This window comes from Nocardia sp. NPDC049149, from assembly GCF_043197455.1.
Classification (GTDB): Bacteria; Actinomycetota; Actinomycetes; order Mycobacteriales; family Mycobacteriaceae; genus Nocardia.
Genome location: NZ_JBICTD010000002.1, coordinates 978,757 through 1,091,882, shown reverse-complemented (window position 1 = coordinate 1,091,882; position 113,126 = coordinate 978,757). Strand labels below are relative to the sequence as shown.

The 113,126-nt window shown below is 67.3% G+C and carries 105 protein-coding genes and 1 tRNA gene (2 of these 106 only partly in view); 66 read left to right on the top strand and 40 right to left on the bottom strand.

The genetic code is table 11. The features are described from left to right. On the top strand, positions 1-591 hold the 3' portion of the coding sequence (locus ACGFNJ_RS10835) for a GNAT family N-acetyltransferase (RefSeq protein ID WP_393445841.1). Its footprint begins 255 nt before the window's first position; 591 of the gene's 846 nt are visible here — the last part of the coding sequence; its start codon lies off the left edge, out of view; it ends in the stop codon at positions 589-591. Here the strand turns inward: ACGFNJ_RS10835 and ACGFNJ_RS10830 are convergent. Then, entirely contained in the window at positions 581-2,083 is a 1,503-nt protein-coding gene (locus tag ACGFNJ_RS10830; RefSeq protein WP_393445839.1) for an FAD-binding oxidoreductase, read from the bottom strand. The genes ACGFNJ_RS10835 and ACGFNJ_RS10830 overlap by 11 nt on opposite strands. Positions 2,084-2,250: 167 nt before the next feature. Between ACGFNJ_RS10830 and ACGFNJ_RS10825 the strand changes: the two genes are divergently transcribed. Continuing rightward, the gene (locus ACGFNJ_RS10825; protein ID WP_393445837.1) at positions 2,251-3,429 is read left to right on the top strand and encodes an alpha/beta hydrolase fold domain-containing protein; all 1,179 of its coding nucleotides are present in this window, start codon (positions 2,251-2,253) and stop codon (positions 3,427-3,429) included. Positions 3,430-3,565: 136 nt separating this feature from the next. Continuing rightward, entirely contained in the window at positions 3,566-5,596 is a 2,031-nt protein-coding gene (locus tag ACGFNJ_RS10820; RefSeq protein ID WP_393445835.1) for a CocE/NonD family hydrolase, read from the top strand. Between the two features lie 4 nt (positions 5,597-5,600). On the opposite strand, the gene ACGFNJ_RS10815 is transcribed toward ACGFNJ_RS10820, so the two are convergent. The 3 genes from ACGFNJ_RS10815 to ACGFNJ_RS10805 all read right to left on the bottom strand — a co-directional run bounded on the left by ACGFNJ_RS10815 (position 5,601) and on the right by ACGFNJ_RS10805 (position 8,273). Continuing rightward, positions 5,601-6,254 (bottom strand): TetR/AcrR family transcriptional regulator, encoded by a 654-nt coding sequence (locus ACGFNJ_RS10815; protein ID WP_393445833.1) that lies wholly within the window; start codon positions 6,252-6,254, stop codon positions 5,601-5,603. A gap of 94 nt (positions 6,255-6,348) precedes the next feature. Next, positions 6,349-7,041: an HAD family hydrolase gene (locus tag ACGFNJ_RS10810; RefSeq protein ID WP_393445831.1), complete on the bottom strand. Its 693-nt coding sequence runs from the start codon at positions 7,039-7,041 to the stop codon at positions 6,349-6,351. Beyond that, positions 7,038-8,273: a cation:proton antiporter gene (locus ACGFNJ_RS10805; protein ID WP_393445829.1), complete on the bottom strand. Its 1,236-nt coding sequence runs from the start codon at positions 8,271-8,273 to the stop codon at positions 7,038-7,040. The genes ACGFNJ_RS10810 and ACGFNJ_RS10805 overlap by 4 nt, the downstream gene beginning before the upstream one ends. Positions 8,274-8,572: 299 nt before the next feature. On the opposite strand from ACGFNJ_RS10805, the gene ACGFNJ_RS10800 reads away from it, so the two are divergent. The 8 genes from ACGFNJ_RS10800 to ACGFNJ_RS10765 all read left to right on the top strand — a co-directional run bounded on the left by ACGFNJ_RS10800 (position 8,573) and on the right by ACGFNJ_RS10765 (position 17,730). After that, positions 8,573-9,358: an SDR family oxidoreductase gene (locus ACGFNJ_RS10800; protein ID WP_393445827.1), complete on the top strand. Its 786-nt coding sequence runs from the start codon at positions 8,573-8,575 to the stop codon at positions 9,356-9,358. Positions 9,359-9,368: 10 nt separating this feature from the next. Then, complete coding sequence (locus ACGFNJ_RS10795; RefSeq protein WP_393445825.1) at positions 9,369-10,547, top strand: acyl-CoA dehydrogenase family protein; 1,179 nt, start codon at positions 9,369-9,371, stop codon at positions 10,545-10,547. 37 nt (positions 10,548-10,584) lie between these two features. After that, positions 10,585-11,775, top strand: a complete 1,191-nt coding sequence (locus ACGFNJ_RS10790) for an acyltransferase family protein (protein ID WP_393445823.1) — start codon at positions 10,585-10,587, stop codon at positions 11,773-11,775. Between the two features lie 610 nt (positions 11,776-12,385). Beyond that, entirely contained in the window at positions 12,386-13,330 is a 945-nt protein-coding gene (locus tag ACGFNJ_RS10785) for an L-tyrosine/L-tryptophan isonitrile synthase family protein (protein WP_393445821.1), read from the top strand. Further along, complete coding sequence (locus ACGFNJ_RS10780) at positions 13,327-14,136, top strand: TauD/TfdA dioxygenase family protein (RefSeq protein ID WP_393445819.1); 810 nt, start codon at positions 13,327-13,329, stop codon at positions 14,134-14,136. The genes ACGFNJ_RS10785 and ACGFNJ_RS10780 overlap by 4 nt, the downstream gene beginning before the upstream one ends. A gap of 19 nt (positions 14,137-14,155) precedes the next feature. Next, positions 14,156-16,003, top strand: a complete 1,848-nt coding sequence (locus ACGFNJ_RS10775; protein ID WP_393445817.1) for an NAD(P)/FAD-dependent oxidoreductase — start codon at positions 14,156-14,158, stop codon at positions 16,001-16,003. Positions 16,004-16,008: 5 nt separating this feature from the next. After that, positions 16,009-16,947: a GlxA family transcriptional regulator gene (locus ACGFNJ_RS10770; RefSeq protein WP_393445815.1), complete on the top strand. Its 939-nt coding sequence runs from the start codon at positions 16,009-16,011 to the stop codon at positions 16,945-16,947. 228 nt (positions 16,948-17,175) lie between these two features. Continuing rightward, positions 17,176-17,730: a hypothetical protein gene (locus tag ACGFNJ_RS10765; RefSeq protein WP_393445813.1), complete on the top strand. Its 555-nt coding sequence runs from the start codon at positions 17,176-17,178 to the stop codon at positions 17,728-17,730. Positions 17,731-17,808: 78 nt separating this feature from the next. Here the strand turns inward: ACGFNJ_RS10765 and ACGFNJ_RS10760 are convergent, their stop codons facing one another. Beyond that, entirely contained in the window at positions 17,809-18,558 is a 750-nt protein-coding gene (locus ACGFNJ_RS10760; protein ID WP_393445811.1) for a uracil-DNA glycosylase, read from the bottom strand. Positions 18,559-18,733: 175 nt separating this feature from the next. Here ACGFNJ_RS10760 and ACGFNJ_RS10755 point away from each other — a divergent pair, with 175 nt between their 5' ends. The 6 genes from ACGFNJ_RS10755 to ACGFNJ_RS10730 all read left to right on the top strand — a co-directional run bounded on the left by ACGFNJ_RS10755 (position 18,734) and on the right by ACGFNJ_RS10730 (position 25,536). Continuing rightward, positions 18,734-19,177 (top strand): GyrI-like domain-containing protein, encoded by a 444-nt coding sequence (locus tag ACGFNJ_RS10755; RefSeq protein ID WP_393445809.1) that lies wholly within the window; start codon positions 18,734-18,736, stop codon positions 19,175-19,177. Next, positions 19,174-19,608, top strand: a complete 435-nt coding sequence (locus ACGFNJ_RS10750) for an effector binding domain-containing protein (RefSeq protein WP_069162293.1) — start codon at positions 19,174-19,176, stop codon at positions 19,606-19,608. The genes ACGFNJ_RS10755 and ACGFNJ_RS10750 overlap by 4 nt, the downstream gene beginning before the upstream one ends. 864 nt (positions 19,609-20,472) lie before the next feature. Next, positions 20,473-22,290 (top strand): bifunctional diguanylate cyclase/phosphodiesterase, encoded by a 1,818-nt coding sequence (locus tag ACGFNJ_RS10745; RefSeq protein WP_069162368.1) that lies wholly within the window; start codon positions 20,473-20,475, stop codon positions 22,288-22,290. Further along, positions 22,287-23,375: a GAF domain-containing protein gene (locus ACGFNJ_RS10740; RefSeq protein WP_393445807.1), complete on the top strand. Its 1,089-nt coding sequence runs from the start codon at positions 22,287-22,289 to the stop codon at positions 23,373-23,375. Before ACGFNJ_RS10745 ends, ACGFNJ_RS10740 begins: the two co-directional genes overlap by 4 nt. 102 nt (positions 23,376-23,477) lie before the next feature. After that, positions 23,478-24,605 (top strand): glycosyltransferase, encoded by a 1,128-nt coding sequence (locus ACGFNJ_RS10735; protein ID WP_393445805.1) that lies wholly within the window; start codon positions 23,478-23,480, stop codon positions 24,603-24,605. 46 nt (positions 24,606-24,651) lie between these two features. Next, positions 24,652-25,536, top strand: a complete 885-nt coding sequence (locus ACGFNJ_RS10730) for an SDR family oxidoreductase (protein WP_393445803.1) — start codon at positions 24,652-24,654, stop codon at positions 25,534-25,536. Here ACGFNJ_RS10730 and soxR read toward each other — a convergent pair. Beyond that, positions 25,505-25,990, bottom strand: a complete 486-nt coding sequence (gene soxR, locus ACGFNJ_RS10725) for a redox-sensitive transcriptional activator SoxR (protein WP_069162296.1) — start codon at positions 25,988-25,990, stop codon at positions 25,505-25,507. The two genes, ACGFNJ_RS10730 and soxR, sit on opposite strands and share 32 nt — an antisense overlap. A gap of 185 nt (positions 25,991-26,175) precedes the next feature. Here soxR and arcA point away from each other — a divergent pair, with 185 nt between their 5' ends. Together arcA and ACGFNJ_RS10715 are read left to right on the top strand one after the other, a co-directional pair. After that, entirely contained in the window at positions 26,176-27,474 is a 1,299-nt protein-coding gene (gene arcA / locus ACGFNJ_RS10720) for an arginine deiminase (protein ID WP_393445801.1), read from the top strand. Between the two features lie 46 nt (positions 27,475-27,520). Then, complete coding sequence (locus ACGFNJ_RS10715) at positions 27,521-27,880, top strand: GntR family transcriptional regulator (RefSeq protein ID WP_393445799.1); 360 nt, start codon at positions 27,521-27,523, stop codon at positions 27,878-27,880. A 28-nt stretch (positions 27,881-27,908) separates the two neighbouring features. Here ACGFNJ_RS10715 and ACGFNJ_RS10710 read toward each other — a convergent pair whose 3' ends face one another. After that, positions 27,909-29,534: a dolichyl-phosphate-mannose--protein mannosyltransferase gene (locus ACGFNJ_RS10710; protein WP_393445797.1), complete on the bottom strand. Its 1,626-nt coding sequence runs from the start codon at positions 29,532-29,534 to the stop codon at positions 27,909-27,911. Between the two features lie 192 nt (positions 29,535-29,726). On the opposite strand from ACGFNJ_RS10710, the gene rsmI reads away from it, so the two are divergent. From rsmI to ACGFNJ_RS10695, 3 genes are all read left to right on the top strand, one after another. Next, a complete protein-coding gene (gene rsmI / locus ACGFNJ_RS10705; protein ID WP_393445795.1) occupies positions 29,727-30,596 on the top strand; it encodes a 16S rRNA (cytidine(1402)-2'-O)-methyltransferase in 870 nt (289 codons plus the stop codon). A 205-nt stretch (positions 30,597-30,801) separates the two neighbouring features. Continuing rightward, positions 30,802-31,734 carry an SMP-30/gluconolactonase/LRE family protein gene (locus ACGFNJ_RS10700; RefSeq protein ID WP_393445793.1) on the top strand — a complete coding sequence of 311 codons (933 nt, stop codon included), beginning with the start codon at positions 30,802-30,804 and terminating at the stop codon, positions 31,732-31,734. 96 nt (positions 31,735-31,830) lie between these two features. Further along, positions 31,831-32,583 (top strand): isocitrate lyase/phosphoenolpyruvate mutase family protein, encoded by a 753-nt coding sequence (locus ACGFNJ_RS10695; protein WP_393445791.1) that lies wholly within the window; start codon positions 31,831-31,833, stop codon positions 32,581-32,583. 135 nt (positions 32,584-32,718) lie between these two features. Here the strand turns inward: ACGFNJ_RS10695 and ACGFNJ_RS10690 are convergent, their stop codons facing one another. Both ACGFNJ_RS10690 and ACGFNJ_RS10685 read right to left on the bottom strand, forming a co-directional pair. Beyond that, a complete protein-coding gene (locus tag ACGFNJ_RS10690) occupies positions 32,719-33,399 on the bottom strand; it encodes a TetR/AcrR family transcriptional regulator (protein ID WP_393445789.1) in 681 nt (226 codons plus the stop codon). A gap of 197 nt (positions 33,400-33,596) precedes the next feature. Then, on the bottom strand, positions 33,597-34,454 hold the full coding sequence (locus tag ACGFNJ_RS10685) for a helix-turn-helix transcriptional regulator (RefSeq protein ID WP_393445787.1): 858 nt from the start codon (positions 34,452-34,454) through the stop codon (positions 33,597-33,599). A gap of 132 nt (positions 34,455-34,586) precedes the next feature. On the opposite strand from ACGFNJ_RS10685, the gene ACGFNJ_RS10680 reads away from it, so the two are divergent. The 3 genes from ACGFNJ_RS10680 (at position 34,587) to ACGFNJ_RS10670 (ending at position 37,059) form a co-directional block, all read left to right on the top strand. Next, positions 34,587-35,030, top strand: a complete 444-nt coding sequence (locus tag ACGFNJ_RS10680; RefSeq protein ID WP_393445785.1) for an acyl-CoA thioesterase — start codon at positions 34,587-34,589, stop codon at positions 35,028-35,030. Positions 35,031-35,095: 65 nt separating this feature from the next. Beyond that, complete coding sequence (locus tag ACGFNJ_RS10675; protein ID WP_393445783.1) at positions 35,096-36,307, top strand: hypothetical protein; 1,212 nt, start codon at positions 35,096-35,098, stop codon at positions 36,305-36,307. Beyond that, positions 36,304-37,059 (top strand): alpha/beta fold hydrolase, encoded by a 756-nt coding sequence (locus tag ACGFNJ_RS10670; protein WP_393445781.1) that lies wholly within the window; start codon positions 36,304-36,306, stop codon positions 37,057-37,059. Before ACGFNJ_RS10675 ends, ACGFNJ_RS10670 begins: the two co-directional genes overlap by 4 nt. Before the next feature lie 204 nt (positions 37,060-37,263). On the opposite strand, the gene metG is transcribed toward ACGFNJ_RS10670, so the two are convergent. Beyond that, complete coding sequence (gene metG / locus ACGFNJ_RS10665; protein ID WP_393445779.1) at positions 37,264-38,823, bottom strand: methionine--tRNA ligase; 1,560 nt, start codon at positions 38,821-38,823, stop codon at positions 37,264-37,266. A gap of 166 nt (positions 38,824-38,989) precedes the next feature. On the opposite strand from metG, the gene ACGFNJ_RS10660 reads away from it, so the two are divergent. Next, positions 38,990-39,817, top strand: coding sequence for a TatD family hydrolase (locus ACGFNJ_RS10660; RefSeq protein WP_393445777.1), 828 nt, complete (start codon positions 38,990-38,992; stop codon positions 39,815-39,817). 261 nt (positions 39,818-40,078) lie between these two features. Continuing rightward, positions 40,079-41,206, top strand: a complete 1,128-nt coding sequence (locus tag ACGFNJ_RS10655) for a transglycosylase family protein (protein ID WP_393445941.1) — start codon at positions 40,079-40,081, stop codon at positions 41,204-41,206. Here ACGFNJ_RS10655 and ACGFNJ_RS10650 read toward each other — a convergent pair. Continuing rightward, positions 41,199-41,780 (bottom strand): isochorismatase family protein, encoded by a 582-nt coding sequence (locus tag ACGFNJ_RS10650; RefSeq protein ID WP_393445775.1) that lies wholly within the window; start codon positions 41,778-41,780, stop codon positions 41,199-41,201. The genes ACGFNJ_RS10655 and ACGFNJ_RS10650 overlap by 8 nt on opposite strands. Positions 41,781-41,986: 206 nt before the next feature. Here ACGFNJ_RS10650 and ACGFNJ_RS10645 point away from each other — a divergent pair, with 206 nt between their 5' ends. The 3 genes from ACGFNJ_RS10645 (at position 41,987) to ACGFNJ_RS10635 (ending at position 44,736) form a co-directional block, all read left to right on the top strand. Beyond that, positions 41,987-43,144 carry an alpha/beta fold hydrolase gene (locus ACGFNJ_RS10645; protein ID WP_393445773.1) on the top strand — a complete coding sequence of 386 codons (1,158 nt, stop codon included), beginning with the start codon at positions 41,987-41,989 and terminating at the stop codon, positions 43,142-43,144. A gap of 192 nt (positions 43,145-43,336) precedes the next feature. Then, positions 43,337-44,218: a 16S rRNA (adenine(1518)-N(6)/adenine(1519)-N(6))-dimethyltransferase RsmA gene (rsmA, locus tag ACGFNJ_RS10640; protein ID WP_393445771.1), complete on the top strand. Its 882-nt coding sequence runs from the start codon at positions 43,337-43,339 to the stop codon at positions 44,216-44,218. A 71-nt stretch (positions 44,219-44,289) separates the two neighbouring features. Then, positions 44,290-44,736, top strand: coding sequence for a hypothetical protein (locus ACGFNJ_RS10635; protein ID WP_393445769.1), 447 nt, complete (start codon positions 44,290-44,292; stop codon positions 44,734-44,736). Positions 44,737-45,021: 285 nt separating this feature from the next. On the opposite strand, the gene ACGFNJ_RS10630 is transcribed toward ACGFNJ_RS10635, so the two are convergent. The 4 genes from ACGFNJ_RS10630 to ACGFNJ_RS10615 form a co-directional block, all read right to left on the bottom strand. Further along, positions 45,022-45,909 (bottom strand): hypothetical protein, encoded by an 888-nt coding sequence (locus tag ACGFNJ_RS10630; RefSeq protein ID WP_393445767.1) that lies wholly within the window; start codon positions 45,907-45,909, stop codon positions 45,022-45,024. Then, positions 45,909-46,115 carry a heavy-metal-associated domain-containing protein gene (locus ACGFNJ_RS10625; RefSeq protein WP_393445765.1) on the bottom strand — a complete coding sequence of 69 codons (207 nt, stop codon included), beginning with the start codon at positions 46,113-46,115 and terminating at the stop codon, positions 45,909-45,911. The genes ACGFNJ_RS10630 and ACGFNJ_RS10625 overlap by 1 nt, the downstream gene beginning before the upstream one ends. A gap of 90 nt (positions 46,116-46,205) precedes the next feature. Beyond that, entirely contained in the window at positions 46,206-47,057 is an 852-nt protein-coding gene (locus ACGFNJ_RS10620) for a CPBP family intramembrane glutamic endopeptidase (protein WP_393445763.1), read from the bottom strand. A 45-nt stretch (positions 47,058-47,102) separates the two neighbouring features. Continuing rightward, entirely contained in the window at positions 47,103-47,702 is a 600-nt protein-coding gene (locus tag ACGFNJ_RS10615; RefSeq protein ID WP_393445761.1) for a TetR/AcrR family transcriptional regulator, read from the bottom strand. A 76-nt stretch (positions 47,703-47,778) separates the two neighbouring features. Between ACGFNJ_RS10615 and ACGFNJ_RS10610 the strand changes: the two genes are divergently transcribed. Further along, a complete protein-coding gene (locus tag ACGFNJ_RS10610) occupies positions 47,779-48,531 on the top strand; it encodes an SDR family oxidoreductase (protein ID WP_393445759.1) in 753 nt (250 codons plus the stop codon). 77 nt (positions 48,532-48,608) lie between these two features. After that, positions 48,609-49,544, top strand: coding sequence for a 4-(cytidine 5'-diphospho)-2-C-methyl-D-erythritol kinase (locus ACGFNJ_RS10605; RefSeq protein WP_393445757.1), 936 nt, complete (start codon positions 48,609-48,611; stop codon positions 49,542-49,544). 53 nt (positions 49,545-49,597) lie between these two features. On the opposite strand, the gene ACGFNJ_RS10600 is transcribed toward ACGFNJ_RS10605, so the two are convergent. After that, the gene (locus ACGFNJ_RS10600) at positions 49,598-50,446 is read right to left on the bottom strand and encodes an LLM class flavin-dependent oxidoreductase (RefSeq protein WP_393445755.1); all 849 of its coding nucleotides are present in this window, start codon (positions 50,444-50,446) and stop codon (positions 49,598-49,600) included. Positions 50,447-50,707: 261 nt separating this feature from the next. On the opposite strand from ACGFNJ_RS10600, the gene ACGFNJ_RS10595 reads away from it, so the two are divergent. Continuing rightward, the gene (locus tag ACGFNJ_RS10595) at positions 50,708-52,519 is read left to right on the top strand and encodes an ABC-F family ATP-binding cassette domain-containing protein (protein WP_393445753.1); all 1,812 of its coding nucleotides are present in this window, start codon (positions 50,708-50,710) and stop codon (positions 52,517-52,519) included. Between the two features lie 89 nt (positions 52,520-52,608). Here the strand turns inward: ACGFNJ_RS10595 and ACGFNJ_RS10590 are convergent, their stop codons facing one another. Both ACGFNJ_RS10590 and ACGFNJ_RS10585 read right to left on the bottom strand, forming a co-directional pair. Next, complete coding sequence (locus ACGFNJ_RS10590) at positions 52,609-53,496, bottom strand: Abi-alpha family protein (protein WP_393445751.1); 888 nt, start codon at positions 53,494-53,496, stop codon at positions 52,609-52,611. Beyond that, positions 53,487-55,004, bottom strand: coding sequence for a hypothetical protein (locus ACGFNJ_RS10585; protein WP_393445749.1), 1,518 nt, complete (start codon positions 55,002-55,004; stop codon positions 53,487-53,489). The genes ACGFNJ_RS10590 and ACGFNJ_RS10585 overlap by 10 nt, the downstream gene beginning before the upstream one ends. A 68-nt stretch (positions 55,005-55,072) precedes the next feature. Between ACGFNJ_RS10585 and ACGFNJ_RS10580 the strand changes: the two genes are divergently transcribed. Both ACGFNJ_RS10580 and ACGFNJ_RS10575 read left to right on the top strand, forming a co-directional pair. Further along, complete coding sequence (locus ACGFNJ_RS10580; RefSeq protein ID WP_393445747.1) at positions 55,073-55,966, top strand: Abi-alpha family protein; 894 nt, start codon at positions 55,073-55,075, stop codon at positions 55,964-55,966. Between the two features lie 320 nt (positions 55,967-56,286). Beyond that, positions 56,287-56,865, top strand: coding sequence for a nuclear transport factor 2 family protein (locus ACGFNJ_RS10575; protein WP_393445939.1), 579 nt, complete (start codon positions 56,287-56,289; stop codon positions 56,863-56,865). 77 nt (positions 56,866-56,942) lie between these two features. On the opposite strand, the gene ACGFNJ_RS10570 is transcribed toward ACGFNJ_RS10575, so the two are convergent. Then, positions 56,943-58,562 carry a peptide chain release factor 3 gene (locus tag ACGFNJ_RS10570; RefSeq protein ID WP_393445745.1) on the bottom strand — a complete coding sequence of 540 codons (1,620 nt, stop codon included), beginning with the start codon at positions 58,560-58,562 and terminating at the stop codon, positions 56,943-56,945. A gap of 304 nt (positions 58,563-58,866) precedes the next feature. Here ACGFNJ_RS10570 and ACGFNJ_RS10565 point away from each other — a divergent pair, with 304 nt between their 5' ends. Next, positions 58,867-59,457 carry a 50S ribosomal protein L25/general stress protein Ctc gene (locus ACGFNJ_RS10565; RefSeq protein ID WP_069162316.1) on the top strand — a complete coding sequence of 197 codons (591 nt, stop codon included), beginning with the start codon at positions 58,867-58,869 and terminating at the stop codon, positions 59,455-59,457. Between the two features lie 24 nt (positions 59,458-59,481). After that, positions 59,482-60,060, top strand: a complete 579-nt coding sequence (gene pth, locus ACGFNJ_RS10560) for an aminoacyl-tRNA hydrolase (RefSeq protein WP_069162317.1) — start codon at positions 59,482-59,484, stop codon at positions 60,058-60,060. Between the two features lie 57 nt (positions 60,061-60,117). On the opposite strand, the gene ACGFNJ_RS10555 is transcribed toward pth, so the two are convergent. The 3 genes from ACGFNJ_RS10555 to ACGFNJ_RS10545 form a co-directional block, all read right to left on the bottom strand. Then, a complete protein-coding gene (locus ACGFNJ_RS10555; protein WP_393445742.1) occupies positions 60,118-60,627 on the bottom strand; it encodes a pyridoxamine 5'-phosphate oxidase family protein in 510 nt (169 codons plus the stop codon). 68 nt (positions 60,628-60,695) lie between these two features. Then, a complete protein-coding gene (locus ACGFNJ_RS10550) occupies positions 60,696-62,342 on the bottom strand; it encodes a fatty acyl-AMP ligase (RefSeq protein WP_393445740.1) in 1,647 nt (548 codons plus the stop codon). A gap of 151 nt (positions 62,343-62,493) precedes the next feature. Then, positions 62,494-63,156, bottom strand: a complete 663-nt coding sequence (locus ACGFNJ_RS10545) for a lysophospholipid acyltransferase family protein (RefSeq protein WP_393445738.1) — start codon at positions 63,154-63,156, stop codon at positions 62,494-62,496. A gap of 81 nt (positions 63,157-63,237) precedes the next feature. On the opposite strand from ACGFNJ_RS10545, the gene ACGFNJ_RS10540 reads away from it, so the two are divergent. Next, complete coding sequence (locus tag ACGFNJ_RS10540) at positions 63,238-63,819, top strand: TetR/AcrR family transcriptional regulator (protein ID WP_393445736.1); 582 nt, start codon at positions 63,238-63,240, stop codon at positions 63,817-63,819. 48 nt (positions 63,820-63,867) lie between these two features. On the opposite strand, the gene ACGFNJ_RS10535 is transcribed toward ACGFNJ_RS10540, so the two are convergent. After that, positions 63,868-65,055: an aminotransferase class V-fold PLP-dependent enzyme gene (locus ACGFNJ_RS10535; protein ID WP_393445734.1), complete on the bottom strand. Its 1,188-nt coding sequence runs from the start codon at positions 65,053-65,055 to the stop codon at positions 63,868-63,870. A gap of 202 nt (positions 65,056-65,257) precedes the next feature. Between ACGFNJ_RS10535 and egtA the strand changes: the two genes are divergently transcribed. The 4 genes from egtA to egtD all read left to right on the top strand — a co-directional run bounded on the left by egtA (position 65,258) and on the right by egtD (position 69,888). Then, on the top strand, positions 65,258-66,613 hold the full coding sequence (gene egtA / locus ACGFNJ_RS10530) for an ergothioneine biosynthesis glutamate--cysteine ligase EgtA (RefSeq protein ID WP_393445732.1): 1,356 nt from the start codon (positions 65,258-65,260) through the stop codon (positions 66,611-66,613). Between the two features lie 148 nt (positions 66,614-66,761). Continuing rightward, positions 66,762-68,102 carry an ergothioneine biosynthesis protein EgtB gene (gene egtB / locus ACGFNJ_RS10525; RefSeq protein WP_393445730.1) on the top strand — a complete coding sequence of 447 codons (1,341 nt, stop codon included), beginning with the start codon at positions 66,762-66,764 and terminating at the stop codon, positions 68,100-68,102. Continuing rightward, positions 68,102-68,920, top strand: coding sequence for an ergothioneine biosynthesis protein EgtC (gene egtC / locus ACGFNJ_RS10520; RefSeq protein ID WP_393445728.1), 819 nt, complete (start codon positions 68,102-68,104; stop codon positions 68,918-68,920). Before egtB ends, egtC begins: the two co-directional genes overlap by 1 nt. Beyond that, entirely contained in the window at positions 68,917-69,888 is a 972-nt protein-coding gene (gene egtD, locus ACGFNJ_RS10515; RefSeq protein ID WP_393445726.1) for an L-histidine N(alpha)-methyltransferase, read from the top strand. The genes egtC and egtD overlap by 4 nt, the downstream gene beginning before the upstream one ends. 6 nt (positions 69,889-69,894) lie before the next feature. Here egtD and ACGFNJ_RS10510 read toward each other — a convergent pair whose 3' ends face one another. From ACGFNJ_RS10510 to ACGFNJ_RS10465, 10 genes are all read right to left on the bottom strand, one after another. Further along, a complete protein-coding gene (locus tag ACGFNJ_RS10510; protein ID WP_393445724.1) occupies positions 69,895-71,322 on the bottom strand; it encodes a protein kinase in 1,428 nt (475 codons plus the stop codon). Between the two features lie 96 nt (positions 71,323-71,418). Next, a complete protein-coding gene (locus ACGFNJ_RS10505) occupies positions 71,419-73,095 on the bottom strand; it encodes a protein kinase (protein WP_393445722.1) in 1,677 nt (558 codons plus the stop codon). A 114-nt stretch (positions 73,096-73,209) separates the two neighbouring features. After that, on the bottom strand, positions 73,210-73,869 hold the full coding sequence (locus ACGFNJ_RS10500; protein WP_393445720.1) for a DUF2461 domain-containing protein: 660 nt from the start codon (positions 73,867-73,869) through the stop codon (positions 73,210-73,212). A 27-nt stretch (positions 73,870-73,896) separates the two neighbouring features. Next, positions 73,897-74,097, bottom strand: coding sequence for a hypothetical protein (locus ACGFNJ_RS10495; RefSeq protein ID WP_393445718.1), 201 nt, complete (start codon positions 74,095-74,097; stop codon positions 73,897-73,899). Between the two features lie 9 nt (positions 74,098-74,106). After that, complete coding sequence (locus tag ACGFNJ_RS10490; protein WP_393445716.1) at positions 74,107-74,448, bottom strand: hypothetical protein; 342 nt, start codon at positions 74,446-74,448, stop codon at positions 74,107-74,109. A gap of 194 nt (positions 74,449-74,642) precedes the next feature. Continuing rightward, a complete protein-coding gene (locus ACGFNJ_RS10485) occupies positions 74,643-75,419 on the bottom strand; it encodes a hypothetical protein (protein WP_393445714.1) in 777 nt (258 codons plus the stop codon). A 155-nt stretch (positions 75,420-75,574) separates the two neighbouring features. After that, on the bottom strand, positions 75,575-75,835 hold the full coding sequence (locus ACGFNJ_RS10480) for a hypothetical protein (RefSeq protein ID WP_393445712.1): 261 nt from the start codon (positions 75,833-75,835) through the stop codon (positions 75,575-75,577). A gap of 99 nt (positions 75,836-75,934) precedes the next feature. Then, the gene (locus tag ACGFNJ_RS10475) at positions 75,935-76,915 is read right to left on the bottom strand and encodes a ribose-phosphate diphosphokinase (protein WP_393445710.1); all 981 of its coding nucleotides are present in this window, start codon (positions 76,913-76,915) and stop codon (positions 75,935-75,937) included. Then, positions 76,915-78,402: a bifunctional UDP-N-acetylglucosamine diphosphorylase/glucosamine-1-phosphate N-acetyltransferase GlmU gene (gene glmU / locus ACGFNJ_RS10470; protein ID WP_393445709.1), complete on the bottom strand. Its 1,488-nt coding sequence runs from the start codon at positions 78,400-78,402 to the stop codon at positions 76,915-76,917. The genes ACGFNJ_RS10475 and glmU overlap by 1 nt, the downstream gene beginning before the upstream one ends. A gap of 88 nt (positions 78,403-78,490) precedes the next feature. Then, positions 78,491-78,561, bottom strand: a tRNA-Gln gene (locus ACGFNJ_RS10465). 430 nt (positions 78,562-78,991) lie between these two features. On the opposite strand from ACGFNJ_RS10465, the gene ACGFNJ_RS10460 reads away from it, so the two are divergent. From ACGFNJ_RS10460 to ACGFNJ_RS10435, 6 genes are all read left to right on the top strand, one after another. Further along, complete coding sequence (locus ACGFNJ_RS10460) at positions 78,992-79,606, top strand: TetR/AcrR family transcriptional regulator (protein ID WP_069162333.1); 615 nt, start codon at positions 78,992-78,994, stop codon at positions 79,604-79,606. 182 nt (positions 79,607-79,788) lie between these two features. Continuing rightward, on the top strand, positions 79,789-80,436 hold the full coding sequence (locus tag ACGFNJ_RS10455; protein ID WP_069162334.1) for a TetR/AcrR family transcriptional regulator: 648 nt from the start codon (positions 79,789-79,791) through the stop codon (positions 80,434-80,436). A 90-nt stretch (positions 80,437-80,526) separates the two neighbouring features. Further along, on the top strand, positions 80,527-84,141 hold the full coding sequence (mfd, locus tag ACGFNJ_RS10450) for a transcription-repair coupling factor (RefSeq protein ID WP_393445706.1): 3,615 nt from the start codon (positions 80,527-80,529) through the stop codon (positions 84,139-84,141). 115 nt (positions 84,142-84,256) lie between these two features. After that, positions 84,257-85,024: a MazG family protein gene (locus tag ACGFNJ_RS10445; protein ID WP_393445704.1), complete on the top strand. Its 768-nt coding sequence runs from the start codon at positions 84,257-84,259 to the stop codon at positions 85,022-85,024. A gap of 176 nt (positions 85,025-85,200) precedes the next feature. Next, entirely contained in the window at positions 85,201-86,301 is a 1,101-nt protein-coding gene (locus ACGFNJ_RS10440; protein ID WP_393445702.1) for a glycerol dehydrogenase, read from the top strand. A 154-nt stretch (positions 86,302-86,455) separates the two neighbouring features. Continuing rightward, positions 86,456-87,409 (top strand): phosphodiesterase, encoded by a 954-nt coding sequence (locus ACGFNJ_RS10435; RefSeq protein ID WP_393445700.1) that lies wholly within the window; start codon positions 86,456-86,458, stop codon positions 87,407-87,409. Here ACGFNJ_RS10435 and ACGFNJ_RS10430 read toward each other — a convergent pair. Next, positions 87,357-88,811 (bottom strand): stealth family protein, encoded by a 1,455-nt coding sequence (locus ACGFNJ_RS10430; RefSeq protein WP_393445937.1) that lies wholly within the window; start codon positions 88,809-88,811, stop codon positions 87,357-87,359. The genes ACGFNJ_RS10435 and ACGFNJ_RS10430 overlap by 53 nt on opposite strands. A 661-nt stretch (positions 88,812-89,472) precedes the next feature. Here ACGFNJ_RS10430 and ACGFNJ_RS10425 point away from each other — a divergent pair. From ACGFNJ_RS10425 to ACGFNJ_RS10415, 3 genes are all read left to right on the top strand, one after another. Beyond that, positions 89,473-89,925 carry a flavodoxin domain-containing protein gene (locus tag ACGFNJ_RS10425; protein ID WP_393445698.1) on the top strand — a complete coding sequence of 151 codons (453 nt, stop codon included), beginning with the start codon at positions 89,473-89,475 and terminating at the stop codon, positions 89,923-89,925. 121 nt (positions 89,926-90,046) lie between these two features. Then, on the top strand, positions 90,047-90,538 hold the full coding sequence (locus ACGFNJ_RS10420) for a hypothetical protein (protein ID WP_393445696.1): 492 nt from the start codon (positions 90,047-90,049) through the stop codon (positions 90,536-90,538). An 83-nt stretch (positions 90,539-90,621) separates the two neighbouring features. Continuing rightward, a complete protein-coding gene (locus ACGFNJ_RS10415) occupies positions 90,622-91,197 on the top strand; it encodes a TerD family protein (RefSeq protein WP_393445694.1) in 576 nt (191 codons plus the stop codon). 57 nt (positions 91,198-91,254) lie between these two features. On the opposite strand, the gene ACGFNJ_RS10410 is transcribed toward ACGFNJ_RS10415, so the two are convergent. From ACGFNJ_RS10410 to ACGFNJ_RS10390, 5 genes are read right to left on the bottom strand one after another with little or no spacing between them, the layout of a single operon-like run. Next, entirely contained in the window at positions 91,255-92,667 is a 1,413-nt protein-coding gene (locus tag ACGFNJ_RS10410) for an MATE family efflux transporter (protein WP_393445692.1), read from the bottom strand. Next, positions 92,664-93,698 carry a PLP-dependent cysteine synthase family protein gene (locus ACGFNJ_RS10405; protein WP_393445690.1) on the bottom strand — a complete coding sequence of 345 codons (1,035 nt, stop codon included), beginning with the start codon at positions 93,696-93,698 and terminating at the stop codon, positions 92,664-92,666. The genes ACGFNJ_RS10410 and ACGFNJ_RS10405 overlap by 4 nt, the downstream gene beginning before the upstream one ends. Before the next feature lie 36 nt (positions 93,699-93,734). Further along, the gene (locus tag ACGFNJ_RS10400) at positions 93,735-95,123 is read right to left on the bottom strand and encodes an alanine racemase (protein ID WP_393445688.1); all 1,389 of its coding nucleotides are present in this window, start codon (positions 95,121-95,123) and stop codon (positions 93,735-93,737) included. Then, complete coding sequence (locus tag ACGFNJ_RS10395; RefSeq protein WP_393445686.1) at positions 95,114-96,124, bottom strand: ornithine cyclodeaminase family protein; 1,011 nt, start codon at positions 96,122-96,124, stop codon at positions 95,114-95,116. Before ACGFNJ_RS10395 ends, ACGFNJ_RS10400 begins: the two co-directional genes overlap by 10 nt. Continuing rightward, on the bottom strand, positions 96,096-97,298 hold the full coding sequence (locus ACGFNJ_RS10390; RefSeq protein WP_393445684.1) for a TauD/TfdA family dioxygenase: 1,203 nt from the start codon (positions 97,296-97,298) through the stop codon (positions 96,096-96,098). The genes ACGFNJ_RS10395 and ACGFNJ_RS10390 overlap by 29 nt, the downstream gene beginning before the upstream one ends. Positions 97,299-97,545: 247 nt before the next feature. Between ACGFNJ_RS10390 and ACGFNJ_RS10385 the strand changes: the two genes are divergently transcribed. The 14 genes from ACGFNJ_RS10385 to ACGFNJ_RS10320 all read left to right on the top strand — a co-directional run bounded on the left by ACGFNJ_RS10385 (position 97,546) and on the right by ACGFNJ_RS10320 (position 111,327). Then, positions 97,546-99,063, top strand: coding sequence for an ABC transporter substrate-binding protein (locus ACGFNJ_RS10385; protein WP_393445682.1), 1,518 nt, complete (start codon positions 97,546-97,548; stop codon positions 99,061-99,063). After that, positions 99,060-100,046, top strand: coding sequence for an ABC transporter permease (locus tag ACGFNJ_RS10380; protein ID WP_393445680.1), 987 nt, complete (start codon positions 99,060-99,062; stop codon positions 100,044-100,046). The genes ACGFNJ_RS10385 and ACGFNJ_RS10380 overlap by 4 nt, the downstream gene beginning before the upstream one ends. After that, positions 100,043-100,912: an ABC transporter permease gene (locus tag ACGFNJ_RS10375; protein WP_393445678.1), complete on the top strand. Its 870-nt coding sequence runs from the start codon at positions 100,043-100,045 to the stop codon at positions 100,910-100,912. The genes ACGFNJ_RS10380 and ACGFNJ_RS10375 overlap by 4 nt, the downstream gene beginning before the upstream one ends. Beyond that, positions 100,909-102,522, top strand: a complete 1,614-nt coding sequence (locus tag ACGFNJ_RS10370) for an ABC transporter ATP-binding protein (protein WP_393445676.1) — start codon at positions 100,909-100,911, stop codon at positions 102,520-102,522. Before ACGFNJ_RS10375 ends, ACGFNJ_RS10370 begins: the two co-directional genes overlap by 4 nt. 55 nt (positions 102,523-102,577) lie before the next feature. Next, the gene (locus tag ACGFNJ_RS10365) at positions 102,578-103,312 is read left to right on the top strand and encodes a lytic transglycosylase domain-containing protein (RefSeq protein ID WP_393445935.1); all 735 of its coding nucleotides are present in this window, start codon (positions 102,578-102,580) and stop codon (positions 103,310-103,312) included. Between the two features lie 112 nt (positions 103,313-103,424). Next, positions 103,425-104,708 (top strand): phosphopyruvate hydratase, encoded by a 1,284-nt coding sequence (gene eno, locus ACGFNJ_RS10360; RefSeq protein WP_393445674.1) that lies wholly within the window; start codon positions 103,425-103,427, stop codon positions 104,706-104,708. 20 nt (positions 104,709-104,728) lie between these two features. Beyond that, entirely contained in the window at positions 104,729-105,403 is a 675-nt protein-coding gene (locus ACGFNJ_RS10355) for a septum formation initiator family protein (RefSeq protein ID WP_393445672.1), read from the top strand. A 20-nt stretch (positions 105,404-105,423) separates the two neighbouring features. Further along, positions 105,424-105,954: a DUF501 domain-containing protein gene (locus ACGFNJ_RS10350; protein WP_393445670.1), complete on the top strand. Its 531-nt coding sequence runs from the start codon at positions 105,424-105,426 to the stop codon at positions 105,952-105,954. A gap of 3 nt (positions 105,955-105,957) precedes the next feature. Then, positions 105,958-106,905 (top strand): exopolyphosphatase, encoded by a 948-nt coding sequence (locus ACGFNJ_RS10345; protein WP_393445668.1) that lies wholly within the window; start codon positions 105,958-105,960, stop codon positions 106,903-106,905. A 349-nt stretch (positions 106,906-107,254) separates the two neighbouring features. Beyond that, positions 107,255-107,605, top strand: coding sequence for a PadR family transcriptional regulator (locus ACGFNJ_RS10340; protein ID WP_393445666.1), 351 nt, complete (start codon positions 107,255-107,257; stop codon positions 107,603-107,605). A 136-nt stretch (positions 107,606-107,741) separates the two neighbouring features. Then, the gene (locus ACGFNJ_RS10335; protein WP_393445664.1) at positions 107,742-108,491 is read left to right on the top strand and encodes a YqcI/YcgG family protein; all 750 of its coding nucleotides are present in this window, start codon (positions 107,742-107,744) and stop codon (positions 108,489-108,491) included. Further along, a complete protein-coding gene (locus ACGFNJ_RS10330) occupies positions 108,491-108,871 on the top strand; it encodes a hypothetical protein (RefSeq protein WP_393445662.1) in 381 nt (126 codons plus the stop codon). The genes ACGFNJ_RS10335 and ACGFNJ_RS10330 overlap by 1 nt, the downstream gene beginning before the upstream one ends. A 10-nt stretch (positions 108,872-108,881) precedes the next feature. Beyond that, positions 108,882-110,075, top strand: a complete 1,194-nt coding sequence (locus ACGFNJ_RS10325) for an MFS transporter (protein WP_393445933.1) — start codon at positions 108,882-108,884, stop codon at positions 110,073-110,075. Continuing rightward, entirely contained in the window at positions 110,050-111,327 is a 1,278-nt protein-coding gene (locus ACGFNJ_RS10320) for an ATP-grasp domain-containing protein (RefSeq protein WP_393445660.1), read from the top strand. Before ACGFNJ_RS10325 ends, ACGFNJ_RS10320 begins: the two co-directional genes overlap by 26 nt. Before the next feature lie 20 nt (positions 111,328-111,347). On the opposite strand, the gene ACGFNJ_RS10315 is transcribed toward ACGFNJ_RS10320, so the two are convergent. Next, positions 111,348-111,797: an SRPBCC family protein gene (locus tag ACGFNJ_RS10315; RefSeq protein WP_393445658.1), complete on the bottom strand. Its 450-nt coding sequence runs from the start codon at positions 111,795-111,797 to the stop codon at positions 111,348-111,350. A gap of 250 nt (positions 111,798-112,047) precedes the next feature. Here ACGFNJ_RS10315 and ACGFNJ_RS10310 point away from each other — a divergent pair, with 250 nt between their 5' ends. Further along, positions 112,048-113,126 carry the 5' portion of a peptide MFS transporter gene (locus ACGFNJ_RS10310; protein ID WP_393445656.1) on the top strand. 388 nt of this gene lie beyond the right edge of the window, so the window shows 1,079 of its 1,467 coding nt (coding positions 1-1,079); its start codon is at positions 112,048-112,050; its stop codon lies off the right edge, out of view.

Below are 113,126 nucleotides of genomic sequence, written 5' to 3'. Positions count from 1 at the left end.
GACCGCGACGCTGCGGTGCAGTTCGAGGTGTCCACCCTCGCCGACCCGGCCGTGGTCGAACGCCTCACCCGCCGCGGCTATGTGCTCGTCGGCTTCGAGAACGTGCTCGGCCTGCGGCTGGCGCCGGGCAGACAGGCAGCCTCGGCGCATGGCGTCGAGATCGGCCCCGCGACGCCCGAGCAATTCGACACCTGGTTGCAGGTCTGCATCGACGGCTTCGCCACTCCCGATACCCAGGGCGTGCCATCCAGCGAGGAATTCCCGCGCGAATCGCTCGAGCACGCGATGGGCGATCTCGCCGCGACCACCGGCTTCAGCCGGTTGATCGCACAGGTAGCCGGTGTCGCGGCGGGCGCGGCCAGCCTGCGCCTGCACGAGGGCATCGCCCAACTCTGCGGCGCGGCGACGCTACCGGCGTTCCGCCGCCGCGGCATTCAAGCCTCCTTGCTGGCGCATCGGCTCGCCACGGCCGCGGCGGCGGGCTGCGACCTCGCGACCGTCACCGTCCTGCCCGGCTCGAAGTCGCAGCAGAACGTGCAACGCCTCGGCTTCCAGCTGCTCTACGTGCGCACCATCCTCGTCAAGGAGTGAGCGCCGTGTGGATGCGGTTCGCCGGATCCACCGCACGGCGGATCGCGGCGAATTGCGCGTAGTTGTGGGCGTAATAGCGCTCGAGTGGGTCACCTGATTCGAGGTAGTTGATGTAGGCCCCCGCCGAGGCGGACGCGACCAGACTGTGTGCTTCGGCGATCCACTCGGCGGCGCGTTCGTGCGGAATCGGTTGGTAGTTGCCCCATTCCACGAGGGCGGCATGCGCGCGCCACGGGAAGGCGGTCTCGGTCGGGCCGGTGTCGCGGACGGCGCCGTCGAGCGCGTTGATCTGGACCCACCCGGTGCCGCCCGCGCGCGAATGACTGGTGACCGCCTCCACGATCGCGGCGATGGTGTCCGCCGTGAGTTCGGTGATGACGTCGGAGCCGCAGGTGAACGCGGCGCGCGGTGGGGTGCCGCCTGCGAGATGGGCGACCGCGTCCAGGTGGCTGAGGGACCGATATTCGACATTCAGTGGTTTCGCCGTGTGAGTCATCAGCTCGACGGCCGCGCGCACGCCGTCCCTGGCCGGGCTGACCAGCTGGAGCCAGCAGCTCAGCCCGCCGTGGCCGTCGGCGTCCACGCTGACATCGGCCCACTGGTCGCGGCCCGCGGTGCGCAGCCAGTTCGCCCATCCGGCGATCACCTGAGCCGCCAGATCGCCCGGAAAGGTCAGTTCCACAACGTCTTTCGGCGTCGCCGGGCAGGTGCGAAAGGTGAGCGAGGTGACGACGCCGACGTGGGACCCGCCGCCGCGAACGGCCCAGAACAGCTCGGGGCGGCAGGTCGGCGACACCTCGGTCGTCGTGCCGTCCGGCAACACCATCGTCGCCGCGACCAGCCGATCGCAGGTCAGCCCGTACCTGCGGGCCTCGAACCCGAGACCGCCGCCGAGGGTGAGCCCGGCGACGCCGACCATCGGGCACATGCCCGTGGGAATGGTCTGCCCGTGCTTGTCGAGCTCGCGGTACACCTGGTGCAGCGTCAGCCCCGGCGCCACCACCGCCGTGCCGTCGCGGTAGGTCAGCCCGGTCAATCCGCGCAGATCGATGATCATTGCGCCGGTGGCCGCCGAGGCGCCCACGTAGGAGTGACCGCCCGCGCGTGCTGCCAGCACGACGTCGTGCTCGGCGGCGAACGCGACCGCGGTCGCGACCTCCGTCGCCGAGGTGACCCGCACGACGGCCGTCGGCGCCGTGCTGTCGAATCGGGTGTTGAAGAGCTGCTTCGCCGTCGCGTAGTCCGGGTCGCTCGCGAGGGTGACCGGCCTGCCCAGTCGCCGCTCCAAACCGCCCCAATCCACGCCTGCCGCAGCGCGGCTGGATGTTAGCGGCGACGGCTCGGCATGCGCGATGCCGCGGTGCGCGGCACCGCCGAACGCCAGGCTTGCCGCGCCGATGCCGAGAGCGCCGCGCAGGAATGCGCTGCGGGATAGTTTGGTGTCGATCCATTCAGCGTAGGTCTGTGACCATGCAAAATCGTGGCGCGACACCTGCTTTCGGCGCGGGCCGAGCTGCTTGCCGCACGATCATGGCCGAAGGTCGGACGGTACCGATCCCTCGCGGCGTCGGCTCCGAATACGCGAAGTTAGCCACCAGCCCTGACCTGCTGGGTTTCGGTCGGCGAGCCGTCGGTGCGAGCGGGGGTGATCGTGGGTTAATGGGGTACATGGTCATTCGCTGGCTGTGTGCGGCTGCGGCGGCGGTGCTCGCCGCGGTGATGGCGCTGTTCATTTACGTGATCATGGTGGTGCGGGTGCCCGCACCGTTCGTGGTGTTGACGCACGTGGTGAGCGACTTCGGCCTGTACCTGGTCCCCGTTGGGCTCAGCGGATTCGTGTTGGCGCTGATCGCGTTCGCGCCGAAGGGGCGCGTCGGGGTGCGCCGGACGGCGGCCGTCGCGGGGCTGGTGTGCCTGCTCGGCGTGCTCACCGCCGGTCTGCCGTTGGCCGCGTCGTGGGGGACGGCGATCCGCAACGAGGCGAAGCTGTCGTTCGGTGACTATGTCGCCGGAGAGCGGAACGTCGGTGCGCCCGTCGAGGCGCTGAGCACCGTGTACAACACCGTCGACGGTCAGGATCTGCTGCTCGATGTGAAGCTGCCCGCGGCGGCAGCGGATCGCCCACGGCCCGCGGTGGTCTGGGTGCACGGCGGCGGCTGGGCCAACGGCGACCGCGGTGAGGCGCCGCTGTGGCATAAGTGGTTGACCGACAAGGGTTATGCCGTCTTCGCGATCGACTACCGGACGACGCCGCCACCGCGCTGGGATCAGGCGCCCGCCGATGTGAAGTGTGCCGTCGGCTGGGTCAAGCAGCAGGCGGCGAAGTACGGCGTCGACCCGGCGCGGGTGATGATCGCGGGCGGCTCGGCGGGCGGCAACCTCGCGCTGATGGGCGCCTATGCCGACGATCGCGTGCTGCCGAGCTGCGCGGTCGACGACACCGCCGTCAAGGCGGTCGCGGCGTTCTATCCGATGCCCGATCTGGCGGAGGCGTGGCGTGACTCCGGGCTGCCGGGCCGAATGCGTACCTTCCTTGCGGATTACACCGGCGGCAGCCCGGATCAGGTGCCCGATCGATACAAGGCGGCGTCCCCGATCACCTACATTCGCCCCAATGTGCCGCCGACGCTGGTCATGCACGGCACCCGCGATCATGTTGCGCCGTACCGGGGTTCGGTCGAGCTGATGGAGCGGCTGCGCCGGGTCGGCGTCGAAGGTCAGCTGCTCGCCGTGCCGTACGGCGAACACATCTACGATTTCACCTGGGGTGATTGGGGCACCCAGATGTCCAAACAGGTATTCGGCACATTTCTCGCAAACCACTTCCCGGCCAACTGAATCGAGCGCACTCGCGGGCGTACTCCCGAGTAACTGTGGCAGTGGTCACTGTTGTGCATTAAGCGTGACGCGCGTTACTGTAACGCCTCGTTAAGGGGAACGAGGCAGTTCCCCACTGTGGGAGGGTGCGCGAAGAATGCTCAGACGCCGACGTCCGATTCGAGCTCTTGCTGCCGCCGTGACCGCGTTCGCGCTGTTCTCGGGCGTGCTCGTGGCGTCGGGGCAGACCGCAGCCGCCGATCCCCTCGACGCGCAGCTCATCGCGACTCATCAAGGCCAACAGCAGTTTCCGAGAGTCTTCATCGACTGGGACGTGCCGATCACGATGAGCGACGGCACCGTGCTGAAGGGCAACGTGTATCGACCCGCCGACGCCACCGGGCAACCGGTTGCCGCGCCGATGCCGACGATCGTCAACCTCACGCCCTACACGAAACTCATTGGCAACATCGCAGATTCGACCATGGCGGTGCCCGGCCTCGCCGAGCCGCTGATGCGAATACTGAGCAGCATCGACCTGTCCGCCTTCGGCATGGGCGGCATCAGTGACCTGATGCACGCGCTGCCCGGCGGCGCGGCAAGGACTTTCGCCGTCGATCGCAACCTGGTGCAGAGCGGCTACACCCAGGTGGTCGTCGATGTGCGCGGGACAGGCTTCTCACAGGGCACCTGGCAGGTGTTCGGTGATCGCGAGCAGCAGGACGGCGCGGAAGTGGTGGATTGGGCCGCCGCGCAGCCGTGGTCCAACGGCAAGATCGGGATGAGCGGCATCTCCTACTCGGCGATCAACCAGCTGCAGACTGCCGAACGCAAGCCGGCCGCGCTGCGCGCGATCTTCCCGATTGTGCCTGGCAGCGACCTGATTCGCGATGTCGCGGCGCCCGGCGGCGCACTCGGCATCGGGTTCATCCCGGAGTGGCTGCTCGCGGTGAACGCCACCAAGCTGCTGCCCGACCTGATGTCCATCCTGAACGGCAAGTTCGACTGGGTCTGGCTCGCCGACCGGGTGCGCGATCCGTTCACCTTCTTCAATCTCGTCATTGAGGCCTTGGCGACCCCGAGCATCGAACAGATCAAGCCGGAGATGCGGACCCTCCTCGACGAACAAAGCCCGGTGCGCACCGCGTTCATCGGCAATCCGGAGCGGATCGAGGTGCCGACCTTCATCTACGGCGGCTGGCACGACATCTTCACCTACTCCTCGCCGCGGGTCTACAACGCGGTGAATGTGCCTGCGGGTCAGAAGAAGCTGGTGATGGGCGATACCTACCACGTCAGCACCGGCTCGGGCCTCGGCGTTCCCGGTGCGCCGCCGTCGTTGGACGTGCTGCAACGGGCCTGGTTCGACAAGTGGCTCAAGGACATCGACAACGGCATCGACGGCTACGAGCAGGTGCACCTGTGGCAGCAGGGCGGCGGCTGGACCACCGCCCCGTCCTTCCCGCGCCCCGGAATGGATTACCGCCGTATGTATTTCGACGCAGCCTCGTCGGGCACCGCGCCGGGCAGCGGGTACGACGGCAGCCTCGTCACCACGCCTGGTGGGCCTGCGCGCGTCACGGTGGCGCCCGGCCTGTCCACCCTGTGCTCCCGCGACGCGGCACAGGGCACCGCAGGCATCCTGTCCGCGTTCGACGCCTGCGCGAAAGACGCGCGCATCAGTGAGACGAACGCGCTGACCTTCACCAGCGCGCCGGTCGACCGGCCGACCCAGGTGTCGGGGCCGATCGCCGTTCACCTCAACACGGTGTTAGACGCCACCGACGGCTACTGGACGGTGACCGTCAATGACGTTGCGCCGGATGGTCGTTCGACGGTGTGGAGCACCGGGCAGCGCACCGCGTCGCTGCGCGCGGTGAACGAGGCCAAATCCACCCGCTCGCCGAATGGTGATTACACCGACCCCTACCCGCCGCTGACGCTGGAGACCAGGCAGCCGATCGTGCCAGGGCAGCCGACCGTCATCGACATCGGCCTGTTCGCCACCGACGGCGTGCTGCAACCCGGTCATCGGCTGCGCATCGACGTGTTCGCGGGCAACTTCCCGAGCAGTATTCCGTTGCGCCCGTTGCTGAACGAGAGCGAACTCAAGCCGCAGCATCTGCAGCTCGACCCGAATCAGCCAAGCTGGGTGAATATTCCGGTCGCCGCGGGCGCCGGGTGGTGAGCGCTCAGGCGCCGGATCCCAGCAGTGCCAGGGCCGCTCGATTGAGTGGGTCGGCCAGCTCGGGCAGCGCCTGCGGACCTGACTCGATCAGCACGGCCCGCACCCGGTCGTCGATGCCGCCGATCAGCACGTCGACCAGGCGCAGGTCGGGCACGGCCGCGAGCTCGCCGTTGCGCACGCCGATGCGGGCCGCGGCGAGCATGCGGTAGGCGAACAGCCGGTGCATCTTGGCCCGGTGCGCGATGAGGCCCGGTCCGGCAGCCAGGGTTTCGATGTGCAGCGCGCGGGCCGCGGCGGGCTCGGCCGCCAAGAAGTCCAGGTACGCGATCAGCGTCGTGCGCACCAGATCGCCGAACGCGCGTGCGCCGGACTCGGCGACGACGCGATCCAGTTCGCGCGCCACCACGTCGACCGCGAGATCGAAGGCGGCGGTGAAGCACTCTTCCTTGCTGTCGAACAGGGTGTAGAACGTGCGCCTGGCCACCTTGGCCCGGCCGACGATATCGGCCAGCGTCGTCGGGCCGTACCCGAGCTCGGCGATCGCCTCCAGCGCGGCGATGCACAGCCGCTCGCGCTGCGAGGTGGTCACCTCGTCGCGGCTCAAGCGGTGCGGACCCCGCGGCAGCCGTCCAGGAGCACCGGTGGTCAGGACGTTCATAGTGACGTCGAGTGTGCCACACGGAAATTCCGGCCCCGGCCCTCCGAGGCGCCGATTATTTTCCTGCGGTTCGGCCACGCCGAGGCCACCCGCCTCAGCCCGGCAGTCGGTCCGCGGGGTAGTCGTCCAGCGCGCGGTCTGCGTTGCCGACGATGACCGGGTGGCCGACGAGGTCGAACATGGCGATGTCGGAGTGGTGGTCACCGAAGGCTGCGCAGGCCGACAGATCGATACCGGTTTGTGCGGCGTAGCGGCGCAACGCGGCGGACTTGTCGGCGCCGACCATCGTCTCGACGACTTCGCCTGTGTAGAAGCCATTGTGGACTTCCAGCACGGTGCACAACACCGCGTCGGTGCGCAGCAGGGTGGCGAGTGGGCGCAGTGCGGCGTCGAACGAGCCGGAGACGAGCACGATCCGGGTCCCGGAACTGGCGAGCTGCTGGATGCGTTGGCGCACAGCAGGATTGAAGAATCCCGCGGTGGCGATGCGTGCGGTGCACCAGGCGCGGCCGACCCGATGCACCTCGGCAACCTCGCGACCGGCCCACAACCGATAGAACCACCGGTGGGATTCGCTGCGGCTCATGCCTTGTTCCCGCAGCGCGAAGAACTCGCGGATTGTTCCAGGACCGTCGACCTCGGGAAAGCGCTCGGCGTCGAAGGCGAACAGGGACAGGAAGGTGATGTCGCGGACCAGGGTTTCGTCGACGTCGACGAAGGCGGCGGGAATCGGCACCCTGGTCGGAGTCTGTTGCGCGCGAAGGGTTTCCAGTGGCCCGCGACTCATGACGCGACCTTGGTCGGCTCGGCGGCCTGCACGGGGAACTGGCGCACCTGCCCGGTCACCCCGAACAACCGCAGCAACGGCGAGGTCATCGCGGTGGTCACCAATGCCATCACCACCAGCATCGAATACAGCTGCCCGCCGATGAGCCCGATCGTCAAACCGACGTTGAGGATGATGAGTTCGGTCAGCCCCCTGGTGTTCATGAGGCTGGCCAGCGCTCCGGCTTCCTTGCGCTCGATACCGGTGGCGCGCGCGGCCAGATAGGTGCCGCCGAGCTTGCCGAGCAGTGCGGCAAGCAGGATCGCGAGCATCTCGCCGATGCCTGCGCGGTCGATCGAGCTGAGGTCGACCTGCAGCCCCGCGATCACGAAGAAGGCGGGCAGGAAGACCGAACTCAGCAGTTGCGCACCGGATTCCACGGCGGGACGGTGGCCGCGCGGGAAGATGACGCCGAACAGGAAGGCGCCGAAGATCAGGTGCAGGCCGATCCACTCGGTGGCCGCGCCCCACAGCAGCGCGCCCGAAACCGCAAGGAAGATCATCGTATTGACGGTGGTCGGCGCCGTCGACCGCCCGATGCGGGCGAGCAGCGGCCGCGCGATCCACCACATGGCCGCGACCAGCGGCACGAACAGCAGCAGTCGCCACTGCTGGCCCGCGCCGGGTCGCGCGACGCCGATGACGATGGCGAGCACGGTCCACGCCAAAATATCGTCGATGGCCGCGCTGGCCAAGCTGAGCTGCCCGATCCTGCTGCCCATCAGGCCACGATCGTGCAGGATGCGGGCCAGCACCGGGAACGCGGTGACCGCGAGCGCGCAGCCGATGAAAAGGGCGAAGCTCAACTGGTTGTCGCGTTCGTGCCTGGACAGCACGGCCACCGCGACAATGCAGCCGAGCACGAACGGGACGACGTAGGCGGACAGCGACACCGCGCCGATCACGCGGCGGTTGCCGTTGAACGAGCCGCGGTCGATCTCCAGCCCGGCCAGGAACATGAAGATCATCACGCCGACATTCGCGAACGCGCTCAGGTAGGACCGGATGTCTTGTGGAAAGACCATTCCGGAGAGGTGTGCCCCCAGAATTGTGGGCCCGGCGATAATTCCGGCCGCGATTTCTCCGATCACCGCAGGTTGGCCGAGGCGCTCCGCGACCCGGCCCAACACGCGTGCTGCGGCTGCGATGAGCACCAGATCCAGTAGCAGGAAGACGATTTGGTTACTCGGCAACGTTCGCTCCGTTCGAAAAGGGCATGCTTGTGGCCGCCCGTGTCCTCCGTCGGAGCCGACCGAGTTGACCTGTCCGTCGCAGATTCCCGGTTAGACTCCCGACTCCCCGGGTACCACGATAACGTGCGACTCTGACCGCGGCGAGTTCCCTGTGACTCTCGGCACAACATCGCGAATCCGGTCAGCCGTGCTGGCGGAAAGTTGTACCTCCCTGTCGTGGATCGCGCTGGTCAGAGGCCGGTCTGACCGAACATACTTCGAACCTAGGCTCGAGTTGCCCCAGTGAGGGGAGGCACTAGTTGTTCGAAGGTAAGACGGTTCTGATCACCGGCGCCGCAACGATTATCGGCACCGAAGTGGCGCGAGTATTCGCGAACTATTCCGCAGACATTGTCCTCGGTGATATCGACGAGGACGGCGGTCGACGCGCGGCGGCCGAATTAGGAGACCGGGCGGTGTTCATCCCGCTCGACATTCGGAACGATGAATCCATCGAGAAATTTATTGCGCACGCCGCCGGGACTACCGGTCGGATAGACGCTGTGGTGAATATCGCCTGCCTCTACGGCGACGACGAGACGACCGACGTGCGCGCCCAGTGGCTCGACGTACTGAATACGAATATCGTCGGCACGGCGCTGATGTGCCATGGCGCGCGAGCGTATTTGAAGGAATCGGGCGGCGCCATCGTGAACTTCACCTCGCCGAGCGGGCACGTCGCCCAGCACGGCAGGCTCCAGTATCCGGTGAGCAAGTCCGGAATCGCCCAGCTCACCCGCAGTCTCGCCCTGGCGTACGCGGCGGACGGGGTGCGGGTGAACAGCGTGTCGCCGGGTTGGACCTGGTCGCGGGTGATGCACGACATCACCGGCGGCGACCGGGCGCGCACCGATGCCGTCGCCGCCGGCTTCCACATGCTCGGCCGTGCGGCCGACGCCGGCGAGATCGGCGAGGTTGTCGCCTTTCTCGCCTCGCCGAAAGCGAGTTTCGTGACCGGCGCGGAATGGGCCGCCGATGGCGGCTACACGGCGCTCGGGCCGGAACAGACGACCTCGGCGATCGCCCAACTGCTGCAACAGAGTTAGGAACACGACGGTGAACAAAGACACGTTATCGGGCACCGAACTGCTGGCCGCTGCCCGGTCCGTAGCGCCAAAGCTGGCCGAACGCCGCAGCGAAATCGACACGGCCAGGCGCATTCCCGACGATATCGTCGAACTGTTGCGCTCGCTCGGCATCTACCGCATGTGTTTCAGCGCCGACCACGGCGGTCCGGGGCTGACCTCGTTGGCGCAGCTGGAGATCGTCGAGGCGTTGTCCTACGGCGACACCGCGACCGGCTGGTGCGCGATGATCGGCGCGGCCACCGGCATCTACGCGGGCTACCTGAACGAGCAGGCGGTCGCAGAGCTCATACCCTCGCTCGACCTGGTCACCGCGGGACTCATCTTTCCCGCGGGTCGGGCCGAGCGGGTGCCTGGCGGCTATCGGCTGACCGGACGCTGGAAGTTCGGCAGTGCGATCACCCACGCGGATCTGGTCATCGGCGGCGCCTTCGTGCTCACCGACGGAAACATGGACCTCACCCCGGCGGGCCGACCGGTGGTCCGGATCTTCTTCATGCGCCGCGATCAGGTCGAGGTGTTCGACACCTGGGACACCACGGGTCTGCGCGGGAGCGGCAGCAACGATTACGCGGTCGAGAATCTCTTTGTCCCCGAGCATCATTCGTTCGATTTCGGCGAACGGAAAAGCGGCACGGGCAAATTGGCCGAGCCGGAGGCGCTGGCCCGCATCATGCCCGGTGTTCCGCTCGGCATGGCACGCGCCGCGCTCGACTATGTGCGCGATATCGCCGCGGGCAAGGTCATCGCCGCGACCGGGCAGAAGTGGGCGGACAACTATCGCGCCCAGTACATCCTCGGAGAATGCGAGATGGAGTACATCGTCGCGCGCAGCGCGGTGGTGGAAACCATTGACACGCTGTGGGATTCGCTCGACGAGGAGCGCTTCGCGAACCTGTCGCCCGACGCCCGCATCAGCACCGCGCTCGCCAGAACGCATGCGTTCCGCGCCGCCCGCCGGATCATCGCGCGCCTGTGTGAGCTGGTCGGCACCGATTCGATCTACAAGCCGAATCCGCTCGATATCTGGCAGCGCGATATCAACACCATGGCGACGCACATCATCGCGCACGACGCCGTGATCCAGTCCACCGGCGCTTTCCTGCTCGGTGGACAACCGGAATTCCCGTTCGTACTCGGCCTCGGCTGAGCTGTGTTCTTGTTTTGCTAAGAGGGGAAGTAGTGCAGTGGACGTAGACAATCGGCCACGGCTGCCGTCGCTGACCGGGCTCCGGTTCTTCGCGGCACTCTCGGTATTCATCTTCCACTCGATGTTGCCGAACTCGCCCATACCGCCCTTTCATCCGGTCAATTTCTTCGCGGACCCCGATCTCGCGCACGACAGCGCGGTCGTTGTCGGCAAGCTTGGGTTCCTCGGAGTTTCCTTCTTCTTTATTCTCAGCGGATTCGTGTTGACCTGGTCGTGGAAGGAGGGATCGAGCGGGCTGCTGTTCATCAGGCGGCGGGTCGTGAAGATCTTTCCCAATCACCTGACCCTGTGGGTCATCTGCATGGTGTTGTTCGCCGCGGCGATCACGCCGTGGAAGGCGTGGCTGCCGAATCTCTTCCTGGTGCACGCGTGGTTCCCGCAGAACTACATCAACGCAGGTGTCAATACGCCGTCGTGGACGCTGTCCTGTGAGTTCTTGTTCTATGTATTGTTCCCGTTCGTCGTTCCGCTGATACTCAAGATTCCGGCAAAGTATCTCTGGTACGGCGCTGCGGTAATGGTGCTCGGCATGGGCCTGATCGAACTGGCGAATGTGTACCTGATTCCCGGCTCGGCGAAATCCGAGTTGACGCCCATCCCGGTGCTGCAACTGTGGTTCGGCTACCTGTTCCCGCCCGCGCGGCTGTTCGAGTTCTTCCTCGGTGTCTTCGTCGCGCGCATCGTCGCGGAGGGTCGCTGGATCCGGCTGCCGATCTGGGCCTGCCTGCTCGGCTGCCTCGCCGGGTACCTGGTCGCCATGTACACCCCCTTCGTCGTCGGGTTCTTCCTGGCCACCGCCATCCCGCTGGCCCTGCTGATCGGGTCGGCCGCAGTGTCGGACATCGAGGGCAGGTCGCGGTTCCTGTCCAGCAGATTCGTCGTCTGGCTCGGCGATATCTCGTTCGCCTTCTACATATGTCAGGGGGTCGCACTGTTCTACGTCAGGCACCAAATGGGTGACGTGACATTCAGTGCGCCGATCGCGGTGCTCGTGATCTTCGCGCTGTTCGTCTTGAACATCCTGATGGCGTGGGCGCTGCACAGCTTCGTGGAATCGCCGGCGATGCGTCACCTGGCGAGGCCTAAACCGAAGCGCAAGCCCGCGGCTGTCTCAGCCGGTGCATCTGCCGATCGCGGCGTTCCGCAAACGCAGATCGCGGGAGATTAGTTCCTATTTTTCACGATGTGTTCACCATGAGCGAACTCGGAGATCCGTTATGCAAGCCAGATCTCCGAGTATTGCAAATTGCTGCTATGCGCACTGAAACTTGCTTGCAGGGTCACTCGAACAGAGTTACGATGATTACGTTGTTAACGATCGGCGTGTAGAGATTGGGGGGCCGTTTTTCCGGCCGCACGCGGGTGCAGATGATGTGCCGCGGTCAGCTGGCCGAAGTCATAGATCGACAATTCTTCGGTGCATGCTGTTCAGGCGACTGTGGAGCTGGGCGACAATGAATCGCTCAATAGGCAGCGCGATGCTCGATGAATGGAGGCGGAGGGGTCCGCGTCCTTCATTATCAAATTGAATGCAGCCGATGTCAGCTTGGATCCGAATATCGATGTCAACGACATGCGGTGACCAGGCGATATTTTCAGTACAGGTGCTCGGACGGACACGGGCGGTATGCCATGCGGCGAACCGTCTACTCACTGTTCCGGCCGTATCCGTCCGTGCTGTCATAAGTCACCGAAAGGTAGTTATGAGCACAACCGTCGGTAGTAATTCTGAATTCGTACATAGACATCTATCGGAGCCGACGGCGCCTCCGATTCCGGTGGCCGCCGAGGCAGTCGCCACAGCCGTACTTCGCGTGGTCTTCGCCAGGCGTCGGTGCGCCGAACCGGATACGGTCTGCGACGTCATCGCCTGTGATGAGTGTTTCGCGCCGCATCTGAAGAAGGTGATCGGCTTTGTCGAGGCGGGCAAGCCGGTGCACTTCGTGATTCCCGCCTTTCCGGCCAAGTCGCGCAATCGTCGCAAAACCCTTGGGCGACTGCCGGATATGGCTGAGACGTTGGCGATCGAATCGCTGCAGGGGTTCTGTGATCAGGTCTCCGCAGTCTATGCACCCGGTGCGATCGTGACCATCTGTTCCGACGGTCATGTCTTCAGCGACTCACTGGAGATCCCGGATCCGCATGTCGACGAGTATGCCGCTGAGCTGCGCCGGGTGATCCGGTCCACCGGTGGCGGCTCGATCGGCCTGTACGGGTTGCGTGATGCGATGCCGGGTCTGTCGTGGGATGCGCGGCGTGCTCGGCTGCTCGAGGAGTTCGCCACGAGCATCGAGGCGATTCGTGAGTCGGTGAAGACGGATCCGGCGATGCGGCGGATGTTCAACGGGATTCACCGGTTCATGGTGGAGGACAACACGGCACTGATGCCGGAGTTGAGCGCGACCCAGCGGCGGAATCGGTCGAAGGAGACCGCCTACGAAGTGGTGCAGCGTAGTCAGGCGTGGAGCAGGCTGGTCGCTGGTGTGTTCCCCGACGCGGTGCGGTTGTCGATCCATCCGCAGACCCATCACAGCGACAAGATCGGCTTTCATCTCTTGCGCACGCAGGACAACTGGCTGACTCCGTGGCACGGCGTCGTGCTCGACGACGGCACGAAGTACACGCTGATCAAACGGGCCGAGGCGGAAGGCCTTGGCGCACGCCTGGTTTGGCGGAACAGCCGCCCGAGCCATTTCGTCACCGCACCTCGAGGAGCATCATGACTAGCAGCGTCCGCCCGGCTCCGCTGGACGGCATCGATCTGGAGCCGTTCGCCCGGATCGTGACCGCCGAATCCCCCGGACAATCCCTGGCCGATCTGCCGATCGAGGATCTGCTTGCGACCGTGCTCGCCACCAAGGTGACCGTGTTACGTGGCTACGGCCTGCTGAATAAGCCAGAGCTGGAACGGTATTGCCGCGCCGCGGGCGAGTTGTTGGAGTGGGACTTCGGCACGATCCTCGACCTGGTGGTCCGGGACAACCCGCAGAACTATCTGTTCGACAAGGGCGATGTGCCGTTCCACTGGGACGGCGCGTTCGCGGCGCAGGTGCCGCGGTTCTTCTTGTTCCAGTGTGTGCAGGGTAGTGCGCCGGGCGCGGGTGGGGAGACGGTGTTCTCCGATACGACCCAGGTGTATCGCGAAGCGCCGCAAGAGCTCGAGGAGCTGTGGGCGCGCACGACGATCACCTACCGGACCGACAAGCTGGCGCACTACGGCGGGTTGGCGAAGTGGCCGCTGCTCGGTACGCACCCGGCGACGGGCGAGACGACGATTCGTTACGCCGAACCTCTTGATCCCGCAAAGTATCTCAACCCGCTCTTTCTCACCTTGGAGGGGATTTCCCCGGAGGACGGGGTGCGAGTGATGGAGGACCTGCGCGAGCGGCTGCACGACCCGCGCTATTGCTATGCCCACCCCTGGGAGACCGGCGACATCGTCGTCGTCGAAAACCATGCTTTGCTACACGGACGCAACGGATTCAGCGGATCCGCTGAGCGCCACGTGCAGCGAATCCAGATCGTCTGAGCGTCGAAAGGCACGTGACATGCCAACACCCATCGCCGAAATAGCTACCGAATACGACGTGGTGATCATGGGCGGCGGACCCGCCGGATCGACCCTCGCGGCGATACTGTGCCGGGAGAGCGATCTGCGCGTCGCCGTCATCGACCGAGAAGTGTTCCCGCGCGAACACATCGGCGAATCCGGCGCACACCCACTGGTGCCGGTGCTGCAAGCCAGCGGAGCCCTGGAGAAGGTGCTCGCCAGTCAATGCTGGATCCAGAAGTACGGCGGAATCTACCAGTGGGACAACGATCGTCCGTTCGTGTCGTTCTTCGAACATGCCGACTACCTGGTCGACGGGATCTATCGCTGGTCGATCCATGTCAACCGGGAGGAGTTCGACACCGTCCTGCTCGATCACGCCGAGGACAGCGGTGCGCACGTCTTCCAGGGCGTTCGGATCACGAAATTCTTTCCTGGCGACGGGTATACGACCGTCGTGCTGGAGGACGGCACGGAGCTGCGTGCCGGGTACTTCGTGGACGCGTCGGGCCGGGCGAATTCGGTGGCCGCGCGCGGATCGCAGCGGGACAAGCAGTGGCTCTCGGAGTACCGCAACGTCGCGGTGTGGTCACACTTCCGCAACTGCATCCCGGCACAGCACGCCGCCGGCGAGTGGAACATGTTCCGGGAGAACAACCTATCGCCCATCTACGCCGTTGCCTTCGAGCACGGTTGGGTCTGGTACATCCCGACACCGCGGCTGATCGATGGGGTGCGCGAGAACGTCTGGTCCATCGGCATCGTGACCAACCCGGACTCGCTGGCGAGGGTGGATCTGCGCGATCCGGAGATCTTCCGCAAGACAATCCACTCGATCCCGGTGCTGCGTGATCTGATCGTCGATGCGGAGCCGATCCGCCCGGAAATGCTGACGGCGACGAACTATTCGCGGATCAGTGACCATTTCGGGTCGTTCGACGAGCGTTGGCTCGCGGTCGGGGATGCCTCGTACTTCGTGGATCCGTTGTTCTCGTCCGGGATGTCGTTCGCGGTGACCCAGGCGTGGGCGGCGGCGCTGGTGTTGCGCAAGAGTTTCGATGCTTCGGTCGATGAGCAGACCAAGCGAGATCTGTGGCGCGACTACGACGTCGAATGGCGCGGCATGGCAGAGACCTGGGCGCTCAGCATCGACCAGTGGTACCACGAGATCTCGCGCACCCACCCCGACAGCATGTACTGGCAGGGTCAAAAGCGTGGTACCGCACTCGGCAACGCCACCGAAGGCACCTTCCAGGCGTTGCTCAACACGGCGCTGGTCCCCGACCTGCTCAACGTGATGACCAACGGCACTCGCGATCCCCGTGATTTGGCGACCGAGGGTCCTTATCTCACCGCGCTCACCGCGGCCGACGCGGTGGAACTCGGTGCGGACGACTGGATTTCGCTGGCGCCGCAGACACGGATCAGGTCCGGGCTCGGTGCGGACATGCCCGGCTTCAAAGGCATGTCCCCACCGTTCGAGGTGCCACAGGAGGTGCGTGACGGACTGGGCCGATACTGGCTCGACCCGATCGCCAACGCCGATTCGGCGCCGGAGCCGCTCGCCGACGCGGTGCCGTGTCACCGCTTCTACTCCAGCGAGGACTCCGAGATCGAGGTGCGCTGTCTGGAACGCGACGGTGGACAGGAACTGTGGGCCGCGCTGTCGAACGGTCCGGTGCGCTGGGCGGAGCTGGCGCCGACACTGTCGGTGTTGCAGGGCCGTGCGCTCAAACGATTGCTCCGCGCGGGCCTGGTGATTAACGACACCAACGCCCAGCCCGATAACCCGGTGGGGGATGCCGAAATTGGGGCGGGGCTCGGCCAAGGGGGAGAGCAAGGGTAGTTCCTATGAGGTCAGTGGCGGTTCTAGCGGTCGACGACGTCATACCGTTCGACCTCTCGGTCCCGATCGAAATCTTCGGTCGGGCCAGGCTGGAGGATGGCACCGCGGGGTACGACGTTCGTGTCTGTGGCGAGAGTTCCGATGTCTCGTCGAGGTTTTTCGCGATCTCCGCGGTGCGGGGCATCGAATTCCTCGACGAGGCGGACACGATCATCGTTCCCGGCTCACTCAGCTATCGTTCGGCGCCGTCACCACGACTGCGGGCCGCCCTGCGCCGCGCCCACGAGCGCGGCGCACGGGTGGCCTCGATCTGCTTGGGCGCGTTCACCCTTGCGTCGGTCGGATTGCTCGACGGCATGCGGGTCACCACGCATTGGATGGCGGCGGCCGAGCTGGCTTCGGACTATCCGCGGGTCCGGGTGGATCCCGCGGTGTTGTACGTGGACAACGAAAGTGTGCTCACCTCAGCGGGTGCGGCCGCCGGATTGGACCTGTGCCTGCACATGGTGCGCAGGGACTACGGGTCGGCAGTGGCGGCCGAGACCGCACGACTTTCGGTGATGCCGTTGACCCGCGACGGCGGCCAGGCGCAGTTCATCGCGGATCGCCCGCGATCCGAGGCCGACCAGAAGTCGATCAATCCCACACTGGAGTGGGCCGAATCCGTGCTCGGCACCCGGATCACCGTGTCGGACTTGGCCGCTCGCGCAGGCGTGAGTCAGCGCACGCTGATCCGGCGTTTCAACGAGCAGGTCAGGATGACGCCCAACGAATGGTTGCAGACCGTCCGTGTGCGCAAGTCCCAGGAGTTGCTCGAAAAGACCGACGCCACAATGGAAAACATCGCCCACCAAGCCGGCTTCGCCTCAGTAGCCGCCCTACGCAAGGCCTTCCGCAAAACCACCGGCGTCACCCCCCAGTCCTACCGCAAAGCCTTCCTCTGACCCCCGATCCCTGCGGCGTCCAGCGTCGGCGTGCATTCTTCGGTGTGAGTGCGCTGTTGGCTGATTTCTCGAAAGGTATGGCGTGGCGTGGCGTGGACCTGGTCGAACATCCGATAGTGTCGCTTGGGTTCCCAGCACGGCATCGTCACCGCGTTCGGTTGCGAATCAGCACGTGGAAGCGTCAACGCTCGCTTGTCCGGCACAATCCTGATCGGCTCTGGAGGGCACATGCGCGTTTTGCGATCCACCTTCCTCCTCACCGCTTGCGCTGTGATGTCTTTGAGTGGCGTTGCCGTCGCTGCCCCGGTGCACGCCCAACCTTTCCGCCACATCGCCCACCGTGCCGCCCCGGACGACGAGGGGACGAAGGCGCTGATCGCGCAGGCACAAGCCCGTGCTCGCAGCGCCGCCGCCCGCGCCAAAGCGGCACCGAAGTTGGAGAACCGCGACCTCGATCACCTCAGAGATGCCGATGACGCTGCCAAAGCCGCCGGGGAAGCCACCAACGTCGCCGATGCAACGCTCGCGGCAACCGATGCTGCGAAGGCAGCATTCCGCTCGGTTGCCTCCTCGAGGAAGTCATCGCAGTCTGCGGAGGTGGCTTACAAGGCGGCGGGCACTGCGTTCCGAACTGCTCGCAGTAGTTCGGCGGCGCCTGACGACGTAGCGGCAGCCAATGCCGCTGCGAAGGCGGAAAACGCCGCCGTTGCCGCCAGTCGCGAAGCCTTCAAAGGCAAGCCCACCGCAGACGATGTCGCAGAGATCGAGCTCATCAAGGAATAGCGCACGCCTGGCCTGCCTGGCCGATCATCTCGGCCACCGCGCGAGTATCGGGATCGCTATACCTCGCGAGTTATGGGTTCACCGGATTCGATCGATGGGGTCCGGATGCACGGGAAGGTCTGCGGCGCTAGCGGCTTCGGCGAGCACCGCTTCGACCATCGCGGGGGTTAGTTTGCCGGTGAAGGTGTTTTGTTGGCTTACGTGGTAGCAGCCGAATAGGTGTAGTGGGGATCGGTCGGGGCTGATGGGGGCGAGTTCGACGTGGGCGCCGTGGGTGAACTTCGGGCGGGGGCGGGGGATGGTCCAGCCTGCTTCGGCGAGGACGGGGAGCAGGGCTTGCCAGCCGAAGGCGCCGAGGACGACGACGGCGCGCAGGGTTGGGGCGAGTAGGGCGAGTTCGGTGCTGAGCCAGTGGCGGCAGCGGTCGCGTTCGTCGGGAGTCGGCTTGTTGTCCGGCGGTGCGCAGTGCACGGGGGCGGTGATGCGGACGCCGAACAGGCGCAGGCCGTCGTCGGCGTGCACGGCGGTCGGTTGGCTGGCGAGGCCGACGGCGTGCAGCGCCGCGTAGAGCACGTCACCGCTGCGGTCGCCGGTGAACATCCGGCCGGTCCGGTTGGCGCCGTGTGCGGCAGGAGCCAACCCGACGATCAGCAGTCGGGCGTCGTCCGGGCCGAATCCGGGAACCGCCCGTCCCCAATAGGTTTCGTCGCGAAAGGCGGCGCGCTTGTCCCGCGCGACCTGCTCGCGCCAGGCCACCAGTCGCTCGCACGCGAAGCAGTCCGCGACGGCTGCGTCGAGCTCGGCAATGGTGCGGCACACGAGATCCATTCGACCACAGCGACGGCGCCGCTAGATAGGTCATTCGTCCAGTTCAATGCACGTCCTGAGTCGGGATAACGACCGGGACATGTGATCGTTGCCACCCCGCCCTGCTTGATAGCATGGCCTTTCTGACCGACCGGATGCGGGCTTCGCCCCCGGATTCACCTCGAAAGAGTTTTCCATGCAGTTTGACATCGTCGAGCGGGACGAAACGTGGGTTGCCGGGTTGCCGGTGCGCAGCCCGAAGCGTGCGCTCGGAGAACTGCGTGACCACGACCTGGAGGCCGCGTGGGCCGCCGTCTTACATCAGGAGCTCGGTGGCCCGCTGGCCAGCGCCTACACCGACTACACCGGCGAGCTCGGCACCTACAACACCCAGATCGTCGGCTATCAGTGCGCGTCCTTCGGCAATGTCACCCGCGGCCATCTGGTGGCCAGGCTGCCGCGCGGCACCTATGCGAGATTCGCCTCGGTCGGTAACTTCCCGCAGGTGATGACCGACCTCTGGACCCAGATCGCGTACGCCGAGGAGCACAACCAGATCAAGCGGACCTACACCGGCGACTTCGAGTGTTATCCGCACGCCTACAAGATCGAGCTGTACCTGGCGGTCGACGCCCGATGAGTTATGCGATCGCGGTGCGCAACGAGGCGATCTACGGCGGCCTGGTGGTCCCGCGGGTGCGCCCGAGTTTCAAGGTCAGCAACAGCGACCTGATCGAGTTCCTGAAGGACCGGCTGCGCGACCGGAAGGGCGCGGATCGGCCGATGTTCACGGTGTACGTGCCCGACCCGGCAGGCAACTACAACGCCGTGGTCTGTTTCGAGTACCGCGAGCCGGAGGCGGTGCCGATCGGTGACGTGCTGGTGCGGGTGCCGAAGGGTGTCTACGCGCGCTTCGCGCCGAACGGGGACTACCACGATCCGGTCGAGGATGTATGGGCCCAGGTCGACGACGCGACGGCCTCGGCGGAGATCACCCGTGCCTATCGTGAAGAGATCGAGATCTGGCAGGGTCCGGACACGGTCGAGCTGTTCATCTCCATCCTCGTATAGCTTGCTGTTGGTTAGCTGCACTAGAACCAACCGGTCTCCTGGTTATCTGGTTGAACCGTAAGAAGGGTTCTGACCAGGAGGGATTTGTAGAGATGTCTCCAGTTTTCGGAAGATTAACCAGACGTCTGGTCAATTCCTGCTGGATGACGGATACTGCCCTAGGCAAAGTCGTCCGGAAGCAGGGTTTCGGACGGGGATGCCGACCCCGGATCGACCACCGCGCTGGCATGCGGAGCAACGGAGTAGGAACAGTATGGCTGTCGAGGCGATCGCAGTCGTCCCGAGAGAATTCCCCGGCGGAAGGCTGCGGCTTCGGGACGGTCAGGCCATGGGTGCCTCGCGCACCGCGGCCGCGCCGCTACGGGTTGCTGGTCGCCGCGGCGGCGCGGTTGCAGGTCATTTCCCACCCTGCGCCGATTCCCATGATCGCTACCGGGCCGGTCCGGTCTGGTGGGATAATCGCAGACATCGGCCAATTGCCGATGGATTGCACGGCTCGCCGATTCGGGCCGACGAAGCACGCACGCGCAGTGCAGGCGACCGACCCCGGAGCGGTGGGGTGACGGATGGGTGATGACAGCAGCCGAAAAGCGCGACTCCCCAGCGCAGCGGCACCGACTTTCGCGGATCCCCTGGATAGACTGGCGTCGCTTCGTTTCTCGGACCTGCTCGGAGAACCCGAGCATGAGACCATGGCGTTGGTGCTATGCCTGAGCGATTCGGCCGCTGCCCGGGTTGGGAATCGGTGGCCCGGTGGCAGGCGGCGTCCGATGCCGGGCGTGGACACCCGTGGATAGCGTGATCGGAGACAAGGTGCCTCGGCGGACGCTCGACTCATTGGTGACTCAGGTCGCCTCCGAGCTGATGGGCGTCGACGCCACGAACATGGCCGAGACGACCGAGCGGGTCCTTGCCCAGCTGGTCGAATACTTCGACGTCGACTTCAGCTACGTGCGCCACACCGACCGGGAACGCCGGGCGTCGGTGCTGATCGCCGAGTGGCCGCATCGGCCGCAGGTGCCCGATCCGGATCCGCTCGAGGTCGTCTACTTCGAGGGCGCCGACCCGGTGTTCCGCGCGTTCGAGCACGCGACCGAGCCGATGATCGCCCGCCCGACTCCCGAGTTCGCCGATTATCAGGAGACGATGCGCCGGGCCTCCGGCATCCCGGTGGTCACCACCGCCGCGGTGCCGCTGCTCTCGCGCGGCGAGTCCACCGGCGTGCTCGGCTTCATCAAGACCGGCGACCGGGAATGGAGCACCCGCGAGCTCAACGTGCTCAAGGCCATTGCCGCGCTGTTCGCGCAGCTGCAGGCACGGGTGGTCGCCGAGGAGCGGCTGCGCTACATCGCGCTGCACGACGACCTGACCGGGCTCGCGAACCGGCGCGCCTTGCTCGAGCACATGGAGGAACGACTCCGGCCGGGCAGCCCAGGCCCGGTGGCGGCGTTCTTCCTCGACCTGGATCGGCTCAAGGCGCTCAACGACTTCCTCGGGCACACCGCGGGCGACAACTTCATCCGCACGCTGTCCTCGCGCCTGCGTGAGCATCTCGATCCCGACGACATGATCGCGCGCCTCGGTGGCGACGAATTCGTCATCGTGCCCGCCAAGCCGATGGACGCGGTGGCCGCCGAGGAGGAGGGCACCAGGATTCAGCAGCTCATCGGGCGCCGGGTCACCGTCGGCGGTGAGTCGGTGAGCCGGGCCGCGAGCATCGGTGTCGCCGTCGGCATTCCCGGCGAGACCACCGTGGCCGACGTGCTGCGCAGGGCCGATCACGCACTGCTCTCGGCGAAGTCGGGCGGCGGCAACGGCGTCGCGGTGTTCACCGACGCGATGCGGGCCCAGTTCGAGCTGCAGGACGATGTGGAGCTCAACCTGCGCGGCGCGGTGTCCGACGGGTCGTTGCTGCTGCACTATCAGCCGGAGGTCGACCTGCGCACCGGCCGGATCGTCGCGCTGGAGGCGCTGGTCCGCTGGCTGCACCCGACCCGAGGCCTGCTGCCGCCCGCGGCGTTCGTCACCGTGGCCGAGGCGACCAACCTGGCAGGCGAGCTCGGCCGCTGGGTGATCAGGTCGGCCTGCGCGCAGTTCGCCGAGTGGCGCAGGCGCGGGCTCGCGGCGAATGTCGTGATGCGGATCAATGTTTCGCCGGTGCAGTTGGTCAGCCTCGATTTCGTGGAGCGGATCGAGGACATCCTGCGGTTGTTCGGCATCGACGGCAGCTCGATCTGCCTGGAGATCACCGAGCACGTCGTCGTGCAGGACCTGGCGCGCACCCAGGTCACGCTGCGCGGGCTCAAGCGGATGGGTGTGCAGATCGCGATCGACGATTTCGGCACCGGCTACAGCTCGCTGTCGCACCTCAAGGCGCTTCCGGTCGACGCGGTGAAGATCGACCGCGGTTTCGTGCAGCGGCTCGGTGCGAGCACCGACGACCTCGCGATCGTGAAATCCATTATCGGCCTTGCCGGTTCGTTCGGCCTCGGGGTGGTCGGCGAGGGCGTCGAGACGGCGGTGGCCGCGCGCACCCTGGTCGGTCTCGGTTGCTATCGGGCACAGGGCTTTTTGATCGCGCGGCCGATGCCCGCCGATGAGGTGGAAGCGCATCTGGCGGTGGGGCGCATCCCGCTCGATCTCGATCTACCGCGTGCGAGTCGGGGTACGGCCGGCATATGACCGGCGATCATGCGTCGGAAAGCCCACTGTCCGAACATGATTGGCTACTGATCGAAACGCTGGAGCGGGCTGCTGATGGTTCGCCCTCGGTGCCGACGCTGGTCGCCGACGGTGCTCGGGTCAAGGACTGGGTGAGTCTGTTACGGCCGCGCCGGGAATTGCATGCGGCCGCACCACAATGGATCGAGGAAGTGGTGCGGCGCTGCGTCGCGACGGCCGAGCCGATCAGCAACTGCGAGAACGGATTCGCGATCGCCGGTGTGCCCGTGCGGTGCGCGTTCGGCGAGGTGCACGGGGTCCAGGTGTGGGTGGGGCCGGTCGGCGTGCACCCGGCGCCGCGACCGCGCGTTGCGGCATGGGACTGGGTCGCCGACACCGAATTGGCCCACCACGGACCGGGTTTGGAGGAGTTGATCTTCGTAAGGGCGCCGCAGGAGGTGCGGGTGATCCGGACACCGCCCGAGGCGTTCGGCCGGATGGTGCGGTTCGACGGACGGCTCGACTACTTCGATATGGTCGGCAAGCTCGACGGCCGCCACCAGAGCGCCGTCGACATGATCGGCGACGACGACGTCGTCCGCAGCTTCCAGATGGTGACCAGGGCCGACCCGGTGGCCCGCCGGGTGCGGGCGTTGATGCACGAGTGCACCGACGCCGCATCGGCTCGACCCGATGTCGACATGACCATGCTCCGCGCCGTCGCCCAGCGCGCCGACGACGGCGTCGGCTTCGTCTGGCTGAGCACCGGTCTGATCTACGAGTGGACCCGCATCCCTGCCCCGCCGTTGGACCGCTGGGCGGTGGAGCGGCCGACCGTGCACCCGGACGATATCGAGGACTTCCGCGCCGCCTGTGCGGATCTGGCAGGCACCGCGGTCGACAGCGACGGCGCCGCGAGTGCGCGCGAGATTCGCACGGACACCGGCCAGGTCCGTACGCGGCGCGACGGCGCTGCCGTCCAGCTGCGCCTGCGGGTGCGATTCACCGACTCGGGGTGGATTCCGGTGCGTGTCGAATTGCGGCCGGTGTTGGTCGCTGAAAGTGGGCACGGGCTGCTTCGGGTCTGGGCCGAACCGACCGGCTGAAGAATACGGACAAACCGGTTTCGCCGGGTCTTTCACGGCTGTTCATGCGCCGTTCGGCGCAGTGGTCCCGAAGATAACCCGACTGGCTGCACCATCGGCGAGGTGCGCATAGTTCAGCTTGCGAACTTCTACGGCCCGCGTTCGGGTGGGTTGCGCACTGCCTTGCATCATCTCGGTGAGGGATATGTGGCGGCCGGGCACGAAGTGGTGCTCATTGTGCCTGGCGCGCGCCGATCCGAAGAGCTGCTGTCCACCGGCGTCGTCCGGGTCACGTTGCCCGCCTTGGCCATTCCGTGGACCGGCGGCTATCGCGCGGCCGATCCGCGGCGGGTCGCCGACGTGCTGGCCGGCCTGCGCCCCGACGTGCTCGAGGTCTCGGATCGGTTGACGCTGCGCGGATTCGGTCGCTGGGCGCGCAAGCGCGACGTGGCAGGGGTGATGATCTCGCACGAACGCCTAGACCGGCTGCTCGGCCAGTTCATGCCACGCCAGGCCGCACGCCGCTGCGCCGATGTGGCCAACGGCCGGACCGCCGCCGACTACGACATCGTGGTCTGCACCACCGAATTCGCCCGCGAGGAATTCCTGCGCATCGGCGCGGCGAACGCCGAGCTGGTGCCGCTCGGCGTCGATCTCGAACTGTTCAGCCCACGCAGGCGCGACGGCAGGCTGCGCGCCGACCTCGGTGCGCAGGGCCATCCGCTGCTGGTGCACTGCGGCAGGCTTTCGGTGGAGAAGCGGGTGGACCGCAGCATCGACGCGGTGGGCGCATTGCGCAGGGCGGGCACCGAGGTTCGCCTGGTCGTCGCCGGTGACGGCCCGCGCCGCGAGGCGCTGGAACGCCGGGCACGGGCATTGCCGCCACTGGCCGACGGGCAGTCCGCCGTGCATTTCACCGGCTTCATCTCCGAACGCGCGATGGTCGCGAAACTGCTTGCCACCGCGGATGTTTCCCTGGCGCCCGGCCCGCACGAGACCTTCGGCCTCGCGGCGCTGGAAGCGCTCGCTGCGGGCACGCCGGTGGTGGCGAGCCGATCCTCGGCGCTCGCCGACATCGTGACCGCTGAGTGCGGCGCGGTCGCCGCCGACCGCGGCTCCGCCTTCGCGCAGGCCGTCACCGACGTGCTGGCCATGCCGACGGCCGGGCGCAGGAAGGCCGCACGCAGCAGGGCCGAGCAGTACACCTGGCCGCGGGCGGTGGCCGGAATGCTCGACGTGCTGGGCCGCTAGTGCCTGCCTCGAGTACCCTGCGAGGAACCGATTCGAGCAATTCGAGATGGGATGCGTAGTGCGAGGTAGTTGGCGACGCGGCCGCAGGACCGTGCGGGACGCGAAGGTGCTGATCACGGGGGCGGCCAGCGGAATAGGCCGGGCTACCGCGCAGGCCGCGGGCGCGGCGGGCGCAGAGCTGGTGCTCACCGATATCGACGCGACGGGGCTGGACGCGACGGTGGCCGACATTCGCGGCGCAGGCGGTGTCGTGCTCGTCGCCGAGGCCTTCGACATCACCGATTACGACGCCGTCACCGCGTTCGCGGAGAAGGTGCACACCGAGCACGGCAGCCTCGACATCGTGATGAACGTGGCGGGCACCTCGGCGTGGGGCACGGTGGAGAACCTGGAGCACAAGCACTGGCGGCGCATGGTCGACGTCAACCTGATGGGCCCGATCCACGTCATCGAGAACTTCGTGCCGCCCATGGTGCGTGCGGGCAAGGGCGGCGCACTGGTCAACGTGTCCTCGGCGGCCGGCCTGCTGGCGCTGCCGTGGCACGCGGCCTATAGCGCGGGCAAATACGGCATCCGCGGCGTCTCCGAGGTGCTGCGCTTCGACCTGGACCAGCACGACATCTCGGTGCACCTGGTGGTCCCCGGCGCGGTGGACACGCCGCTGGTGCACACGGTCGAACTGGTCGGCGTTGACCGGGAGTCGCCGAAGATCCAGCGTGCGATCAAATCGTTCACCAGGCACGCCGTTGCGCCGGAGCATGTGGCCACCGCGATCCTGCGCGGTATGGCGCGCAACCGGTTCCTGATCTACACCTCGTTCGACATCCGGTTCGGCTACTGGTGGGCGCGTAAGTTCGCGCTGCCCTACGAAATCGTGATGCGCCAGGCCAGCGTCCGGTTCACCCGATTGCTGGCTTCGCAGCGCAATTGAGCTGCACGTCGAGCACGCGTGCGCCGGGTCCCTCGGTGCCGAGCCGGTCGTGTTCGTTGACGAGCTTGCAGCTGCCGAGCGAGAGGCAGCCGCAGCCGATGCAGCCGGTCAGGTTGTCGCGCAACCGGATCAGCTGGGTGATGCGGTCGTCGAGGTCGGCGCGCCAGTTGGTGGACAGTGTCTCCCAGTCGCGGCGGGTGGGATTGCGGCCTTCCGGCAATTGATCGAGTGCGTCGCGAATTTCGCTGAGCGGGATGCCGACTCGTTGGGAGATGCGGATAAAGGCGACCCGCCGCAGCGTTTCTCGCGCGTATCTGCGCTGATTTCCGCTGGTCCGGCGGCTGCTGATCAGGCCTTCGCGTTCGTAGAAGTGCAACGCGGAAACGGCTACTCCGCTACGCTCGGAAAGCTGCCCGGGGGTCAGCTCCTTCGCTCGCCAATCGGCTGTCGACATTCACGCTCCTCCATTCGCCTAAACAATACTTGAGGTTAGGGCGACCTGGGGGAGGAATCGGGACAACGGTATGTCAATGTCCCCGAGCCCCCTACTCGTCCCCGGATCCGCCCGTGTGCGCAGCAACACCGCAACGAAGGGAAGAATTGCGTGCTCTCGAGGCCGCGGCGAACTACGGTCTGAGCATGGGAGCAGACGCTGTGCCCGCGCGGCACGGAGAGGATTCGGACGCGGACGGGCTAGATCCCGACAGTCCGGGCGTGCAGTTGACGGTGACCTCCGAGGTCGGCACGCTGCGCACGGTGCTGCTGCACCGGCCGGGCGACGAGCTGCGCAGGCTCACCCCACGCAACAACGACCAGCTGCTGTTCGACGGCATCCCCTGGGTGGAACGAGCCCAGCAGGAACACGACGCCTTCGCGGGCGTGCTGCGCGAGCGCGGCGTCGAGGTGCTGCTGCTCGCCGATCTGCTCGCGGAGACCCTCGCGGTCAGCGGCGCCGCCCGCATCCAGGGCATCTCCGCGGCCGTCGACGCGCGCAGGCTCGGTCACACCCTGGCCGACCAGCTCGCCGCGTTCCTGCGCGGCGTGCGCGCCAGGGACCTGGCCAACATCCTGATGGCGGGGATGACCTTCGACGAGCTGCCGTTCGGGCCGGATGCCACCTCGCTGGTGCGCCGGATGCATCACGGTGCCGACTTCGTCATCGATCCGCTGCCCAACCTGCTGTTCACCAGGGACTCCTCGTTCTGGATCGGCCCGCGCGTCGCGATCACCTCGCTGGCGCTGCCCGCCAGGGCCAGGGAGACCTCGCTCACCGATCTGATCTACGCGTTCCATCCCCGGTTCCTCGGGGTCCGCCGTGCCTATGAATCGCACACCGCGCCCATCGAAGGCGGCGACGTGCTGCTGCTCGCGCCGGGCGTCGTCGCGGTCGGTGTCGGCGAGCGCACCTCGCCGGCGGGCGCGGAAGCGTTGGCGCGCAGCCTGTTCGACGACGATCTCGCGCACACCGTGCTGGTCATCCCGATCGCGCAGAGCCGGGCGACCATGCACCTGGACACCGTGTGCACGATGGTCGACACCGACGCGCTGGTGATGTATCCGGCGGTGCGTGACTCCTTGTGCGCGTTCACCATTCAGCGCGAAGACGATTACGGCGGGCGCAACGGCGCAGGCCGGGTCTCGATGAGCGGACCCGATCCGTTCCTGGTCGCCGCAGCCAAGGCCATGGGCATCGACAAGCTGCGGGTCATCGACACCGGACTCGACGGTGTCACCGCCGAGCGCGAACAGTGGGACGACGGAAACAACACGCTCGCACTGGCGCCGGGCGTGGTCGCGGCCTATGAACGCAACGAGATGACCAACGCGCGACTGGAGGACGCGGGCATCGAGGTGCTGCGGATTCCGGGCTCCGAATTGGGTTCCGGCAGAGGCGGACCCCGCTGCCTGTCCTGTCCGCTTTCGCGGGATCACCGGTAAGACGTTGGGGCGCAGGCGGGGCGTGAGTGAGGCATAGGAGCGAACCATGTTCAACATCACCGTGTCGCACGAGTCGGCCGTGCCGCCCTACGAACAACTACGCATGGGGATCATCGCCCAGGTGCGCTCCGGCGAGCTGACCGCGGGCACCAAAATCCCCACGGTCCGTGCCCTTGCCGCGCAACTCGGGCTCGCGCCGAACACGGTGGCCCGCGCCTATCGGGAGCTGGAAACGGACGGGGTGGTCGAAACCCGGGGCAGGCAAGGGTCTTTCATTGCCTCCTCCGGTGACCCGACCCGCGATGTCGCGGGCCGCGCCGCCACCGCCTACGTCGCCACCGTGCGGCGGCTCGGCCTGGACGACGAGGCGGCGCTGCGCTATGTGAAAGCGGCGCTGGATAGTTGAGCGCGCGGCAGGCCGGTCAGCGGGAGCGTCAACGCCAGCTCGGCAGCCACAGATGGTCGTGCCAGTTGCCCGGTGTGATCGGCAGCGCGGTGAGAATGGGCCACAGCCAGATGAAGTTGGCGATCACCAAGCCGAGATAGAGACAGACCGCTAGCAGTCCAAGGGCATGTCGTTCGTCGGGCGCCACGGGTAGGTAGGTCCCGACGGGACTGCGCGGCACCGGGACTCGCCGGGTCGGCCCGAGCACATCGCCGAGCGCCAGTGCCATCCCCATCACCAGGAACGGCGCGAGCGCCACCGCGTAGAAGTAGTACATCTGCCGATCGAGGGTCAGGAACCAAGGCAGCAGCGCCGCGCCGTAGCCGACGAGCACCGCGATGTAGCGCCAGTCCCGGCGGACCACGCTGCGCCACAGCATCCACGCGAGCAACGGGAACGCGAGCCACCAGATCGCGGGCGTGCCGATCAACATGACGGCCTTCACGCACTGGGTCTGCCCGCAACCGCTGACGCCGTTGTCGGCGTAGTAGTAGAGCATCGGCCGCAGGCCCATCGGCCAGGTCCACGGCTTCGATTCCCACGGATGGTGATTGCCCGCCGAATTGGTCAGGCCCTCATGGAATTCCAGCGCCCGTGCGTTGAAATACCACAGCGACCGCATCGCGTCGGGCACGATATGCGACCAGAATCCGCCGGTGCCGATCGGCTCGGTCGGCGCGGACGGATTTCCGGCCATGTACCGATCGACGCCGGTCTCACTGGCGAACCAGGCCCAGTACGAGGCGAGATACACCCCGATCGGTATCAGCACCAAGGCATACAGTGCGGGCCCGATATCGCGGAGCGCGGTGCCGAACCACGGCCTGCGCACCCCGTAGGCGCGCCGCGCCGCCACATCGAAGCAGACGCTGAGCAGGCCGAAGGCGACGATGAAATACACGCCGGACCATTTGGTTCCGCAGGCCAGTCCGAGCAGCACGCCTGCGCCGAAGCGCCACCACCGCACGCCGAGCCGCGGGCCCCATGGGCTCGTGCCGATCCGGCCCTCCGCGTCGACCTTCGCCATGCGGGCGCGGACCTCGTCCCGGTCGACGATCAAACAACCGAAGGCGGCGGTGACGAACAACGCGAGAAAGATGTCGAGCATGCCGATGCGCGAGGAGACGAAGGTGAGCCCATCGGCGATCAGTAAGACGCCCGCGATCGCGCCGATCAGGGTGGAGCGCGCCAGCCGCCGCACGATCCTGATCACCAGCAGCACGAGCAGCGTGCCCGCCACCGCCGAGGCGAACCGCCAGCCCCAGCCGTTGTAGCCGAACATCGCCTCGCCGATCGCGATGAGCTGCTTGCCGATCGGCGGATGCACCACCAGCCCGTAGCCGGGGTTGTCCTCCACCCCGCCGCCGGTGAGCATCTGCCAGCCCTGCGGCGCGTAATGCTTCTCGTCGAACACCGGGGTGCCCGCGTCGGTCGGATAGCTGAGCATGATGAACCGCGTCACTGCCGCGATCGCCGTGAGGAACGCGGTGACCACCCAGCCGCGCAGGGTGTCGGTCGGCCCGAAGTCGGGCGCTGGCCGCAGCGGCGCGGGGCTCGACCAGGAGGGCACGGCCCCGAAGGGAGCGGTCGCGCGCTGGTCGGTCACCTGTGTCACGCCCCGATCGTATGCTGTGCGCGGCGCGAGGTCCCGCAGCGGTGAGCCCGACACAGTACGAATCACATAGCACGCGGCCGACTCCCGCGTTGTCACGATCACATATCGAACCGTGCGACGGCGGTACGGTCGGTGCGGCTCGCTAGGCTGCCATGGTCCGGCGGGTGCCGGTGTGGTCGAGACGGGAGTGCGGTGGCGGACGAGGCGACGGGTGAGCCAGGGCCTGGCAGGCTGGTGCTGGCGGCGACGCCGATGGGCGACATCGGTGACGCGTCGCAGCGGCTGCGCGACGCGCTCGGGTCGGCCGACGTGGTCGCGGCCGAAGACACCCGCCGCACCAAGTCGCTGGCCAAGGCGCTCGGGGTGGAGATCACCGGACGGGTCGTGAGTTTCTACGACCACGTGGAGACCGCGCGAATCCCGGCGCTGCTCGGCGAGATCGAGGCGGGGCGCACGGTGCTGCTGGTGACCGACGCAGGCATGCCATCGGTCAGCGATCCCGGATACCGGCTGGTCGCGTCCTGCGCGGCGCGCTCGCTGCCGGTGACCTGCCTGCCTGGCCCCTCGGCGGTCACCACGGCGCTTGCGCTGTCCGCGCTTCCGGTGGAGCGGTTCTGCTTCGACGGCTTCGCGCCGCGCAAATCCGGGCAGCGGCGAGAGTGGTTGCGCACGTTGGCCACCGAGCCGCGCGCCTGCGTGTTCTTCGAGGCGCCGCACCGCCTCGCCGATTGTCTGGCCGACGCCGTCACGGTGCTCGGTCCGGATCGGCGCGCGGCGGTCTGCCGTGAGCTCACCAAGACCTACGAGGAGGTCGTTCGCGGCACGCTGGCCGAACTCGCCGCGTGGGCCGTCGACGGCGCCCGCGGCGAGATCACCGTGGTTCTCGAAGGGGCGCAACCCCGCTCCGCCGACCCGGCGGATCTGGTCGACGAGGTCGAGGCGCTGACCGCGACGGGCGTGCGGCTCAAGGACGCCTGCGCACAGGTGGCCACCGCCAACGGCGCCTCGCGCAACGAGTTATACGACGCCGTGCTGGTCGCGCGGCGCGACGGCGAGGCGTGATCGGGCCGCGCGCCGGGCGGTAACCGCAGCGACCGTCGGCCATCCGGCTGCCGACGAGATAGCAGATCTCGGGCGCGTCGAGAAGATCGCTGGCGGGATTCTGGCATTTGCACAAAGCGTTGAGTTTCCGCCGTTTTCGCGTCGATCGGCCGTTAAGTTGGCAGCGGTGCCGACCGTACGGCCGGCCCGACGGGGAGGAATGTCGATGACTGTGCGCCGGGTCGCGGCTCGCGGTGTGCTCGCGCTCAGTGCTGTGCTCGCGATGGCGACGGGTGCCGGGGTCGGCGCGGCCGAGCCTGGCGGCACCGACCAGTGCGGGCACTGGACCGCGTCGACTGTGTCGTCTGGGCTCGGCGTACTGGAGAACCTGGCGTTCGACGGGCGCGGCGGGTTGCTGTTGTCGGAGGTGCCCGCGTCCGGCACCGACGGTGCGCTGCGGCGCATCCGGGCCGACGGGTCCCGAGAAGTGTTGGCGTCCGCGGGGTCTCCCGGCGGCATCGTGGTGGCGGGTGGCACGGCGTACTTCACCAACGGCGGCTCGTTGATCAGCGGTGTGGCCGGTCGCGCGGACGGAGTCATTCAGGCACTCGATCTGGATCGGGGCACCGTCTCCACCGTGGCGCGTGGTCTCGTCGCGCCCAACGGGCTTGCGGTGCTGCCGGACGGTGGCTTCGTGGTGAGCCGCGATGTCGGCACGCCGACCACGTTGACCAGGGTCGCCGCGGACGGCGCGCTCACTCCGCTGGCCACGGACCTGACCTCGACCAATGGCCTCGCCTACGATCCGAATCGGCGAAAGTTGTTCGTCTCGACCACCTTCGAACCGGTCAGCGCGCTCGCCGTGCTCGACCTGGATCGACCCGATGCCGCGCCCGTCCGCATCACGGTGCCCGGGTACGGCCCGCTCAACGCGGCCGACGATCTGACCGTCGGGCCCGACGGCAACGTCTATCTCGCCTTGAACGTCGCGGGCCGGATCGTCCGCGTCGACCCGGAGTCCGGCCGCTCCTGCACCGTCGCCGAGGACATTTCGTTTCCCACGTCGGCCCGCTTCGGCGCGGGCGACGGCTGGGATCCGCGCTCGCTCTACGTCACGAGTTTTGCGGGCACCGTCATCCGGTTGAGCCCGGCCGCTTGAAGCGCGACCCGGCGGTGCGTGACCGCAGCCCAGGTGAGGACAGTCCGTGTCCATAGTCATGGTGCGGCCCACACCGAACGCGGCATGATTGAACCCATGACTTCTCTGGAGAGCAAGGCCAAGGCGTTCCTCGCACTGCACCAACCCGGTGATCCCGTTGTGCTGCCGACCGTGTGGGACGCCTGGTCGGCGAAAGTCGTGGTGGATTCGGGCTTCGCGGCGCTGACCGTTGGCAGTCATCCGGTCGCCGATTCGATCGGGCGTGGCGACGGTGAAGGCATGACCTTTGCCGAGTCGCTCACCAGGATCAAGCAGATCACCGACGCGGTCGACGTTCCGGTGTCGGTCGACATCGAGTCCGGCTATGGCCTCGAGCCCGCGCAGCTGATCGAGGGGCTGCTGGAGGCGGGCGCGGTCGGCCTCAATATCGAGGACACGGTGCACAGCGAGGGCAAGCGCCTGCGCGCACCGCAGGAGCACGCCGACCTGGTGCACGGCTTGCGCCAGTTCGCCGACGCGGCCGGGGTGCACGTGGTGGTGAACGCCAGGACCGACCTGTTCATCCGGGAAGACGGCGACGAGGCCGACCGGACCGATCGCGCCATCGAGCGCCTGCGGCTCGCCGCCGCGGCGGGCGCGGACGTGCTTTTCCCCGCCGGCGCCAGGGGCGACGCCGTGGTGCGCCGCCTGACCAGCGAATTGTCGCTGCCCATCAGCATGGTCGGCCTGCCGGACAAGTCCGACAAGGCGGAGCTCGCCGCGCAGGGAGTGGCCCGAATCAGCTTCGGCCCCTTCCTACAGCGCGCGTTGACCGCCGAGATCCAGCGACTGCTCACCCGCTGGAAGTAGGCCCCCCGCCCCGCACACCCTTTGCCTTCCCGCACACTTTCTGTCTTCGCGCACACGATCTGGCATGCGAAATCGTGTGCGGGAACTCAAAAGGGGTGCGGCTCAGACGCCAGGAGGCCGTAGAGCCGGGGAGCTTCAGCTCTTTTCTGGCCCGGCGAGCACGGTCAGTCCTAATGTCGCGGTGACGAACTGGATGAACAGCGGCGCCAGGTCGGGGACATGGGCGGGCCCGTCGGACACGATCACTCGGCGGGTCCGTTCGCCGATCGCGTCCGGGATGAGGGCGATCAACTCGTCCGGCACCGCGGGCAGCGCCGGATTCGCCTGCCGCGCTTGGTCATAGAAGAGCCGGTACAACTCCGCGAATCGGTCGACGGCCAGGTCGCGGTAGCCGACCGCCGACTGATTGACCTTGAACGATTCGACGAGGACGAGCCTGGCGAAATCCGGTTCGGTGGCGACGGTGCGGCAGAACGTGACCACGATCGACTCGATCTTGGCCCTGGCGTCGGCATCCGCGTCGAGCTGCGTGAGCTCTTCGGCGATCCGGGTGGCGACGATGTCGACGCCGGTGTGCACCGCCTCGATGAAGCACTCCTCCTTGTTGGCGAAGTGTTCGTAGAAGGTGCTGCGCGAAACCCGGGCGCTGGCCACGATATCGGTGAGGGTGGTGTCGGAATACCCCTTCCTGTCGACACATTCGACCATCGCCTCGATGAGTCGTCCGCGCTGCGAGACGAGGACGGCGTCGCGTGCTGCCCGATGCCGGTCGGCGAAGCTGGTGCGCGCCGCCCCCGGTGCCTGGTCTCGGTCCATCACGTACCTCCCGATCGTGAGCGTCCGTAACCAAGCATTATCCGGCTGCGGGACACCGGTTTACGCGCGGGATGCGACGAAGGTGATTTGTGCCAACGGACCTGCCGATGCGACGACCAGCCGCCGTTCCACGGGCTGATCGTCAAACAGGTTCGCGCCTAACGTAATTCGCGATGGGAGGTGATCCGGCGTCGCTCTCAGTGGGTGTGATCGAGCGAGGGCGCGTCCGGGTTGGCCAGCAGCCAGTCCATGCGGCGGCGGCTCGCCTCGTCGACCGGGGTCCACACGGTGATGAAGGTCTCGGGCGTAGCGGCCAGGTTCATCCTCGTCAGCGAGAACGAGAGTTCGCCGACCGCGGCGTGGTGGTAGGTCATGGTCTGGCCGGGTGGTGCGGCGACGTCGTGGTTGGCCCACATGCTGGTGAATTCCGGACTCGCGGTGGCCAGTCCGCGGATCAGGTCGGTCCAGGCCGGGTCGTCGAGATGGGTGGCGAAATCCGCGCGGAACGAGGCGACCATGTGCGGCAGCCCGATGTCACGGTTGACGAAGCATCGGCAGCATTCTCGGGTGACGAACATCTCCCACAAGACGTTACGCGAGCTGTCGGGCGCGGTGAGCCGCGGCCACACCGCCGCGGTCGCGGCGTTCCAGCCGAGTAGGTCCCAACGGGTGTTGAGCGCTGCGGCGGGAAAGTCGGTGATGGCATCGAGTATCGATGCCACCGTTGGCGTGATGGTATCGGCGCTGGTGGCGACCTCGGGAACCGAAACCTCGGCCAGGCGGTAGAGGTGGTTGCGTTCGGCGGCGTTCAGGCGCAGCGTGCGGGCGATGGCGTCGAGGACCTGACCGCTGACGTTGATCGGCCGCCCCTGCTCGAGCCACGTGTACCAGGTGACCGAGACCCCGGCCAGCTGCGCGACCTCCTCGCGCCGCAAACCCGGTGTCTTGCGTCGCAATCCGGGTGCCATGCCTACCTCGCGGGGCGTGATGCGGTCGCGGCGGCTGCGCAGGAACGACGCGATTTCGGTTCGGCGAGGGGAAGCGGCGGTGGTCACGCACCCATCATCGGGGCACTCGGCGCCTGGTGCCAGGTGGTGGCGACACCAGTGTCAGCACTGTCTTGGTGCCGGTCTCGCCACGACGACAGGCTGGTGATCCGTCAGCAACCCCGAGTACCAGGAGCTCCCGTGTCAGAAGCCGCCATGAGTGTCGCGCCGTTCACGATGCGATTCACCGTCCGCAGTTACGAACTCGACACCAATCACCATCTCGCCTCCACGGTGTATCTGCAATACGCCGAGCATGCCCGGTTCGCCTGCGGCCAGGCGGCGGGGCTGTCGCCGCAGCGGCTGCTCGCCGACGGGTTCGGGCCGATCAATCTCGAGACCACCCTGCGCCACCATGCCGAGCTGCGTGCCGAGGACGATGTCGATGTCTCGTGTGCGTTTGTGTGGGGGCCTGGCAAGACCCACCGAGTCGAGCACGAGCTGCGCAAGCCGGATGGCACCCTGGTGGCCGAGGTGAGCAGTGTCAGCGGACTCCTGGATATGCGGACCCGGCGGCTGGTGCCCGATCCCGCGCAAGAGCTGCGGGCGCGCGCAAGCAACCTCGCGCTGCTCGGCCTCGCGTGAGCGGTATTTCGGCAGTCGCGAGCAGCGGCTCGACCTACCGCCTTGGACTAATTGATCACGGGTTTGTGCCACGCAAGCTCACGGTCAACTACGTGGCCATGTGTGCAGGCGAGATCGATACCGCGTTGCTGAGCACGGCCTTCGAGGTGTTGTGCCGTAAGTATCCGATGCTGCGCGGCACGATTGAACTCGCTGATGGCGTGGCCGGGTTACGTGTCCCCGGCGCAGGCCCCGGTGCGGCGGTCACCGACATCGCACGTGGACCGATCGCCGACTGGCTCGCTCATGGCCTCACGCCGCTGGACCCTGCACGCACCCTCGCCGCGCTCACGATCGTGCCCGAGGGCGAGACGACCGCGGTCGCCCTGCGGGTGAGCCATGCGATCAACGATGCCACTCTGGGATTCACGCTGCTCGCGCACTTCTGGCGCACTGCCGCCGCGCTCGCCGGGACCGCGGCGTTTCCCGACTCGGCGTCGGTGCACCCGCACAGCCTCGAGGAGGCGTACCGCATACGAGGCGCGGCCATGCCCGAACTCTCTGGAACCGCTGCGGGTTCGGTGCACAGCATCGCGGCCACCGAATCAGGTGACGACACGGGGTTCGGCTCGGTGCCGGGAGAGCGGATCACCCTGTCGCAGCACGACACCGACGCCATGCTCGCGCATGCGCGAGCGTCGGGGACGACGTTGCACGCCATGCTCGCTGCGGCGATCATTCGCGCCGAACGTGCGACGATCGCCGAATCGGCCTGTGCGGGTGACCAACTGCCGATGATCATGTTCCATCTCGTCGACCTGCGCCCGCATCTGCGGCCTGCGGCCCGCCCCGACGAGGTCACCAACGCCCTGGGATTCGCGCCCACCGTGACCGCGTGTGCGCCCGGCGACGACCTGGGTGCGCTCGCCATGGCCACCAAGGCTCAGATCACCGGCAGCATCGACCGCGGGGACGCGCTCGCGGTCATGCTGGCCGCGGCGTCGGTGGCCGTGCGCGGCGGTGCGCGCAAAGGTGTCGGGAACTTCATCACCAACTGGGGCGTAGTTCCCGACCTGCTCGTTCCGCCGGGGATGGAGATCGTCGACTTCCGCGGCTTCGCCACCTCCGAACCGGTCAGCTGGGTCGGCTATTTCGTGTCCACCTTCGCCGGGCGGTGCAGCATCGAGCTCGCATTTTCCCCCCGGTTTCACCCACCCGCGCAGATCGCCGAACTCCGCGAGTTCCTCATCGCCAACCTCGCCCAAATGATCCAGCAGAGAAGGAGAAGAAATTCATGAGCAAGCACACCGAGCGTGCCGACGACGGGCAGCCCAAGCCAACGGTGGTACTGGTCCACGGCGCGTTCGCCGACGCCTCGGGCTGGGCGGCCGTCGCGGCGCGGCTGCACCGGCACGGCTTTCCGGTCGTCGCGGTCCCCAACCCCTTGCGCGGCCTTGCCTATGACAGCGCCTACCTGCATGGCCTGCTGGCAGGTATCGCGGGACCGAAGATCCTGGTCGGACACTCGTACGCCGGTGCGGTCATCACCAACGCCGCGCCCGCCGTCGCCGAGGTGAAAGCCCTTGTCTACGTAGCGGCTTTCGTCCCCGACGAGGGAGAAGCATTGGGTGGACTACTCGAGGCGCATGCCGACGCGTCGGTGCCGCCGCTGCCGCAGCAGGTGTTCCAGTACACCCGCCCCGACGGCTCCACCGGCACCGAGGTGTGGCTGGACCACGCCGCGTTCGCGACCGCGTTCGCCGCCGATGTCGACGCCGCCACCGCCGCGTTCATGGCGATTGCGCAGCGCCCGGTTGCCGCCGAGGCATTCGGGGAACCGGCCACGGCGGCCGGATGGAAAACCGTCCCGTCGTGGGCGCTGATCGCGACCAAAGATCACGCCATCGCGCCGAGCCTGGCGCTGTTCATGGCCACCCGCGCCGGGGCCGAGATCAGCGAGGTCGATTCCGCACATGCGGTCATGATCAGCCATCCCGATGCGGTGACTGACCTGATCGAGCAGGCACACCGGGGCACCGCCGCGGACTGACAGAACGCGAACGGCGATGTGACGAGCGCGTCTGACGCGCCCTCCTCATCGCCATCGGCGTCCCGGCATCGACCACCGATGCTGGGACGCCCGAGGTGCGCCGCCATCAATGGCGCGCTGAATGTGTCTGTGCCGCAGTGGAATCCAGATTGCGAGAGCTACTTCTCGCAGGGATATCCGCGCGGGCCGATACGTCGTAAGGTGTCAGTCCTTCGGCTCGACGTACTTGGGGTACACCGGCTCCGGCGCGGGCAGCGGCACGCCTGGTTCGATCGGCGTCGCGATCGCGGCGAACGTGCGCTCCTGCTGGCCGAGCTGATCGAGGATCTTGGCCGCCGAACCCGGCATCACCGGCTGCACCAGGATCGCGACGATGCGCAACACCTCGAGCGTCACGTACAGCACCGTCGCCTCGCGGGCCAGATCCTCCGGCGTGCCGGACTTGGCCAGCGTCCACGGCGCCTGCGCGGAGAAGTACCGGTTCGTCTCGCCGAGCACCAGCCAGATCGCCTCCAGCGCGAGATGCATTTGCTGAGCGTCGTATTCGGCGCGGCAGCGGGCGAGCAGGCCGTTCGCCGAATCGAGCAGCTTGCGGTCGTCGTCGGTGAACGCGCCAGGTGTCGGCACCACGGCCCCGCAGTCGCGCGCCACCATCTTGGTGCTGCGCTGTACGAGGTTGCCGAACTCGTTGGCCAGGTCGCTGTTGATCCGGCCAACGATCGCGTCGTGGCTGTAGCTGCCGTCCTGGCCGTAGGAGATCTCGCGCAGCAGGAAGAAGCGCACCGCGTCGAGGCCGTAGGTCTCGACGAGCTCGAGCGGGTCGACCACGTTGCCGACCGACTTGGACATCTTCTCGCCCTTGTTGTACAGGAACCCGTGCACGAAAACGCGTTTCGGCAGTTCGACGCCGGCGGACAGCAGGAACGCCGGCCAGTACACCGTGTGGAACCGGGTGATGTCCTTGCCGATGATGTGTACGTCGGCGGGCCAGAACCGTTGGAACGCCGCGGATTCCGTGTCAGGGAAGCCGACGCCGGTGATGTAGTTGGTGAGCGCGTCAACCCAGACGTACATCACGTGATCGGGGTGGCCCGGCACCGGCACACCCCAGTCGAACGTGGTGCGCGAGACCGACAGATCCTTCAATCCGGCCTTGACGTAGCTGACGATCTCGTTGCGACGCGTTGCGGGCGCAATGAATTCGGGATGCTCCTCGTACAGCGCGAGCAGCTTGTCCTGGTAAGCCGACAGCTTGAAGAAGAAGTTCGACTCCTCGGTCCAGGTGACCGGCGTCTTCGACTCGGTGGAGATCCGGCTGCCGTCCTCGAGCAGCGTGGTCTCCTCGTCGGTGTAGAAGGCCTCGTCGCGCACCGAGTACCAGCCCGAGTAGTTGCCGAGGTAGATGTCTCCGTTGGCCAGCATCCGCTCCCAGATCGCGACGCTGGAGACCTGATGGTCTGCGTCGGTGGTGCGGATGAACCGGTCGAAGGAGATGTCGAGCGTCTTGTCCATCGCCTCGAACACGTCCGAGTTGCGCGCGGCGAGCTCCTCGACCGGGACGCCCGCGGCGACGGCCGCCTGCTGCATCTTCTGACCGTGCTCGTCGGTGCCGGTCATGAAGAAGACGTCGTACCCGTCGAGCCGCTTGAAGCGGGCGATGGCGTCGGCCGAGATGTACTCGTACGCATGCCCGATATGCGGCGCACCGTTCGGATAGGCGATGGCCGTGCTGATATAGAAGGCGGGACGCTCAGCTGCACTCATGCCTGCACCTCGCTTGCGCTCGGTTCCGGCATGACTGCATGCGCAGCTGTGTTGATGGATCGCTCGCTTCGCTCGCTCATGGTGCGTCTACTGTAATGCGCGTGCTTTCCTGCGCTCACGTGAATATCCCCGCTGCGGATCCCGAGGTCGCGACCGGGGGTTGGCGGTGAAGGCGACGCGTCCTGCGCCCGAGCTTCCTGAGCCGCTCGCGCCGCTCGTCGACGCGCACACCCACCTCGATGCCTGCGGCGCGAGCGATGCGGCGTCGACGGCCGTGATCGTGGACCGCGCTGCCTCGGTCGGCGTCGGCCAGGTGGTCACGGTTGCCGATGACCTGACCGCCGCGCAGTGGGCGGTGCAGGCCGCCAACGCCGACCCGCGGGTGTATGCCGCTGTCGCACTGCATCCGACGCGGGCGAACGCGCTCGACGATGCGGCCAAGAGCGAGCTGGAGCGCCTCGCGGCGGACCCGAGGGTGGTGGCGATCGGCGAGACCGGCCTCGACTACTACTGGCCGGGCAAGCTCGACGGTTGCGCCGATGTCGAGACCCAGATCGAAGGCTTCCGTTGGCATATCGACCTGGCGAAGCGGGTCGGCAAGCCGTTGATGATCCACAATCGCGAGGCCGACCACGATTTGCTGACGGTGCTGCTGGACGAGGGCGCACCGCCGACGGTGATCTTCCATTGCTTCTCGTCCGACACCAATATGGCGCTGTCGTGCGTGGCAGAAGGCTATGTGCTGAGTTTCTCCGGCACGGTGAGTTTCAAGAATGCGCACGAGTTGCGGGAGGCCGCCAAGGTGGTGCCCGACGAGCTCATTCTGGTCGAAACGGACGCACCGTATCTGACGCCGCATCCGTTCCGTGGCGCGCCCAACGAACCGTACTGCCTGCCGTACACGGTGCGCGCGCTCGCGGAATTACGGGAACAGGATCCTGCCGAATTGGCGAAGATCACCACGGCCAACGCGCGCCGCGTCTACGGCATCTGAACGACGGGTACGGCTGGACGACGTTTGTCGTTTTCCGGCCTTTTGCGTACCCGTAAGGGGCCTGGATATGTGTGGTGTGTCCTACATCACTATTGTCTGCACGTTTCGTGATTAACCTGCGGCGGCGATATCTGTCTGTGATATTGAATCCCGCAGTTGACGCACTTGATGGTTGTCGACCCCTAACCCCCTCGTTATCGTACTGTGACCATGGCCCATCCGTTACCCGACCGCCGCCCCTCGAGGGATCGCTCCGCGATGCTGTGGCCGATGACGAGAATCAACCAGTCTCGCTCGCCGCTGCTGTATATCGCGGTGGCGATGCTGTTGATGACGCTGATCGTCGGCGCCGGGCTGGCGATTGTGAATCGCAAGACGGTGACCGTCGTCGTCGACGGTGAGCGCCTGTTCGAGACGACGATGTCGCCCGATGTGCGCGGCGTGCTGCGCGCCGCCGGGTTCGCCGTCACCGAGCGGGACCGGGTCGCCCCCGCGCTCGCCGCGCGGATCGGCGACGGCGCGACCATCACCCTCAACCGGGCGCGCGAGGTTCAGCTCATGGTCGACGGCCAGGCGCGCAAGGTGTGGACCACCGGCCTGACCGCGGGCGAGGCGCTCGAGCAATTGAGCATGCCCAAAGAGATGTACGTATCGCCTGCCCGCGACGAGAAACTGCCGCTCGAAGGTGCCGCGCTGCAGGTCGCCTCGCCCAAGTCGGTGTCATTGCTCGACGGCATCGGTGGGTTCGTCGATGTCAGGCTCGCGGCGCCGACGGTCGGGGAATTCCTTGCCGTGGCAGGTGTTCCGCTGATCCAGCAGGACTCCGTCGAGCCCGCCGCGACCACTGCGCTGACCGACGGCCTGCGCATCACGGTGACCCGCAAGCGGATCGAGAACCGCATGGAGACAATGCCGCTCGACCCGCCCGAGCAGGTGATCGAAGACCCGACCATGAACATGAGCCGCTCGGTGGTGGAAAGCCAAGGCGCGCCCGGCGTTCAGGACGTGACCTTCGCGGTCACCATGGTCAACGGACAGGAAGTGGATCGCAAGCCGATCGGCTCGACGGTGACGGTGACCGCGGCGCCGAAAACCGTGCGCAGGGGCGCCAAGCCGGGCACCGAGGTGCCGCCGGTGCGCGACGGCGCGATCTGGGATGCGCTGGCCCGCTGTGAATCCACCGGCAACTGGGCCATCAACAACGGCAACGGGTACTACGGCGGCATCCAATTCGACCAGAGCACCTGGGAGCGCCAGGGCGGTCTGAAGTACGCGCCCCGCGCCGACCTGGCCACTCGCGAAGAGCAGATCGCGATCGCCGAGGTGACAAGGGCGCGGCAGGGCTGGGGTGCCTGGCCTGCGTGTACTAGTCGACTCGGGCTCAGCTGACTCCTGGATCGATGGCACGGAACTCCACCTCCTTCGCGTGCGCGATGACCTCGACCTCGTCGCCGAGTGCCCATTCGGCCACCCGCGAAGCCTGCTTGGCCGGAACGCCTTCGGTGTCGCCCGGGGCCGGTGGAATGTCGTAGGTGCCGTGCGCGTCGTGCGGTAGGACCACGCGATAACCGTGGTCGAGCGCGGTGCGGGCGGTGGCGAGCACACACATCTCCGACTGCGCACCGCCGATCGCCAGCGCGTGCACGCCACGCTCGACCAGTAGCGAGTTCAATTCGGTGCCGTCGAAGCCGTCGTCGGTTGCCTTGCGCACCACTGCTTCTCGCGGGCCGGGCTGGACCGGCAACAGCAATTGCCAGCCGTCGGTCCCCGGCTCGTCGACGGCGCCTTGCTCGCCGTCGTTCTGCAGGTGGGCGACGAACGCACCCGTCAGCCGCGCGCGGGCGATCAGCGCGGCGATCTGGATCTTGACCGCGTCCGCGTACGGGATCGCTTCCTGGCCTTCGAAGAAGGCGGATTGCACATCTACGACGAGGAGCGCGTCGACGGGGGCGATATCTGACATCGGGGAAATTCTGCTGAGTGGCATCGTGCCCGGTCAAACATGTTGAGCGCGGCTACACAGGCGTGAAACCGGATGGCGGCGTACCCGATTCCTCGGTGTTGCCTGCGGTTGGCCGGCTGGTTACGGGGTGCTGGCAACATTCCGCCGATCTGTACGATCGTCCAGGTTTGTGGTGGTGTGTCAGTCGGGTCAGTGAGGTTGTTCTGATGAGGGTAGGTCCGGTGTGCCTGCGGGCGCTGGTGGTGTCCGTGGTGTCCGCGAGCGCCGTGCTGTTCGCGAATGTCGCTCCCGCACAGGCGGAAGCGCCGGGGACGGTGATCGCGGTCGATGGCAAACCGGACGGCTGGCGCGGCGCCTCGGACGCCTCGGTGCTCGAATACTGGATGCGCGGGTCCGACGGCACGCCGCGGCGAGCCAGCGGCGCACTGTTCGTCCCGCCGGGCCCGCCGCCTGCCGCCGGCTGGCCGATCATCGCCTACGACCACGGCACCAGCGGCCTCGGTGCTGGCTGCGGCGGACAGTCCGATCCGGATCGCCATCCGTACCAACAGGTTCGCGTGCGTGAGGAACGCTTCATCCAGCGACTGGTCGGGCAGGGCTTCGCGGTCGTCGCCCCCGACTACCTCGGCCTCGGCCGCTTCGACACCGGGCCGCACCCCTATCTGGAGATCGCGAGCGAGGCGACCGCCACCATCGATCTGCTGCGTGCCGCCCGTGCGACCCGCCCCGAACTCTCGCGCACCTGGGCGGTGCTCGGCGTCTCGCAGGGCGGCCAAGCCGCACTCGGCACCGGCCACCTCCAAGCCACCTACGCGCCGGACCTCGACTTCCGCGGCACCGTCGCGATCGACCCCGAGTCCGATGTCGAGAAGCTGCTCCCGATCGCGGGCCCCGGCACGCCTGCCATCCAGGGCGCCGACAACGCGATGAGCTTCTTCGTCAGCATCCTGGCAGGCCTGCGCGCCGCCCGCCCCGACATCGACGTCGACCAGTACCTCACGCCCCGCGGCCGCACCGTCGTCGACGCCGTCGGTGCGCTCTGCCTCGACGGCATCCTCGACCAGGTGCGCGGCCTGAGTGTCGGCGATGTACTCGCCCAACCCCTGGACGCCGAACCCCTGCGTTCCGCCGTCACCGAGTACCTCACCGTCCCCACCTCCGGCTACAACGCCCCAATCCTGCTGCTGCTCAACGTCACCGACACCACGGTCCCCAGCCCCTTGCACGGCACCCTCGCCGCCCAACTGGCTGCCAACGGCGCTGACCTCGAGGTGGTCCCCGGCACCGGCAAGCACACCGAACTCAACCCCGCCATGCACACGGCCCTCGACACCTTCCTCGCCCGCGTCAAAGCGACCCCCTAGCACCACCTCCAAGTCCGCACCCCTTCTGCGGGTCCGCACCCGCTCTGGGTGCCCAGAACGAGTGCGGATCGACAGAAGGAGTGCGGGTCTCGGGTCTCAGCCCGGGGCGTCGGCACTGTCGGGTTGCTGGTGGTAGGCGTGAGGGCGTGGCTGCGGTCGGGGCCGGGTGGTGCGGGTTGATAGGTTCTTCAGGTGTCCGAACCTGAAGTTGCCGCGCGCGGTAGTGCTGCGTTGCTCGGGCCCGCCGAGGTGCGGGTGCTGGCCGAGCGGCTCGGCGTGCGGCCGACCAAGCAGCTCGGACAGAACTTCGTGCACGACGCGAACACGGTGCGCCGGATCGTCACCGCGGCCGGGGTCGGCCGCGACGATGTGGTGCTCGAGGTCGGACCGGGGCTCGGCTCACTCACGTTGGCGTTGCTCGACGTGGTCGACTCGGTCGTGGCGGTCGAGATCGATCCGGTACTCGCGCGGCACCTTCCGGTGACGGTCGCCGATCGAGCGCCGGAACTGGCCGACCGGTTGACGGTGGTCGAGGCCGACGCGCTGCGTGTCGCCGCCGCGGATATCCCCGCGCAGCCGACCGCCTTGGTCGCAAACCTGCCGTACAACGTCGCGGTCCCGGTGCTGCTGCACCTCCTTGCCGAATTGCCGAGCATCGCCGTCTCTTTGGTGATGGTCCAGGCCGAGGTCGCGGACCGGCTCGCCGCCGAACCCGGCGGCCGTATCTACGGCGTGCCCAGCGTCAAGGCGGGCTTCTTCGGCACCGTCCGCCGTGCGGGGGCCGTCGGCACCCAGGTCTTCTGGCCGGTTCCGCGCGTCGAGTCCGGCCTGGTCCGCATCGACCGCTACGCCGAACCGCCGTGGCCGATGGACGCCGAGCACCGCCGCCGCGTCTTCGACGTCATCGACGCCGCCTTCGCCCAACGTCGCAAAACCCTCCGCGCCGCACTCGCCGGCTGGGCAGGCTCGCCCGCCGAGGCCGAACGCCGCCTCGTCGCGGCAGGCATCGCCCCCACCGCCCGCGGCGAAACCCTCGACACCGCAGCCTTCGTCCGACTGGCCGCCCAATCCTGAACTGCTGGCTGATAGTTCGATCGCATGCTTGAACTGATGATCTGCCGCACGAGCTGAGTCGGAGTAGAAATATGACCGTCGTCCGAGGCGAGATTGCGGTAATGCTGGAGGTTCTCGGGCTTCGGCAAGGGGACGACCGCATTCTCGCCGCAATCGCACTCGTCGGTCCGAGGATGGAGATCGCCGAGTTCGACTGGGACGAGGTGCAGTCGAAGTATTACGTCTTCCACCCAGCGGGGACGGACCTGCTTTTCGAAAACGACGTGCTCGTCTCTGCGATGGTGCGGACCCAGCCGGACAGCGCAGACCAGGCCTACGGGCTGTATCCGCGCCCACACGATCTGGTGGAAGGCCTCTCACCCACGGCAACCCGCACCGAAGTGGCGGCCCTGCTGGGGAAGCCGGAGCGCAGCGGGCCGAACTTCGACAGGTACGCGGTGAACGGCCATTATCTGCACTTCGAATTCGACGCCGCCGGACATGCCGCCAAGCTCACAGCGCTGCTCGAACCGGTCTGAACATCATGCTGGAGGCGATCCCGCTGGCCGGGTCGACTGCAGTGGTCAGGCTGTCACGGGCGCGCGGGTCGGGTCGCCGGCGAACTGCGGACTGGTCAGTTTGCGTTGGGGCGGAAGGGATTACACAGTTGTGGATAACGTGTCTTTGCCTTCAAGTGGCGCGCCGCGTGCTCGGTGTGGCGCTAGTCGTTCGCCGGGTCACGTTCAACGGCGGTAGTGCGACGGCAGGCGCAGGTCGGTTCGGCGATCCATCGATTGCTCCTGCGCGGCTCGGCGGTCCGCTCGTCAGTGGCCACCACCGTGCTGGGGCAGGTCACCGGATGTGGATGAGCCTGTGGATGATTCAACCGCGGGTGTTTCCATAGTGAACTCCGCGGTGTGCACCGCGCCGCCGTGCGAGAAGTCTAGATACAACCGATAAGCGCCCGCACTCGGGGCCTGCGCATGGAATGCCACGTCGGGTCCGGCGGGCGTGCGGCCGATCTCGCCCTCCGGATGGACGTGCAGATAGGCGAGGTCGTTGGCGCGCAACGCAACCAGATGTGTGAAGGCGCCGAGGTAGGGCTCGAGATCGGTGACGGGAACGCCGTCGCGGCTGATGGTGAAGCGCAACTCGCTCCCCGCGGTGGTCAGCGCGCCCGCCGCGGTCACCTGGTATCCGTCCACCGACGCGGTGCGTGCTGGCGGCGGAAGTGGTTGCAGCTCAACCGTTCCCGCTACGGTGGCGGTGCGGCTGAGCACCGCTGCGATCCCGTCGGCGTCCGACATGAAGTCGGCGAACACCCGGTAGGTGCCCGGCTGCGCCCAGGTCCACTCGATCGACCAGACGCCTGCCGCGTCCATCGTCGGATGTGTGTGCCGATACTGGGTGCCGTCGGAGCGGACGGCGATCAGATGCAGCTTCTTGTCGTGCTGCGTGCGAAAGCGGACCACCGGCGCACCGTCCGGTCCGGTGATCCGAAAGCGCAGGGTACCGGCTTGATTCGGCTCCGTCGGCGCGGTCAGGTCGGTGAGGGTGTAGCCGGATTGCGTGTCCGACAACCCGGTCGCGGCCTGCTTGCTGGTCGATGTCGGCCCGGCGGGTGTGCCGACCAGGGCGCCGATGCCGAGCGCGACACCGAACAGCACGACAAGCGCACCGCCGAAGGCGGCGAACTTCAGCCGGTCCTGCATCAGACGGCGACCTCGTAGCCTGCCTCGTCGACGGCGGCGGCAATGGCGGAATCGGTGATCGGCGCGGTGCTGTCGACCCGGACCGCGCCGCTGGCGAGATCCACGTCGACGCTGGTGACGCCGTCGATCTTGCCGATCTCCGTCTTGACGGAGCTCACGCAGTGCCCGCAGGTCATCCCCGTGACGGTGTAGGTGGAACTGGGCATCTGTCGACTCCTTCGCTCATTCTCATCATACGGGCCGGGGGTACCCCGACACGAATGAACATACCCCCACTGGGTATTGTGCGCAAGGGTTCATCGCCGACGCCACTCGCGCACGGCGACGACGCCTCCGGCGACGAAAACCGCTGCGAGCGCCATGAACACGACCTGCGGCCTGCCGAGTGTCGCGTCGCCCACGCTCAGATAGAGCCCGACATTGATCAACCAGTGTCCCACCGCGGCGACCGCGACCCGCTGCCAGTAGCTGCCGATGGTGAGCGTGCCGAGGATCACCGCGAACGCCACCGCGGCGACGAAGAACGACACCCCGGTCACCAGCCCGTGGCTGTACGACGGCACATGCCACAGCGCCCAGACCGCGCCGGTCACGATGATCGCGGTGTAGCGGCGCACCCGCGATTCCAGCAGCGGCTGCATGAATCCGCGCCACCCGATCTCCTCGCCGGTCGCGCCGAGCAGTTGCACCGCGACGAACACCGCGAACGGCACCCCGCCCACCGCGGCGGGGCCGACCAGGTCGTGCCCCGTCAGCGTCATGGCCGCGGCGACAAGCAGGCCGAGCAGAACGCAGACCGCCACCAGGGAGCCGAGATTCGCGCGCACCTTCGGCAGCGGCGCAGGCGCGGGCAGTAGTGGCGCAATGACCTTGCGCCAGCTGAGCCAGGTGGCCAGCGCACCGAGTGCGGGGCCGAACTGGGTCAGCGTCAACGCGGCCGGATCGATACCCGAAAGCGATTGCGCCGCAAGCATGGCCACCGTGCACAGCATGGTCGCCAGCACGAAGGTCACGATGATCGTCCAGAAGACGCGGGCCGTCGGTCGCGTCGAGTCGGAGGTGGTGTCCGGGGATGATGATCCGGTGGGATGCTGCCAGTGATCTATCACCGGGCGATCGTCGCACGGTGCCCCGCTGTTCTCGGTCATACCGCAGTGCCATTTTCCCGCGTTGTGTCGCCGGTGCCTCGGCTGCTAGTCCACTCGGCCCCAGCCGTGCATGGCCAACTCGGCAACCTTCTCCAGTTCTGCTCGGGTCGCGCCGTCCCTCGACGCCTGCGACATCCCTTGCAGCACAGTCCCGATGTAGCGCGCCATGACGGCCGCGTCGAGTTCGGCGGGCAGGATGCCCGCGTCGATATCGGCCTGGATTCGCGCCGTGAACATCCCGATGTTCGCGTTGCGCATCGCCCGTAGTGACTCCGCGATCGTTGCGCTTGTGGTGTTGATGCCCGCGCTGATCACCAGGCAGCCGTGCGGCCAGTCGGGCCGGGTGTATTCGGTGGCCGCCTCCCGCATTGCCCGTCGCATGGCCGCCTCGGCCGTCGGCTCTTCGGCGAGCGCGCGCGGGATGAACAGGCCGTAGCGCGCGCCGTAGGACTGCACCACCTCGTTGAACAGCGTGGCCTTGTCGCCGAAGGCCGCGTAGAGGCTCGGTGCGCCGATGCCCATCGCCGCGGTCAGGTCGCCGATGGAGGTGGCCTCGTAGCCGCGCGCCCAGAACAGCCGGGTGGCCTTGTCCAGCGCGGCATCCCGGTCGAAGGAGCGCGGCCTGCCGCGGGTTGTCGTCCCCATTTTTCTATTTTATAGCGAGCGCTAGAGAATATGCTACTGTCCGTTCTGTAGTGATCGCTAGAGAAAGGAGCGCACGATGAGCGCACTGGCAGGCAAGACCGCATTGGTGACCGGTGGCAGCCGTGGCATCGGCCGTGGCATCGCCGAACGGCTCGGACGGGATGGGGCGCGGGTTGCGGTCCACTACAACGGGAACGAGGAGGCGGCCAAGGACACCGTCGCCGCCATCGAGGCCGCGGGCGGCGCGGCCTTCGCGATTCGCACCGAACTGGGTGTGCCCGACGACGCCGCGACGCTGTGGGCTGCCTTCGACGCGCACGCCGACGGCGTCGACATCATCGTCAACAACGCGGGCATCGACGGCGTCCGGGAACCGATCGCTGGCACCGACGAGGCCGCGTTCGACCGGGTCTTCGCGGTCAACACCAAGGCGCCGTTCTTCGTCACCAAGTTCGGGCTCGACCGACTCCGCGACGGCGGCCGGATCATCAACATCTCCACCGGCCTCACTCACGGAGCGCATATGCCGGAACTCATCGCGTACACGATGACCAAGGGCGCGATCAACGCGATGACCAACGTGCTTGCCAAAGAGGTCGGGGTGCGCGGCATCACGGTGAACGCCGTCGCGCCGGGCATCGTCGACACCGATATGAACGCGTCCTTCCTGAACGACCCGGACATGGTGGCGGCCGTCACGGCGATGTCCCCGCTGCGGCGGCTCGCCCAACCCGCCGAGGTCGCCGATGTCGTCGGATTTCTCGCGTCGGAAGACGGCCGCTGGGTCACCGGCCAATGGATCGACGCGACCGGCGGCGCGTTGCTGTGACCGGATGATTGCTGCCGCTTGGAAAGGCCGAGGCAGCGGCGCGCGTCCGTCGGACCCACCGGTTAGGCTTGGGCACCGTGCTGTCAGTTGTGCCGAGCCCGATCACCGTGCGGGCACCGTCCAAGGTGAACCTCCATCTCGGAGTCGGTGACCTGCGTGCCGATGGCTTTCACGACCTGACAACGGTCTTCCAGGCGCTGTCGCTCAGCGACGATCTGGAGATCACCCCCGCCGCCTCGATGACGGTGCGGGTCTCCGGCGAAGGCGCCGCCGCGGTGCCGACCGACCGCACCAACCTGGTGTGGAAGGCGGCCGTCCGGCTCGCGCATCTGGCGGGCAGGGCGCCGCTGGTGGAAATCGCCATCGCCAAAGGCATTCCGGTGGCGGGCGGGATGGCGGGTGGCAGCGCCGATGCCGCCGCGGCGCTCGTCGGACTCAACGAACTCTGGGACTTGGGCCTCAGTCGCGACGAACTCGCCGCCATTGCCGCCGAACTCGGCAGCGATGTGCCGTTCGCGCTGCACGGCGGTACGGCGCTCGGCACCGGACGGGGCGAGCGGTTGCTTCCGGTGTTGTCCCGCAACACCTTCTACTGGGTGCTCGCGTTGGCCAAGGGCGGTCTGTCCACGCCCGCGGTCTTCGCCGAGCTCGACCGGCTGCGCGCGCACGGCACGCCGCCAAAGCTCGGTGAGCCGCAACAGTTGATGCAGGCGTTGGCCTTCGGTGACCCGAAACAGCTTGCGCCGCTGCTGGGTAACGACCTGCAGGCGGCGGCGTTGTCGCTGGAGCCGGGGCTGCGCCGGACGCTGCGTGCCGGTGTCAATGCGGGCGCGCTGGCCGGTCTGGTCTCCGGCTCCGGTCCCACCTGTGCATTCCTCTGCGAGAGTGAGGAATCCGCGGTATCGGTGGCTGCGGAACTCGCGGGGGCCGGGGTGTGTCGGAGCGTTCGGACCGCCAGCGGCCCGGTTCCCGGCGCCCGCATCCTCAGTAGCGAAACCCCTGGCAAGCGCTGAGTGTCGGCATTGCCGTGCCGCAAGGGTGGCACCGCGGGTGGCTCTTTCGTGATTCAGGCGACCACGTCGGCCAGGCGATCGACCTGGTCGGCGTCGCGGCCGTAGCAGTACAGCATCACCTCGTCGGCCCCGAGATCATCGAACTGCTTGATGGCAGCACGGATCTCGTCGGGAGTGGTGAGCATCCCGTCGAGCATGTAGTCGGCGCGACCGCTGAACTCGTAGTAGCCGCCCATCGAGGCGCGGGCGTCCTCGATCAGCTCTCGGCTGCCGAGCGCGACGTTGACCTGGGCCACGATGCGTGGCTGTCCGGCGCGGCCGTTGTCGGTCCATGAGCGGCGGACGGTGTCGAAAAGGCCTGCGGCCCATGAGGGTGCGGCGGCCGCGAGAAAGCCTCCGCCCCAACGGCCTACCCGTTCGAGGGCGGCAGGCTGGAAGCCGCCGAAGAGCAACTCGGGACCTTCTGCGCGCAGTGGAGCGGGCCCGATCGGGCCGCACTCGGCGCTGTACGGCGCACCGGACCAAACGCGGCGCATCACAGCGAGCTGTTCGTCGAGTCGACGTCCTCGGGTGCGGAGATCGGTGCCGGAGGCGAGGTGATCGTCCGCGCGGCCGCCGACGCCGAGGCCGAGCACGAAGCGCCCACCGGACATGCGGTCCAGTGTCGCGGCTTGTTTGGCGAGCAGGGTCGGTTCGCGCAGCGGCGCGATCAGCACCTCGGTTTGCAGCGTGATGCGGGTTGTTGCGCCGGCGAGCAGCGCGAGCGCGACGAGTGGTTCGGGGTTGTCGTAGACGAGCCGGTCGAGCAGGCCGAGCGTGCTGAACGGGCCTGCATCGGCGCGACGGGCCCAGTCGAGCAGCCGGGTGGAATCGGAGATGGGCAGGCCAAGGCCGACGTGCATGAGAACCTCCAGGGAGAAAGACGGATTCGTGCCGCCCTCGCACACCTCGGTAGGTCGAGGTGGGGCTCCCATTCTGCGGCTGTGGTTCCGGGGAGCGCCTGTCTGACTAACTATGTTCGTAACGAACGTCGTTCGTTGACTCGACTGTAGACGAACGCCGTTCGTTCCGCAAGAGGAGAGGGGCGAGGGTGTGCGAGCGACGGCTCAGTACGCTTGCCAGGGGCAGGCAGCTGGCCCATCACCGCTAGACCGGAAGGTTCTATGTCCAACCTGATCAACCTCGAACAAGTCTCCAAGAGCTTCGGGATCACCCCGCTACTGGACGACGTCTCGCTCGGCGTGCACGCTGGCGAGCGCATTGGGGTGGTCGGTCTGAACGGTGGTGGCAAGACCACCCTGCTCGAGGTGCTCACCGGACTGGAGCCGCCGGACAGCGGACGGGTCAGCCGAGTCGGTGGTCTGCGCCTGGCCGTGGTGACGCAACGCGGTGTGCTGCCCCCTGGTTCGACCGTCGGCTCGGTGGTGCTCGCCGGTCTGGCCGACGACATCGGGAGCGGTCGTGCGACGGGTGGACCCGACGATGTCGCCGAACACGAATGGGCCGCCAACCCGCGCATCCGCTCGGTGATGGAGGGCATCGGCATCGCCGGGCTCGGCCTGGAGACCTCGATCGACAACCTCTCCGGTGGCGAGCGCCGCCGAGTTGCCTTGGCCGCCGCGCTGGTTCGCGATCTCGACCTGCTCGTCCTCGACGAGCCGACCAACCATCTCGACGTCGAGGGCGTGCAGTGGCTCGCCGCGCATCTGCTCGGCAGGCGCAGCGCGCTCGTCGTGGTGACCCACGATCGCTGGTTCCTCGACACCGTCGCCACCAACACCTGGGAGGTCGTCGGCGGCAAGGTGGAAAGCTACGAGGGCGGTTACGGCGACTGGATTTTCGCCCGCGCCGAACGGGCACGGCAGGCCGATGCCTCCGAGGCGCGGCGCGCCAACCTGGCGCGTAAGGAACTGGCCTGGTTGCGCCGCGGCGCGAAGGCTCGCACCTCCAAACCGCGCTACCGGGTGGAGGCGGCCGAGGCGCTGATCGCCGACGTGCCGCCGCCGCGCGACAGCGTCTCGCTGGCCGCGTTCGCGCGAAAGCGCCTGGGGCGCGTCGTCATCGAGCTCGAGGACACCACGCTGACCACCCCGGACGGCCGGGAGCTGGTGCGCGACCTGACTTGGCGGCTCGCGCCGGGGGAGCGGGTCGGTCTGGTCGGCGTGAACGGTTCCGGCAAGACGACGCTGCTGCGCACGCTGGCCGGCGACGCGGAACCGGCTGTCGGCAAGCGCATTCAGGGCCAGACGGTGCAGATCGGTTGGCTGCGGCAGGAACTCGACGACCTGCCGACCGATATGCGTGTGCTGGAGGCGGTGCAACAGATCGCGCAGCGAATCATGCTCGGCGACAAGGAGATCTCCGCCGGTCAATTGGCCGAACGGCTCGGCTTCACGCCGGCCCGCCAGCGCACCCCGGTCGGCGATCTGTCCGGTGGCGAGCGGCGCAGGCTGCAGCTGACCCGCATCCTGATGGCCGAACCGAACGTGCTGCTGCTCGACGAGCCGACCAACGACCTGGACATCGACACCCTGCAGCAGCTGGAGGACCTGCTCGACAACTGGGCGGGCACGCTGGTCGTCATCAGCCACGACCGCTACCTGATCGAGCGCATCTGCGATACGACCTGGGCGCTGTTCGGCGACGGCAAGCTCACCAATCTGCCCGGTGGCATCGATGAATACCTGAAGAAGCGCGCGACGCTCGCCGCTACCCCGGCCCGCGCAGGCGCCGCGGACGCCAAGTCCGCGCCGGTGACCGATGCGGCCGCACAGCGCGCCGCCCGCAAGGAACTGTCCAGGCTGGAACGCGCCATCGAGAAGTTCGACGATCGCGAGCGCAAGCTGCACGACGCACTGGCCGCCGCGGCCACGGACCCGGACAAGCTCGTCACCCTCAATGCCGAGCTGAAGCAGGTCGTCGCGGACAAGGAAGCGGCCGAAGAACGGTGGATGGAACTCGCGGACGGCGCGTAGTTCGCACCCCTTCTGTCGATCCGCACCGGTTCCAGCAGTCCGGAACGGGTGCGGATCCACGGAGAGAGTGCGGATTCGCGGAAGGTGCGTTAATGCCCTGCCGCGCGGTCGTCTTGGATCGCCACCGGCAGGCAGGTGCGCACGAAGTCGGTGCCGAAACCGGTCAGCGCCACGCTGCGGTAGATGACCTTGGTGCCGAAACCGGAGCGCTTCAACAACTCTCGCACCGTGGTCTGCGCCTCCAGCAGCTGATACCGCTGCGGGTTGCCGACGGGCTCCCGCTCGTGCTCGATCAGGCCGAGCCTGCGCAGGTTGGTCAGGTACTGCTGGATCCGGTTCGGGAAGCGCAGCCCGGCCTGCTCGCCGACCAGCGTCAGCATGGACCCGAGGCGTTCGGCGCCGAGCGCGCGCGGCCGTCCGGTGCGGATGTCGATCGAGGGCTGCGGGCCGTCCAGATGCAGGAAGCGCAGCACTCGTGCCTCGTCCGGCGTCAGCTCGGCGAGCATGCCCGCGAACGCCGGATGGTTCTCGTCCTCGTCGTTCGTGCTCGGCGACCACCGCAGCAGCGCGGCGCCCTGCTCGCGCAGCGTGGGAACGGCATGCGCGGCAGGCTCATTCGGGACTTCGGGCAGTCCGAGCGCCTGGCGCATCCGATCGCGCACCTCGGATTCGGCCTCCGCCAGCACTTCTCGCGGCGACACCCCTTGAATGCTGCGCGCGACGACGGTCGAGGTGACCCCCACCGCGGTGCCGAGGCTCCACGCCGTCACGCCGGTGAACGCGCTCCATGCGACCCTGGCCACGCCGGTGGCCGCGCGCACGGTCGCAATGGGAACCGGCACCCGCGAAGGTGATTCGTCGATCCGTGCGACCTCGCTGTCCGGCCGTCGGGCGAGCTCCGTCGACGGCGCGACGGCCTCGGGAGGATGCCCGGCGGCCCCGGCATCGTCGCCAGGGTCGGATTTCGCTACAGCCATGTGGTCGCCACTCCCGTTCCGAAAATCAGGATATGAGCGTATCCGGCGAACAGCCCCAACACGCCGCCATGGAGAAAAAGCAGCCACTCGTCCTGCTTGATGGCTGAGCGCAGCATGTCGACGAAGTCCGGCGGCTTCAGCGCCGCCATCTGCCTGGCGATGTACTGGTTGATCTGCCTGCCCTGGCGGACGTTGAACTCGGGGTCGGCGAAGGCGATGGGGGCGATGGCCATCGCCTCGGTGGTCAGCGTCGACTGCAGCGAGTCGTACTCGCGGCTGCCGAGCATGAACTTCACGGCGGGCCTGGCAGGCCCGAGCGCGCGGTCGGCGGCCGGGCGCAGGGTGTCCTCCAGCATCTGCATGGTGCGGTCCGAGCGCGGGCCGTTGAGCAGCTCGTCGCCGATGTTGGCCACCGTCATCACCTGGCTGGACACCAATTCGGCATACCCGTCGGTGATTTCGGATTGGCGCTTGATCAGCAGGCCGCGCCGCCACGGGCACCACCACTTCGGGTAGGCGGGCGCGAAGATCATGTTGATGCCGACCCAGTTGACGGTCCAGCCGATGACCACGCCGCCGATCGGCAGCACCACCAGCGTCGACCAGCCGGTGAGATGCAGGATCGCTACCAGTACGGCGCCCATCGGCGCGCCGAACCAGAAGCCGAAGTTGATCATGAATCGCAACTCTTTCGCACCGAGCACTTGGAACAGTGTGTTGAGCAGTTGCGGCCTTGCCTGGAAGTAACGAATGACCATCTGCTTCACGTCGAGCAGTTGATCAATATTCGCGCCCAATTCATCTGTCAGCTCGCGCAAAATATCCGGAAGTTGCTGCCTGACCCTCGCGTGCACCATCTCGCGCACTTGGGTCGGCAGGTTGTACCAGAGCTGCGGGTGTTCCCGTTTGAGAATTTCTTCGACGATGTCCTGGATCTGTGCGTCGGCGATGCTGGCGAGATGTTCGGCGAGCTTGTCCGGCTCCAGTTCGCGATAAAAATCGGCGACGCTACCGAGTTTGGCCAGGCCCTTGTCCACCGCGATGCTTGCCATCTTGTCCGCACGCGACGGCACGATGCCCTGCCAGCCGAATCGCCCGTCGTAGCTGAGCAGCGGGAGCACTTGAATTCGTTTGGGCAGGAACGGGTACAGCGCCTTCAATCCGGGTAGCCGGAAACCGTGGAACGCGATCGGCCGGAACAGCATGAGCACGCCGGTCCAGTTGGTGATGTAGCCGATGATCCCCGTGAATAGTGGGATTGTCAGAAGCTCTAGCAGGATTGTCGGGTGGATTCCGAACACACTCTCTAACACGACACCCTCCTGCCGACACACCGGTGACCGCCGCCTCACCGGCACCTCAAAGTAGCACCCCGTCGGCATCGGGACTCTATTGTGATCAGAGGAACTGGGTCCACCTCGAGTGCGCGGACCCACAGTCCCGCATGCGGAGATATCGGTCACAGTGTTTGTCTGCAATGCCGCATCGCCGGAGCCCGGCGGCGACAATGACCAGCGACACAGGGGGCAGTAATCTGTGGGGCGGATTCGTTCACCTGGCGATATCGGAGTATGACGTGGCAGACGACAGGACCGGACAGGACATCACCCGAGCCGGTTCCCGCTCCGTGGAGCGCAGCGCGGATGTCGAACAACGGCAGATCAGCAATGAGGCGCGGCTGATTCGCGGCGTCTTCCGCGCGGCGGGGCTCGCGGCGGGCACCGTGGTGCGGGGCGGGCAGTGGGCGGTCGGCACCACGTTCGAGGTCACCAAGGAGATCACCCAGGCCGCGCTGGACGGCGAGTCGTCGGCCGATATCGCGGAGCGGACCGGAAATGCGTTGCGCTCCATAGCCCGTAGCGCGCTCGGCGTCACCGAGGGCTCGGTCCGCGAGATCGTGAGCTATGTGCCGACGCCGAACGGTCCGGCGAACAACCACGGCGGCCAGCAGCAGGCCCTCGCCGTCGGCTCCTATCTGCGCTCGGCGAGCACCGACGAGCTACGCAGGCGCGGCGACGCGCTGCTCGCTCGCTCCGCCGACGTGTATTTCACCGAAGACGTGCATCCGGCCTACGACCGGATTCTCGACGAGCTCGCCCCCGACGAGGCGCGCATCCTGCGCTTCATGGCGCAGAACGGCGCGCAGCCCTCGGTCGATGTGCGGACCAACCGGCCGCTCGGCATCGGATCCGAACTGGTGCAGGGTGATCTGACCTCGGTGCCCGAGCAGGCGGGCGTGCGCTACCCGGACCGGTCGCGCCCCTATCTGATCAACCTCAACCGGCTCGGGCTCACGCTGATCTCCGACGACCCGGTGGTGCTGAGCCGATACATGGTGCTCGAGGTGCAGCCGGTGGTCGAGGCGGCACTGAAGAAGGCGGGCCGCGCACCGAAAATTGTGCGCAAATCGCTGCGCCTCACCGAGTTCGGTGAAGATTTCTGCCGTACCTGCTTCACCATCGGAAACTGATCGCGTTCGCCGCCGCGCCGCGGCGTCGTTGGTTTGCCCCGTCCGTAGTTGATCGACGTCGGAATGTCCCGTGAACAGTGACACCGTAAAACAACGGGGGGCCGCCGTCGCCGTGCCTTGGGTAGCAGACACGGAGGGTACAAATCTCGTAATTGGTGTAGCCATCGGGCTTTGGATGGGATTGTTGAGGGATGAATCAGGGAACCGGCGGGCAGGGCCGCGGCGACCCGAGCGCGGGTGGTGGGCCGGAGCAACAGCGGCACGACGACGTGGCAACAGAGCGAAGTACCTCGGCACCACCAGGCGAACCGGGGATCGAGATCGGTGCGCAGGAGCGACGGACCCGGGGAGCGCCCGTCGACGACCGCAGACTCGATGACATCACCGCGATAAGCAGATTGAAGTTCCGCTACCTCCGCAGCTTGGACACCAAGTCTTGGGATGAGTTCGCCGACACCATGATTCCCGAGGCGACCGCCACCTACAGCGAGTACCTCCAGTTCGAATCGCGCGACGCGTTTCTCGCGTTCATGCGCAACACCCTCGGCCCGCACGTCATCACCGAGCACCGCTGCGACCATCCCGAGATCGACGTCGACGGCGACACCGCGATCGGCACCTGGTACCTCGCCGACACCGTGCTCATCCCCGGCCACAACATGCTGCTGCGCGGCGCGGCCTTTTACTCCGACGAATATGTGCGCTGCGACGACGGGCAATGGCGAATTTCGCACACCGGTTACGAACGCACCTATGAAGTCGTGCTCTCGCTCAGCGATCTGCCGAGCTTGCGGCTCACCTCGAGTCGCTGGGGGCTCATCGCCCGCGAGGACGGCATGTCAACCATCGAACGCGACCCGGGCGCGCCGCCGATGCGACGCGAACCGGAAGCGGGGTGAAGCTAGCGCCGATGGAGGGCTTCGCTACGCCTACGTGGTGACGCTGCGCTACCTCCTCCGGCGCTGACGCTCAGCTCTCAGTCCGCCGTCGCGACCAAGGGCTCGAGCGTCAGCTTCGGGAATTCCTTCTCGATGTACTGCAGCCGCCATTTGTCGCTGAACAACGCGAGTAGCACCCCGTCACTGCGCAGGAACACCTCGACGCCGCGCTGCCTGCCGAGCTCGTCGGCCGAGGCGGTGTCGGTGCGCCGCGCCAGCGTGTAGGCCAGGTTCTCCATCCTGGTCTCGACGTTGAACTCGGTCAGCATGCGCGCGGTGACCACCTCGAACTGCATCGGGCCGACGGCCGCGAGCACCGGCGAGGCGTCGCCGCGAATGTCGTTGCGCAGCACCTGGACAACGCCTTCGGAATCGAGCTGGTCGATGGCCTTGCGGAACTGCTTGTATTTGCCTGCGCTTTCGGCGCGCAGCACGGCGAAGTGCTCCGGCGCGAAGGACGGGATCGGCGGGAACTCCACCTTCTTGTCCACGAACAGTGTGTGGCCAGGGGCCAGTGCCGTCGCGTTGACCAGGCCGACCACGTCGCCGGGGTAGGCGGTGTCGACGGTGTTGCGTTCCCTGCCGAACACCGTCAGCGCGTATTTCGTCGCGAACGGGCGGCCGGTCTGCGCGTGCGTCACCACCATGCCGCGCTCGAACTCGCCGGACACGATCCGCATGAACGCCAGCCGGTCCCGGTGCGCGGCGTCCATGCCTGCCTGCACCTTGAACACCACCGCGCTGAACGGCTCGGTGGTCGTGCGCGGCTTACCGCTCACGTCGTCGCGCGCGCCGGGCGCGGGCGCCAGCGCCACCAGCGTCTCCAGCAGCTGCCGCACACCGAAATTCAGCATCGCCGAGGCATAGATGACCGGAGAGGTCTGCCCGGCGAGGAACAGTTCCTGATCGTGGTCCTGCCCGGTCGCGGAGAGCAGCTCGCTCTCCTCGGCCGCGGTCGTCCACGCCTCGCCCTCGCGCGCCTCGGCTTCGGCCGGGGTCAGCGACTCCTCCGGCGCGATGGTCGCGCCGCCCGCGGTGCGGGTGAAGTGGATGTATTCGAGCGCGGCGCCCTCGTCGCCGCGGCGAAGCAGCCCGCGGAAGTCGCCCGCGATGCCGACCGGGAGAAATAGCGGCGTCGGGGTGAGTCCGATTCGCTCGTTGATCTCGTCGAGCAGTTCCAGCGGCGCCTGGCCTGGCCGGTCCCACTTGTTGATCACGGTGATCACCGGGATGCCGCGATGCCTGCAGACCTGGAAGAGCTTGAGCGTCTGCGGCTCCAGGCCCTTCGCGGCGTCGATCAGCATCACCGCGGCGTCGACGGCGGTGAGCACCCGGTAGGTGTCCTCGGAGAAATCGGAGTGGCCGGGCGTGTCGACGAGGTTGATCACGTTGTCGATGTCGGAGCCCTCGGCGCGGTAATTGAACTGCAGCGCGGTCGAACTGACCGAGATGCCGCGCGCCTTCTCCATCTCCATCCAGTCCGAGACGGTCGAGCGGCGCCCGGCCTTGCCGTGGATGGCGCCCGCCTCGGAGATCATCCTGGCGTGCAGCGCGAGCGCCTCGGTGAGCGTCGACTTGCCGGCGTCGGGGTGCGAGATCACCGCGAACGTACGCCGTCGGGAAACCTCGGCGGGCAGTCCCTCAGGGGAGGCGGTCAACAGAACAACCTTTCACAGACGTCCGATCGGCAACCGCTCTAATCTACTGGATCGATATGGCCGCGACACGACCTACTCTGACCACCCGATTCCATCTGCGCATAACCCTTGCGGTACAGTGTCCGGGTTGTCTCGGCGAGGGTGACCGCAGACCAGATTTGCGTTCACCGTGATCGACGCGGCTCGGCTTCCGGCCGTCCTCGTTTGTTCTTCGCCCGACGAGTAGACCAACCTAGCCAGGGCGGATAACAGTCCCTGGCGCACTGTTGACAGCCCGGAACAGCCGTAGGGAGTAGATCCAGTCATGTCCGACGCCAACCTTCTCGAAGCCGCCGTCCGCACCGAGTTCGGTAAGGGTGCCGCCCGCCGTACCCGTCGGGCCGGCAACGTTCCCGCCGTCCTGTACGGCCACCAGGCCGACCCGCAGCACCTGTCGGTCAACGCCCAGGCCTTCTCCGCCATCCTGCGCGAGCACGGCACCAACGCGGTGCTCAACCTCGTCATCGACGGCAAGAAGCAGCTCGCGCTGACCAAATCCGTTGTGGTGCACCCGATTCGCCGCTACATCGAGCACGCCGACCTGCTCATCATCAAGAAGGGTGAGAAGGTCACCGCCGACGTCAACATCATCATCACCGGCGACGCGGCCTCCGGCACCCTGGTCACCCAGGACGTCACCACCATCTCCATCGAGTCCGACGCGATGAACATCCCCGAGTCCATCGAGGTCTCGGTCGAGGGCGTCGAGGCGGGCACTCAGATCAACGCCGGTTCGCTGCCGCTGCCGAAGGGCGTCACGCTGAACATCGACGCCGAGACGCTGATCGTCAACGTGATCGCCGCGCCGCAGTCGTCCGCCGAGGCGGAAGAGGCTGCCGCCGAGAGCGCCGAGTAAGAACTACGGAATCGGTTCATCTCGATGACCGAATCCACCGGGCCCGCGCTCGTTGTCGGACTGGGTAATCCAGGCGCCGAATACGAGCGGACCCGGCACAACGTGGGGTTTCTGGTCGCCGACGTGCTCGCGGAGCGCGTCGGCGGCCGTTTTACCGTGCACAAGAAGTCCGGCGCCGACCTGCTGCAGGCCCGGCTCGACGGCCGTCAGGTGCTGATCGCCAAGCCGCGGTCCTTCATGAACCTGTCCGGCCGCCCGGTCGCCGCGCTCGCGAAGTTCTTCTCTGTGCCGCCGACCGAGGTGATCGTCGTGCACGACGAGCTCGATCTTCCATTCGGCGAGATCAAGCTCAAGCGCGGCGGCGGCGAAGGCGGGCACAACGGGCTCCGCTCGGTGTCGAGCGCCCTCACCACGAAGGACTATCTGCGGACCAGGATCGGCATCGGCCGCCCGCCTGGTCGACAGGATCCCGCCGACTATGTGCTCAAGCCGTTCGCGGCGCCGGAGCGCAAAGAGGTGCCGGTGATCGTCGAGCAGGCCGCCGACGCGGTGGAACTCCTGCTGCGTGTCGGTCTGGAAACCGCGCAGAACCAAGTGCATTGACCGCTGACGTGGCGAATTCGCCACGCAGGCACCGTTTCTCGATGTCGAGTCGGCCAGTCAGCTGAAGCGGTAACGGGTTTGGCTGAACGGCTCGCCCTTGCTGAAGGCGAGCACCTTTTCCGGGGCGATCGCGAACACCAGCGCGGTGCCGCCCCTTCCGTCGTGGAAACCGCCGTCGACCACGGCGAAGTCCCAGTCCAGCTTGGCTTTCCACAGCGCGGACAGCTCATGCAGCGTCGCCGGATCGGTAATGCGGGCGACCGTGCCCTCCAGCACCACGTCGAGGCCTGCGTTCATCGTGTTGGTGCCGGTGCTGAGCACACACCGCGGTTCGGCGGCCAGGTTCACCGACTTCTGTTCCTTGTCGCCGGTGCAGATGTGCAGGCTGCCGTCGTGCCAGACCGCGGGCAGCGGCGTCACGTGCGGCCTGCCGTCGCGCCGAGTGGTGGACAGCCAGAACATCTCCGAGGTGGCCAGCACCTCGGCGACCGAGGACCAACGGGGCGCGGTGGCGCCTGCGGTGCTGAAATCCGGGTTGAGGACGGCAACGGGTTCGAGCTCGGGCATCACTGATCTCCTTCTCGCGGATATCAGTACAGACGATGCCCGCGGCGCGAATTCATCGCCGCGGTCCTTCAGCGCAGGTGGATGGCGGTGGCCGCGCGGCGCAGCTTGCCGGAGGAGGTCTTGGGCAGTGCGCCGGGGCCGAGAATGGCGACGGTGCGTGGCCTGGCGCCGACCTCGGAGAACACCGCGTGCACGATCTCGCGCTCGATGCGCTTGACCTCCTCGGGGTTCTGATGGTCGTTGCTCTCCACCACAACGGCGAAACTTTCCCGCTTCTGCCCGGCGTCCAGGCGCACGGCCACCGCATTGCCGGGCCGCACGCCCTTCACTCGGGTAGCCGCGCGTTCGATGTCGGTGGGGTAGATGTTGCGGCCGCCCATGATGATCACGTCCTTGATCCGGCCGCACACCACGATCAGGCCCTCCTCGGTGAAGTACCCGATGTCGCCGGTGTCGATCCAGCCCGCGGCGTCCTGCGCCGGACGGAACCCTTCGACCGTGACATAGCCGGAAGTGACTGCCGGGCCCCGTAATTCGATGAGGCCGACGGAGCGGGTCGGCAGCGTCTGGCGCTCCGCGTCGACGACCCGGCCCTCCAGATGGTCGACCAGATAGCCGAGCGTCGGCAGCCTGCGGATGTTGCCCGGGTGCCCGTGTTCGTCGGGCACCGGAACGGCCTTGCCGAGCGCGTCGAGCAGGTCGGCGTCGATCACGTCGAGCACCTGACCCCGGCCGGGATCCGGAATCGACACGGCCAGTGTGGTTTCGGCCATGCCGTAGACCGGTGTCAGCGCCATCGGGTTGAGCCCGAAGCGCTTGCCTGCCTGTGCAAGCGCCTCCATCGTGTCCGGGTCGACCGGCTCCGCGCCGTTCCACATGTAGCGGACGCTGCTGAGGTCGAACGCGCCGTCGTCGGCCTGCTTCAGCCTGCGGGCCAGCAGCGAGTACGCGAAATTCGGTGCGGCGGTGACGGTGCCGCGATACTTGTCGATCAGGTCGGCCCACAGCAGCGGGCGCATCAGGAAGTCCAGCGGCGTCACGCACACCACCTCGGCGCCGATTTGCATGGGGACGCTGAGGAATCCGACCATGCCCATGTCGTGGAACAGCGGCAGCCAGCTGATCATCACGTCGTCGTCGAGCTGGAACTTCACCCGGTCGAACATGGCGTAGGCGTTGACGAAGAAGTTGCCGTGCGTGATCCGCACCGCCTTGGGTGACCCGGTCGATCCGGAGGTCAACTGCTGCAAGGCGATATCGTCCTCGGTGGTCGGCACCGGATCGGTGTCGGTGCCGTCGCGCAGCTGGTCGATGCGCACCACGGTGATGCCGCGCTCGCGCAGCAACGGCTCGGCCGCCTCGAACGGGGCGCCGAGCACCACCGCGCGCGCCTCGATCATGGTCAGCACGGCCTCGGTGTCGCGGGCCCAGACCACCAGGTCGGTGCGCGGGGTCGGCTGGTGCAGCATGGTGATCGACGCGCCGCGCATCCAGATGGCCTGGCAGGCGGGCGCGATATCGACCGGCATGCCTGCGAGCACGCCGACGGCATCACCGTGCCCGATGCCCGCCGCGGCGAGGCCGCCCGCCATCTTGCGCGCGATCCGATGGATCTCCCCCCACGTCTGGCGCAGCGGTGCGGCTGGTTCGCCGGTCACCAACCCCCGGGTCGACGCCTGCGCCGTCGCATACATCTCGTCGGTGAACCTGCTCAACGTCGACTCCCTCATCACGTTGCTGTCGGTCGCCTGCCGACCTGCAACCAACTATCCCGCCATTCCGGCGTGGCGTTAACCCCTTTCCCGCGTGTCTTGGTTTGCTGGAGTGTCGCGGAAAACCGGACAGAGCGGGCGGAATGTGCCTTTTCTAGCCGCGGAAAGTGGCGGCGTAATGGTCGACGTAGTGGCGGCCAGTGCGGGTGGCCAGCTCGCGCATGAGCTCATCGGTTGCGGTCCTGGCAACGACACGAGGGTCGGCCTCGACGGGCAGGTAGTAGCGCGGGGCGCCGAAGCTGATGCGGACCTTGCCGAAGCGCAGCAGTCGTTTACCGCGCGGATTGACGTGGTCGGTGCCGGAGATGGCGACCGGGATCAGCGGGGCGCCGGTCGCGAGCGCGACGCGCAGCGTGCCGGTGCGGCCGCGGTAGATGCGCCCGTCCGGGGAGCGGGTGCCCTCGGGATGGATGGCCCAGATGCCGCCGGATTCGAGGATCCGGGTGGCGGCGGCGAGTGCGTCGGCCGCGGCGCTACCGCCGGTCCGGTCGACCGGCACCTGGCCGGACACCGTGTAGAACCACCGCTGGCAGCGCCCGCGCAGGCCGGTGCCGGTGAAGTACTCCTGCTTGGCCAGGAAGGTGACCCGCCGCGGCAGCACCAGGCACAGGTACAGCGAGTCGATGAACGCGAGATGGTTGGCCGCGATGATCACCGGTCCGGTGCGCGGAACCTGGTCGAGCCCTTCGATGTCCGGCCTGCCGAGCAGCCGAAGTGCTGGGCCGACCAGCACGTACTTGAAGAGCCAGTACCACACGTGAGACCTCCCGGAGTGAATGTGTAGACACTGTCTACCGCAGGAGAGTAGACAGTGTCTACACCCGGCGAGGGAGTTCGGATGGCAGCCGTAGACAATGTCTGCATGGATCAGCGTGAGCCGCTCAGGGAGCGGCTGGTCGACGCGGGTGTCGAGCTACTCGAAGAGGTCGGCGCGGCGCAATTGGGACTTCGCGCGATCACGCGGGCCGCCGGCGTCTCCCATGGGGCGCCGCGGCGGCACTTCCCGACGCATCGTGCGCTGCTCGCCGCCGTCGCGGCGCGCGGGTTCGCCGATCTGATCGACCGGTTCGCCGCGATCGAGGCGACGAACCCGCGGGATCGCTTGGCGCGCATGAGCATCGAGTACGTCGAGTTCGCCAGGCTGCGGCCGGAGATGTTCGGCCTGATGTTCCGGCACGACCTGCTCGAGGGCTCCGGCGAGAATCTGCGGGCGACCACGGTGCCGCTGTTCGGCCGCTTCGCGACCCTGGTCGCCGCGGCGCATCCCGGCGTGCCTGATCCCGAGTTCCGCGCGTTCGCGCTGTGGACGAGCATGCACGGCATCGCAACGCTGTACGCGAATCGCAGCCTGCACCTGATCGGTCCATCGGTAGACATCCGCGCACTGGTCGACCGCGAACTCGAATTGCACTTGGCCTGAACGGATTCGGTTCCCTGCGACGGTAGCGCGACGGAGTCGGCCTCGTGGTCAACGCAATGCGGCCACCGCGGCGACAAAACGATCCAGTTCCTCGAAGCTCACGAAACAGTGCGGCGAGGCACGCACCACGGAGGCCAGTCCACGCCAGGTCATGTCTAGCAAGGTCGAGCCCGCGTGACTCACGGTCACCGTGATGTCTTGTGCGGCAAGTCGATCGCGCACCTCGACGGAGTCCATGCCTGCCACCGTGAACGACACGATGCCGCTGCGCCGGACGCCGAGATCGCGCACGGTCACCCCGTCGACCTCCGGCAAGCGCGTGCGCAGGTGCTCGGCGCGGGCGGCGACGGCGGCGTAGACATTGTCGGGGCCGAGCTCGAGCAGATAGTCGACGGCGGCGCCGAGCCCGAGTCGCCCGGCCACATCGTGCTCCCAGAACTCGAAGCGACTGGCATCCGGTGCGAGCCGGTACTCGTCGGGGCCGGTCCATGCCCCGCTGTGCAGATCGAGCCGCTGCGGTTCCATCGATGCCGCCAATTCCGGCCGGACGTAAAGGAATCCGGTGCCGCGCGGGCCGCGCAACCACTTGCGTCCGGTCGCCGAGAGCGCGTCGACGTCGAGTTCGGCCACGTCGATCGGGAGTTGTCCGGTCGACTGACAGGCGTCCAGCAACACCAGCGCACCCACCGAATGCGCGATCCGGGTGGCTTCCGCGGCCGGGTTCACCAGGCCGCCGTTGGTGGGTGCGTGCAGCACCGACACCACCTTGACCCGTTCGTCGACCAGCGCGGTCAACGCGTCGAGATCGAGCTGTCCGTTGCCGTCGCTCGGGATCGTCTCCACCGTGGCCCCGGTGGCGCGGGCGCGCTGCAGTGCCCCGATGGCGTTGCTCGCGTAGTCGGCTTCGGAGATGAGAATGCGATCGCCCTCGGCGAGCGGGATCGCGTAGAAGAAGTCGGCCCACGACCGAGATGCGCTGTCGCTCAGCGCGATACTGGTCGGCGCCGCATTGATCAGCGTGCCGATCGAGGTCTTCACCGCGGCGAGATCGGCGAGGCGTTCGTTCGCGGCGCGGTAGCCGCCGACCTCGGCCTCCCTGCGCAGATGGCCGACGGTGGTGTCGAGAACCACCCGAGGGGGCAGCGATGAGCCGGCGCTGTCGAGGAACACCAGTCCCGGTTCGGTACCCGGTGCGCATCCGGGGGTATCGGCTCGCACACGATCGTGATCCAGCATGGTTCCGACCCTATCCGGACGGCCGGGATCGCTTCTTGTCGATTTCTTGTCGGTCGGTCTCGCTACTCTGGATGAATCGCTGTGTGCCGGACACGGGACGGCAACACCGCGATAACGGAACAACGGCGGACAAGAACCACGGCGGACACGAACCCACGGCAACCAGGTGCCACGGTTGCTCGCACAGCAGGTGGAGGTTGGTATGGCGGTCACGCTGGAACATTCAGAGCTGGTCAGTCGCGTTATCCACGACGGAGACCTAGGGTCGCGGGCCGCCGCCGAGGCGTATATCGGCGGTGTCTGCTTCAAGCAGGGCCCACCCACGCTGATCGGCGCCGAGCTCGAGTGGCTCACCGTGCAGGGTGAGTGTCCGGCGTCAGGCCCCTCGGCCGCCCCGCGTCCGCAGCTGACTGCTCTTGCGGATGCCCTCGGACCCTACGCACCACGGTCCATCGCCCCCGATTCTCCGGCGCTAGCGTTGCCAGGGGGCAGCCGGGTCACCATCGAACCCGGCGGTCAAATCGAACTATCCAGCGCACCGTTCGCTGATGCCGCGCAGCTGACTTCCTCGCTCCGCGACGACGCCCGCCATCTGCGGGACCTTCTCGAATCCCGATCCATCCGCATGGTTTCCGCTGCCGCCGACGCGGACCGCCACCCCGAACGCCTGCTCCAGTTGCCGCGCTACCGCGCCATGGAACAGAGCTTCGGCGGCATCGGCCCCTACGGCAAGCTGATGATGTGCAATACCGCCGCGACCCAGGTCAGCGTCGATGCGGGCGCTGATCGCGCCGAGGTCACCGCTCGCTGGACCGCGCTCTACGCCATGGGACCGGCCCTGCTCGCCGCCTTCGCCTGTTCGCCCGTGCTGCACAGCGCACCGCCGGGTGCATGGGCCTCCCAGCGGATGCGGGCCTGGCTGCGGCTCGACAACGCCAGGACCCGCCCGCCGCTGCTGGATTGGCCGGATCCGATCCTCGGCTACAGCCGGTGGGCGCTCGACGTGCCGCTGCTGTGCGTCCGAAGACCCGACGACACCGAGGGGCATCCCGGCAACGGCAACGGCGCGGGGCCTGACCTCAGTTGGTCGCCGCCGCCGGGGGCGACCTTCGCCGACTGGCTGTCCGGCGCATTGGACGACGAGGTGGGCCGCAGGCCCGATCGCCATGATCTCGACTATCACCTGACCACGCTGTTCCCGCCGGTGCGTGCGTCCGGGTATCTGGAGGTCCGCTACCTCGACGCCCAGCCCGGCGACAGCTGGACCGTGCCCATCCATGTCCTCGACGCGCTGCTGTCCAGCCGTGCCGTGATCGCCGAGGCGACCGCCCTGGCCGCACCGCTGGCCGGGCACTGGCTCGACGCCGCGCGATACGGCCTGGCCGACTTGGACATTCGTGCCGTGGCCGTCGATTTGCTCGGGCTGGCCGCTGCCAATGCGCGCGGCACGGACGCCGCGCGCGAGATCGACGCCGCCGCCGAGCGATGTCGCAACGGCCGGATTCCCACCGCGGAATCCGGTGCGCACGGGACGGGCGGTTCCGGAGTCACTTCGTGAAAGGCAAAGGTCGGCGCAGCGCCGACCACCGTCGTCGGCCGCTCGGCCGAGGACATCAGCAGCATGCTGCCGCACCGATTCGGCATGGCCTGGCATCGGACGATGTGCCACGGCCGCAGCCGATAAGCACTACCACCGGAGACCTATCGTGACCATTCATTCGCCTGCCACCGACAACTCCGCGACCGAGCGCCTACGCGACCAGATCGCCGCCGTGCTCACACGGGCGCGGCAGCGCACCCTCACCCTCACCGACGGCATGGACGAAGCCGAACTGACCGCGCAGCATTCGCGGCTGATGAGCCCACTGGTCTGGGATCTCGCGCATATCGGCAATCAGGAAGAGCTGTGGCTGGTCCGCGACGTCGGCGGCCGGGAACCGATCCGTGCCGACATCGACGAGCTGTACGACGCGTTCAAGCATGCGCGCGCGAATCGCCCGACCCTGCCGCTGCTCGACCCGACCCAGGCGCGTGGCTACGTCGGCACCGTGCGCGACAAGGTCTGGGATGTGCTCGACCACAGTGCGTTACGCGGATCGCCGTTGATCGACGGCGGCTTCGCCTTCGGCATGATCGCCCAGCACGAACAGCAACACGACGAGACCATGCTGGCCACCCATCAGCTGCGCACCGGCGCGCCGGTGCTGACCGGGCTCGCCGTGCCGACCGTCGCCGCGCCCGTCACCGGTGAAGTCGTCATTCCCGCAGGCGAATTCACCATGGGCACCAGCACCGACCCGTGGGCGCTCGACAACGAGCGCACCGCACACCGCGTGCGGTTGCCCGGCTTCGCGATCGACGCCGCACCGGTGACCAATGCGCAGTACCTGGCCTTCCTCGATGACGGCGGCTACGACCGCCCCGAGCTGTGGTCTACCCGCGGCTGGGCGCATCGGCAGGAGGCAGGCCTGGTCGCTCCGCAGTTCTGGGAGCGCGATTCGGCAGGTCATTGGTGGCGTCGTGTCTTCGGCGTTCTGACACCGCTACGCCCCAATCAGCCGGTGGTGCACGTCTGCTGGTTCGAGGCCGAGGCCTACGCGAACTGGGCGGGCAAGCGGTTGCCCACCGAGGCCGAATGGGAGAAGGCCGCCACGCACGACCCCGCCACCGGCGCGGTGCGCCGATTCCCGTGGGGCGAAACAGAACCCGACGACACCACCGCGAATCTCGGTCAGCGCCATCTGGAACCGGCCGACGTCGGCGCCTATCCAGCGGGCGCGACGCCTGCGGGTGTGCATCAGCTCATCGGCGACGTATGGGAGTGGACGGCTTCGGGTTTCGAGCCGTACCCGGGTTTCCGTGCCTTCCCCTACCGGGAGTACTCCGAGGTCTTCTTCGGTGGCGATTATCGCGTGCTGCGCGGCGGCTCCTTCGGCACCGATCCGGTCGCCTGCCGCAGCACCTTCCGCAACTGGGATCACCCGATCCGGCGGCAGATCTTCGCCGGCTTCCGGCTCGCCAGGGATCTGGTCGAGGGGGAGGGCTGATGTGCAGGCATCTCGGGTACCTCGGCCCGGCCGTCGGCGTCGGTGACCTGCTCACGACCGGCACACACGCGCTGCGCACCCAGGCGTGGGCGCCGAAGGACATGCGCGGCGGCGGCACCATCAATGCCGACGGGTTCGGGGTGGCCTGGTGGCGTGCCGGGGTAGCCAGCCGTTACCGCAACGCCGCGCCGATCTGGACCGACCCAGCGGTGGAAGAGGTACTGCCGCAACTGCATTCGACCGCGGTGCTCGGCTCGATCCGATCCGCCACCGTCGGCATGCCGATCGAGCGGGCCGCGTGCGCGCCGTTCACCGCCGACCGCTGGGCGTTCAGCCACAACGGGGTGGTGCCGAATTGGCGACCGGTGCTGTCCGCGGTGTCGTCCGACTTGGACACCGCCGCTACCCAGTTCGGCGCGACCAGGCTGCTGGAGACCATCCGGCTGCTCGACGCGGAGGCACCCACCGACGCCGCGACGCTCTGGGTGTTGTTGCGGCAGTTGCTGGCAGGCGTCGAGCCGGGCGGCTTCCTCGAATCGCCCGCGGCGGCCCTCGCCCTGCTGGCGGCCACCGTGCTCGGGCACGCGCCGACGGCGCGACTGAACCTCCTGCTCGGCGACGGCGAAACCCTGTGGGCGACAACGGTGTACCACTCGCTGTCCGCCCTGGTCACCGACACCGTCGCCGTGCTCGCCTCCGAACCCTACGACGACGATCCGCAGTGGCAGTCGATTCCCGACCGCAGTCTGGTGACCGCCCGCCCCGGGCGGCTCACCATCGACCCCTTGACCAACGGCACGAAAGGCCCATCGCTATGACCGCACCCACGCTGGAGATCCACCTATCCGACGACGACCTCACCTCGGCACTGCGCGCGGACGCCAGGCTCGGCCTCACCGCGGAGCCGAAGTGGCTGCCGCCCAAGTGGTTCTACGACGCGCGCGGCAGTGAGTTGTTCGAGCAGATCACCGAGCTCCCCGAGTACTACCCGACGCGTACCGAACGCGCACTGCTGGAGCGGGTGGTGGGCGAGATCGCCAGGGTCGCCCAGGCCGAGGTGCTCGTCGAGCTCGGCGCGGGCTCCGCGGCCAAGACGCGGCTGCTGCTCACCGCGCTGACCGCCGAGGGGCCGCTGAAGACCTATGTGCCCCAGGATGTCTCGTCTTCGGCGCTGCGTGCCGCGGCCGACGAGATCGCGGCCGAATTCCCCGGGCTCGCCGTGCACGGTGTGGTCAGTGACTTCACCGATACCCTGCACAACCTGCCCGGTGGCGGCCGCAGGATGATCGCCTTCCTCGGCGGTACCATCGGCAACCTGATTCCGGCCGAGCGCGCCGAATTCCTCGGCAGCATTTACGACGTGCTCGAACCCGGCGAGCAACTACTGCTCGGCGCAGGACTGGTCATCGACCCTGCTGTTCTCGTCCCCGCCTACGACGACGCGGCAGGCGTCACCGCCGAGTTCAACCGAAATGTGCTGCACGTGTTGAACTCCCGCCTCAACGCAGACTTCGCACCGGAGAAGTTCGAGCACATCGCGCTGTGGGACGCCGAGCAGGAATGGATCGAGATGCGGTTGGCGGCCACCGAAGACATGACCGTTTCGGTGCGCGACCTGGATCTCACCGTGCAGTTCGCCCGCGGCGAGCAGCTGCGCACCGAGATCTCGGCCAAATTCCGCGTCGACGGCCTGGCCGCGGAGCTGGCTGCCGCAGGCTTCGAGACCGAGCAGGTATGGACCGACCCCGACAACCGATTCGCGCTCGTTCTCGCGGCGCGTAGCTGAGCGGCGCTACCGGCGTTCGGAACGTCCGTGTTCCAGCCAGCGGATTGTCGAGGGCGAGAACATATTCCACAGCACGGTCAAGGACACCAACGCCACCGGGGTGGCGATCGCCAGGATGGCCTGGTCAGTGCTGACCAGGCCTTGGGCGACAAGGGCGACCGCGCCGAACGAGACGATTCCGGAACCGAGCGCTAGTGCCCACCGTCCGAGGCGCTTTCGGGCGAACAGGGCGATGGACCCGCCGATGAACAGGACCGCGAGCGACGCTGAAATCAACCCGCCCGTGATCAGCCCGATGGTGTCGTCGAAGGCCTGCCCGTGCCCAACTATCAGCCCGAAAACCGCAGTTACGGTGGGGATCACGGCGATCAAGCCGAGTAGCAGCGACAGGACGGCGGCGAATTTCGCGCCACGGCCCCTCGGCGGCAGGGAAGGGGCCAGCGAGACCGGGGACATCGGTTCCAGGTACATCGAATCGCCGGTGCGTCGATCTGGCTGCGGGTTGTGCCGGGTCGGCGAGACACGACGCCACGGATCGGGTGCCGGCGGCGGGCTCGGTGCTGGTGGCGAGTTGAGCACCGTCGGTGCCAGTCGCGAGCCGAGTGCGGGCTGGCCGTGCAGGGCTGATGTTGCGGCTGCGGCGAATTCGCCACAGCTGGGGAACCTGTCCTGGCGTTGCTTGGCCATCGCGCGGGCGATCACGTCGTCGAGCGGTGGCGGTAGATCGGGTCGGCTTTCGCTCAGCCGTGGGACGGGTTTGGTGAGATGTCCGGTGATGACCTGGCCGGGGTTGGTCGAGGGGAATGGCGTTTGTCCGGCCAGCAGGGTGTAGAGCGTGCAGGCGAGGGAGTATTGGTCGGCGCGGTGGTCGATCGGTTCGCCGGAGAGTTGTTCGGGTGAGGCGTAGGCGAGGGTGGCGGTGAAGGTTCCGGTGGCGGTCAGTTTGGTGTCGGATCCGAGCAGTCGAGCGATGCCGAAGTCGGTGAGCACGGCGCGGGGTGCCCGACCCGAGTGTGCTGGGGCGAGAAGGATGTTGGCTGGTTTGATGTCGCGGTGCAGGACGCCCTGGCTGTGCGCGTAGTCGAGGGCGTCGGCGGTGTCGGCGATGATCTGCACGACGTGTGCCGGTGCAGTCGAGCGGTGGTCGAGTCGTGTCGCGTCGGTGCCGGCGATGTACTGCATGGAGATCCACAGGTGACCGTCCTGGGTGCCGCGATCGTATATCCCGACGATCCCTGGATGTTCCAGGCGGGCAACGACATTGGCTTCTCGGATGAAACGCTGCCGCAGTTCCTCGTCCTGGGACACGGCGCGGTGCAGCAGTTTCAGTGCGACCGATCGGGGGAGACGCGGGTGCCTGGCCCGATAGACGGTGCCCATCCCGCCCTGGCCGAGCACGTCTTCGATCAGATACTCGGCGAATGTCTGACCCACCCCCACCACGAGAACGCCTTCCTCTCGACTCCCCTATGCCCGGGGATCATAATCGTGCCCGACCGGTCCTCGCGGCACGTATCTCCGAGCCGGTGGTTATCGGCGTCCGGAGCGGCGCTGGGCGAGCCAGCGGGCGGTGGCGGGGGAGACCACGATCGCGAAGGTGATCAGCGAGAGGATCAGTACTGCTGCGTAGAAGGCGTAGTAATCCTGGTCGCGCAGGCCGAAATCGACGATGTGCCGAGCCGTGGCTCCGAGGGCGGCCAGTGACAGGAGGCCGGTGCTGAAAGCGATGGCAAGCCTGCCGAAGGGGCGTCGGGCGAACAGCGCGACGGATCCGGTGAACAGCAGCAGGGCCAGCGCGGCGGCGATCACCGCGATGAAGACCAGTTCGCTGGTGAGGTCGAACGATCCGACATACCTACGCCAGGTGGCGATCTCGCGTAGCGCGGTGAGGGCGCGGTACGCGGCGAACAGGCTGAGGATCGCGGCGAGGAAGGCGCCGGTTTTGGCCGCGCGGCCCGAAGGTGGTCGTGTCACGACCGGTCGCATGGGCTGATAGGACGGGCCGCCGCGCTGCGCAGGGTCCGGTTGTGCGGTGGACACGGGCGAGCCGCTGCGCTGCACCGGATTCGGTTGTCCGGTGGATACGGACGAGCCGCTGCGTCCGGCCGGATTCGGTTGCGCGGTGGATACGGGTGAGCCGTCGCGTTTCGTCGGATTCGGTTGTGCGGTGGATACGGGTGAGCCGTCGCGTTTCGTCGGATTCGGATGTGCGGTGGGTACGGGTGAGCCGTCGCGTTTCGTCGGATTCGGTTGTGCGGTCGGTACGGGCGGGGCGGCCCGCCGCGCCGGAGCGGGCTGCGGTGTCGGCTGCGGGGCCGGAGCCGGTCGAGAGTTCAATGCCGTCGGCGCAAGCCGAGCGCCGAGCGCGACGCGTTGGCCGTGCAGGGCTGATGTTGCGGCTGCGGCGAATTCGCTACAGGTGGTGAACCTGTCCTGGCGTTGCTTGGCCATCGCGCGGGCGATCACGTCGTCGAGCGGCGGCGGTAGATCGGGTCGGCTGTCGCTGAGCCGGGGCACCGGCTTCGCGAGATGTCCGGTGATGATCTGGCCCGGGTTGGTCGAGGGGAACGGCGTTTGCCCAGCCAGCAGGGTGTACAGCGTGCACGCGAGCGAGTATTGGTCGGCACGATGATCGATCGGCTCGCCGGAGAGCTGTTCAGGTGAGGCGTAGGCGAGCGTGGCGGTGAACGTTCCGGTAGCGGTCAGCTTCGTATCGGACTCGAGCAATCGTGCGATGCCGAAGTCGGTGAGCACGGCACGGGGTGCCCGACCCGAGTGTGACGGGGCCAGCAGGATGTTCGCCGGTTTGATATCGCGATGCAAGACGCCCTGGCTGTGCGCGTAATCGAGAGCATCGGCGGTGTCGGCGATGATCTGCACGACGTGCCCTGGTGCGGCCGTGCGGTGCTCGAGCCGTGCGGCGTCGGTGCCCGCGATGTACTGCATGGAGATCCACAGATGCCCGTCGTGGGTGCCCCGGTCGTAGATGCCGACGACGCCCGGATGCTCCAGGCGGGCGACCACATTGGCTTCCTGCACGAACCGCCGCCGCAGTTCCTCGTCCTGGGACACGGCGCGGTGCAGCAACTTGAGCGCGACCAGTCGCGGGAGACGCGGGTGCCTGGCCCGATAGACGGTGCCCATCCCACCTTGGCCGAGCACATCTTCGATCAGATAGTCGGCGAATGTCTGGCCCACCCCCAACACGACGACGCCTTTCTCTCGAGCTCTCGGATCCAGGGGAGCATAACCGCGGCGGCTGGACGACGCCCGTCCGTGCGGGTGGGGCCGGTGTCGAAGGCCTTGCCGCCGCTCGCGCCGCTAGCGGCTGGCGCCGAGCGCCCCGGAGCCGCTGACCACTGCGGCCAGCCATTCGATCAACGGCCGCATCGTCTCCCAGGCGGCACGCACTTCCTTGGCCGTCCGCGGCGTATCCAGCCACGTCGGGGCGCCGATCTCCTTGCCGCAGCGCAGGGATTTGTGCCGCAGCAGGTCGATCCGCGGATGGTCGGCCTCGTACCCCTTGGGCTTGGTCTTCAGCTTCTCCCCGTCGATGGTGTAGCCCGCCTTGGTGAGCTTCGCGAGGATCGCCTCGAGCTCAGGCCCGCGCACATCGTCGGCGATGGTGGCGCGCAACTGCGCGATCTGCGCAGGCGACCCTTGATAGAACCCGCCCCCGATGAACAGCCCCGCCGCCCCGATCTGCACATACCACCCGACCCCCTCCGCCGCACGCACCACCGCCCCTTGGGCCGTCTTATACGGCACCTTGTCCTTGGAGAACCGCACGTCCCGATAGGGCCGAAAGATCTTGGCCGGCCCAAAATCCGCCTCGAGGCCAGCGGTCAGCGCAACCATCGGCCCCCGCACCGCCGACTCATAGACCTCCTTGTGCGCATTCCAAAACGCCTTCGAGTTGTCCGCTTCCAAGTCTTCATAGAAATCCAGGCCCGCGAGCGGGAACCCACTGAACGCAGTCATGACTGTGCCTCGCGCATAGAAAGCAATTTACGTGGTCAGGTCTCCGTTGAAGGTGTGGAACCCGGCGAAGTCTGCGCGTCGGTGCCAATCGGTGAACAGATCGACATCGCCGCTTGGGCGGTCGCCCATCCCGTGCGCGCGGACGGCATAGCCACCGGCGAGTGCGAATCCTTGGTCACCTGCGACAGCGAGTGCGATCTCGGCGAGGCGACGATGACGTGGTTCCACTGGCCGCCGCTAGGCCGAAGCCAGACGGCTGAGCTGAGCCAACTCGGGAAACCGACTCTCCCAGGCTCGTCTTGTCTGCGCAGGCAGCCAAATATAAGACCAGAGGCGTTTCAGGACCGATTCGTTGAGGTACGTATGGAGGTCCGCTTGGCTGGCAGCCTCGTTGATGACCGCGCGATACAGATCGACGATCCGGCCAGGTCGTTCGAGATCGTAGTGGGCGTTACCCGACCAGTCGAGGTGATGGGGAAGGCTGACGGTGCCATCAACCGGGCCGACCAACAGGTGCAGGTTCTCCGGGATGACGACAGGCTTCGCGTACCGCCCGTGATCGTCAGTAGCCGATGCCATCGGACTCCTCCATTCGTCCCTGTGATCGCTGCTTCAGCATACGCAAGCTCTGACCTCTATCGGATAGTCGGACGTTCCATCGCGGTAGGCGGGTTTCGCTGAAGAACTCGCCATGTTGCGATGTGGAGTTCAAGTCGACACTGTGGGGCAGAAATGTCTAGTTCAATTGGACATCGACCAGAGGGTTTCGTCGTTTACGTGGTCAGGTCTCCGTTGAAGATGAGGAACCCCACGATGAGGCCTAGGACCATGCAGACGGCTGCGATGATCGCGGCCCATTTGCCGAGTGGTTCGCCCTTTCGGTGGCCGATGACGCCGAGGATGATGCCTGCGGGGCCGAAGAGGATGGGGCAGAACAGGATCGCGATCATGCCGCAGACGAAGCCGATGATCGAGTACACCTGGGAACCGGACGGGTGGGGTGGGTTGACGTACGGCTGGTAGGGCTGTTGCGGGTACACCCCGTATTGACCTGGTGGCGGGTTTTGCTGCTCGCCGTAGCCGGGGTAGTTGTAGATTCCGCCCTGCGGATACTGGGGTGGGGTCGCATCCTGCGGCTGGTTGCCGCCAGGGAAGGGCGGGTAGGGGGACTGCTGTTGCGCGCCCCACTGCTGGCCGCTAGGCGGTGCGGGTTGCGGTGTGCCCCACTGTTGTTGGCCACTCGCGGGATGCCCGCCCGGCTGGTTGCCGGCGGCTGATCCGGAATCCCACGGTTGCGCCTCTCCGCCCAGCGGTCCAGGAGGTGCATCGGTCGGCTCCCACCATGCACCGGCTTGCGCGGGCGACGGTGTGGCGGGCTGACTCGAAGGTTCGGCCGCGCCACCATCTTTCGAGAGGGAAGGCGCCGCGCCTGCGTCGCTCGGCGGCGCCGCGGGTTCCTTCCGCAGGGAGGCGCCCGACGACGCCGCGGACTCCGCGTCCGCAGGTTCCGGTGCACCGCCGGTGGACTTCGGATCGTGCGGCGTACTCATCGCGCCCTCCCTCGGATCGTCGGGGTCGCCACCTCTGTGCAGCTCTGCATTCGCGTCGTCCACGGGTGGTCAACGGACGAACAATGTCCGAATGCTCCCGTTATGGGTACCACGCCGCGCAAGCGGTTATAGCGGATTGCGCTAGGCGGCGCGGCTCAAAGATCCGAATCGTCGACGATCTCCATGGCCGCCACTTCGGCGGGCCGCTCGTCGTCCTCCGCGTCCTCGGCACGCTGACCGCGCGGAGTCCATTCCTGGGCCAGCTCGTCACCGATCCCGAGCCTGCCGTCATCGTCGTTCTCGTGATACCGAATCCGCAGGTCATCCGGCGGATCCTCGATATTGCGCTCGTATGCGCGGATCTCGTCGGCCTGCTCGTCGTCGCCTAGATCAGTGTCCAACGGTTCACGGTCCATACCTCTCAGTATCCCCGCGCACTGCCACATCTAACGGAACCGAGGCAAAGAAAAAGCGGCAAGGGCCGAAGCCCGTGCCGCTGTTTCGTGCCTGTATACCTACGCGTTGCCGTTGAAAAGGCCGGTGACCGAGCCGTTTTCGAAGACCTCACGAATGGTGCGGGCCAGCAGCGGCGCGATCGAGAGCACCGTCAGCTGCGGGAACTTCTTCTCTTCGGTGATCGGCAGCGTGTTGGTGACCACGACCTCCTTGGCGCCGCAGGAGGCGAGCCGTTCCGCGGCCGGGTCGCTCAGCACGCCGTGCGTTGCGGCGATGACGACATCGCCCGCGCCCGCGTCCTTGAGCACCTTGACGGCGCCTGCGATGGTGCCACCGGTGTCGATCATGTCGTCGATCAGGATGCAGGTGCGGCCCTCGACCTCACCGACCACGCGGTTCGACTTGACCTGGTTGGGCACCAGCGGATCACGGGTCTTGTGGATGAACGCGAGCGGCGAACCGCCGAGCGAGTCGGCCCACTTCTCGGCGACGCGCACGCGGCCGGAGTCGGGGGACACGACGGTGATGTTGTCGAGGGAGTAGTTGGTGCGGACGTACTCGGCGAGCTGCAGCTGCGCGTGCATGTGATCGACGGGGCCGTCGAAGAAGCCCTGGATCTGATCGGTGTGCAGGTCGACGGTGATGATGCGGTCCGCGCCAGCGGTCTTGAGCAGGTCGGCGACCAGGCGGGCCGAGATCGGCTCGCGGCCGCGGTGCTTCTTGTCCTGGCGGGCGTACGGGTAGAACGGCAGCACGGCGGTGATCCGCTTCGCCGAACCGCGCTTGAGCGCGTCGATCATGATGAGCTGCTCCATCAACCACTGGTTCAGCGGCGCGGGGAAACTCTGCAGCACGAACGCATCGGAGCCGCGGACCGACTCCTCGAACCGGACGAAGATCTCGCCGTTGGCGAAATCGCGCGCGGTCTGCGGCGTGACGTGGACGTCGAGTTCCTTGGCTACCTGCTCGGCCAGCTCAGGATGAGCGCGTCCCGAGAAGAGCATCAGGTTCTTCTGGTTGTCGATCCATGACGCGGTCACTACTGTTTGCCATCCTTTTGCTCGATTGCCTGCCCCGACAATTCCTTGGCCGCGATGGCTTCCGCCGCCGCGCGCGCCGCGGCCGTCCCTGGACGGTGTCGCTGCACCCAGCCCTCAATGTTCTTCTGCGGACCGCCGGTAATCGCGAGCGCTCCCGGCGGAACGCTTCTGCGCAGTACAGTACCCGCCGCCGTATACGCGCCGTCACCCACCGTGACAGGTGCGACGAACATGGTGTCGCTGCCGGTGCGGACGTGCGAGCCGACAGTGGTGTGGTGTTTGGCCACTCCGTCGTAATTCACGAAAACACTCGAAGCGCCGATGTTGCTGTACTCGCCGATTGTCGCGTCGCCGACATAGGTCAGATGCGGCACTTTGGAGTGCGCGCCGATCGAGGCATTCTTCGTTTCGACGAAGGCGCCGAGCTTGCCGGAATTGCCGACAATGGTGCCTGGCCGCAGGTAGCTGTAGGGGCCGATGCTCGCGCCAGGCCCGATCATCGCGCCCTCGCCGTGCGTGCGCACCACCTTGGCGCCGTCGCCGACGACCACATCGGTGAGTGTGCTGTCCGGCCCGATCTCGGCGTCCTCGCCGATCACGGTGTCGCCGAGCAGCTGAACGCCGGGACGGATCACCGCGTCCCTGCTGATCCGCACGCTCGCGTCCACCCAGGTCGATGCCGGGTCGATGATGGTGACGCCCGCGCGCATGTGCCGTTCGAGGATGTAGCGGTTGAGCCTGCTCGTCGCACTGGCCAACTGGACCCGGTCGTTGACGCCGGTGACCTTGGCGGCATCGACGAGCCGCGCGCCGTGCACCGGGTGTCCGGCCTCGTGGGCCAGCCGCAGCACGTCGGTCAGATATAGCTCGTGCTGAGCGTTTGCCGTGGACAGTCGGCTGATCATGGTGCGCAGCACGGCCGCGTCGAACGCGTACACACCCGAGTTGACCTCGGTGATCGCCGCCTGGGCAGGCGTGGCGTCGGCGTGCTCGACGATCCCGACTACGTGGCCCTCGGCGTCCCGGATGATCCGGCCGTAGCCGTTCGGGTCGTCGGGCACGAAGGTCAGCACGGTGACCGCGGAACGTTCGGGGTAGCTGCGATGCTCGTCGAGCAGCGCGGACAGGGTGTGCCCGTCGAGCAGCGGCACATCGGAGGTGGTGACGAGCAGGTCGCCGGTGAATCCGACCGGCAAGGCGGCCAGCGCACACTGCACCGCATGGCCGGTGCCGAGCTGCTCCTCTTGAACGACGGAGGCGATCTCGCGACCGAGGTCGTCGGCGACCGCGTCGACCGCGGCGCCGACCTGTTCGCGGTCGTGCCCGATCACGGTGATCAGATAGGTGGGGTCGATCTCGTTTGCCGCATGCAGCGCGTGCGCGAGCATGCTCCGGCCGGCCAGCGAATGCAGCACCTTGGGGGTCTTCGACCGCATTCGTGTCCCGGCACCTGCTGCGAGAACGACGACGGCGGTCTGCTGTGGCATGGATCTCCCTCGGCTGCCTGTCATCGTCTGGGGCTCTACTGTGCTGGGCGCAGATGTGCGGGCCAACGATAGTCATCGTGCTGCCGAGCTCCGCCGCCAGGACTCGAACCTGAACTATCTGAACCAAAATCAGAGGTGCTGCCATTACACCACGGCGGATTGCCACACCGGCGGATCGGGATCACCCGCCGCTGTGCCAAACGGCACGGGACAGATCCTCGCACACTGTCCCGCCTCTCCGCGATTTTTGCCGGTCGTGGGGTGGTCGAGAGTTAGGTCACCGGGCCGGCGGTCGGGTGGAGGGTGGGTTAGCCCGTGCCCGGTGAGTTACCCATGTTCGTGCGAGATCAGTTGTCGGGTGGGGAAGAGAAGAGAGAAAGAAGAGAGAAGTTCGAGTGGGAACCGGGGGGTGGCGGACTGTGTTTTGCGTGCTCACTGGATGTGGTTGGTAGATGTTTGACGGCTCGCCCGGGGTTGACGGGGCGTTCTGTGTGGGTGTCTGGAACAGTTAGGGGACCGGATGGTCCTAGCGAAGGGAGGCGGGAGGGCGTTGTCAGCGAGTGAACCGGCCCGGGTTTCCCGTCCGCGGATGACCGGGACGCAGCGACGGCAACAGCTGATCGAGATCGGTCGCGCGCTGTTCGCCGAGCGTGGCTATGACGCCACCTCGATCGAAGAGATTGCCCAGCGGGCCCAGGTCTCCAAACCTGTGGTGTACGAACACTTCGGCGGCAAAGAGGGGTTGTACGCGGTCGTGGTCGACCGTGAGATGTCGATGTTGCTCGACATGATCGTGTCCTCGCTCACCCAGAATCGCTCCAGGATTCGGCTCGAACAGGTTGCGCTCGCGCTGCTGACCTACATCGAGGAACGGACCGACGGGTTTCGAATTCTGGTCCGCGATCAGCCTGCCGCCGCCGCGGAGGGGCGCTACTCGAGCCTGCTCAACGAGGCAACGAACCAGGTAGCGCACATCCTTGCCGGAGATTTCGAGCGCCGCGGCTTCGACACCAGCCTCACCACGCTCTACGCCCAGGCGTTGGTCGGGCAGGTGGCGACCGCGGCCACCTGGTGGTTGGACGAGCGAAAGCCGTCGAAAGAGGTTGTCGCGGCCCATTTGGTGAATCTGTGCTGGAACGGGCTGAGTCATCTGGAAGCCGACCCGCAACTCAGCTCGGAGTGGCGCGCCGGTACGGGGGAGTGACTCAGCGTGTTAACCAGCGAATTGCGAAGTGGGTCCGGTCGAATGCTCGAATTGGCTGCCGGACGGGCACCTGGTGGTACGGTTCACCCATCCTTTGGGTGCTGTTCGGGCGGTAAGTCGGTCTACTTCGTGATGTCGGTCTACTTCAGGATGGCTGGTTTTTAGGATGACAGGCGGATCTGATGGCTAGGCAAGCGCGCGCGGAGATCACCCGCGACTCCGTTCTTGCGGGCGCTGCCGATGTCTTTCTGCGCTTGGGTTACGCGAACGCGAGTCTGAGCGAGATCATCGCGCAGTCCAATGTGACCAAGGGCGCCTTGTACTTTCACTTCGGTTCGAAGGAAGAGCTGGCGCGCGCGGTCGTCGACCAGGGCAACGAGCGGTTGGTCAGCTCGTGTCAGGGCTTCTTCGACCCTCGGGTGCCCGCGCTGGAAGCGTGTATCGGGATCACCTATGTGGTGGCCGACCTATCGATGAACGATCCGATGGTCGGCGCGATGCTCAAGCTGACCCACCAGATCGGTGACTATCGCGGCGCCCAAGGCGACAACATCGCGAAGACCTGGGGCGACACCTACCGCGTTCTCTCCGAAAGAGCCATCGCCCAGGGCGATTTGCAGCCGGAGCTGGATGCCGACGTGATCGGCATGCTGCTGCAGGAGATGACCGCGGGCGTGCACATCATCGCCGTCGGCACCGAGTCGATCGATCAGATGGCGACCAGGATGGAACGCGTCTGGTACTTCCTGCTGCCCTCGATCGTTCCCGAGGAGAAGCTCGCGTACTTCCGCGAGTTCGCCGCGCGACGCTTACGCCGCTACGTGCCGTAGCAGTCGGCACAGCCCAAGCTCGGGTTGTCGGCGGCACGAACTAGACTCGGCCTGCCGCTCGAATCAGCCGCTTGAGCTCAGGAGTTGTTCATGTCGACCCTTCGTCCACCGCTGGCGGGACTGGCGGCGGTCGCCGGTGCCGACGCCGCCTTGCGGACCGTCGCCGACCTGGTCGGGAAGACGTCGGTCGAGCTGGTCGGACCGTCCGCGGTGCGGCCGTTCGTTGCCGCGACGATCGCCGCGAAGCAGCCGCTCGTCGTGGTCACCGCGACGGGCAGGGAAGCCGACGATCTGACCGTCGAGCTGGAGGAGATACTCGGCGCGGCGGTCGCGCAGTTCCCGTCCTGGGAAACGCTGCCGCACGAACGGTTGTCGCCGGGCGCGGACACGGTCGGGCGCAGGCTCGAAGTTCTGCGCAGGCTGGCGCATCCCGAAGACTCGGTGTTTCCCGAGCCGCTACGGGTGGTCGTGACCACCGTGCGTTCGCTGATGCAGCCGATGGCGGGCGGGCTCGGCGATATCGAGCCGATCGTGCTGCGCGTCGGCGCCGAGTTCGACTTCGACGAATTACTCACGCGGCTGGTCGAATTCGCCTACAGCCGAGTTGACATGGTCGGCAAGCGCGGCGAGTTCGCGGTGCGCGGCGGCATCCTCGACCTGTTCCCGCCGACCGCCGATCATCCGGTGCGCGTGGAATTCTGGGGTGACGAGGTCACCGAATTGCGGCCGTTCGCCGTCGCCGATCAGCGCTCGCTGAGCGAGGTGTCGGTCGAGGTGGTTGTCGCGCCGCCGTGTCGCGAGCTGCTGCTCACCTCGGCCGTGCGTGAGCGCGCCGCCGAGGTCGCGCTCGACAACGCGGCCGATGCCGCCCTGGTCGAGATGCTGGAGAAGCTGGCCAACGGCGTTCCGGTGGACGGCATGGAGGCCCTGCTTCCGGTGTTGCAACCCGGCGAGCTGCGCCTGCTCACCGAGGTGCTGCCCGAGGGCACCCATGTGCTGCTGTGCGATCCGGAGAAGATCCGTACGCGCGCCGCCGATTTGGTGCGCACCGGCGAGGAGTTCCTGGAGGCGTCCTGGACCGCAGCCTCGTTCGGGGCGGCGGCACCGCTCGGTGCGCACGGCCTCGACCTGGCCGCGTCGGGCTATCGAGCGCTGCCCGTCGTGCACGAGAGCGCGAATCAGCAAGGCCTGCCGTGGTGGACGCTGAGCCCGCTCACCTCGGGCGCCCCCAGCGAGGTGGTGCTTCCGGTGCTGGCCGGGCCGACCGCGCGCGGTTCCGACGAGCTGGTCGCGACGATCTTCGCCTCGCTGCGCGCGCACGTGGCCACCGGCGGCCGCGCCGTGGTCGTCGTCGCCGGACACGGTACGGCACAACGCATTCTGGAACGACTGGCCGACGCCGAGGTGCCAGCCACCGCGCTGGAGACCGGGGCCGAACCGGCCACCGGTGTCGTCGGCGTGCTGTGCGGTTCGCTGCACGACGGCCTGGTGTTCGACGACGCCGGGCTGGTGATCGTCGCCGAATCCGACCTCACCGGCAACCGGGTCACCGCGCCGGGCGAGGGCAAGCGGCTGCCCGCCAAACGTCGCAACCAGGTCGACCCGCTCGCGTTGAACGCGGGCGACATGGTGGTGCACGACCAGCACGGCATCGGGCGCTTCGTCGAGATGATCGAGCGCACCGTCGGCGGCGCGCGCCGGGAATACCTCGTCATCGAATACGCGCCAGGCAAGCGTGGGCAGCCAGGCGACCGGCTTTTCGTGCCGATGGAGTCGCTCGATCAGCTGTCCCGCTATGTCGGCGGCGAGATGCCGAGCCTGTCCAAGCTCGGCGGCTCCGACTGGGCCAACACGAAACGCAAGGCGCGCAAGGCCGTTCGTGAGATCGCGGGCGAGCTGGTGCAGCTGTACGCCGCGCGCCAGGCGGCCCCGGGCCATGCCTTCGGTCCGGACACGCCGTGGCAGCAGGAGATGGAGGACGCGTTCGCGTTCACCGAGACCGTCGATCAGATGACCGCCATCGCCGAGGTCAAATCCGACATGGAGAAGCCGGTGCCGATGGACCGGGTGGTGTGTGGCGACGTCGGCTACGGCAAGACCGAGATCGCGGTGCGCGCCGCGTTCAAGGCGGTGCAGGACGGCAAGCAGGTCGTCGTGCTGGTGCCGACAACCCTGCTCGCACAACAACATCTGCAGACCTTCACCGAACGCGTCGCGGGCTTCCCGATCACCGTGAAGGGCCTGTCCCGGTTCACCGACCCGGCCGATGCCAGGCAGGTGCAGGAGGGGATGGCCGACGGCAGCGTCGACATCGTGGTCGGCACGCACCGGCTGTTGCAGACCGGCGTGCGCTGGAAGGACCTCGGTCTCGTCGTTGTCGACGAGGAGCAGCGCTTCGGCGTCGAGCACAAGGAACACATCAAGGCGCTGCGCACCCACGTCGACGTGCTGACCATGTCCGCGACGCCGATCCCGCGCACACTGGAGATGAGCCTGGCAGGCATCCGCGAGATGTCGACCATCCTCACCCCGCCCGAGGAGCGGCACCCGGTGCTCACCTACGTCGGCGCCTACAACGACAAGCAGGTCACCGCCGCCATCCGGCGTGAGCTGCTGCGCGACGGCCAGATCTTCTACGTGCACAACCGGGTGTCCTCGATCGACAAGGCGGCCAGGCGGATTCGCGATCTTGTTCCGGAGGCGCGGATCGCCGTCGCGCACGGTCAGATGAACGAGGACACCCTCGAATCCACCGTGGAAGGCTTCTGGGAGCGCGAATTCGACGTGCTCGTCTGCACCACCATCATCGAGACCGGCCTCGACATCTCCAACGCGAACACGCTGATCGTGGAACGTGCTGACGCGCTTGGTCTTTCGCAGCTGCACCAGCTGCGCGGGCGGGTGGGGCGCAGCAGAGAACGCGGCTACGCCTACTTCCTGTACCCGCCGGAGAAGCCGCTCACCGAGACCGCCTACGACCGGCTGGCCACCATTGCGCAGAACTCCGATCTCGGCGCGGGCATGGCGGTGGCGATGAAGGACCTCGAAATCCGTGGCGCCGGTAACGTGCTCGGCGCCGAGCAGTCCGGCCACGTCGCAGGCGTCGGCTTCGATCTCTACGTCCGCTTGGTCGGCGAGGCCGTCGAGGCGTATCGCGCGGCCGCCGACGGCAGGCCGATCACCACCGAAGAGCCGAAGGAGGTGCGCATCGATCTGCCGGTCGACGCGCACATCCCGCCCGACTACATCGCCAGCGATCGGCTCCGGCTGGAGGCGTACCGCAAACTCGCCTCCGCCCAAGACGATTCGACCCTGGCCTCGGTGGTCGAGGAGCTCATCGACCGGTACGGGCCGCTGCCGATCGAGGTCGGCCGGCTGGTCTCGGTCGCGAAGCTGCGGCTGCTCGCCCGCGAATACGAGGTCACCGAAATCGCGGTCACCGGAACCACCCTCAAGGTGTCGCCGCTGCACCTGCCCGACTCCAAGCAGCTGCGCCTCAAGCGCATCTACCCGAGCGCGGGGTATCGCGCCGCCAGCGGCGTCATCTCGCTGCCGCTGCCGAGGGTCGAGGACAGCGTCGGCGCGGACCGGGTGCGCGACGTCGTGCTGCTGCAGTTCGTCGCCGACCTGCTGCTCGCGTTGGACGGAAAGGCGCAGGGTGCAGTCGATCTCACCACCGCGACCGAGGTTTCGGCGGCCCGATGAGTGCGCGAGCGACGACCACGGCCTGCGGGTGCGGGCATGGGTGAGCGTAGTGCGCGACCAACGAAGACAGCTGCCCCGGCACTGACGCCGGAGCCGAGCGCCAGCGAGGTGCAGGATGAGTGGTAACCGCGACGAGGCTGTCCTCAGGGCCGCTCGGCACGCCGCCAGCCAGGCGGCTCGACGCGACGAGCCGCCCTCCGATACCGCCGTGGTGGCAGCGGGTTTGACCGGCGCGGTCGAGGTGATGGATCGGCTCTGGCACTTCGGCGGCTGGGAAGTGACCCAAACCCATGACTCGCTGCGCCCCTACCTGCTCGAGGAGACCTACGAACTCCTCGACGCCATCCAGCACAACGACACCGACGTCATCAAGGAAGAACTCGGCGACCTGCTGCTCCAAGTCCTCTTCCACTCCCGAATTGCCCAGGCCGCAGGCGAATTCACCGTCGATGACGTCGCTGCAGCCCTGGTCGAGAAGCTCGTCAACCGCAGTCCCATCCTGCGCGACGACCAGTTCGCCTCGGGTACCACCCTTGCCGAGAAGATCACCGCCCAGGAAAGGGCTTGGGAGGAAAGCAAATCCGCGGAGAAGTCCCGCCGGTCCTGCCTTGACGGCATCGCCATGGCCCAACCCGCCCTCGCCCTCGCCGAGAAGATTCGCGACCGCAGCACCAGGGCAGGCCTCCCCGATGACCTGATCCCCGCCGATCTCCGCGTTGTCCACCTCGGCGCACCCGACAGCGCCGAAGAACGCCTCCGCAAAGCCACTCTTGCCTTCGCCGCCACCATCCGCGCTGCCGAGGACGCCGCCGAAGCCGACCGTGGCGCACGGCTTCCGTTGGCCGCCGACGACTGGCGCAAGTACTGGACTCCCACCGCCTGACGGCACCTGCGGGTCTGACTGTCGACACGGCAAGGTTCTGCGCGCCACTGCCGCGTCGCAGCCGCCACGAGTGACCGGGTGGGTACGTTGGGGTCGGTAGGAACGTCGGTGGCCGGTTGCGGTGCTGTGCGCGGAGGCGACATGGCTTGCGGCGGGCCGAGATCGGGAGGTGTCGGATGCTGAGCGTGTTTTCTTCACCGGGTCATTACGTGCAGGGGCGGAACGCGACCGAGCAGCTCGGGGCGGAGCTGAAGCGGCTCGGGCTCGACGGTCCGGTGCAGATCGTTGCGGGCGGCAGCGCGCAACGCTTGCTGGCCGAGGTGTGGGAGCGGTCGCTCAAGGACGCGAAAATCGCCTATTCCGTGCATAGTTCGGGTGGCGAGTGCACCAGGGCAGAGATTGCCGCCATCATCGCGGCCGTGCAGGACAGCGGGTGCACGGCCGTGCTCGGCGCGGGCGGCGGCAAGGTCCTCGACGCGGCCCGCGCGGTCGCCGACGACCTCGATCTCCCGATGATCAGCTGCCCGACCACCGCATCCAGCGACGCGCCGTGCAGCGCGCTCTCTGTGATCTACACCGCCGCAGGCGAAGTCGACGCCTATCAACTGGTCCGGCGCAATCCGGCCCTTGTTCTCGTCGACACCTCCGTGATCGTCCAGGCCCCACCCCGGCTGCTCGCCGCCGGTATGGGCGATGCCCTCGCCACCTGGTTCGAGGCCCGCACGTGCACGAAGGCGCATGTTCGGAACATGCGCGGCGGTGCATCCACCCGCAGCGCCACCGCGCTGGCCGAGCTCTGCTACCACACCCTGCTGGCCGACGGTCCCCAGGCGCTGGCCGCGGTCCGCGAGCGCGCCGTCACCCCCGCCCTGGAACGCATCGTCGAAGCCAACACGTTGCTCTCCGGCCTCGGCTTCGAATCCTCCGGCCTGGCCGCCGCCCACGCCATCCACAACGGCCTCACCGCCGCCCCGCAAACCCACCCGTTCCTGCACGGCGAAAAGGTCGCCTTCGGCGTGCTGACCCAATTGGTGCTCGAAGGCGCCCCGTCGGCCGAGATCACCACGGTGCTCGACTTCTGCACCGAGGTCGGCCTCCCGACCACCCTCGCCGCCCTCGGCCTCCCAGATCCCGCCCCCACCACTCTCTCCGCCATCGCAATCCGCGCCACCGCCCCCGGCGAAACCATCCACAACGAACCCTTCGACGTGGACGCCGACATCACCCTCGACGCCCTCCGCGCCGCCGACGCGCTGGGCCGCCGGCACACCGCCTGAACCGGACACGTGTCCCGCATCGACACGGAAACCTCACCTTCTCGCAAGCATGTTGTCACCGTCTGACGGGAAACCTGTCGGTAGGCCTTCGCTATCCTGGCGGTGGAACCCGAAGCCAATGGCGGGCAAACCGCCGGGGAGGACGTTCGGTCCGGTGCACATCAGCAGAGTCGCGGAGTACCCGCGACCGGATCATGTGTTGTTCCACTTCAGTGACACACATCTAATCGCCGACGACGGCGATCTATACGGCGACGTCGATGCCGACCAGCGATTATGTCAGCTGCTCGAGCAGGCTGCGGCAAGCCGGATCACGCCGACGGCGATCGTCTTCACCGGCGATCTCACCGACAAGGGTGAGCCCGGCGCGTACGACAAGCTCAAGAAGCTGATCGAGCCATTCGCGAGAAGTTTGCCAGCGCCCATCGTGTGGGTCGCCGGAAACCACGACGACCGCGGCACGCTGCGCCGCAGGCTCCTCGGCGAGCGCTCCTCGACCGCCCCGCTGGACCGGGTGCACCTGATCGACGGCCTGCGCATCATCGCCCTCGACACCTCGGTGCCCGGCCACCACTACGGCGAGATCACCGACGAGCAACTCGCCTGGCTGCGTTCGGTGCTCGCCGAACCCGCCCCGTTCGGCACCATCCTCGCCATGCACCACCCGCCGGTGCCGTGCGTGCTCGACCTTGCCGTCACGGTCGAACTGCGGGACCAGCGCAGGCTCGCCGACGTGCTCGACGGCAGCGACGTCCGCGCCATCCTGGCAGGCCATCTGCACTTCTCGACCAGCGCGACCTTCGCAGGCATCCCGGTCTCGGTGGCCTCGGCGACCTGCTACAGCCAGGACCTCGGCGTCGAGCAAGGCGGTTTGCGCGGCCGCGACGGCGCCCAAGCCTTCAACTACGTGCACATCTACCCGGACACCGTGGTGCATTCGGTGGTGCCGATCGACCGTGGCCCGACCGTCGGTTCTCCGTCGACCGCGGCGCAGGCGCGCCGGACGCTGGCGGAGGAGGGGATCGTGATCCCGCCCGCCGCCCGCATCCCGCATGTCATGCAGCGCCGGGCGACGACTCCGGAATCGGATGACGAGGCGGTGCGCTGAGCCGCTCCCACGGAGCCGGGTCGGGGAAGTAGTTCGACAGGAACGCCGACACCGCCCGCACGCGCTCGGCCTCGGAGATCTCCGGGAAACTCCCGTCGTTCAGGCAGAAGAAGTGGAACTTGCGTCGCCGCGCGATCCCGTCGAGTAGCGCGAGCCCCTTACGGCTCGTCGTGTCGACGTAGCGCATCTTCGCCTTCTCCTGCGGCACCGCGCGCCCGGTGAGCAGCGCGTAGTAGTGATAGAGCGAGTTGGTCACCGAGATATCGGTGGCGGCCCGGAACCTGCTGGTCCGCGTCCGCGCGAAATCGGCGGCGAACTCCTCCTCCATCTCCAGTAGGACGCTGCGGCGCAACGGAACCGGCGTGTGTTCGAGATGCCTGGTGATGATGTGCCCGAACCGCGCGGCCAGCAGTTCCCGATTCACCCGTGCGGCGTTCTCGAAGCCGCTGCGGCGCTCGTTGTTCCGGCCGGGCCCGATCCTGGTGTCCGCCTCGATGAACCGGCTCACCCCGCCCGCGGTGAAGAACATCGACGGACGCACCGGCCTGGCGAAGAACATGTCGTCGTTGGAGTACAGGAAGTGCTCGCTGAGCCCTTCGATGTGCTGCAACTGGCTCTCCACCGCATGGGAATTGAACGTCGGCAGCCCGCTGGTGTCCGAAAAGTGTTCCAGCGCACGGACGATCGTCACCTTGGGATGCTCGGCGAGCCAGTCCGGCGTCGCGGAGTCGGTGGCGATGAAGATCCGCCGGATCCACGGCGCGTTCTTGTACACCGACCGCAGTGCGTATTTGAGTTCGTCGATCTGCCGGATCCTGGCGTCGGCGTCGTCACCTTCCCCAACGACGACCTGCGCGAGCATGCCTGCGCGCCGGGCACGGAACTCCGGGTCTGAGCCGTCCACCCAGGAGAACACCAGGTCGATGTCGAAGTTCACGTCGGTGGCCTGGGCCGCGAACATGTCGACCAGGGTCGGCCACGCGCGCTCGAAAAGCAGCACCTGGGTCTGTTCGACATCCGCGAGGTCGAACATGGTGCGGGTCAACGCATTCGGGCGCGGGCATTCGACCGTGTCGCCGTGGTACTGCCACAGTTCCAGATCGACGTGATGGGCCGGATCGTTGTCGCGTCCGAGCCGGAAAACGTTGTGCTGCACTTCATCACACGCGAATCCGGCGGCCACCGCGGCCGCCGTCACCCGGCGCACCATCTGCTGATGCGCCGCGTCGGCGGCGAGCACCAGTCGCTGCCCGCGATCGCGGACCAGCAGGAACGGCACCTCCGCCGCCGCCAGTTCGGAGCGCAGATAGCCGAGATCCGCGCTCATCGCGGCCGACACCGCCAGATTGCCCGCCACCGGGCGGGTCACCATGTCCACTGTCCCCGGGTTCAGCGCTCCCATGTCCATCATCAGCTGTACTCCACCTTCGTCCGTGCACCATTGGGTCCCAACTCCTAGGCACCGCGCCGGAGCCGAGCGGTGTCACCGCCGACGTCGTGACGTCGGCAGGCAGACCACCGCGCCCAGGCGCGGTCGGATTCAGAAATGGGGGACGATGCCGTAGCGCAGGAACGAATTGATCGCGCGGTATCCAGACGAGCGGTAAACCATTTCGTTTTCACCTCACTCACGGCAGAACGCAGACGCGTTGCAGGGAAGTGCTGGATCCGTGCGCGGTGAGACGACCGAGCGTGCGCACGGGAGACAGCACGCTGGGCCGGACAGTCATCGGCCGGCGGGAAGAAAGATGTCCCAGACAACAATGGGAGCTGTACGAATGATGCATCCACGGTGACATTTCGTCAATCGGGACACTCCGTCTCACCCGCTGCCGTTCCGCTGCCTCTCGCACTGTTCTTGCGGCGCGGTGTCGGCGAGTCCTGCTGGGAACAGCCGCAGTTCGTGCCTGGCCCAGTGCTCGAGCCGAGGTCGGCGGCCGTTCGGTGGGGTGACCGTCATCATGTCCGGTCGGCGAAGTCGACGACGAGTAGCGCACCGTCGGCAGCTTAATTAGGGTAGCCTCACCAATGTTGACCGCCTGGAAGGAAGGGAGCGTACCGCTGTGCGCGTCGTCATTCTGTTCGGATCCGAATTGGGCACGGCCGAGACCGTCGCAGACAGCATCGCCGACGTGCTCGCGTCGCACGACGTGTCGGTCTACGACATGGCCGAATTCGCCGTCGAAGATCTCGATGTGCGCGACGTCCACCTCATCGTGTGCTCCACCTACGGCGACGGCGAACTGCCGACCGGTGCCGAGCCCTTCTTCGATGCGCTCGATGCCGCCGCGCCAGATCTGACCGGTCTGCATTTCGCAGTCTTCGGCCTCGGCGACAGCATCTACGGAGACACCTTCAACCGGGGCGGCGAGATCGCCGCGGAGAAGCTCGCGGAGCGGGGCGCGACCCAATTCGGTGTGCACGCGCGGCACGACGCGTCGACGGAAATTCGGCCGAAAGACATGGCGCGCGAATGGGCGTCGGAGTTGCGTATGCCTACCCTCACCTCGGCCTGATAGTCCGCTGAGAGCAGTTCGAACTTGGGGGACAGCGCCAGCGGACAAGTGGCCCAGCACTTTAGACTGGAGTCGAGCGCGGCACAGCCCGCCGTGCGCGACGATCCATGAGGTGACGAAGATGGCCCCCGGAGCAAGCCCCGCGCAACGTCAAGACCACTCGACGGATCATGCCGATCACCCCGAGTTGGACGTGTTGCCGGAATGGCCGCTGGAGACGATCGCCGTCTTGGTCACCACCGATCCGGCCCCGCATGCCATCCCGGTGTCCTGGCCGGTGCGCGCGGGCGATCGACGCATTCTGCTCAGCCTCAAGTTCGATCGCGGGTCGCTGGCCCGGCTGCGGGAGCGGCCACAGGTGGCGTTGCTCATCCTGGGTGGCGGCAATGTCGCGCTGTGCGCGCGTGGCGTCGCGCGGGTGGTCGCCGAGGAGATGCCCGGCGCCGCCGACTATGTCGCGGTGCGCATCGATGTCGAGGCCATCGACGACCATCGCCAGTCCGCGTTCGCGGTGGACAAGGGCATCCAGCGCACCGTGCTCGACGCGAGCGAACTCCACGCGCTGGAGGGCAGGGTGACTACGCTGCGGGCGTGGGCCGAGAACCAGAATTGAACCGGCAGAACAGTTCTGCGGATCCGCGACGATAATCGGAATCGAAGGCGGCGCGAATGGGCCGCGTGAAAGGGATTTCTGGTATGAGCGTCACATTGGCCAAAGGCGGGAATGTTTCGCTGTCGAAGCAGGCAGCCAACCTCAGTAAGGTTGCGGTCGGTCTCGGCTGGGACGTGCGCACCACCACGGGTGCCGACTACGATCTCGACGCGAGTGCGTTGGCCACCGGTCCGAACCTGAAGGTGTTGTCGGACCAGCATTTCATTTTCTACAACAACCTGCGTTCGCCCGAGGGCTCGATCGAGCACACCGGCGACAACCTGACCGGCGCAGGCGAGGGCGACGACGAAGTGATCAACGTCGACCTGACCGCCACCCCGCCCACCATCACCAACATCTTCTTCCCGGTGTCCATCCACGACGCCGACGCCCGCAGCCAGTCGTTCGGACAGATCCGCAACGCGTTCATCCGCGTCGTCGACGCGGCCACCGGGGTGGAGCTGGCCCGCTACGACCTGACCGAAGACGCCTCCACCGAGACCGCGATGGTCTTCGGTGAGCTCTACCGCCACAACAACGAATGGAAGTTCCGCGCCATCGGCCAGGGCTATGCCTCCGGCCTCGCGGGCATCGCCCGCGACTACGGCGTCAACATCTGAGCGGGTACACCACGAGCCCTGTGCGCACCGCGGTGCGCACAGGGCTCGTTACTCCGATCAGCTTGGGCTGCTCAGTGATTCAGGTGCTTCGGGGATGAGCTGTGGCCGGTCGCGCTCCCTGGTGTCCAGCAGCGCGAAGTAGCGCCGGAGCATGAGGGTGGCGGTGGTGGCCAGGCCTGCGGTCAGGCCCCACCAGACACCTGCCGCGCCGAGCCCGATCGGGAAGGCGAGGAGCAGGGCGACGGGAAGGCCGACGCCCCAATATCCGATCAGGGACAGGCGGAAGCCCGCATTGGTTTCCTTGAGTCCGCGCAGCAGCCCGGTGCCGATGTTCTGTGCGGCGTCGAAGAACTGCAGCACGATGCCGACGAGCAACAGAGTGTGCGCGATCTGAATGGTGCTGGTGTCCTCCGAATTCAGGAACGGCCGCAGCACGAGATCCGGCGCGATCAGGTAGATCGCGCCGGTGAGCGTGGCGACCACGGCGACATGGCGCAGCGCGAGCCACGCCAGCGCCCGCGCGTGCGAGTACTCGTCGCGCGTGACGGCATGGCTCACCAGGATCGACGCACCGTGCGACAGCCCGATCGCGACCTGGAACACGATGTAGATGATCTGGTACACCACATTGTGCGCCGCCAGCGCCGCCGGGCCGATGCTGCCCATGACGAGGGCGAGCACCGAGAACATGCCCGCTTCCGAGCCGTAGGTGAGGGCGATCGGCCCGCCGAGGCGCAGCTCGGCGAGCACCGTCGATTTCCGCACCGGCCACGGTCGAAGGGGCAGCGTCGCACCGAGTTTCGCGTCGCGGCGCACCATCGCCAAGAACACCCCGAAGGTGATCAGGAAGACCAGCGAGGTGGCGACGCCGATGCCGGTCAGGCCGAGCGCGGGCAGGCCGGCCCGCCCGTGGATGAATCCGAGCGCGAGCACGAGATTCAGCAGCACCGAGCCGAGGGTGACCCACAGCAGGGCCTGCGGCCGCTGCATGCCGACGGTGTACTGGCGCAACACCTGAAACCACAAGCACGGCAACAGGCCTGGGGCGAGCGCCACCATCAGCGGCCGCGCATCGGCAAGCACCCCGGCATCCTGCCCGAGCCACTGCAACGACCAGCCGAGTCCGATAAGCACTGCGCCGCCGAGGATTCCGGCCACGGTCGCGATCAGGAAGCTCGACCGGAGCACGTCCTTGATCTCGCGATCCGGCGACTCGCCGCGCTTGCCCGCCGAACTCACCGCGGTGGCAATCTGATTGCCGCTCGCGGTGATCAGCCCGACACACATGGTGCGGATCTGGTTGAACAGCGCGATCGCGAGGCCGCCCGCGGCCACCTGCTGCACGCCGAGTGTGCCCATCAGCACGATGTTGGTGGTGGACACCGCGATCTGCGCCAGCTGGGTCATCGCGATCGGCGTGGCGAGTGCGGTGAGCCGACGGCCGTCGGCCCGGTAGTCCGATAGGTTCACCGGGCCTCCGCGAGCTCACTGCGGCGGCCTGCGGGCACATAGCGGTGCAGCATTGCCCGGACCTCGTCTTCGGCCGCGGGATCGAGCAGGTCGCGCTCGCGCATCCAGTCGTCGTCGAAGACTGTGTCCAGGTACTTTTCGCCGCCGTCGCAGACGATGGTGACGATGGTCGAGCCTGCCGGGAATTCCTCGAGCCTGCTGAGGGCGGCGTGCACCGAGCCGCCCGCCGACCCGCCGATCATCAGGCCGAGCTCCTTCGCGACCGCGCGGGCGGTCGCGAAGGCCGCCACATCCGAGACCTTGACGCCCTCGTCGAGCAGCGAGTAGTCCACGGCGGTGCCGATGGTCGCGCCGGGCGGGGTTCCGGTGCCGGACTGCCAGTACGGGCCGCCCTCGCCGCCGAAGGCGATCGAGCCGACCGGCTCGACACCGATCACGTAGGGCGGGCAGCCGAGCTGGCGCAGCCGGGTCGCGGTGCCGAACAGCGAACCGCCGGTGCCGACCGAGGACAGCAGGATGTCGACCCGCTCCACGTCTTCGAGCAATTCTTCGGCGACGGCGTAGTATCCGACCGCGTTCGCGTCGTTGTTGTGCTGCTCGGTGAAATACGCGTCCGGCCGCGCGGCGGCCATCGCCTCGGCGAGGTCCTCTCGTGCCGAGGTGGCCAGGTTGTCGTCGCCGTCGTCGGCGACGAACACCAATTCCGCACCCATTGCTCGCATCGCGCGCAGCTTGTCCTTACATGCGTGATGATCGACCACTGCGGTAAAGCGATACCCACGTTCGGCAGCTACTACCGCGAGACCGAGTCCGGTGTTCCCGGATGTGGACTCGATGATATGCCCGCCACTTGTCAGCAAACCGCGCCGCTCGGCATCGAGCACCATCTCGCGCGCCATCCTGATCTTCGCCGCCCCGGTCGGATTGAACGGTTCCAACTTGAGTAGCAGCCGGGTGCCGGTGCTGGTGGCCGCGAGTTCGAACAGCGGCGTGCGGCCGATCAGATCCGTCACGCGCGTGACGAGCGGCATGGATATCTCCTCGTTCGGGGTCGGGATGGTGTGGGTTCAGCCGTCGAGCGTCCAGCGCAGCCGGTCGCCTGGAGGGTGACGGTCGGCCGAGCCCGGGTGGGCGCGCGCAGGGGTCAGGTGCAGCAGCACCTTGGGTGGGATCGGCAGGTCGTGGAAGGCGGATTCGTTCGAATCCATTTGGTATCCGGCGGTATTCGGATAGATCAGCAGGTCGCCGACCGCGGCGGCGCGGGGTAGCGGGATGCGCCGCCAGCTGAGCATGTCGGAGTCGAGGCAGGTGGCGGCGCCGACGCAGGTCGGCGTGGTGTCACCCGGCGCGGCAGGCCAGAGCATCGGGTCGGGCAGGTACTCGCTCTCGAACCACTGCTCGGACAGGCTCAGGCTCGTTCCGTCGACGGTGAGCAGTTGGTACGGCTCGCCGTGCGCGTGCCTGGTCTTGCTGCCCTGCACACGGAAGACGGTGAACCCGGCGTGCGCGAGCAGCGCGCGCCCCGGCTCGATGGCGAGCCGGATGCTGTTGTCGCGCAACCGCTGTGCGAGGCCGTCGTGCGCGAGAACGGCGCTGAGCATGGCCGGACCCGGCACGGGGAAGTGATAGGGGTAGTAGGACTCGAACGACTTGCCGGAGTGGAACCACCGTCGGTCGACGTGCGCGGTGAACTCGGCCCACGCGCCCGGCTCGACATAGTCGACGCCGAATCCGCCGCCGATCGATACCGTGTCGGCAGGCAGCCCGAGTGTCCGTGCGTGCAGGCAGCGCTCGATCAGCTCGACGGCCAACTCGGCCCGCGCCACCGCGTCGTAGCCGGACAGATGAAAGCTGAAGCCCGCCAGCCGGATCGAGTCAGCGTGGGCGAGGAAGGCCAGTGCTCGGTCGATGTCGCCGTCGATCATCCCGAATCGACTGGCCGAGGCGGTGGGCAGGACGCGGAGCATGACCCGGCTCGCGGTGCCGAGTGCGGCAAGCCGTTCGAGCTCGCCGAGGTCGTCCACCGCGATCAGCGCGCCGTGTCGAGTGGCGAGCCAGAGCAGGTCGTCCGATTTCGCGGGCCCGGTCACCATCAGCTCGGCGCCACGGATCCCCGCTGCCAGCGCGGCCGTCAGTTCGCCGGTGCTCGAAACATCTACCCCGGCACCGCTTTCCGCGCAGGCCCTGGCCACCGCGGGCGACTTGTTCGCCTTCTTGCCGTAGTAGATGACCCCATCGACCCCGGCCTGCGCGAAGGCGGCACGGAACTCCTCGACGGTGCGACCGACTCGTGGCGGATACAGCACATGGAACGGCCGACCGAGCGCAAAGGCGATGTCGCCGAGCAGGTTCGGATCATCGATCGCCTGACGCTCCCAAGCGTCGAGGCGTGCGGGCAGCGGAACGGCGCCGATGGTGCTGCGCGCCGCCCCGACCGCTCCGGCTTCTAGTCCCACAGCGGCACCTCCGTGCCGCGGCCCTCCGCGATGGCCCGCTCCGCGAGCGCGTGCGCCACGGCGATATCGGTGAGCACGAGACCGCTGTTGTAGACGAAGATTCGCTCGTCGTCCGAGCGCCGCGCGACCGCCCTGCGGGTGAGGATCTGCGGCAGTTCGGCGTCGACGCGGCGCAGCGTCCCGTCCGGGCCGACCATGTCGGTGCCGGTCAACGCCATCTGCTCGGCGCTGGTCGCGATGACGCGGTCGGCATCGACCAGGGTCGACGGCGCGAGCCCGTAGCCGACCAGCACCGCCGTGGCACCCGGTGCGAGATCAGTGGATTCGAGCGCGACCTCGGTGCCGGGCCCTGCGGTCGCCAGCACCACATCGGCGGCGGCCGCAGCGGCCTTCGGATCTGCGACCGTCTCGAGCAGCATGTGCGGGTAGTACTCGGCGAGCTGGCTGTGCACCGCGGCCAACCCCTCCGGGTGGGTGCCGTACAGCATCAGCTTGCGCAGCTGCGGATTCGCGGCGAGCAAGTGCGGCAACGCGTTTCGGCCCTGGGTTCCGGTGCCGATCAGCAGCACGCTCTCGGCGCCCCTGCGGGCCGTCTCGCGGACGAGTAGCGCCGACACCGCGGGGGTGCGCAGTGCGCCGACCCGCGCGCAGTCCATCATCGCGATCGGCGCGCCGGTGCTGTCGTCGTACAGCGTGATGGTGGTGTAGTAGCGCTTCGTCGCGCGGTCGTGGCCTGGATCGAATTTGTACGAGGTCTTCATCGCCACCACCCTGCGGCGGCCATCGCGCCCGAGCATGGCGTAGGACACCGACGAGCCGTCCGGATTGGCCACGCTGAGCTTGCGCGGATTTTCCGAATCGCCCGCGGCGAACGCCACATACGCGTCCTCCACTGCGCGCACGACGTCGGCGGGCGTAATCGGCACGCCTGCCAGGTCGCTGCGGCTCAACACCCGCAGTGGGGTGCTTCGGTCACGAGTGTTCAACGGATCCTCGATCATGTGCTGTATCCCGCTCTATCGCCACCGGCGTCTGCTCCCGGTGTCCGTCCGCTCGGGCAGGCTCGACGCCGCCGGACGCGAACGCGGTGGTACTTGCCGCGCGGAACGGGGCGATGATCCGTTGCCCATAACCATTCTCGTCGGCCTCTTCGGCCCGCCGCGGTCGTTCAGGCAAGCGGATGTTCACCCGCTTCAGCCAGCGGTCGGTGCCGTCATAGCGTGCGGTGAACGGTACTCGACCGTGCACCGCCACGTCATTGTCGACAAGCAGTACTTCACCCGGTGTAAGCGCTGCGGTCATGCAGACCCGCTCGAGCTCGGCGGTGAGGGTGGCGTAGGCGGTACGGAACGCGGCGTCGGCGTCGTCGAGCGGGGTGTAGGCCGGGTCGTAGCGCAGCGTGGTCTCGTCCGGTCCTGCCGCGGTCCACAGCGTCGGCAGTGGCGGGGCCGAATACCGTTCGTGCCCAGTGCCGTACGAGACGTCGGGCAGAATCGGCAGGGTCGGCGTGCTGAGCAGGCGCCGCTGGTCGGCGGTGAGCTGGACCCGGCGTACCGAGGACACCGTGGTGCCGACCGAGTCGGGGTTGCGCAGGCAGCCGAGCATCAGCAGGTTGGCGCGGGCCGGGTGGAACGCGTCCTCGCTGTGCGGGCTGAGCAGGGTCTTGCTGCTGGCGCCGGACTGCTCGTGCTCGTGGCCGGGGGAGGGCAGGATGTTGTTGACCAGGCGGCCGCCCTGCTGTCCCTGCCAGCCGAACGGCTCACCGGCGCTGCGGGCAAGCAGCATCATGGCGATGTCCAATTCCAGCGAGCTCGCGCGCCGCGCCGCGGTGCCGCTCCACTCGGCGGCCTCGCGCCAACTCGGTGGGGTCGGGCCGAATTCGTCGTCGGTCAGCGGCAGCCTGCTCACGATCGTCGCGCCCGCCGCGGTGGCGGGCGGGCGCATGGCGTGGCGGAGCTCGGCGGGCAATTCGCCGACCCTGGCGTCGATCTGGGTGATCAAGGCCGGATCGGTCAGGGTGGCGGCCAATGCGGTCGCGTCGTGGAGCGTTGCGTCGAGTGTGGTAGATATCTCTCGTGCGAGTTCACGCACCGCGCGCCCGGCGGCGGCGGGGAGCTCACGACGTTCGATATCCTGCGGGTGAAGCGTCTTACGTTCGGAGAGAACGCCTTTCACCGAGGGAGTCCCTTCTTCGCATCGTTCGAGAGAGCAGGAGTGACGTCGATCTGCGAAGCTAGCGTGCGTTGATTAATTAAGCAAGGCTTACCTAATCCCATTGTTGAAAAATAGCAGAAACGCATAACTGTAACCAAGGAAAGCGCGGTCGGCCTCGGCGTGCCGCGCAACCCATTAGGCTAGCCTGTCCTGATCGCGGTCGGCGTACGGCGCACGCGAGGTGGTCATTCAGGAAGAAGGCAGCGCAATGGGTTTGAGTCGGCGGCAGCTCCTGCAGTCGAGTGTCGGTGTCGGGGCGATCCTGCTGGTCGCCGCGTGTTCGACGGGGACCGAATCCGCGGGTCCCGCGCGCAGGGGCGGCACGTTACGGGTCGGCGCGCTAGGCACTCCCGCGCGGATCGAACGCGACCCGCACGCCAACCTCAGCAACGACAGCGACTTCCTACTCGCCTCGCTGGTGTACGACGCCCTCACCGTGCCCGGCGGCGACCCGAATGTCGCGCCGCGCTTGGCGACTCGATGGGAGCCGGACCCGGCGCGGCGGCGGTGGACCTTCACTCTCGCCGACGGCGCGACCTTCCACGACGGAACGCCGGTGACCTCCGACGAAGTCGTGTGGTCGATGCGCAGGCTGCGCACGGTCGCCGGCGCGTCGAAAATGCCGGTGGCCGCGGAGGACATCACCGCCGACGGGCCGAACCGGGTGGTGTTCGCGGTGCCGGAGCCGAACACCCAGCTGCCGCTGCTGCTGCGGCTGATGACGTTCACCGTCAAGAAGGACACCACGGACTTCACCAAAGCCATTGGCACCGGCCCGTTTCGGCTCGAGTCGTACCAGGGTGGCAACGCAAGGCTGGTGCGCAACGAGCACTGGCACGGTCCGGCGCCGCTGCTCGATGCGATCGAGATCACCATGTTCGACAGCGTGACCGCGCTGGGTAACGCGGTGCTCGGCGGGCAGATCGACCTCGCCTCCAATGTCGGCGCGATCGCGGGACGGACCGCCGAGGGACGCGGCGATCTGCAGGTGGTGCGCCGGGCCGACGACACCATGCTCGGCGTCGCGATGCGTACCTCGGACGGGCCGTTCGCCGATGTCAAGGTGCGGACCGCCGTCCGGCTCGGTGTCGATCGCAAAGCCCTGGTGAACCAGGTGCATTCGGGCTACGGCACGGTGGCCAACGACATTCTCGGCACCGCGGATCCGCAGTACGACAAGACCATCGCGCAGCGCACCCGCGATATCGAGCGGGCGAAAACGCTACTGCGCGAAGCCAATTTCGATACCGGTCGCAGTTATCCGCTGGTGACCAAGGCGGAGGTGGCAGGCGAGGTCGAATCGGCGAAGGTCATCGCGACTCAGCTGGCCGAGATCGGCATCCGCCTCGACGTGCTCACCCAGGAGTCGAACGCCTTCTACGACCAGACCTGGTTGAAGGCGCCGTTCTACACCGTGTCCTGGGGCACCAACGATTCCACGCTCTTCTTCGCGTCCAAGTTGCTGACCAGCGGCTCGAACCGCAACGAAACCGACTTCAAGGACGCCGCATTCGACGCGGCCACCGCGAAGGCGCTGGCGGCGCAAAGCGATTCGGAGTACGCCCAAGCCTGTCGTGAGGTGCAGCAGATCGAGCACGAGCGCGGCGGTTACCTGGTCTGGGGCATGGCCGACGGCATCGATATCGCGTCGGCCAAGGTGCACGACCTGCCCACGCTCGGCGGCTTCGCCAGGGTGCAGCTGGAACGAGCCTGGTTGGCGGAGTGATCCCCTTCGCCCGTGCCCTCTTTCGGCGCGTCGTCCTCCTGGTCGCCCTGCTTGCGACGGTCTTCGTCGTCGTCGACCTGCTGCCAGGCAGCACGGCACGGGCGGTGCTGGGGCGGGACGCCACCCCGGATCAGATCGCGGCGAAGGAACGCGAGCTCGGCCTGGATCGCCCACTGCTCGAACGCTTCTGGCGTTGGATCAGCGGCGTGCTCACCGGCGATTTCGGCAACACCGCGCGCGGACGCTCGATCAACGACCTGCTCGCCGCCAAGTTCCCGCCGACGCTGTTGCTCGGCGGCCTCGCACTGACGGTGACCGTGATCGCGTCGCTGCTCCTCGGCGCGTGGTGGGCGGGGCGCCACACCATCGCGCCATTCGCGTTGCCCGCCAAGCTGGTTCCGCGCGGCGCGGTCGCGGTGCGCCGGAGCGTGCTGCGGTCGTTGCAGCCCGCAACGACCATCGCCGCGGCGGTGCCGGAGTTCGTGGTCGCGACGCTGTTGATCCTGGTGTTCGCGCTCGCGCTCGGCTGGTTGCCCGCGGTCACCCTCACGGATCGGTCCGGCTTCCCGGCGAGCCCGGACATGCTGGTGTTGCCGGTGCTGGCGCTGGCCATCCCGCAGGTCGGTTGGAATACCAGGGTGGTCCGCGCCGCGCTGGTCGATGCCGCCCAGGCGCCGCATGTGGAAAGTGCTGTGCTGGAAGGCATTGCGCCCCGTACGGTGATGCTGCGGCACATCATGCCCTTCGCGTTGCCGACGATCGTGGCGAGCTTCGCGACCACCGTCGGCATGGTGCTCGGCGGATCGCTGGTGGTGGAGACCATCTTCAACTACCCGGGACTCGGTGCGGTCCTCGCGGGTTCGGTGGCCGACCGGGACGTGTCGGTGGTCGCCTCGGTGGTGGCGCTGTCCGGGGCCGTGATCATGGTGATGCTCGCCGTCGCGGACGGGATTCGGGCCTGGTCGTTGCGGGGACACCGATGATGCGCGCCACGGCGAAGCGGTTGCGGTTGCTGACGGTGCTGCCCGCGGTTCTGGTGAGCGGGCTCGCGATCCTCGGCCCTGCCCTGGCTCCGCATCCGGCCGAGACCCCTGTCGGCATCCCGTTCGGCGATCCCGACGCCACAGCGTGGCTCGGCACCGATCGGTTGGGCCGCGACGTATTGAGCCAATTGCTGTACGGCGGTTGGGGTCTGCTCGTGCTCGCCGCGGTGCTCGCCGTGACGGTCACCGCGGTGTCCTGCGTGCTCGGCGCCCTTGCCGCGCTGCGTCCCAGGATCGGCACGCTGATCGAACGCGCCACCGACTTCGTCATGTTGCTCCCCGCCGTTCTCGGCATCCTGCTGGTGCTGACCTCATGGCCGGACGCGGGCGCCTACGGCCTGCTCGTCGTCGCCCTGCTCTTCGGGGCCCCCTACTGCGCAAGGGTTTTCGCGGCCGCCGCGGCGGGCATCGCCGCCTCCGGCTACGTCGAGGTCGCGCAGGCAAGCGGCGAGACCTTGGCGCACTTGATCTTCCGGGAAGTGATCCCGAATCTGCGTGAGGTGATCCTCGCCCAACTCGGCCTGCGCTTCGTGGCCGCCGTCTACCTGGTCAGCACCGCATCGTTCCTGCAACTCCCCACCACCCTCGGCGCCAGCAACTGGGCGGTCATGGTCCGCGAGAACGCGTCCGGCATGCTGCTCAACCCCTGGGCCGTCCTCGCCCCGAGCTCGGCCATCGCGATCGTCGCGGTCAGCGTCAACCTTGCGGTCACCGCGTTCGGCCGTGGGTGGTCAAGCCGGCGGAAGCCTCACGTGGACCCTGCCGGGTTCGGGCCGAAATCTCGTATCGGTGAGGTGGACTCGTGAGTGGCCGGACGATCGATGTGCACGGGCCGTTGCCGAAATCCGACAGCGAGACATCGTCGCCGATCGTGGTGGACGGATTGGCGGTGTGCGGCCCGAATGGGCAGGAGTTGTTCGGGCCGACGAGTTTCCGGACCGATGCGGGCACGATCACGGCGTTGACCGGCGCCTCCGGGTCGGGCAAGACGACGCTGATGCGTGCCTTGCTCGGGCACCTGCCGGAGGGCGCCACCCGCCAGGCCGGTTCGGTGTCGGTGGCAGGCCACGACGTCTTCGCGTTGGACCCCGCTGCCCGCCAGCGCTTCCGGCGCACCCACGTCGCCTTCGTCGGCCAAGATCCCGGTTCGGCGCTCAACCCGCTGATGCGGGTGCAGGCGCTGCTCCGCGAGGTCGCCGACCACGCCTCGCGGGACACCCTTGTCGCCACTCTGGAGCTGGTCGGCCTCTCGGCCGAGCAGCTGCGCCGACGGCCCGCCGAACTCTCCGGCGGCCAGCAGCGCCGAGTCGCCTTGGCGCGCGCCCTGATCCGTCACACCGGCGTGTTGATCCTCGACGAGCCGCTCGCGGGTCTGCACGGTGCGCTCCGCACCGATATCGCGCGGCTACTCACCGATATCGCTGCCGAACGTCGCGCGGCGATCCTCCTGTCCGGCCACGACACCGCCACCGTCCACGCCATCGCCGACAACGTCATCGAACTCGGCGCGCACCCGATGGTCATGTCAATCGATGCGGCTGAACCGGACTCGGCACGGGACACGCCTGCGACCGGCAGCGTGACCACGTCGCGGCGACAAGTCGCGGCTCTTGACGGTCGAGACGGCGGCCCGAAGAGCGCAGACGCCGCCGCGCACGAACCGTCGATGCCATCGGTCGCCTCAGTCATGTTGTGCGCCAAAAACATCAGCGCCGCCATCAACGGCTGTGACGTATTGCACGCGATCGACCTCGAGCTATCGCCAGGTGAGGCGCTCGCCGTGGTCGGCGCGTCCGGCGCGGGCAAAACAACGCTCGCCCGGGTGATCGCGGGCTTGTGCCGCGCGGCAACCGGCACCCTCGAGCTGCGCGGCGTCTCGATGCCGATCACTCGCGGCGGCAGAACTGCCATGGGCAGCAAGGGTATTCAGTTGGTCACCCAGAATCCGCGCTCCGCGCTGAACCCGCGCCGGACCGTCGCGCAAACACTCGGCCGACCACTGCGCCGGATCGGCGGTGTGCCGAGAGCGCAACTGGCGCAACAGATCACCGACCTGCTCCGCTCCGTCGAATTGGCTCCGGACCTCGCGGTCCGGTACCCACACGAGCTGTCCGGCGGGCAACGCCAGCGCGTCGCACTGGCCAGAGCACTCGCCGCCGAGCCTGCGGTGCTGATCTGCGACGAGATCACCTCCGCCCTCGACAACGCGACCGCAACCTCGATCATGACCCTCCTCGACCGACTTCGCGCCGACCGTGCCATGGGCCTGTTGATGATCACCCACGACATGACGATGGTCGCCGCGCACTGCCCGCGCCTGCTCGTCCTCGACCACGGCCGCATCGTCGAAGCCGGCCCGACGGACACGGTGCTCGCCGCCCCGGCACACACCGCGACCCACGCACTGCTCCGCTGATTCCGGACTGCCATATCCGCGTGCGAAATCGGACATCCCGCGCCGGATCTGGATGATGGATGGGGTGCTTTCGAAACTGTCCGGCGCCGTGGCCGCCGTCGTGGTGTCCGTTGTGCTGGCCGGTTGCGGGATCGACCGTGCGCTCACCCCGATCCCCGAGGGCATCCCGCCGGGCCCAGGCACTCCGCTGCCGGTGATCGACCTCGACGCGCCTGGCCGCACCGCGGTCCAACTGCGCGGCTGGGCCGAGGAACAGGCGGAGCGGATGGCCATTCCGCCGGTCGCGTTGGAGGCCTACGGCTACGCGGCGGCAATCCTGGCCAGGTCGCGCCCGGACTGCGGGATCGCCTGGACCACCCTCGCAGGCATCGCGAGCGTGGAGAGCAAACACGGCACCTACCGCGGCGCGCGGGTCGGCGAGGACGGCACCGTCCGCCCGCCGATCATCGGCATCCCGTTGGACGGAACGCCGGGCGTCGCGCTGATCAAGGACACCGACGGCGGTGCGCTCGACGGTGATCCGGAGTTCGACCGCGCGATCGGCCCGCTGCAGTTCATTCCGGAAACCTGGAAACGCTGGGGCGTCGACGCCAACGGCGACGGCGTGGCCGACCCGCAGAACATCGACGACGCGGCCCTCACCGCCGCTCGCTACCTGTGCGTCAGTGGCGGCGACCTCACCTCCGAGCACGGCTGGCAGCGGGCGCTGCTCACCTACAACCAGTCGCAGAGTTACCTACTCACCGTGCGTGATCGCGCCGCGGCCTACAGCGTCGGGCGACGCGTGTGAGCTGGCCCTACGGAGTGCCGGTTACCTGCCCAGGTCGGCGGGCGCTAGGCTCGCAGCGCACGGCAATGCCCATGAGACCTACCGTGCCAGCAGCCGAAGGAGTGTCGTTTTCGTGGCAATCATCGAACAGGTCGGAGCTCGCGAGATCCTGGATTCTCGCGGAAACCCCACTGTCGAGGTCGAGATCGCGCTCGACGACGGCACCCTGACCAGGGCTGCGGTGCCCTCCGGCGCATCGACCGGTGAACACGAAGCCGTTGAACTGCGCGACGGTGGCGAACGCTACGGCGGCAAGGGTGTACAGAAGGCCGTCGAGGGTGTGCTCGACGAGATCGCGCCTGCCGTGATCGGCTTGGACGCGGTCGAACAGCGCACCGTCGATCAGGTGCTGCTCGATCTCGACGGCACCCCGGACAAGTCCCGCCTCGGCGCGAACGCCCTGCTCGGAGTGTCGCTCGCGGTGGCACGCGCCGCCGCCGAGTCCTCCGGTCTCGAGCTGTTCCGCTACCTCGGTGGCCCGAACGCGCACGTGCTTCCGGTGCCGATGATGAACATCCTCAACGGTGGCGCGCACGCCGACACCAGCGTCGATGTCCAGGAGTTCATGGTTGCCCCGATCGGCGCGACCACCTTCAAGGAGTCGCTGCGCTGGGGCGCCGAGGTCTACCACGCGCTGAAGGCGGAACTGAAGGCGAAGGGCCTGTCCACCGGCCTCGGCGACGAGGGCGGTTTCGCCCCCGATGTGGCGGGCACCCGTGAGGCGCTCGACCTGATCAGCGAGGCGATCGGCAAGACCGGCCTCAAGCTCGGCACCGATGTCGCGCTCGCGCTCGATGTCGCGGCCACCGAGTTCTACAGCTCCTCCGGTTACAAGTTCGAGGGCAGCGTGCGCTCGGCCGCCGAGATGGCGCAGTTCTACGCCGACCTGATCGCCGCCTACCCGCTGGTGTCCATCGAGGACCCGCTGTCGGAGGACGACTGGGACGGCTGGGTCGCGCTGACCGATCAGATCGGCGACAAGATCCAGCTGGTCGGCGACGACCTGTTCGTGACCAACCCGGAGCGCCTGGAAGAGGGCATCGCGAAGGGCGCGGCGAACGCGCTGCTGGTCAAGGTCAACCAGATCGGCACGCTCACCGAGACTTTGGACGCGGTCGAGCTGGCGCACCGCAACGGCTACAAGACGATGATGAGCCACCGGTCCGGCGAGACCGAGGACACCACCATCGCCGACCTCGCCGTCGCGGTCGGCAGCGGCCAGATCAAGACCGGTGCGCCTGCGCGCAGCGAGCGGGTCGCCAAGTACAACCAGCTGCTGCGCATCGAGGACGCGCTCGGCGACTCCGCGCGCTACGCCGGGGATGTCGCGTTCCCGCGCTTCGCATTCGAGGGCTGACTAGCTAGAGGGGTTTCGCGATGACGGAGCGACGTGCGCGGGGATCCAGTCCGGCCGGGCGTGGGGACCGGCGCACGTCGCGGGCCGCTCGCTCGCGCCCCAAGGCGGGCTCCGACACGGAGACCGCCGCACGGCCCGCCGCCGCCAAGCGCACCACGCGCAGGCGGTCGGAGGACAAGAAGGCCGAGCCGCAGCAGGTCGGCAAGCCCAAGGTCGGGTTGCGGACCGAGGACAAGCACGAGCGCACCATCCTCGGCCTGTCCACCGGCAAGGCGGTGATCCTCGCGATCGTGGTGTGCGGTCTCGCCCTCACCCTCGCCGTGCCGATGCGCACCTATTTCACGCAGCGCGCCGAGGCGACGCAGCTGGCCCAACAGCGGCTCGATCTGGAGGCCGATCTGGCCCGGCTGCGGGATCGTCGTGCGCAGCAACAGGATCCGGCCTACATCCGGTCCGAGGCGCGCGATCGGCTCCGCCTCGTTCAGCCCGGCGAAACCCCCTACATCGTGCAGGTGCCCGGCATCGAAGCGCCCGCAGCACCGACTGCCGCGACCAAGTCTCGGGAGCCAGACCCCTGGTACACCCAGCTGTGGCGCAGCATCTCCGAACCCCAACCCGCTGCCGGTCATGCCGCCCCCGCACCGCAGGGGCCGCCACCCGCAGCGCCGCAGCCAGGCCCGGAAGGACCCAATTGACTGAGCAGCGCGGTGGAGCTGTGACGACACCGAACGACCAGGATCTCGCGATCATCGCCAAGCAGTTGGGCCGCGAACCCCGCGGCGTGCTCGCCGTCGCGTACCGCACCCCGGATGGGCTCCCTGCCGTTGTCAAGACCGCGCCACGACTGCCGGACGGCACGCCGTTCCCCACGCTGTACTACCTGACCGACCCGCGGCTCACCGCCGAGGCGAGCAGGCAGGAGTCGGCGGGGGTGATGCGTGAGATGACCGAACGGCTCAGCAGCGACCCGGAATTGGCTGCCGCCTACCGCGCCGCGCACGAGAGCTATCTGGCCGAGCGTGACGAGATCGAGTCGCTCGGCACCGATTTCACCGGCGGCGGGATGCCGGAGCGGGTGAAATGCCTGCATGTGCTCATTGCGCACGCGCTGGCCAAGGGGCCAGGCGTGAATCCGTTCGGCGATGAGGCGGTGGCGCTTGCCGCCGACAATGGCTTGCGCGGCACCGCGATTCCGGCCGACTGGCCGAAGTACGAGCGGACCGGCGATCGAGGAGATGGAGCTTAGGCAATGAGTGATCGGGTAGCGGCGGTCGACTGCGGGACGAACTCCATCCGACTATTGATCGCCGACGTCGGCGCGGACGGCAGGCTCGTCGACGTGCATCGGGAGATGCGGATCGTGCGCCTCGGTCAGGGCGTGGACGCGACCGGTTCGCTTGCGCAGGAAGCGATCGAACGCACCAGGGTGGCGTTGGCCGACTATGTCGCGTTGATGCAGAAGACCGGTGTCGTCCGGGTGCGGATGACCGCCACCTCCGCCACCCGCGACGCGTCCAATCGCGAAGACTTCTTCGCCATGGCGCGCGCCGAGCTCGGCACCGTGGTGCCCGGCGCGGAGGCCGAGGTGATCAGCGGTGACGAGGAGGCGCGGCTGTCCTTCGCCGGCGCGATCGGCGAACTCGCCAGCGCCGAAGGGCCTTTCGTCGTCGTCGATCTCGGCGGCGGCTCGACCGAGCTGGTCTTCGGCGACAGCGACGGCGTGCAGGCGGCGTTCTCCGCCGACATCGGCTGCGTCCGGATCACCGAGCGCTGTCTGCCCGGTGACCCGCCGGATGCCGAACAGGTCGGCGCGGCACGGGAATTCGCCACCCAACGACTGGCCGAGGCGTTTGCCGCGGTGCCCGTCGACGGCGCGCACACCTGGGTCGGTGTGGCAGGCACCATGACCACCTTGGCCGCGGTTGCGCTCGATCTGCCCGAATACGACTCGGACAAGGTCCATCTCACCCGCCTGAGCCTGGATCAGCTTCGAGCCGTGTGTGATCGGCTGATCGCCATGTCGCACGACGAGCGTGCGGCCCTCGGCCCCATGCATCCCGGCCGGGTCGATGTGATCGGCGGTGGCGCCGTTATCGCCGAGGTGCTGGCCGCCGAACTGGCCCGCCGCGCGGGCATTTCCGAACTCGTCGTCTCCGAGCACGACATCCTCGACGGCATCGCACTGTCGATCGCCTAGCGGTCTTCGCGTTTCAGCGACCAGGTCCGGGTGATACCGGTCCTACCTGCGGGACGGCACATGGTGCGCAATGTGCAAACCAGCGGCCGCTCCAGGCTGAGCAGATTGCTCAGCCCCGCGTCCCTAGGTTGCGCAGATCGTCGAGTAATGGTGTTGTAGTTGACGTCACATACGACGCAGCTCATGGGGGGGTTCGCTAGATCGACTGCTGTATCGATGGTGGAGCCGCCCCCGCATGCGTGCCGTTGGTCCGGCTCTTCGTCGCGTCCTGGTATGGCGGATCCAGCCTGAAGACTGCCGATATTGTTATTGCGCGACGAAAGAATATTCAGCTTTGATGATACCGACAATGGGCGCGAGCCTGATCGACGGCTCGATACTGATGTTGCTTGTGGAACGGCCCGACCATGGCTATGCGTTGCTCGAGCGCCTCCAAGTATTCGGGATAGAGATGAATGGCGAACCGGGGGCGTTGTATCGGCGGCTGCACTCGCTGGAGCGAAAAGGTCTTGTCGAGCATTCTTCGATAGCATCGATCAAAGGCCCGCCCAAAAAGGTATATGCGGCAACCGCACTCGGTGTTGTGGCCCTGCGGGACTGGGTCTCCTCGGTAACCGACGCGCACTGCGCCGTCGAGCGTTGGCTCGATGCGCACGAGGCGCTGCTCGAGCAGCGGCCGAAACTGTCCGTAATGTCCTGATTGTGCTGTCGGGCAAGGTAACTGCACTTCGCACTTACCGCCCCGTGCGCAGTGTAGTTAGCTATCGGCATCACCACATGGGGGCGCATTCGCGTCGAATAGTTTGTCCATCGACCGACTGGAGCATTGGTTCGACATGCATACCGTTCTTGAAGTCCTGTTGGTACCGCCGGGTTCGTCGCCGTTTCCGAGGGATTCGTGGGAAACGAAGTCCATCCTCGCCTTCGAACAGCGGATGTTGGATCCCGTCGACAAGTACCCGTGCATCTTCGGCGTCGATGCCGTGATCCGGCGGACGCTCCGGTACGGGTTCATCCGAACCGGTTGTCATGCGAAGCAGCTCGCGGAGACACTCACCTCGTTCACCAATGTCTGTGAAAGCCTGGGGAAACGAACGTCGCTCGTCACGTTCTTCGAGTCGTGGGATGCGCAGGAGCGCACTCATGAGAGCTATTACCAGGAATTCTGGAACCTGCTCAGTGAAACGTCGGAGCACGACGAGCTGCCGTGGCCTGCCGCGCATGCCGTCGACACCGATGACGCGCGGTTCGAGTTCTGTTTCAACGGCGTTCCCATGTTCGTCGTGATGAATACCGACCTGCACGTGGATCGGCGCAGTAGAAACTTCGAGCGCGTGGCCATCACCTTCCAGCCCCGTTTCGTCTTCGACGACATCCAGCCGAACACGAAAACAGGTGACAACGCCCGCAACGTCATTCGCGGGCGTATCGGGCGATACGACACCGCGCCGTTGACGAAGATGCTCGGCAATTTCGGTGACTCGGCCAATCAGGAATGGCGTCAGTACTACCTGGACGACGGTAGCGACACCATCTCGCTCGGCCGGTGTCCGGTGTCGTTCAACAGGAATGGAACGGAGCTCTGATGCATTCGCCCTTGATCGTCGAGGAAGAAGCCCTCACCGTCGCCGAGGCGGCGTCGCGCTATCTGCCGCACCAGGGTGGTATCGAGTTGCAGCGCGATCAACCCGCCAAGATGCATTCCTGGCACAGCCATTCGGTGGACGAAACCCTGGTCGTGCTGGAGGGGTCGATGGTGCTGGAATACGTTGCCGTCGAGGACGGCGCGCGGTCGGTCCGGTCCAGCTGGGTCGGTGCCGGGGCGCGGATCGTGTTGCCCGCCAAGACGGTCCACCAGTCGACCGCCGGTGGCGAAGGGTGCGTCTACTTCATCATCCCGGAATCCGGCATGCAGGCGGAGACCACCAGATACGCCGATCCCGAGGAAACGCGCGTTGCGGGCTGATCTCAGCGCGATGCGCCACCTGCCCGCACAGGTGTGGATCATCTCGGTGGCCACACTGATCAACAGGTCCGTCGGGTTTCTCGCACTGTTCTCCGCGATCTACTTCCAGTCCTTCGATCGCCCGGCGAACGTGGTCACCCTCGCGCTGCTCGTCGTCGGTGTGGCAGGTGTGCTCGGCGCGATGGCCGGCGGATGGATTGCCGAGCGGGTGGGTCCTGGCGCGGTGTTGAGCATCGGCTCGCTCGTCAACGTGCCCTTGCTGATCATCCTTGCGATGCTCGGCGGCAACATCGTCGCGTCCATCCTTGTGACGGCGATCAGTGTGGCCGTCTCGCAATCCTTTGTCGGTCCGTCGGCCGCGGTGGTCTCCGCATCGACCGATCAGGTCTCGACGGTGACGCTGTTCGCCTTCTACCGGATCTTTCTCAATGTCGGTTCGGTCGTGGCGCCTGCGTTGGCCGGCATCTTCGGGCTCGGCAACTTCCGTCTGCTGTTCCTGCTGTCCGCGGCGGGTTCGTTCGTGGCCTTCGTCCTGTTGTCGACGACGCTGCGCGGGTCAGGTGCGCGGGCCGCGGCCGAGCCCGAAGAGGATGGCGCCGTTGACGACTCGATGGCCGAGCCGGACTCGCAGCGCTGGCGTATCTGGACGGTCATCGCCGTATTCGGCGTCACCATAGCCATTTACGCGCAGCACCAGAGCGGCATACCCCTGTCCGTCGAGCGGCTGCCCGAAGGCGCTCGCCTGTATGCCATTCTCCTGCTGATCAATCCCATCGTCATCATCGTCGCCGAGCTCCCGCTCAGCACGGTCACGGCGAGGCTGAAATGGGGAAATGCCTACGGGATAGGCATTTTCGCCACGGCCGTCGGGTTGGCGATCTGCGGCGTCTCGGGCAGCTGGGCCCTGTGCATCGCGGCCTTCGTTCTGTTCTCCGTCGGCGAAGCGATCTTCGCTCCGCTCGCGAACTCGTCGATCGCCACGCTCAGCAAGCCGCAGCACAACGCCAGATATCAGGGCTACCTGTCGGCCGCGCAGTCGCTCGGCATCGCACTCGGTCCTGCCATCGGCGCATGGGGTGTCCTGCACAACCGTTCTCTCTTTTGGATCGCCGTGGCAGTGCTCGGCGCCGTGCTCGCCGCGGTATCGGTATTCGCAGGAACAGGAAGGAAATCCAGTCGTGAACCCGTCCAGGTACCGGCATAGCTCAGTACTCGTCGTCGATCCGGTGAGCTCGGGGGCGCTGTATGAGCCGCTGCTCGCGGGAGCCGGGGTTCCGGTGCTGCTGCTCGATACCGAACGCGCACGGGTGGCAGGCCTGCGCTCGGAAGCGACGCCCGGTGCGCTCAACTTCGAGCACGACTTCGAGGGCAACCCGGAAAAGCTGCTTCGCTACTGCCTCGACAACGCGGTCGGCTACGTCGTGGCAGGCGCGGAATCTGGTATCGGCCTTTGCGAATTCCTCAGGGAAGCACTGCCCGATTGCCCCGCGAACGAGCCGGACCGGTCGACGCGGCGGTGGTGCAAGGACGACATGTTCGCCGAGCTCGCGTCGCGCGGCATCCCGACGCTGCGGACGGTCTCGCTTCCGGCAGGACGAGAAATCGATGCGCAAGACGCCGCCGATCTGCTCGCCGATGGACCTGTTGTCGTGAAGCCGTCGATCGGCGCCGGATCGGTCGGTGTCGTGATGGTCAAAGCCGCCGCGGAGCTGCCTGAGGCCGTCCATGCGATCACGACGAGGCCCGGATTCTTCGGCGACAGGCCGAATGCGCTTGTCCAAGAGCTGTTTCCGTTACCACAGCACGAATACGTCATCGACACCTTCTCTTACGGAGGAACCCACGAGATCTTGGGGGTGAGCCGCTACGACAAGCGGGTGTCCGATGACGGAAGCTTTGTGTACGAACGGATCACGTGGCTGGCGCTGGACGAGGCGCCGGTATCGGTCATCTGTGATTACGCCAAGGAGGTGCTCGACGCGCTCGGTGTCCGGGTGGGGTCCGGTCATATGGAAGTCATGTACAACGCCGAATTCGGTGCTCGGCTCATTGATTTCGGCGCACGGGCGCACGGTGCGGGTCACCCGCTGAAGACGTTCCAGCTGACCGGTACCTCGCACATCCACCGGGAATGCGAGTTCGTCGCACATAGATTGGCGCAGCGGCCGCTGTCCACGGCGGGCGGTAGCTACGCCCTCGCACGGCGCGGGGCCATCATCTTCTTCAACCTCGCCCGGTCGGCGCGGTATCGCGCGACAGCTGGCGACATCGCGAAACTCCCTGGCATGGTGAGCGTTTCGGTCAACGCCGTCCCCGGTCGAACATATCCGGCGACCCGTTCGCTGCTCGACTCATTGGATCTCGGGCTGGCCTTCATCGAGGCGGACAACGAGCACGACCTCGACGAACGGTGCCAGCTGGCGCGCGCCGAATTCGATCTCGCTTTCGAGAGCTGACACTGCTCGGCGGTCGCGGGCTACTTGCCCTCTCGCGACCTGCCGACCACCAAATCGGCCAGCCTGGACAATGATTCCTTGTTGCGCGGCACCAGGAGGAGTTCCTGGACCGGGTCGGGAACCAGGGTGGCCAGTCCGCTGATCGCGCGCTCCGACATACGAACCAGAGTGCGCTGCGGCGCGAGTTCGACCAGCTCCAAACGGATCCAGGCCGAGCCGACCGGCCACAGCCTGGCTTCCAGCTCGAGCATCCGAGGCGGGTCGACGTCGTGCACCTTCGTGGTGTCGGACATGGTCAGCGGCCAGGTGCCGACGCTGTGATGGATGCGGGTGCCGACCGCGGGCCAGCCGGGATCGACGTCGCGGATATGTGAGGCGCCGACCACCCAGGTCGCATACATCCAGCCGTCGGCGAGGACCGCGAACGTCTGCTCCGCCGAGGCGTCCACCGTGATTTCGACAGGATCCATCGCTGCATCGCTTTCGTCGTCCGTGTCGCCGACTGTAATCGCGAAGATCAGCGTCGGCCGCCCGGTGTCGGATGCCCGCCAGCCGACGGTGGAAACGCGCGCGCCTCGCTGCGGCGCCGACGGCCGATTCCCGCGTGCGACTGATTGCCGTTCGACATGACACGACGACCAAGGTGGACTTAAGTCGACGATCATTCGGATTTCAGGTGTAGATGCCAAAAAATCTGCGTCGGCATGGCATGGTCTGAGAATGTCGGAAACAGCGACGACTGAGTCATCGGTCACAGGACGAACCGTCTTCGGCCACCCGATCGGGCTGGTCAACCTCTTCGGAGTCGAGCTCTGGGAGCGGTTCTCGTACTACGGGATGGTCTCCATCCTGGGCTTTTATCTCTACTACTCGGCTACCGACGGTGGGCTCGGGCTCGCGAAGAGCACCGGCGTCGGCATCGTCGGCGCATACGGCGGGCTGGTCTACCTGTCCACCGTCCTCGGCGCCTGGATCGCCGACCGGCTGCTCGGCATGGAACGGACGGTCTTCTACGGCGGCACGGTCGTCGTGGCAGGCCACATCGCGCTCGCCGTGGTGCCCGGCTTCGCCGGCGTCGCCATCGGCCTGGTGCTCGTCGCCCTCGGTAGCGGCGCGTTGAAGGCCAACGCCTCCTCGCTGCTCGGCACGCTGTACTCGAAGGGCGACGCGCGCGCCGACGGCGGGTTCACGCTGTTCTACCTCGGCATCAACCTCGGCGCGTTCATCGGGCCGCTGCTCACCGGTCTGCTGAAGGACCACATCGGCTTCCACTACGGATTCGGCGCGGCGGCCATCGGCATGGCCATCGGTCTCACGCAGTACGTGGTGTTCCGCCGCAACCTCGGCACGCACGGCCGCGAGGTGCCGAACCCGTTGTCGCGCGAGGAGTTCGGGAAGGTCGCCGCAGTGCTCGGCGTCGCCGTCGTCGCGGTCGCCGTGGTGTGGACGACCGGACTGGTGACGTTGGACAACCTGCCGGACGTGACCACTGGCGCCATCACCGCTGGGGTGATCATCTACCTCTGGGTGCTGCTCCGCAGCCCCAAGGTGACGCCGATCGAGCGAAGCCGGGTGCGCGCCGCCATCCCGTTGCTCGTCGCCAACGCGGTGTTCTGGTCGCTGTACCAGCAGATCTTCACGGTGCTCACGGTCTACTCCGACGAACGGATCGACTGGAACATCTTCGGCTGGACCGCACCGTCGAGCTGGGTCAGCTCGATCGCCGCGGTCTGGGTCATCGGGCTGTCGCCGCTCTTCGCCATCCTGTGGACGAAACTCGGTTCGCGGGCCCCGAGCAC

What these genes read in the sequence shown, in the direction of transcription:
- ACGFNJ_RS10555 (WP_393445742.1), bottom strand. Translation starts at nt 60,627, where the DNA reads ATGCCCGAGCTCGAACCCGTTGCCGTCCTCAACCCGGATTTCAGCACC.
- soxR (WP_069162296.1), bottom strand. Translation starts at nt 25,990, where the DNA reads ATGTCGACAGCCGATTGGCGAGCGAAGGAGCTGACCCCCGGGCAGCTT.
- ACGFNJ_RS10715 (WP_393445799.1), top strand. Translation starts at nt 27,521, where the DNA reads ATGTTCAACATCACCGTGTCGCACGAGTCGGCCGTGCCGCCCTACGAA.
- ACGFNJ_RS10730 (WP_393445803.1), top strand. Translation starts at nt 24,652, where the DNA reads ATGGGATGCGTAGTGCGAGGTAGTTGGCGACGCGGCCGCAGGACCGTG.
- ACGFNJ_RS10745 (WP_069162368.1), top strand. Translation starts at nt 20,473, where the DNA reads ATGGGCGTCGACGCCACGAACATGGCCGAGACGACCGAGCGGGTCCTT.
- ACGFNJ_RS10385 (WP_393445682.1), top strand. Translation starts at nt 97,546, where the DNA reads ATGGGTTTGAGTCGGCGGCAGCTCCTGCAGTCGAGTGTCGGTGTCGGG.
- ACGFNJ_RS10455 (WP_069162334.1), top strand. Translation starts at nt 79,789, where the DNA reads ATGGCTAGGCAAGCGCGCGCGGAGATCACCCGCGACTCCGTTCTTGCG.
- ACGFNJ_RS10365 (WP_393445935.1), top strand. Translation starts at nt 102,578, where the DNA reads ATGGATGGGGTGCTTTCGAAACTGTCCGGCGCCGTGGCCGCCGTCGTG.
- ACGFNJ_RS10770 (WP_393445815.1), top strand. Translation starts at nt 16,009, where the DNA reads ATGAGGTCAGTGGCGGTTCTAGCGGTCGACGACGTCATACCGTTCGAC.
- egtD (WP_393445726.1), top strand. Translation starts at nt 68,917, where the DNA reads ATGACCGCACCCACGCTGGAGATCCACCTATCCGACGACGACCTCACC.
- glmU (WP_393445709.1), bottom strand. Translation starts at nt 78,402, where the DNA reads ATGCCACAGCAGACCGCCGTCGTCGTTCTCGCAGCAGGTGCCGGGACA.
- ACGFNJ_RS10615 (WP_393445761.1), bottom strand. Translation starts at nt 47,702, where the DNA reads ATGGGGACGACAACCCGCGGCAGGCCGCGCTCCTTCGACCGGGATGCC.
- egtA (WP_393445732.1), top strand. Translation starts at nt 65,258, where the DNA reads ATGGCGGTCACGCTGGAACATTCAGAGCTGGTCAGTCGCGTTATCCAC.
- ACGFNJ_RS10345 (WP_393445668.1), top strand. Translation starts at nt 105,958, where the DNA reads ATGAGTGATCGGGTAGCGGCGGTCGACTGCGGGACGAACTCCATCCGA.
- mfd (WP_393445706.1), top strand. Translation starts at nt 80,527, where the DNA reads ATGTCGACCCTTCGTCCACCGCTGGCGGGACTGGCGGCGGTCGCCGGT.
- ACGFNJ_RS10440 (WP_393445702.1), top strand. Translation starts at nt 85,201, where the DNA reads ATGCTGAGCGTGTTTTCTTCACCGGGTCATTACGTGCAGGGGCGGAAC.
- ACGFNJ_RS10375 (WP_393445678.1), top strand. Translation starts at nt 100,043, where the DNA reads ATGATGCGCGCCACGGCGAAGCGGTTGCGGTTGCTGACGGTGCTGCCC.
- ACGFNJ_RS10625 (WP_393445765.1), bottom strand. Translation starts at nt 46,115, where the DNA reads ATGCCCAGTTCCACCTACACCGTCACGGGGATGACCTGCGGGCACTGC.
- ACGFNJ_RS10630 (WP_393445767.1), bottom strand. Translation starts at nt 45,909, where the DNA reads ATGCAGGACCGGCTGAAGTTCGCCGCCTTCGGCGGTGCGCTTGTCGTG.
- ACGFNJ_RS10775 (WP_393445817.1), top strand. Translation starts at nt 14,156, where the DNA reads ATGCCAACACCCATCGCCGAAATAGCTACCGAATACGACGTGGTGATC.
- ACGFNJ_RS10760 (WP_393445811.1), bottom strand. Translation starts at nt 18,558, where the DNA reads ATGGATCTCGTGTGCCGCACCATTGCCGAGCTCGACGCAGCCGTCGCG.
- ACGFNJ_RS10815 (WP_393445833.1), bottom strand. Translation starts at nt 6,254, where the DNA reads ATGAACGTCCTGACCACCGGTGCTCCTGGACGGCTGCCGCGGGGTCCG.
- ACGFNJ_RS10430 (WP_393445937.1), bottom strand. Translation starts at nt 88,811, where the DNA reads ATGGGAGCGCTGAACCCGGGGACAGTGGACATGGTGACCCGCCCGGTG.
- ACGFNJ_RS10690 (WP_393445789.1), bottom strand. Translation starts at nt 33,399, where the DNA reads ATGGACCGAGACCAGGCACCGGGGGCGGCGCGCACCAGCTTCGCCGAC.
- ACGFNJ_RS10460 (WP_069162333.1), top strand. Translation starts at nt 78,992, where the DNA reads ATGACCGGGACGCAGCGACGGCAACAGCTGATCGAGATCGGTCGCGCG.
- ACGFNJ_RS10700 (WP_393445793.1), top strand. Translation starts at nt 30,802, where the DNA reads ATGACTGTGCGCCGGGTCGCGGCTCGCGGTGTGCTCGCGCTCAGTGCT.
- ACGFNJ_RS10335 (WP_393445664.1), top strand. Translation starts at nt 107,742, where the DNA reads ATGCATACCGTTCTTGAAGTCCTGTTGGTACCGCCGGGTTCGTCGCCG.
- ACGFNJ_RS10445 (WP_393445704.1), top strand. Translation starts at nt 84,257, where the DNA reads ATGAGTGGTAACCGCGACGAGGCTGTCCTCAGGGCCGCTCGGCACGCC.
- ACGFNJ_RS10695 (WP_393445791.1), top strand. Translation starts at nt 31,831, where the DNA reads ATGACTTCTCTGGAGAGCAAGGCCAAGGCGTTCCTCGCACTGCACCAA.
- ACGFNJ_RS10670 (WP_393445781.1), top strand. Translation starts at nt 36,304, where the DNA reads ATGAGCAAGCACACCGAGCGTGCCGACGACGGGCAGCCCAAGCCAACG.
- ACGFNJ_RS10810 (WP_393445831.1), bottom strand. Translation starts at nt 7,041, where the DNA reads ATGAGTCGCGGGCCACTGGAAACCCTTCGCGCGCAACAGACTCCGACC.
- metG (WP_393445779.1), bottom strand. Translation starts at nt 38,823, where the DNA reads ATGAGTGCAGCTGAGCGTCCCGCCTTCTATATCAGCACGGCCATCGCC.
- ACGFNJ_RS10355 (WP_393445672.1), top strand. Translation starts at nt 104,729, where the DNA reads ATGACGGAGCGACGTGCGCGGGGATCCAGTCCGGCCGGGCGTGGGGAC.
- ACGFNJ_RS10500 (WP_393445720.1), bottom strand. Translation starts at nt 73,869, where the DNA reads ATGACTGCGTTCAGTGGGTTCCCGCTCGCGGGCCTGGATTTCTATGAA.
- ACGFNJ_RS10395 (WP_393445686.1), bottom strand. Translation starts at nt 96,124, where the DNA reads ATGATCGAGGATCCGTTGAACACTCGTGACCGAAGCACCCCACTGCGG.
- ACGFNJ_RS10820 (WP_393445835.1), top strand. Translation starts at nt 3,566, where the DNA reads ATGCTCAGACGCCGACGTCCGATTCGAGCTCTTGCTGCCGCCGTGACC.
- ACGFNJ_RS10315 (WP_393445658.1), bottom strand. Translation starts at nt 111,797, where the DNA reads ATGGATCCTGTCGAAATCACGGTGGACGCCTCGGCGGAGCAGACGTTC.
- ACGFNJ_RS10610 (WP_393445759.1), top strand. Translation starts at nt 47,779, where the DNA reads ATGAGCGCACTGGCAGGCAAGACCGCATTGGTGACCGGTGGCAGCCGT.
- ACGFNJ_RS10480 (WP_393445712.1), bottom strand. Translation starts at nt 75,835, where the DNA reads ATGGACCGTGAACCGTTGGACACTGATCTAGGCGACGACGAGCAGGCC.
- ACGFNJ_RS10485 (WP_393445714.1), bottom strand. Translation starts at nt 75,419, where the DNA reads ATGAGTACGCCGCACGATCCGAAGTCCACCGGCGGTGCACCGGAACCT.
- ACGFNJ_RS10780 (WP_393445819.1), top strand. Translation starts at nt 13,327, where the DNA reads ATGACTAGCAGCGTCCGCCCGGCTCCGCTGGACGGCATCGATCTGGAG.
- ACGFNJ_RS10535 (WP_393445734.1), bottom strand. Translation starts at nt 65,055, where the DNA reads ATGCTGGATCACGATCGTGTGCGAGCCGATACCCCCGGATGCGCACCG.
- pth (WP_069162317.1), top strand. Translation starts at nt 59,482, where the DNA reads ATGACCGAATCCACCGGGCCCGCGCTCGTTGTCGGACTGGGTAATCCA.
- ACGFNJ_RS10405 (WP_393445690.1), bottom strand. Translation starts at nt 93,698, where the DNA reads ATGCCGCTCGTCACGCGCGTGACGGATCTGATCGGCCGCACGCCGCTG.
- ACGFNJ_RS10755 (WP_393445809.1), top strand. Translation starts at nt 18,734, where the DNA reads ATGCAGTTTGACATCGTCGAGCGGGACGAAACGTGGGTTGCCGGGTTG.
- ACGFNJ_RS10645 (WP_393445773.1), top strand. Translation starts at nt 41,987, where the DNA reads ATGAGGGTAGGTCCGGTGTGCCTGCGGGCGCTGGTGGTGTCCGTGGTG.
- ACGFNJ_RS10750 (WP_069162293.1), top strand. Translation starts at nt 19,174, where the DNA reads ATGAGTTATGCGATCGCGGTGCGCAACGAGGCGATCTACGGCGGCCTG.
- ACGFNJ_RS10825 (WP_393445837.1), top strand. Translation starts at nt 2,251, where the DNA reads ATGGGGTACATGGTCATTCGCTGGCTGTGTGCGGCTGCGGCGGCGGTG.
- ACGFNJ_RS10340 (WP_393445666.1), top strand. Translation starts at nt 107,255, where the DNA reads ATGGGCGCGAGCCTGATCGACGGCTCGATACTGATGTTGCTTGTGGAA.
- ACGFNJ_RS10595 (WP_393445753.1), top strand. Translation starts at nt 50,708, where the DNA reads ATGTCCAACCTGATCAACCTCGAACAAGTCTCCAAGAGCTTCGGGATC.
- ACGFNJ_RS10565 (WP_069162316.1), top strand. Translation starts at nt 58,867, where the DNA reads ATGTCCGACGCCAACCTTCTCGAAGCCGCCGTCCGCACCGAGTTCGGT.
- ACGFNJ_RS10635 (WP_393445769.1), top strand. Translation starts at nt 44,290, where the DNA reads ATGACCGTCGTCCGAGGCGAGATTGCGGTAATGCTGGAGGTTCTCGGG.
- ACGFNJ_RS10420 (WP_393445696.1), top strand. Translation starts at nt 90,047, where the DNA reads ATGGCCCCCGGAGCAAGCCCCGCGCAACGTCAAGACCACTCGACGGAT.
- ACGFNJ_RS10620 (WP_393445763.1), bottom strand. Translation starts at nt 47,057, where the DNA reads ATGACCGAGAACAGCGGGGCACCGTGCGACGATCGCCCGGTGATAGAT.
- ACGFNJ_RS10590 (WP_393445751.1), bottom strand. Translation starts at nt 53,496, where the DNA reads ATGGCTGTAGCGAAATCCGACCCTGGCGACGATGCCGGGGCCGCCGGG.
- ACGFNJ_RS10330 (WP_393445662.1), top strand. Translation starts at nt 108,491, where the DNA reads ATGCATTCGCCCTTGATCGTCGAGGAAGAAGCCCTCACCGTCGCCGAG.
- ACGFNJ_RS10740 (WP_393445807.1), top strand. Translation starts at nt 22,287, where the DNA reads ATGACCGGCGATCATGCGTCGGAAAGCCCACTGTCCGAACATGATTGG.
- ACGFNJ_RS10540 (WP_393445736.1), top strand. Translation starts at nt 63,238, where the DNA reads ATGGCAGCCGTAGACAATGTCTGCATGGATCAGCGTGAGCCGCTCAGG.
- arcA (WP_393445801.1), top strand. Translation starts at nt 26,176, where the DNA reads ATGGGAGCAGACGCTGTGCCCGCGCGGCACGGAGAGGATTCGGACGCG.
- egtC (WP_393445728.1), top strand. Translation starts at nt 68,102, where the DNA reads ATGTGCAGGCATCTCGGGTACCTCGGCCCGGCCGTCGGCGTCGGTGAC.
- ACGFNJ_RS10600 (WP_393445755.1), bottom strand. Translation starts at nt 50,446, where the DNA reads ATGCACGTCGGCCTTGGCCTGCCCATCTCCGATTCCACCCGGCTGCTC.
- ACGFNJ_RS10415 (WP_393445694.1), top strand. Translation starts at nt 90,622, where the DNA reads ATGAGCGTCACATTGGCCAAAGGCGGGAATGTTTCGCTGTCGAAGCAG.
- ACGFNJ_RS10325 (WP_393445933.1), top strand. Translation starts at nt 108,882, where the DNA reads ATGCGCCACCTGCCCGCACAGGTGTGGATCATCTCGGTGGCCACACTG.
- ACGFNJ_RS10765 (WP_393445813.1), top strand. Translation starts at nt 17,176, where the DNA reads ATGCGCGTTTTGCGATCCACCTTCCTCCTCACCGCTTGCGCTGTGATG.
- ACGFNJ_RS10650 (WP_393445775.1), bottom strand. Translation starts at nt 41,780, where the DNA reads ATGTCAGATATCGCCCCCGTCGACGCGCTCCTCGTCGTAGATGTGCAA.
- ACGFNJ_RS10490 (WP_393445716.1), bottom strand. Translation starts at nt 74,448, where the DNA reads ATGGCATCGGCTACTGACGATCACGGGCGGTACGCGAAGCCTGTCGTC.